Source organism: Nocardia pseudobrasiliensis NBRC 108224 (genome assembly GCF_001613105.1).
GTDB classification, from domain to species: Bacteria; Actinomycetota; Actinomycetes; order Mycobacteriales; family Mycobacteriaceae; genus Nocardia; species Nocardia pseudobrasiliensis.
Genome location: NZ_BDBS01000010.1, coordinates 227,931 through 326,906, shown reverse-complemented (window position 1 = coordinate 326,906; position 98,976 = coordinate 227,931). Strand labels below are relative to the sequence as shown.

At 67.9% G+C, this 98,976-nt stretch carries 96 protein-coding genes and 2 pseudogenes (1 of these 98 cut by a window edge); 41 read left to right on the top strand and 57 right to left on the bottom strand.

The genetic code is table 11. The features are described from left to right. The 5 genes and pseudogenes from NP4_RS12560 to NP4_RS12540 form a co-directional block, all read right to left on the bottom strand. Positions 1-631: pseudogene (locus NP4_RS12560) on the bottom strand (hypothetical protein); the annotation flags it as partial. A gap of 285 nt (positions 632-916) precedes the next feature. Next, complete coding sequence (locus NP4_RS12555) at positions 917-1,936, bottom strand: potassium channel family protein (RefSeq protein WP_245997973.1); 1,020 nt, start codon at positions 1,934-1,936, stop codon at positions 917-919. An 80-nt stretch (positions 1,937-2,016) separates the two neighbouring features. Continuing rightward, positions 2,017-2,502 carry a hypothetical protein gene (locus NP4_RS12550; protein WP_147287979.1) on the bottom strand — a complete coding sequence of 162 codons (486 nt, stop codon included), beginning with the start codon at positions 2,500-2,502 and terminating at the stop codon, positions 2,017-2,019. Positions 2,503-2,691: 189 nt separating this feature from the next. After that, positions 2,692-3,486, bottom strand: a complete 795-nt coding sequence (locus NP4_RS12545; RefSeq protein WP_067996894.1) for an ABC transporter permease subunit — start codon at positions 3,484-3,486, stop codon at positions 2,692-2,694. A 90-nt stretch (positions 3,487-3,576) separates the two neighbouring features. Beyond that, entirely contained in the window at positions 3,577-4,494 is a 918-nt protein-coding gene (locus NP4_RS12540) for an ABC transporter ATP-binding protein (protein WP_067996742.1), read from the bottom strand. Positions 4,495-4,567: 73 nt separating this feature from the next. Here NP4_RS12540 and NP4_RS12535 point away from each other — a divergent pair, with 73 nt between their 5' ends. Then, positions 4,568-5,044 (top strand): GbsR/MarR family transcriptional regulator, encoded by a 477-nt coding sequence (locus tag NP4_RS12535; RefSeq protein ID WP_067996739.1) that lies wholly within the window; start codon positions 4,568-4,570, stop codon positions 5,042-5,044. Between the two features lie 74 nt (positions 5,045-5,118). Further along, positions 5,119-5,469, top strand: coding sequence for an alpha/beta fold hydrolase (locus NP4_RS12530; protein WP_067996737.1), 351 nt, complete (start codon positions 5,119-5,121; stop codon positions 5,467-5,469). Positions 5,470-5,973: 504 nt separating this feature from the next. On the opposite strand, the gene NP4_RS12525 is transcribed toward NP4_RS12530, so the two are convergent. Next, positions 5,974-6,462 (bottom strand): MarR family winged helix-turn-helix transcriptional regulator, encoded by a 489-nt coding sequence (locus NP4_RS12525; protein ID WP_067996893.1) that lies wholly within the window; start codon positions 6,460-6,462, stop codon positions 5,974-5,976. A gap of 193 nt (positions 6,463-6,655) precedes the next feature. Between NP4_RS12525 and NP4_RS12520 the strand changes: the two genes are divergently transcribed. From NP4_RS12520 to NP4_RS12505, 5 genes are all read left to right on the top strand, one after another. Then, positions 6,656-8,869, top strand: coding sequence for a putative glycosyltransferase family protein (locus NP4_RS12520; protein ID WP_114755719.1), 2,214 nt, complete (start codon positions 6,656-6,658; stop codon positions 8,867-8,869). A gap of 77 nt (positions 8,870-8,946) precedes the next feature. Then, positions 8,947-9,339: a hypothetical protein gene (locus tag NP4_RS42570; RefSeq protein WP_245997975.1), complete on the top strand. Its 393-nt coding sequence runs from the start codon at positions 8,947-8,949 to the stop codon at positions 9,337-9,339. Positions 9,340-9,356: 17 nt separating this feature from the next. Beyond that, on the top strand, positions 9,357-10,334 hold the full coding sequence (locus tag NP4_RS12515; protein ID WP_245997977.1) for a chloride channel protein: 978 nt from the start codon (positions 9,357-9,359) through the stop codon (positions 10,332-10,334). Positions 10,335-10,344: 10 nt separating this feature from the next. Continuing rightward, positions 10,345-10,935, top strand: coding sequence for an Rv1733c family protein (locus NP4_RS12510; RefSeq protein WP_147287980.1), 591 nt, complete (start codon positions 10,345-10,347; stop codon positions 10,933-10,935). Positions 10,936-11,008: 73 nt separating this feature from the next. Then, entirely contained in the window at positions 11,009-12,001 is a 993-nt protein-coding gene (locus tag NP4_RS12505; protein ID WP_067996728.1) for a calcium/sodium antiporter, read from the top strand. Positions 12,002-12,034: 33 nt separating this feature from the next. On the opposite strand, the gene NP4_RS12500 is transcribed toward NP4_RS12505, so the two are convergent. The 7 genes from NP4_RS12500 to NP4_RS12470 form a co-directional block, all read right to left on the bottom strand. Beyond that, positions 12,035-12,499 (bottom strand): nitroreductase family deazaflavin-dependent oxidoreductase, encoded by a 465-nt coding sequence (locus tag NP4_RS12500; protein ID WP_067996726.1) that lies wholly within the window; start codon positions 12,497-12,499, stop codon positions 12,035-12,037. 38 nt (positions 12,500-12,537) lie between these two features. Next, positions 12,538-14,889 carry an ABC transporter permease gene (locus tag NP4_RS12495; RefSeq protein ID WP_067996723.1) on the bottom strand — a complete coding sequence of 784 codons (2,352 nt, stop codon included), beginning with the start codon at positions 14,887-14,889 and terminating at the stop codon, positions 12,538-12,540. A gap of 5 nt (positions 14,890-14,894) precedes the next feature. Further along, entirely contained in the window at positions 14,895-15,632 is a 738-nt protein-coding gene (locus tag NP4_RS12490; RefSeq protein ID WP_067996721.1) for an ABC transporter ATP-binding protein, read from the bottom strand. Then, complete coding sequence (locus NP4_RS12485; protein WP_067996717.1) at positions 15,629-16,222, bottom strand: TetR/AcrR family transcriptional regulator; 594 nt, start codon at positions 16,220-16,222, stop codon at positions 15,629-15,631. The genes NP4_RS12490 and NP4_RS12485 overlap by 4 nt, the downstream gene beginning before the upstream one ends. Before the next feature lie 229 nt (positions 16,223-16,451). Beyond that, positions 16,452-16,988 carry a DUF6968 family protein gene (locus NP4_RS12480; protein WP_147287981.1) on the bottom strand — a complete coding sequence of 179 codons (537 nt, stop codon included), beginning with the start codon at positions 16,986-16,988 and terminating at the stop codon, positions 16,452-16,454. Between the two features lie 336 nt (positions 16,989-17,324). Continuing rightward, entirely contained in the window at positions 17,325-18,617 is a 1,293-nt protein-coding gene (locus NP4_RS12475; RefSeq protein WP_067996709.1) for an ArsB/NhaD family transporter, read from the bottom strand. A 49-nt stretch (positions 18,618-18,666) separates the two neighbouring features. After that, positions 18,667-19,113: a CBS domain-containing protein gene (locus NP4_RS12470; protein WP_067996706.1), complete on the bottom strand. Its 447-nt coding sequence runs from the start codon at positions 19,111-19,113 to the stop codon at positions 18,667-18,669. A 26-nt stretch (positions 19,114-19,139) separates the two neighbouring features. Between NP4_RS12470 and NP4_RS42565 the strand changes: the two genes are divergently transcribed. Next, the gene (locus NP4_RS42565; protein ID WP_255285500.1) at positions 19,140-19,268 is read left to right on the top strand and encodes a hypothetical protein; all 129 of its coding nucleotides are present in this window, start codon (positions 19,140-19,142) and stop codon (positions 19,266-19,268) included. A 316-nt stretch (positions 19,269-19,584) separates the two neighbouring features. On the opposite strand, the gene NP4_RS12465 is transcribed toward NP4_RS42565, so the two are convergent. From NP4_RS12465 to NP4_RS12455, 3 genes are all read right to left on the bottom strand, one after another. Further along, complete coding sequence (locus tag NP4_RS12465) at positions 19,585-19,851, bottom strand: hypothetical protein (RefSeq protein ID WP_067996704.1); 267 nt, start codon at positions 19,849-19,851, stop codon at positions 19,585-19,587. A gap of 263 nt (positions 19,852-20,114) precedes the next feature. Continuing rightward, complete coding sequence (locus tag NP4_RS12460) at positions 20,115-20,627, bottom strand: GNAT family N-acetyltransferase (RefSeq protein WP_067996701.1); 513 nt, start codon at positions 20,625-20,627, stop codon at positions 20,115-20,117. Between the two features lie 170 nt (positions 20,628-20,797). Further along, positions 20,798-21,508: a response regulator gene (locus NP4_RS12455; RefSeq protein WP_067996699.1), complete on the bottom strand. Its 711-nt coding sequence runs from the start codon at positions 21,506-21,508 to the stop codon at positions 20,798-20,800. 318 nt (positions 21,509-21,826) lie between these two features. On the opposite strand from NP4_RS12455, the gene NP4_RS12450 reads away from it, so the two are divergent. From NP4_RS12450 to NP4_RS12440, 3 genes are all read left to right on the top strand, one after another. Continuing rightward, the gene (locus tag NP4_RS12450; RefSeq protein ID WP_245997979.1) at positions 21,827-23,080 is read left to right on the top strand and encodes a sensor histidine kinase; all 1,254 of its coding nucleotides are present in this window, start codon (positions 21,827-21,829) and stop codon (positions 23,078-23,080) included. 326 nt (positions 23,081-23,406) lie between these two features. Then, positions 23,407-23,823: a cation:proton antiporter domain-containing protein gene (locus NP4_RS43345; protein WP_245997982.1), complete on the top strand. Its 417-nt coding sequence runs from the start codon at positions 23,407-23,409 to the stop codon at positions 23,821-23,823. Next, entirely contained in the window at positions 23,805-24,911 is a 1,107-nt protein-coding gene (locus NP4_RS12440) for a mechanosensitive ion channel family protein (protein WP_245997983.1), read from the top strand. The genes NP4_RS43345 and NP4_RS12440 overlap by 19 nt, the downstream gene beginning before the upstream one ends. Positions 24,912-25,104: 193 nt before the next feature. Here NP4_RS12440 and hemQ read toward each other — a convergent pair whose 3' ends face one another. The 3 genes from hemQ to hemE form a co-directional block, all read right to left on the bottom strand. Then, a complete protein-coding gene (gene hemQ / locus NP4_RS12435) occupies positions 25,105-25,800 on the bottom strand; it encodes a hydrogen peroxide-dependent heme synthase (RefSeq protein WP_067996693.1) in 696 nt (231 codons plus the stop codon). A gap of 60 nt (positions 25,801-25,860) precedes the next feature. Then, entirely contained in the window at positions 25,861-27,207 is a 1,347-nt protein-coding gene (locus NP4_RS12430; RefSeq protein ID WP_067996692.1) for a protoporphyrinogen oxidase, read from the bottom strand. Between the two features lie 77 nt (positions 27,208-27,284). Further along, a complete protein-coding gene (hemE, locus tag NP4_RS12425; RefSeq protein WP_067996689.1) occupies positions 27,285-28,361 on the bottom strand; it encodes a uroporphyrinogen decarboxylase in 1,077 nt (358 codons plus the stop codon). 434 nt (positions 28,362-28,795) lie between these two features. On the opposite strand from hemE, the gene NP4_RS12420 reads away from it, so the two are divergent. Together NP4_RS12420 and NP4_RS12415 are read left to right on the top strand one after the other, a co-directional pair. Beyond that, the gene (locus tag NP4_RS12420) at positions 28,796-29,434 is read left to right on the top strand and encodes a DUF3000 domain-containing protein (RefSeq protein WP_082875793.1); all 639 of its coding nucleotides are present in this window, start codon (positions 28,796-28,798) and stop codon (positions 29,432-29,434) included. Between the two features lie 22 nt (positions 29,435-29,456). Next, positions 29,457-30,731, top strand: coding sequence for an HRDC domain-containing protein (locus NP4_RS12415; RefSeq protein ID WP_067996686.1), 1,275 nt, complete (start codon positions 29,457-29,459; stop codon positions 30,729-30,731). A 240-nt stretch (positions 30,732-30,971) separates the two neighbouring features. Here NP4_RS12415 and NP4_RS12410 read toward each other — a convergent pair whose 3' ends face one another. From NP4_RS12410 to dxs, 4 genes are all read right to left on the bottom strand, one after another. Then, entirely contained in the window at positions 30,972-32,258 is a 1,287-nt protein-coding gene (locus tag NP4_RS12410) for a HAMP domain-containing sensor histidine kinase (protein ID WP_067996683.1), read from the bottom strand. Then, positions 32,255-32,956 carry a response regulator transcription factor gene (locus NP4_RS12405; RefSeq protein ID WP_082875792.1) on the bottom strand — a complete coding sequence of 234 codons (702 nt, stop codon included), beginning with the start codon at positions 32,954-32,956 and terminating at the stop codon, positions 32,255-32,257. Before NP4_RS12405 ends, NP4_RS12410 begins: the two co-directional genes overlap by 4 nt. Before the next feature lie 10 nt (positions 32,957-32,966). Next, on the bottom strand, positions 32,967-33,398 hold the full coding sequence (locus NP4_RS12400; protein WP_067996677.1) for a hypothetical protein: 432 nt from the start codon (positions 33,396-33,398) through the stop codon (positions 32,967-32,969). A gap of 116 nt (positions 33,399-33,514) precedes the next feature. Further along, positions 33,515-35,407: a 1-deoxy-D-xylulose-5-phosphate synthase gene (gene dxs / locus NP4_RS12395; protein ID WP_067996674.1), complete on the bottom strand. Its 1,893-nt coding sequence runs from the start codon at positions 35,405-35,407 to the stop codon at positions 33,515-33,517. Positions 35,408-35,591: 184 nt separating this feature from the next. Between dxs and NP4_RS12390 the strand changes: the two genes are divergently transcribed. Then, the gene (locus NP4_RS12390; RefSeq protein ID WP_245997984.1) at positions 35,592-36,254 is read left to right on the top strand and encodes an SIMPL domain-containing protein; all 663 of its coding nucleotides are present in this window, start codon (positions 35,592-35,594) and stop codon (positions 36,252-36,254) included. Positions 36,255-36,272: 18 nt separating this feature from the next. Here NP4_RS12390 and NP4_RS12385 read toward each other — a convergent pair whose 3' ends face one another. Together NP4_RS12385 and NP4_RS12380 are read right to left on the bottom strand one after the other, a co-directional pair. Further along, positions 36,273-37,550, bottom strand: coding sequence for a class I SAM-dependent RNA methyltransferase (locus tag NP4_RS12385; protein ID WP_067996671.1), 1,278 nt, complete (start codon positions 37,548-37,550; stop codon positions 36,273-36,275). Further along, positions 37,550-39,541 (bottom strand): APC family permease, encoded by a 1,992-nt coding sequence (locus NP4_RS12380; protein ID WP_067996668.1) that lies wholly within the window; start codon positions 39,539-39,541, stop codon positions 37,550-37,552. The genes NP4_RS12385 and NP4_RS12380 overlap by 1 nt, the downstream gene beginning before the upstream one ends. Positions 39,542-39,704: 163 nt before the next feature. Here NP4_RS12380 and NP4_RS12375 point away from each other — a divergent pair, with 163 nt between their 5' ends. After that, complete coding sequence (locus NP4_RS12375; RefSeq protein ID WP_067996664.1) at positions 39,705-40,382, top strand: potassium channel family protein; 678 nt, start codon at positions 39,705-39,707, stop codon at positions 40,380-40,382. Next, positions 40,379-41,047: a potassium channel family protein gene (locus tag NP4_RS12370; RefSeq protein ID WP_067996661.1), complete on the top strand. Its 669-nt coding sequence runs from the start codon at positions 40,379-40,381 to the stop codon at positions 41,045-41,047. Before NP4_RS12375 ends, NP4_RS12370 begins: the two co-directional genes overlap by 4 nt. Before the next feature lie 3 nt (positions 41,048-41,050). Here NP4_RS12370 and NP4_RS12365 read toward each other — a convergent pair whose 3' ends face one another. The 3 genes from NP4_RS12365 to NP4_RS12355 all read right to left on the bottom strand — a co-directional run bounded on the left by NP4_RS12365 (position 41,051) and on the right by NP4_RS12355 (position 42,988). Continuing rightward, entirely contained in the window at positions 41,051-41,653 is a 603-nt protein-coding gene (locus NP4_RS12365) for a sigma-70 family RNA polymerase sigma factor (protein ID WP_082875810.1), read from the bottom strand. Positions 41,654-41,837: 184 nt separating this feature from the next. Further along, on the bottom strand, positions 41,838-42,557 hold the full coding sequence (locus tag NP4_RS12360) for a DUF3159 domain-containing protein (RefSeq protein ID WP_082875791.1): 720 nt from the start codon (positions 42,555-42,557) through the stop codon (positions 41,838-41,840). 5 nt (positions 42,558-42,562) lie between these two features. Further along, the gene (locus NP4_RS12355; protein ID WP_245997985.1) at positions 42,563-42,988 is read right to left on the bottom strand and encodes an OB-fold nucleic acid binding domain-containing protein; all 426 of its coding nucleotides are present in this window, start codon (positions 42,986-42,988) and stop codon (positions 42,563-42,565) included. A gap of 209 nt (positions 42,989-43,197) precedes the next feature. Here NP4_RS12355 and NP4_RS12350 point away from each other — a divergent pair, with 209 nt between their 5' ends. Next, entirely contained in the window at positions 43,198-43,914 is a 717-nt protein-coding gene (locus tag NP4_RS12350) for an alpha/beta fold hydrolase (RefSeq protein ID WP_067996658.1), read from the top strand. Between the two features lie 58 nt (positions 43,915-43,972). Continuing rightward, positions 43,973-44,425 (top strand): nuclear transport factor 2 family protein, encoded by a 453-nt coding sequence (locus NP4_RS12345; RefSeq protein WP_067996655.1) that lies wholly within the window; start codon positions 43,973-43,975, stop codon positions 44,423-44,425. On the opposite strand, the gene NP4_RS12340 is transcribed toward NP4_RS12345, so the two are convergent. Continuing rightward, positions 44,411-45,280 (bottom strand): DUF3710 domain-containing protein, encoded by an 870-nt coding sequence (locus NP4_RS12340; protein ID WP_067996652.1) that lies wholly within the window; start codon positions 45,278-45,280, stop codon positions 44,411-44,413. The genes NP4_RS12345 and NP4_RS12340 overlap by 15 nt on opposite strands. Positions 45,281-45,282: 2 nt before the next feature. Further along, entirely contained in the window at positions 45,283-45,777 is a 495-nt protein-coding gene (gene dut / locus NP4_RS12335; RefSeq protein ID WP_082875790.1) for a dUTP diphosphatase, read from the bottom strand. Between the two features lie 79 nt (positions 45,778-45,856). Between dut and NP4_RS12330 the strand changes: the two genes are divergently transcribed. Next, the gene (locus NP4_RS12330; protein WP_067996645.1) at positions 45,857-46,330 is read left to right on the top strand and encodes a DUF3093 domain-containing protein; all 474 of its coding nucleotides are present in this window, start codon (positions 45,857-45,859) and stop codon (positions 46,328-46,330) included. A 138-nt stretch (positions 46,331-46,468) separates the two neighbouring features. On the opposite strand, the gene NP4_RS12325 is transcribed toward NP4_RS12330, so the two are convergent. Continuing rightward, entirely contained in the window at positions 46,469-46,771 is a 303-nt protein-coding gene (locus tag NP4_RS12325; RefSeq protein ID WP_062504973.1) for a DUF4193 domain-containing protein, read from the bottom strand. Positions 46,772-47,216: 445 nt separating this feature from the next. Here NP4_RS12325 and cei point away from each other — a divergent pair, with 445 nt between their 5' ends. Next, positions 47,217-47,897, top strand: a complete 681-nt coding sequence (gene cei / locus NP4_RS12320) for an envelope integrity protein Cei (RefSeq protein ID WP_067996877.1) — start codon at positions 47,217-47,219, stop codon at positions 47,895-47,897. Here cei and NP4_RS12315 read toward each other — a convergent pair. After that, complete coding sequence (locus tag NP4_RS12315; protein WP_067996642.1) at positions 47,894-48,814, bottom strand: inositol monophosphatase family protein; 921 nt, start codon at positions 48,812-48,814, stop codon at positions 47,894-47,896. The two genes, cei and NP4_RS12315, sit on opposite strands and share 4 nt — an antisense overlap. Positions 48,815-48,956: 142 nt before the next feature. On the opposite strand from NP4_RS12315, the gene ppgK reads away from it, so the two are divergent. Next, complete coding sequence (ppgK, locus tag NP4_RS12310) at positions 48,957-49,715, top strand: polyphosphate--glucose phosphotransferase (RefSeq protein ID WP_067996640.1); 759 nt, start codon at positions 48,957-48,959, stop codon at positions 49,713-49,715. A gap of 213 nt (positions 49,716-49,928) precedes the next feature. Next, complete coding sequence (locus NP4_RS12305) at positions 49,929-51,311, top strand: RNA polymerase sigma factor (RefSeq protein WP_067996637.1); 1,383 nt, start codon at positions 49,929-49,931, stop codon at positions 51,309-51,311. A 75-nt stretch (positions 51,312-51,386) separates the two neighbouring features. Here NP4_RS12305 and NP4_RS12300 read toward each other — a convergent pair whose 3' ends face one another. Next, the gene (locus tag NP4_RS12300) at positions 51,387-51,656 is read right to left on the bottom strand and encodes a Txe/YoeB family addiction module toxin (protein ID WP_067996634.1); all 270 of its coding nucleotides are present in this window, start codon (positions 51,654-51,656) and stop codon (positions 51,387-51,389) included. Between the two features lie 4 nt (positions 51,657-51,660). Further along, on the bottom strand, positions 51,661-52,143 hold the full coding sequence (locus NP4_RS12295) for a type II toxin-antitoxin system Phd/YefM family antitoxin (protein WP_067996631.1): 483 nt from the start codon (positions 52,141-52,143) through the stop codon (positions 51,661-51,663). A gap of 155 nt (positions 52,144-52,298) precedes the next feature. Between NP4_RS12295 and NP4_RS12290 the strand changes: the two genes are divergently transcribed. Then, positions 52,299-53,897 (top strand): Na+/H+ antiporter, encoded by a 1,599-nt coding sequence (locus NP4_RS12290; protein ID WP_067996630.1) that lies wholly within the window; start codon positions 52,299-52,301, stop codon positions 53,895-53,897. A 98-nt stretch (positions 53,898-53,995) separates the two neighbouring features. Next, positions 53,996-55,570, top strand: coding sequence for a cation:proton antiporter (locus tag NP4_RS12285; protein ID WP_067996626.1), 1,575 nt, complete (start codon positions 53,996-53,998; stop codon positions 55,568-55,570). Here NP4_RS12285 and eutC read toward each other — a convergent pair. Together eutC and NP4_RS12275 are read right to left on the bottom strand one after the other, a co-directional pair. Further along, positions 55,567-56,340, bottom strand: coding sequence for an ethanolamine ammonia-lyase subunit EutC (gene eutC, locus NP4_RS12280; RefSeq protein ID WP_067996622.1), 774 nt, complete (start codon positions 56,338-56,340; stop codon positions 55,567-55,569). The genes NP4_RS12285 and eutC overlap by 4 nt on opposite strands. Continuing rightward, positions 56,337-57,749, bottom strand: coding sequence for an ethanolamine ammonia-lyase subunit EutB (locus NP4_RS12275; protein ID WP_067996619.1), 1,413 nt, complete (start codon positions 57,747-57,749; stop codon positions 56,337-56,339). Before NP4_RS12275 ends, eutC begins: the two co-directional genes overlap by 4 nt. A gap of 250 nt (positions 57,750-57,999) precedes the next feature. Between NP4_RS12275 and NP4_RS12270 the strand changes: the two genes are divergently transcribed. Continuing rightward, the gene (locus NP4_RS12270; protein ID WP_067996616.1) at positions 58,000-58,743 is read left to right on the top strand and encodes a rhomboid-like protein; all 744 of its coding nucleotides are present in this window, start codon (positions 58,000-58,002) and stop codon (positions 58,741-58,743) included. Between the two features lie 11 nt (positions 58,744-58,754). On the opposite strand, the gene NP4_RS12265 is transcribed toward NP4_RS12270, so the two are convergent. The 3 genes from NP4_RS12265 to NP4_RS12255 are packed head-to-tail and all read right to left on the bottom strand — an operon-like array spanning position 58,755 to position 60,842. Further along, complete coding sequence (locus NP4_RS12265) at positions 58,755-59,960, bottom strand: cation:proton antiporter (RefSeq protein WP_067996613.1); 1,206 nt, start codon at positions 59,958-59,960, stop codon at positions 58,755-58,757. 4 nt (positions 59,961-59,964) lie between these two features. Further along, complete coding sequence (locus NP4_RS12260; protein ID WP_067996611.1) at positions 59,965-60,447, bottom strand: cation:proton antiporter regulatory subunit; 483 nt, start codon at positions 60,445-60,447, stop codon at positions 59,965-59,967. Positions 60,448-60,461: 14 nt separating this feature from the next. Continuing rightward, a complete protein-coding gene (locus tag NP4_RS12255; RefSeq protein WP_062504949.1) occupies positions 60,462-60,842 on the bottom strand; it encodes a DUF952 domain-containing protein in 381 nt (126 codons plus the stop codon). 352 nt (positions 60,843-61,194) lie between these two features. On the opposite strand from NP4_RS12255, the gene NP4_RS12250 reads away from it, so the two are divergent. From NP4_RS12250 to NP4_RS12240, 3 genes are all read left to right on the top strand, one after another. Beyond that, positions 61,195-61,389, top strand: a complete 195-nt coding sequence (locus NP4_RS12250) for a DUF7455 domain-containing protein (protein ID WP_067996608.1) — start codon at positions 61,195-61,197, stop codon at positions 61,387-61,389. Positions 61,390-61,594: 205 nt separating this feature from the next. Beyond that, positions 61,595-63,322, top strand: coding sequence for a DEAD/DEAH box helicase (locus tag NP4_RS12245; protein WP_067996607.1), 1,728 nt, complete (start codon positions 61,595-61,597; stop codon positions 63,320-63,322). 1 nt (position 63,323) lies between these two features. Next, the gene (locus tag NP4_RS12240) at positions 63,324-63,887 is read left to right on the top strand and encodes a hypothetical protein (protein WP_067996604.1); all 564 of its coding nucleotides are present in this window, start codon (positions 63,324-63,326) and stop codon (positions 63,885-63,887) included. Here the strand turns inward: NP4_RS12240 and NP4_RS12235 are convergent. After that, complete coding sequence (locus tag NP4_RS12235) at positions 63,868-64,434, bottom strand: class I SAM-dependent methyltransferase (protein WP_114755743.1); 567 nt, start codon at positions 64,432-64,434, stop codon at positions 63,868-63,870. The genes NP4_RS12240 and NP4_RS12235 overlap by 20 nt on opposite strands. 55 nt (positions 64,435-64,489) lie before the next feature. Here NP4_RS12235 and NP4_RS42555 point away from each other — a divergent pair, with 55 nt between their 5' ends. Then, complete coding sequence (locus NP4_RS42555; protein WP_245997987.1) at positions 64,490-65,512, top strand: AraC family transcriptional regulator; 1,023 nt, start codon at positions 64,490-64,492, stop codon at positions 65,510-65,512. Positions 65,513-65,515: 3 nt separating this feature from the next. Here the strand turns inward: NP4_RS42555 and NP4_RS12225 are convergent, their stop codons facing one another. Beyond that, positions 65,516-66,256 (bottom strand): SDR family NAD(P)-dependent oxidoreductase, encoded by a 741-nt coding sequence (locus tag NP4_RS12225; RefSeq protein WP_067996602.1) that lies wholly within the window; start codon positions 66,254-66,256, stop codon positions 65,516-65,518. 107 nt (positions 66,257-66,363) lie between these two features. On the opposite strand from NP4_RS12225, the pseudogene NP4_RS43340 reads away from it, so the two are divergent. Further along, positions 66,364-66,864: pseudogene (locus NP4_RS43340) on the top strand (TetR/AcrR family transcriptional regulator); the annotation flags it as partial. Here NP4_RS43340 and NP4_RS12215 read toward each other — a convergent pair. From NP4_RS12215 to NP4_RS12205, 3 genes are all read right to left on the bottom strand, one after another. Then, entirely contained in the window at positions 66,817-68,334 is a 1,518-nt protein-coding gene (locus tag NP4_RS12215) for an APC family permease (RefSeq protein WP_245997992.1), read from the bottom strand. The pseudogene NP4_RS43340 and the gene NP4_RS12215 sit on opposite strands and share 48 nt — an antisense overlap. Then, positions 68,327-70,258 carry a primary-amine oxidase gene (locus tag NP4_RS12210; RefSeq protein WP_067996597.1) on the bottom strand — a complete coding sequence of 644 codons (1,932 nt, stop codon included), beginning with the start codon at positions 70,256-70,258 and terminating at the stop codon, positions 68,327-68,329. The genes NP4_RS12215 and NP4_RS12210 overlap by 8 nt, the downstream gene beginning before the upstream one ends. A gap of 191 nt (positions 70,259-70,449) precedes the next feature. After that, the gene (locus NP4_RS12205) at positions 70,450-72,165 is read right to left on the bottom strand and encodes a DEAD/DEAH box helicase (protein WP_245997993.1); all 1,716 of its coding nucleotides are present in this window, start codon (positions 72,163-72,165) and stop codon (positions 70,450-70,452) included. Between the two features lie 177 nt (positions 72,166-72,342). On the opposite strand from NP4_RS12205, the gene NP4_RS12200 reads away from it, so the two are divergent. Further along, positions 72,343-73,425, top strand: coding sequence for a YihY/virulence factor BrkB family protein (locus NP4_RS12200; protein ID WP_373863830.1), 1,083 nt, complete (start codon positions 72,343-72,345; stop codon positions 73,423-73,425). Positions 73,426-73,453: 28 nt separating this feature from the next. Here NP4_RS12200 and NP4_RS12195 read toward each other — a convergent pair whose 3' ends face one another. After that, complete coding sequence (locus NP4_RS12195; protein ID WP_067996595.1) at positions 73,454-73,687, bottom strand: DUF3039 domain-containing protein; 234 nt, start codon at positions 73,685-73,687, stop codon at positions 73,454-73,456. Between the two features lie 78 nt (positions 73,688-73,765). On the opposite strand from NP4_RS12195, the gene NP4_RS12190 reads away from it, so the two are divergent. Further along, positions 73,766-74,206, top strand: coding sequence for a DUF3099 domain-containing protein (locus NP4_RS12190; protein ID WP_082875787.1), 441 nt, complete (start codon positions 73,766-73,768; stop codon positions 74,204-74,206). A gap of 83 nt (positions 74,207-74,289) precedes the next feature. On the opposite strand, the gene NP4_RS12185 is transcribed toward NP4_RS12190, so the two are convergent. Then, positions 74,290-75,552, bottom strand: a complete 1,263-nt coding sequence (locus NP4_RS12185; protein ID WP_067996592.1) for an MFS transporter — start codon at positions 75,550-75,552, stop codon at positions 74,290-74,292. A 148-nt stretch (positions 75,553-75,700) separates the two neighbouring features. Between NP4_RS12185 and NP4_RS12180 the strand changes: the two genes are divergently transcribed. Together NP4_RS12180 and NP4_RS12175 are read left to right on the top strand one after the other, a co-directional pair. Continuing rightward, the gene (locus NP4_RS12180) at positions 75,701-76,432 is read left to right on the top strand and encodes a VOC family protein (protein WP_067996589.1); all 732 of its coding nucleotides are present in this window, start codon (positions 75,701-75,703) and stop codon (positions 76,430-76,432) included. Continuing rightward, positions 76,429-77,478, top strand: a complete 1,050-nt coding sequence (locus tag NP4_RS12175; protein ID WP_082875785.1) for a GlxA family transcriptional regulator — start codon at positions 76,429-76,431, stop codon at positions 77,476-77,478. The genes NP4_RS12180 and NP4_RS12175 overlap by 4 nt, the downstream gene beginning before the upstream one ends. Before the next feature lie 28 nt (positions 77,479-77,506). Here NP4_RS12175 and NP4_RS12170 read toward each other — a convergent pair whose 3' ends face one another. Then, complete coding sequence (locus NP4_RS12170; RefSeq protein WP_067996587.1) at positions 77,507-79,120, bottom strand: monocarboxylic acid transporter; 1,614 nt, start codon at positions 79,118-79,120, stop codon at positions 77,507-77,509. Beyond that, entirely contained in the window at positions 79,117-79,455 is a 339-nt protein-coding gene (locus NP4_RS12165) for a DUF485 domain-containing protein (protein ID WP_067996584.1), read from the bottom strand. Before NP4_RS12165 ends, NP4_RS12170 begins: the two co-directional genes overlap by 4 nt. Positions 79,456-79,581: 126 nt before the next feature. On the opposite strand from NP4_RS12165, the gene NP4_RS12160 reads away from it, so the two are divergent. The 3 genes from NP4_RS12160 to NP4_RS12150 all read left to right on the top strand — a co-directional run bounded on the left by NP4_RS12160 (position 79,582) and on the right by NP4_RS12150 (position 83,446). Beyond that, positions 79,582-81,108 carry a DUF7782 domain-containing protein gene (locus tag NP4_RS12160; RefSeq protein WP_067996582.1) on the top strand — a complete coding sequence of 509 codons (1,527 nt, stop codon included), beginning with the start codon at positions 79,582-79,584 and terminating at the stop codon, positions 81,106-81,108. Between the two features lie 263 nt (positions 81,109-81,371). Next, positions 81,372-82,340: a sigma-70 family RNA polymerase sigma factor gene (locus tag NP4_RS12155; RefSeq protein WP_062504916.1), complete on the top strand. Its 969-nt coding sequence runs from the start codon at positions 81,372-81,374 to the stop codon at positions 82,338-82,340. Positions 82,341-82,621: 281 nt separating this feature from the next. After that, the gene (locus NP4_RS12150; RefSeq protein ID WP_156524911.1) at positions 82,622-83,446 is read left to right on the top strand and encodes a hypothetical protein; all 825 of its coding nucleotides are present in this window, start codon (positions 82,622-82,624) and stop codon (positions 83,444-83,446) included. Positions 83,447-83,831: 385 nt separating this feature from the next. Here the strand turns inward: NP4_RS12150 and NP4_RS12145 are convergent, their stop codons facing one another. The 3 genes from NP4_RS12145 to NP4_RS12135 all read right to left on the bottom strand — a co-directional run bounded on the left by NP4_RS12145 (position 83,832) and on the right by NP4_RS12135 (position 85,484). Then, positions 83,832-84,275, bottom strand: a complete 444-nt coding sequence (locus tag NP4_RS12145) for an SRPBCC family protein (protein WP_067996576.1) — start codon at positions 84,273-84,275, stop codon at positions 83,832-83,834. Next, positions 84,272-84,637: an ArsR/SmtB family transcription factor gene (locus tag NP4_RS12140; RefSeq protein WP_067996573.1), complete on the bottom strand. Its 366-nt coding sequence runs from the start codon at positions 84,635-84,637 to the stop codon at positions 84,272-84,274. Before NP4_RS12140 ends, NP4_RS12145 begins: the two co-directional genes overlap by 4 nt. A 475-nt stretch (positions 84,638-85,112) precedes the next feature. Next, positions 85,113-85,484 carry a VOC family protein gene (locus NP4_RS12135; protein WP_067996570.1) on the bottom strand — a complete coding sequence of 124 codons (372 nt, stop codon included), beginning with the start codon at positions 85,482-85,484 and terminating at the stop codon, positions 85,113-85,115. 87 nt (positions 85,485-85,571) lie between these two features. On the opposite strand from NP4_RS12135, the gene NP4_RS12130 reads away from it, so the two are divergent. Next, a complete protein-coding gene (locus NP4_RS12130) occupies positions 85,572-86,366 on the top strand; it encodes a putative hydro-lyase (protein WP_067996567.1) in 795 nt (264 codons plus the stop codon). 3 nt (positions 86,367-86,369) lie between these two features. Here the strand turns inward: NP4_RS12130 and NP4_RS12125 are convergent, their stop codons facing one another. Together NP4_RS12125 and ppc are read right to left on the bottom strand one after the other, a co-directional pair. Continuing rightward, positions 86,370-87,320 carry an alkaline phosphatase family protein gene (locus NP4_RS12125; protein WP_082875783.1) on the bottom strand — a complete coding sequence of 317 codons (951 nt, stop codon included), beginning with the start codon at positions 87,318-87,320 and terminating at the stop codon, positions 86,370-86,372. Positions 87,321-87,436: 116 nt separating this feature from the next. Next, entirely contained in the window at positions 87,437-90,199 is a 2,763-nt protein-coding gene (ppc, locus tag NP4_RS12120; RefSeq protein ID WP_082875782.1) for a phosphoenolpyruvate carboxylase, read from the bottom strand. 114 nt (positions 90,200-90,313) lie between these two features. On the opposite strand from ppc, the gene NP4_RS12115 reads away from it, so the two are divergent. After that, positions 90,314-90,871 (top strand): RBBP9/YdeN family alpha/beta hydrolase, encoded by a 558-nt coding sequence (locus NP4_RS12115; RefSeq protein ID WP_211335890.1) that lies wholly within the window; start codon positions 90,314-90,316, stop codon positions 90,869-90,871. 5 nt (positions 90,872-90,876) lie between these two features. Here the strand turns inward: NP4_RS12115 and NP4_RS12110 are convergent, their stop codons facing one another. Beyond that, positions 90,877-93,564 (bottom strand): bifunctional acetate--CoA ligase family protein/GNAT family N-acetyltransferase, encoded by a 2,688-nt coding sequence (locus NP4_RS12110; protein WP_067996560.1) that lies wholly within the window; start codon positions 93,562-93,564, stop codon positions 90,877-90,879. Then, positions 93,557-94,756 carry an acetoin utilization protein AcuC gene (locus NP4_RS12105; RefSeq protein WP_067996557.1) on the bottom strand — a complete coding sequence of 400 codons (1,200 nt, stop codon included), beginning with the start codon at positions 94,754-94,756 and terminating at the stop codon, positions 93,557-93,559. Before NP4_RS12105 ends, NP4_RS12110 begins: the two co-directional genes overlap by 8 nt. 237 nt (positions 94,757-94,993) lie before the next feature. On the opposite strand from NP4_RS12105, the gene NP4_RS12100 reads away from it, so the two are divergent. Further along, complete coding sequence (locus NP4_RS12100; RefSeq protein WP_062504895.1) at positions 94,994-95,680, top strand: iron-dependent transcriptional repressor DtxR; 687 nt, start codon at positions 94,994-94,996, stop codon at positions 95,678-95,680. A 3-nt stretch (positions 95,681-95,683) separates the two neighbouring features. After that, entirely contained in the window at positions 95,684-96,664 is a 981-nt protein-coding gene (galE, locus tag NP4_RS12095) for a UDP-glucose 4-epimerase GalE (protein WP_067996553.1), read from the top strand. Positions 96,665-96,678: 14 nt separating this feature from the next. Here the strand turns inward: galE and NP4_RS12090 are convergent, their stop codons facing one another. Both NP4_RS12090 and NP4_RS12085 read right to left on the bottom strand, forming a co-directional pair. Further along, a complete protein-coding gene (locus NP4_RS12090) occupies positions 96,679-97,938 on the bottom strand; it encodes a DUF4192 domain-containing protein (protein WP_082875781.1) in 1,260 nt (419 codons plus the stop codon). A gap of 388 nt (positions 97,939-98,326) precedes the next feature. Next, positions 98,327-98,976, bottom strand: the 3' portion of a protein-coding gene (locus NP4_RS12085) for an aldo/keto reductase (RefSeq protein WP_067996550.1). It continues 283 nt past the right edge of the window; only the last 650 of its 933 coding nucleotides appear in the window; its start codon lies beyond the right edge, outside the window; the stop codon is at positions 98,327-98,329.

Below are 98,976 nucleotides of genomic sequence, written 5' to 3'. Positions count from 1 at the left end.
GTGCTGCTGCCCCGCCAGCGCAGCCGAGCTGTTGGATCGGGGTGCGCCGGATGTTCGGTCGGCATCCGAGTTCCTGGGCGATGTAGGCGTCGGGTCCCGGCAACATATAGCCCGTGCAGGACACCACCACCAGATAGTCGACCTCGTGGGCGTCGATTCGGGCGTCGGTGAGTGCCTGCCTGGCCGCGAGGGTGCCCAGCCGCACGGCCTCCCTGCTGTAGCGGCCATTGCGGACGCCGAAGGGTTCGGTCGCCAGCAGTCGCTCGAGCGGTACTACGAAACGGCGGGTCGTCACACCGGCATGGCGCATCAATTCCAGTCCGCGTTCGAGATCCGGAGCATCGGTGAAATGATCACGCAGTGCGGCAATGATGTCTTCCTGGGGAATAATGTGCTCAGGCAGTTGGATCGACGGCCGGTGGACCGTGACCGGGATTGTGGGGCTCGTCAAGGCCATGATCGCCTCCTCGCGAATTTGCTTCAAGTCGGAAACAACACGGTTCAACGTATCGTTGCCCAGCCGACCTGCGGAAGACTCGAAGGCGTTACCAATCGGTGACGAAACCTGTTCTACGGCACTGGTTTCGGTGCAGACATCACAGAGCTGGCTCACCCTCGCATCGAGATACATCGCAAATCCATTACAGTGCAACGCCTCTCAGCAGGCGCGGCTATACATCGCCAATGTGACCAGATGCATTGCGATGCAGCATATTTCGGAGCCGCTAGCATCTCGTCGCGGACATCGAATGCGGCCGAGGGAGGTGATGGCCACGACGAACGTGTCGACGTCGGGTACATCGAAACCGCAGCGGGTCTTCCCGTACCCGCCTTCGTCTCACCCGCCCCGAAACCGCGCTGCTGTTTCTCGGCTACGGCGCGACCCTGCCGCTGGCGCTGACCTCGCAATCGTTCGTTAGGACTCGGCCGAGCGAAATTCGTGGCTGGGCTGGCCCTCGGTCAGGGTTCGCGCGGCGTCGAGTTGGGTGGGTGTGCCGAGCACGATGAGGATGGTGCCGGGGTGGACGGGGGTGTCGTCGGTGGGGTTGGCGATGAAACGGCCGTCGGGTGTGCGCAGGGCGAGTACCAACGCACCGGTGGTGCCGCGCAACGCGGTGTCGGTCAGCGAGTGGCCGATCAACGGGGACGACCGGGCGACAACGATCTCCTCGATCCGGTATTCGAGGGCGTCCTCGTGCATGACGACGTCGAGGAACTCGGCCACGTTGGGTTGCAACGCGAAAGCCGCCATCCGGCGCCCGCCGATCAGCTGCGGGTTGACCGCACGATTCGCGCCCGCGCGCAGGAGTATGGACTTGGAGCTCTCGGTCCGCGCTCTGGCGATTATCACCAGATCCGCCCGCCGCGCTCTGCTCGACAACGTCACGTAGACGTTGTCGGCGTCGCTGTCCAGCGCCGCGATCAACGCGTCGGCGTGCCTGATTCCGGCAGCATCGAGAACGCTGTCTTCGGTGACATCGCCGAGGACGTTCGCGAATCCGATGCCGCTCAGCCGCTCCGGATCGCGATCGACGACCACGATCGGCTTGCCGAGGCTGTTGAGATACTGCGCGGTGGAGCGGCCGACTCTGCCCCAGCCACACACGATGACGTGCCCGCGCATCCGGTTGATCTGCTGGTTCATTCGTCGTCGCTCCAGACGATGCCGTAGATGTCCATCGATGAGAGTCTCCAGCAGCACCCCGAACATGTAGAAGACGGTGCCCGCACCAACCAGGATCAGCATCATGGTGAAGACCTGGCCCAGCGGGGTCAGCGGATGGACTTCCCGGAAGCCGACCGTCGTTATCGTGGTGACCGTCTGGTACAGCGCATCGAGAAACCCGAATCCGAGCAGCAGATAACCGAGTGTGCCCGCCATCGTCACCAAAACGAAGGCCAGCATCACACGGCGCAGCCGCAGCAACGGGTTCACGCGACGATTGTGGCACCGACTCGCGCAACTCCGATGACCATGGGGCCGGACCGCACGAGTCCGCCGATCGGGTCGAACGGCTAGGACTGACCGCGTCCGAAGCCGCTCTGTTCGGATCTTGCGATGACCAGCTCGGGGGTTCGCCTGTGTAGTTCGGCGGCGATGTCATCCAGCGATATCGGGCGTAACCAGCGCTCGGACACGGTAAGCGGGTAGCCGACGATGATCTTGGCTGCGGGACCGTAGACCCATCTGGGCCAACGCTTTTCGGTGATTCTCGGACGGGCTTCGACCAGTTCTACGGCCAGGTACCTCGTGCCGTGGACGGTGATCAGATGGACACGCGATATCGCAACCCAGGGGATTCGGCCGTATGGGTCGAGCACCACCCCCTGGTCGTCGACCACGACATCGGGTGCGGGACGGATGAACCGGTGCAGCCCGAGGAAAAGGACGACGGTCCCGGCGACGATGGGACCCACCACGGGGGACGTCAGCGGTGAGTCGGTGGTGGTGGTCGTGACGAGTAGCAGCCAGCCGCTCGCGATCCCTATCAGACCCAGCACCACCATCTCGACCCGGCGGACCCACGAAGACCGAAAGATCGTTGGGGGCGTGGGTACTTCGCGACACCGGTCCACGAACACCGACTGTAGCGGTCGCCGTTCGGACAGCCCGAGGTCGACATGACATCCCGTCGGATAACCGCGCCGCCACCGCCGGGCTCGGACGGTAGCGGCGCGGCAAGGATGGCTTCAGGCGAGATCGCGGCGGCCGAACCGGTAGGTTCCGGCGGCGACCAGCACGATCGAGGCGAGCGCGAAGACCGCGATCGCGATGGGCTGGAAGCCGTTTCGCAGTGGTTCGCCATCGAGGTAGTAGTGGAACGGTGACAGGTAGGCAAGCCAGTGGGCACCGAGTTGACCGGCGAAGGTGTGGGCGCCGTAGGCGGCGACGCCGACTGCGGCGGTGCCGGCCAGGACCGTGCCCCGGTGGCCGGTGGCCGCGCCGATGCCGGTTGCCAACGCACCAAATGTGATGGTCAGCAGGACGAGGTTGAGACATTGGGCGGCGAACTGCCCCGGGCTGACGGCGGTCAGTTCGGCCCCCGACCGGATGGCGAGCATGGCCAGCCATACCACCACGCCGATCCCGGTGGCCGCAAGCACCAGAGCGGCGAACCGCTGCAGCACCAGCGACGTTCGGGTGATGGGATGGGCCATAAGCAGGTCCAGCCTGCCCGATTCCTCGTCGGCCGCAGTGACACGAGCACCGAACGCCGCGCCGAAGAACATCGCCAGCAACGGCACGATCAGCCCGAAGACGGTCGATCCGAGATAGCCTGGCGCGGAGGCGATATCGTTCATGTTCAACGCTTCACGCAGACTCTTTGGGATGTTCTCGGACTGGGCAGCACCGCTTTTCGACATCTGCGGATAGAAACTCGAATACGCGACGGCGACCGAGGTGATTCCAGCGGCCCAGCCGAGCAGGCCACGGCGGCTGCTGTAGAGGGTCTTGGTGAGCACGGCCGTGCGGGCGGTGGCCATGGCCGGTTCGATCAGCGGAGTAAACGTGGTGACGGTGGTCATGGTGTTTCCTGGTTCGTAAAAGCTGCTGCGGGACAGAGACTGTGGTGGTCAGGCCGCCGGGCGCGGCAAGCTGTCGGTACCGGCGTACTGGCTGTGAAAGATCTCGTCGAGGTGCGGTTCGGTGGTGCGCAGGGCAGTCACGGTGTGCCGCGCCGCGGCCTTGACGAGTGCGTCCGGCGCCCCGGTCAGACTGGCGCGCAACGTCTTGCCGGTCTCGTCCACCTCCGCATCGGCGACACCGGGCAGACCGACGAACTCGGCCACGGTCACCGCTGCGGCGAAGCCGATCTCGATCCGGCGCAGTGCACCCGCACGCAGGTCGGCGATCGTATCCAGGGCGACCAGCCTGCCGTCGCGCAGAATGCCGACCCGGTCGGCGACGGCCTCGACCTCGTCCATGATGTGGCTGGACATGAACACCGTCTGCCCGCCTGCCGCGGCCTCGCTCACCAACTCCAGAAACGTCTGTTGCAGTAGCGGATCCAACCCGGAGGTGGGTTCGTCGAGGATCAGCAATTCGGGTGTGTGCATGAACGCCTGTACCAGGCCGACCTTCTGCCGGTTGCCCTTGGACAAGCTCTTGATCCGCGCCGACTGATCGAGCTCCAGCCGCTCGGCCAGCTCGTCGATCCGCTGCCGTGGCACGCCGCCGCGCAGGGCCGCCAGAAAGCGCAGGCACTCCCCCACCCGCTGCTGCCCGTCGACGACGAAATCGCCTGCCAGATAACCGATCCGGTGACGCAACGTGACACCGTCGCGGCGCGGGTCGAGCCCGAACACGGTGGCGCTGCCACTCGTCGGGCGGATGAGGTCGAGCAGCAGCCGGATGGTGGTCGACTTGCCCGCACCATTGGGACCGAGATAGCCGAACACCTCCCCCTCGCGCACGTCCAGCGTCAGTCCGGCCAGGCCGCGACGCGCACCGTAGGTCTTGGTGAGATCCCGGATCTCGATGGCGTTGTTCATGTCTCATACAGTAGTCAATTTTCAGAGATTTTTGAAGATTCAGAACATGAATAGATGTCGGTAAGGTGGGGCCATGGATTCGACACAGCGACTGCGAGACGCGGCCGAGCGGCTGGCACTGACCCTGACCCAGGGCGGAATGCAGAAGACCACCGCGCGGGTCATGACGGCGCTGCTGTACACCGAGCAGGAGGCGATGACCGCCGCCGATCTGTGTGAGCAGCTGTCGATCAGCACGGGCGCGGTATCGACCGCGATCAAGCAGCTCACCCAGTCGGGCATGGTGGAGCGAGTACCGGCTCCGGGTAGCCGACGCGAGCACTACCGCTTCCCGAAAGGCGTCTGGGCGCACCTGTTCTCACAACAGAACGCCTACCTGAAGGTGATGCGCGATGCCGCCCGGGAGGGCTTGGATGCGGTGGGCGACGATACGGCGACCGCCGCACGCCTGCACGAGATGCGGCACTTCTACGGCTACATGGAACAGGAGATGCCACCCCTGATCGAGCGGTGGCGCCACGGCTACGACTCCGACCAACATACGGCGTGAGCACCCCGTCGGTGTGCGTGCGCGGCGGCCACACGGTGGTGTAGCGGACGCCGAGACGTCCACGAACTGCGAACTTGCCCTCCCGTACGGATTTCGGGGCATCATGCCGGAAGCTGTTCGAAGCATACGAGTGGAGGTCCTCCGCCGTATTCCCCCGCAGAGTCCTTGCCAGCCGTGCCTTCTTCACCGAGGTCGAGACCGGCCTTGCCGACCTCGCCCACCCGCCGACTCTGATCATTTGGGGTGACGCCGACATCGCGTTCCGACGCCAGGAGCGCGAGCGCCTGGAAGCCACCTTCCCCCGGCATCGAACCGTGATCGTCGAGGGCACGGGCACCTACGTCGAGTCCGACGCACCCGAAGAATTCGTCGCCGCGATCCGCGACTGGACCGCCGCGCACCGCGCAGACACGCATCGCGGGTGAGACAGACCTGAGCCAACCCGGCATACGCATGTCGTGACCGCGACGCGTATCGAACTCTACCCGGCCCGGACAAGCCGAGGTCCTCCGGCCCGATGAGCCTGGTCGCCATCGATCCTGGCGGCTTCGACGACTCCCACACGGCAATCACCGGAATCGGCACACAGCGCGTTGAAGCCTGAGGTTACTTGTCGCACCGAGCCGCCCCGGCGACGTTCCGAAGCCCTACACCGGGCCGACCACGCTGAGAGACACCGAACCGTCGCGTCACACCCGGGTTCGACAGCCCGTCGGAACAGCCGAACTTCGGGGCTTCCGATGGCGTGCGCACACTTGGACCACGCGGATGCCGACTTGGCCCCGCGGGACCACGCTGGGCCATCTGAGACGTTGCGCGCCAACGAAGTCTGGATCCGTGGCGAATGGAAAACGGAGCTTCCCCTACGGGCGGCGTCCCCGCACCGCTCGACGGATTCCAGCCGTGGGCCGGGCAGCCTCCTTGACCGATCAGACCTGATATCCCTCGACATCCAAGCTGAGTAGCGACTCCCCGCCCGCGTCGGTGAACGCGGTGAGGGCACGGACCAATCCGGTGCGATCGGCCGGGCGCATCCGCTCGACCACGGCCGCCAGCTCCTGGCGACGCCGCGCGGTCACCGCGTCTACGACCTCCTGCCCGCGTGCGGTGAGTTCGATGATCAGCTCACGGCGCGACTCCGGATTCGGTTTGCGATCGGTCAACCCCGCCACGACCAGCCGCTCCACCATCCGAGTCGCCGTGGACGGCTGCACATTCAGACTCCCCGCCAGACTCGCGATCTTCGAAGGACCGCGCGTGGACAGCAACACCAGTGTGCGGAACTGCGGGATGGTGATCGAATCGTCGACATGCGCGATCGACCGCGCCGACAACCCCACCAGCAACCGCGAAGCCGTCAACAGGGCATCGGTGATCTCGTCCACCGACTCCTCGTCCACAGCGTCCCTTCGCGCCATCATTACCTCCGTCACGTCAACCACCATCCCTGTCCATCCTGCCGTGTCCGCCCGATCCAGTGGCAGCACCCGCCCACAGCGCCCCAACAAGTTTCGGATACAGCCATGCACAGCGAAACTGTTGCACTCTGCGCCGATAGGGTAGTGTCTCCCGCTCGTGAGCCTTCGCGCAGTAGGTGTGCCTCGGGTCGGCGTGCGTGCGTGGGGCTTGGTCACGGTACTCGGCGTGGTCGCGGGGTACGCGGCGGTACTGCTGGCCAACCCGCGGCACTTCTACACCGACGACACCGAATCCCAGTACGGCCCGATGTGGGTGATGCTCGGCCGGCAGCTGCGTGAGGGGCGACTGCCGGTGTTGGTGCCGTGGGAATGGATGTCGGGCAACTACTCGCTGGAAGAGGCGGGGATCTACAACCCGCCTCAGCTGCTGGTGGATCTGCTCGCGCCTTCGTTCGACAATCTCGCGCTGTATGTCACCGCGGTGAAGCTGGTCTTCTCGATCATCGCGGCATTGGGGGTGTTCCGGGTCTGCCTGGCCTACGGCGCCCGGGCGCCCTGGTCGGCGGTGGCCGCGGTGGCGTTCCCGCTGTCGGGCTGGTTCTTGTTCTTCGATGAATCCAGTTGGGCCACTTCGCTGACCGGCACCGCGTGGATGCTGCACGCCTGGGCGGCGAGCGTACGCTACGCGCGCGGTCGCGGCGGACCGATCCCGGTCTTCGTCTTCTTGTATCTGGCGATCTCGGTCCAATACGTATTCCCCGCGGTCGAATCCGCGATCATGGTCGTCGCGGTCGCGGTCGGCGAGATCGTGTATCAGCGCGTCTGGCGCTCCTCGCTGCGCCTGCTGGCGGTGGCCGGTTGCGCCGGGGCGGCGGGGTTGGCGACGTATCTTCCGGGCGTGCTGTCCTCGCCGGTGACCTGGCGCGGCAACGAACGCATCCTCAACGACCCGTTTCTGAATGTGCCGTGGTCGGAATCGCTCAACGCCAGCCTGCCCAGCGCCGTTCCGGCCTTCGAAGGCTGGTGGGGTTATGTGCAACCGCTGCCGATGGTCTACGTCGCCTGGTTCGTGATTCCGTTGCTGGCCTTTGTGAACTGGACGGCGGTCAAGCGTGACCTGCGCGAGCACACCGGCCTGGCGCTGTTCGCGATCGCGTTCCTGATGTGGACCGCCGGACCCGGTCGCATCGGACCGCTGCGCTGGCCGGGCCGGGTCCTGCCGATGCTCGCGGTGGCATTACTGGTGCTGGTGTGTGTATTCCTCAGCCGCTACGCCGATTTCGCGGCGTGGCGCCGCCGCGGGATCGCGGCCGCCGTCCTGATCGGACTGCTGTTCGTCCGAACCTTCAGCGCCGCACCGCATCTGATCAATCGGCACCTGGTCTGGACCGCGGTCGTCGCGGCGCTGGTCGCGGCGCTGGTATGGCTGGCCCGCACCCGCGGGGTAGCCGTGGCGTGCGTGCTCGCGATCGTGGCGATGTTCCCGATCGCCTACGACCAGGTCCGCGCCCAGGGCGCGACGCCCATGTCCTATCACTTCCCCGAACGCCGCTCCGAGGCACAGTCCGCCTTCCCTCACTTCTCCGGTGTCACACTGCAATTGGCCGACCGCGCCCTGGTGCCGCCGCCTGAGCAGAGCCTCGACAAAGCCTGGAGTTCCCTGGCTTTCGGTAACTACGCCAAGAACATCGGCTTGGACTACGTCAACGCCTACACCCCCATCGGCTACGCGACGTTCAGCGCACTGCTGTGCATGGGCTGGGACGGCAGCACCTGCCCCGACGCCTACCGCCGCGCCTTCTCCCCCGAACCCACCACGGGCCGGACGCTGGTCGATCTGATGAAGGTCGACCGCGTCGTCCTGCAACGCGCCCAATATCCCGACGCGGGCAATCGGCCCGCCCCACCGGGATGGAAGTGGGTAGATTACCCCGGCCACGAGAAATACATCTGGGTCCTGGATCGTAGCGACGGCCTCGTCTCGGCGCGCAACGGCCTGATCGCGGACACCCGAAATGTCACCGCCGCCTCGGTCAACCGCACCGGCATCACCAGCCACGTCCGCGTCAGCTCCGAGCCCGGTGGGCGAATCGTCTTCGCCCGCCTGGCGTGGCCCGGTTACCGGGTCACCCTCGGCGGTCGCGAGATCCCACTCAGCACGGTCTCGAAAACCTTTGCCGCGGTCGACATCCCGCCCGGCACCCACAATGCCGACCTCATCCTCACCTGGCGTCCGCCGGGCTGGAAGATCGGTATCGCCAGCGCCCTGGCCGGACTACTCGGCCTCGGACTACTCCAGTGGTGGTACCGACGCGACCGCCGTGACGAGTCGCAGATCCCGCTCGACGAACTCGACGCGGACGACATCGAATCGCCGACCAAGGATTCGCTGCCCGTGCCGGTCTGACCTTCCGCCGAGTGAGGGCGGCCACAGCCATAAGCCCTCAATTTCTATGCAGTAGGCAACTGTTGCATACTGCTTTCATGGCTGTGTTCGACGGAACCGCGCAGAATCGGCTCCGGATCTCCCTCCCGCCGCGCCGATCGCTGCTCGGATGGCTGCGGGAAAGCTCCTCGGGTTTGGTATTGCTCGCCGTCGTCGTCGGCGCGGCGACCGGTGCGGCGGCGATCGGATTTCGCTATCTGATTACCGCCGCGACGTGTCTGTTCACCGGATACGACGACTACTCCGGCCTCGGCCGGATCGCGTCGGCACATTGGCCCGCGCTCGGATTCTGGTTCCTGCTGCTGGCTCCGGTGCTCGCGGGTGCGATTTACGGGCCGATCGTCCACCGCTTCGCTCCCGAGGCTCGCGGCCACGGCGTTCCTGAGGTGATGTACGCCGTTTCCGAGCGTGGCGGCTGCTGCTCGGAGTAGTGCTGGGCGTTGTGGGCGTGTGTTTTTCGAAGGTCCTCTATCTGATCGAGGATCTGTGTGACTGGATCTGGCGCGGTCCGGAATGGGCCAGACCCGCCGTCGGCGGACTGGCGCTGGGCGCCCTGCTGATCGCGCTGCCCGAAATGTACGGGGTCGGCTATCCGGTGCTGGAGAACGCGGTGCACGGCAAGTACCTGATCGGCATGCTGCTCCTGCTCCTGATCGGCAAGATGGTCGCCACCAGTCTCACCATCGGAATCGGCGGCTCCGGCGGCGTTTTCGCACCCACCCTGTTCATCGGAACGATGGGCGGCACCGCCTTCGGGCAGATCGCCCACCACATCCTGCCCGCCACCACCGAATCCGCGGGCGCCTACGGCCTGGTCGGCATGGGCGCGGCACTCGCGGCCGCGACCCGAGCCCCGATCACCGCAGTGATCATCCTGTTCGAACTCACCGGGGAGTACACGATCATCCTCCCCCTCATGACCGCTGTGGCCGTCGCCACGGGAATATCCCGCCTGCTGTCCGCCGACACCATCTACACCCGCAAACTCCTGCGCCGCGGCATCGACATCGAACGACCGCCGAGCCCGTTCCCCACCGTCACCGCCGCCGCCGTCGCCCGGCCCGTACCCGCTCCGCTGACCGACACCACCGACCTCACCACTGCCGCTGCGCGAGTGCGCGATTCAGCGATGGGCATCGTGCCCGTCGTCACCGACGACGGCCGCTACCACGGTTGCGTCTCGGCCGGCGACATCGCCGAAGCTCTCGACGAACCCGATCCCCCGGTCTCGATCACGCGACTCGTCCACACGCTGCCCACTGTGGCCGCGGACGCCGGTTTCCACGACATCCGCACTGCTCTCACCGGACACGGCGGCACCGGATTACCGGTGGTCGACACGGGCCACACCGAGTTGATCGGCTGGGTGACCTACGAGGATCTGCTGACCGCACCGGGAATTCGAGCGTCACGCGCACCTCGCTAGGGTGACCGCGATGCCGAACCGACCCGAAGATCCGGCCGGGGTCTACACCGCGGCGATCCGATTCTGGCGGATGGCACCGCGGAATCCGAATCCGCTGATGCGGCCGTCGGACCGCGTGAGTTCGGCCCTCGTCATCCTCGCCGCGGCGGTGTGCGTAGCCGCCGTTCCATTCGCCGCCGCGGTCGGTACCGTGAGCTACACCAGTACCGCCCAGCAGATCCGATCCGGCAATGCCGTGAAGACTGCTGTGACGGCCACTCTCGTCACCGACCCGGTCTACATGCGCGCCGCGCGCAGCATCCAGGCGCACGCTCGCTGGCGTCGCGAAGGGCATGCCGCGGCCCGCACCATCAGTGTGCCGATCACCGCGAACCAGGGCGACCGCATTCGGATCTGGCTCGACGAGGAGGGCGCGCTGGTGGACCCACCGTCGTCCACCCGTTCGGCCCTGTGGACAGGTGTCGGAGTCGCTGCCATCCTCCTGTTCGGAATCTACTGCGCCACCGCGGCTCTGGTCGAGCTCGTGAGGCGATGGATCGCTCGGGTGCGCAGCTGTGCGTGGGATCGGCAGTGGCGCAGTTTCAACGGCTACTCCGAGTAGCGGCGGCCCCGGCGACGCACGATCTTCCCCCCGTCAAGAAACCGTTAATCTGGGACGGATCGCCGCCGGTCGTATGCGGCATTTCGGACGAGGGGTTGGAGGGCGTCTGTTCGTTCACATTCTGGGTGTGCTCTGCGGACTGGTCCTGCTTCCGGTGGCCGCCGATCATTTGGTGCTGGGCGCGGCACGCGTCGCGGGGCGACTGCGGCTGCCACCCATGGTGGTCGGCGTCGTGATCATCGGATTGGGCACCTCCGCACCGGAATTCATGGTGTCCGCGACCGCGGCGGCCACCGGCAATGCCGGTATCGCCGTCGGCAATCTCATCGGGTCCAACATTCTCAATGTCACTCTCGTCCTCGGCGTCGCGGCGCTGGCGGGCGCGGTGACCGTGACCTCGATCGTGATCGGCCGCGAGGTGACACTGTCGCTGGTCGCCGTCGGCGTGTTCGCGATCGCGATCGGCGTCGGTCTGAATTCGTGGAGCGGACTGCTGCTGTGTGTGGCAGCGGCTATCGCGATCACGCTGCTGGTCCGCTGGGCTCGTGGCGACCGCGCCAATACCGTTGTCGCCGAACAGACCGTGGAATTCACCGCGCCCGCCGCGGAGTCGCCGATCCGGCTGGTGACCGAATCCGTGCGAACCGTGACGGGTCTGGCGGGCGTCCTGCTCGCGGCTCAACTCCTGGTGGCCAACGCGGGGGCGATCGCCGCCGAATTCGGCGTACCCCAATTGATCATCGGCGCCACCGTGGTCGCCCTCGGCACCTCGTTGCCCGAACTGGTGACCGCGGTTCAGGCGCAGCGACGCGGGGAGAGCGAATTGCTGATCGGAAATGTCTTCGGCAGCAACCTGTTCAACAGCCTCGTCGGCGGCGGCATCGTCGGGGTGTTCATCGGAACGACTCCATCTGCCACCGCCGACCTGCCGACCGTCATGGCGATGGTCGCGGCGACGGCGCTGGCCTGGCTGTTGCTCCGGCGGAACCTGCGGTTGACCCGTCCGGAATCGGTGCTGTTGCTGATCGGGTACACAGCCACCCTGCCGCTGCTGTTCCTGGCGTGAACAGATCAGTGCCGCGACGTCCCGGCTGCCGTGTCATGCGGCCCGCAAGTGAACCATAGGCAGCGTATCGACCGGTTTGCCGGTGGCGCGTTCGATGGTGGCGCGCAGGTTCTGCCACGCACGCGGGTGCTGCCGCGCATAGCGCTCCAGTGCCCGCGCGCTGTCCTGCTCGCTCATCGGCGTCGCGGTGGCGGGGACAGCGCGGCGGAATCCGGTCCATACCCGCACCTTCGGCCACGCGGTGACATTGCGGTACCACTGCGCGCGCTCACCGAACCCGGACACGATCACGTATTCGTCCGGCGCAGGTCGATCGACCACCTCCAGCACTACGTAGCGCCGCACCCCGGTACGACGGCCGATGTGCTCGAGCATGAGCAGTCGAGAGCCGAACACGAAACCCAGTCCGGCTCGGTAGATTCCGATCGGCGCGCGCACCAGCCACCGGATACGCAGGGCGCGCGCGCCGAGGGCGGTCGCGCTGTCCGACAATGCCATTGATCATCCTTTCCTCGGCCGGGTCGTCATTGCGTACGTCACAGCGCTCGTTCCCGGACGACCCGAGCGATGTCGATGCGCCGCAGGAACCGCAGCGCCGGAAGCTGCGACAGGGCCGCGGCCGCGAGGACGGCCAGCACGGCGAGCACGACGCCGCCGCTGTCGAGGGCCAGATGCAGGCTGAACATGTCGCTGTCGAACGACCGCAGGAACAACCACGCCACAGCGATACCTCCGGCGAGGCCGATCGGCACGGCACAGGCTGTGGCGGTGAGGTTTTCGGTGGCCAGCACGGCGGTGAGGCGGCGGTTCGGCGCGCCCGCAGCGCGTAGGGTGGCCAGCTCGATGGTGCGTTCGGTGAGGTTCACCGTCATGGTGACGTAGATGACCGTGAACGCCAGCGCAGCGCCGAGTACGACCATGACGCCGATGAAGACCCAGAACAAGTTGAGGAACTGGTCGAACTGTGCCTGCAGCGCGTGGGTATCGGAATAGGCCACCACGCCCGATAAACCCGTCACCGCGACGCGGACGGCCTCGCGATCGGCGCCCTCGCCGAAGCGAATCAGATAGCCGGACAGGGCGTTCGGCGCCATCTGTCGAGCGGTGGGGAGCGCGGCATAGAGCGTGGTGCCCAGTGGTTCGTCGACCAATGCCACCAAGCGCACCTGTCGCGGCGTACCGAATGCCGCAGTGGCGGTGATCATATCGCCGACCCGGACGCCGAGTCGGGTAGCGAGCTGCTCTCCGGCGACGACACCGTCACCCGGGAGACCCGGGGGCCCGGCCACCGTACGGAAACCGTGCATGGTCGTATCCGTCCGCAGACCTGTGAGTGTGGTGGTATAGCTTGTGCCGTTGCCGCGCACCGTAATCGTTGTGGTCAGCTGGGGCTCCACATCGGTTACGGAGGGCACCTGCCGTAACCGATCGGCGAGATCACCGGTGCCGGGCGTGGTCACGATATCGGCGTCCTCGCGGGTCACCTGACCGAATTGCACGTCGGCGGCGCGACGCATGCTGGTGGCCATCCCCACCGACGCCAGGACCAGCACCAACGCCAGAATGGTTCCGACCATCGTGGCCAGCGTGCGCCGCGGGTCACGACCCAGCGACCGCAGCGCCATCCGCGGCACCGTCGGCAACGCGGTCCAGCGAGCCGACCACCGCGCCAGCATGCCCGGTCGCACCGGCCGGTCACCGTCGCCGCGCATCGCCTTGGCGGGTGCGACCCGTGCGGCCGACAGCGCCGGGACCAGTGCCGCCAGCGCACCGGCCAGGACGCCGAGGATCAAACCGATTGCGGCGGTGGAGATCCGATGCGAGACCACGGTGTCGGGGATGCCGATCGCCTTCGTGTAGGCCGCGGTGATCACCGCGGTCAGCACCGCGCCGAGTACGACCCCGAGCACCGCGCCCAGCCCGGCGACCACGACACCGTAGCCCAGGTAGTGGCGCACCAGAGCCGTGCGTCGCGCACCCATCGCCAGCAGGGTGCCGATGACCGGTCGTTCGGCGCGCACCAGCCGGGTGAGCAGCACGTATTCGGCGATCCCGGCGGCCAGTAGGAACAGCAGCGGGAAGCCGACGGCGATTTCCGAGAACCCGGCGAGGTCCTCGTGCAGCGCGGCGTTCGAGGGCTGTTCGGCACGGGTGGTGACGTCGACCGCGCCCGCGCCGCGCAGCCGGTCGACTACGCGATCGAGATCCGATGAGCTTGCCGTGGAACGCATCTCGACCACGGTCTGATTCGGACCGGCTTGTCCGGACAGCCGTGTGGCTTGGGTTTGCGGGGCGAACACGATCGCGAACGAATGCGGGTCGACCAGCACCTCCTGGCGGCTACGCGCGGGCCACAGATATTCCGGTGAGCGGACGATGCCGACCACCGTCACCTCCGTCCAGGCGTTGCCGTCGAAAATTCGCAGCCGGGCTCCAGGGCTGATCCCGAAGGTGGCGGCCGTATGGTGCTCGACCACAACGTCGTTCGGCTGCGCCGGATCGGGCATCCGCCCCGAATCGAGCGCCACGGTGTCCACCCCGGAGCCCGGATCGGCGGGCAATCCGGTGATCCGGCCGATGAGCTTGGCGCCGGCCACGGTCATCGGCACGTCGGCCTGGGTTCGCACGCTCACCCGCTCGACTCCGGGCGCGGTCCGCACGGCCGCGGCCAGAGCCGACGGGTCACCCCCGTCGGCCGTCGCATCGGCGAAGTGCAGCCTCGTATAAGTTTGCGCATAGGACGCCGACAGGTTGCGGAACGAGTCGTAGCTGGCGACGAACAGCAGCACACCCAGCATCACCGTCACCGCGATCGCCGCCGCCTGTGCGGGGCGTCGTCGCAGATCGCGCCGAATCTTTCGGCCCAGCAACCGATTTCGCGTAACCATACGTATCACCACCGCACCGTCGCGGCCTCGGCGGGCGTCGCGTTGACCTCGTCGGCGACCACCGCGCCGTCGCGCATGCGCACTACCCGATCGGCGATCTCGGCCACTACCTCGTTGTGGGTCACCATCACCACCCCGCGGCCCTCTCGGGCCGTGCGCTGCAGCAACTCGAGAACCCCCTGCCCGGTCGCCACATCCAGGGCTCCGGTCGGCTCGTCGGCCAGCAGTAGATCCGGATCGGTGGCCAGCGCACGGGCGATGGAGACCCGCTGCTGCTGCCCGCCGGACAGCTGCGCGGGGAAGTGATCCGCCCGGTCCGACAATCCCACCGCCGCCAGCAGATCCGATACTTTCGAGCGATCGCCGCGACCGGTGAGCTCGATGATCACCTCGACGTTCTCACGAGCGGTCAGGCTCGGGATCAGATTGAAGAACTGGAACACGAAACCGATATGCTCGCGCCGGAAGTCACCGAGCGCGCGCGGATGACTGTCGGAGATGTCCTCTCCCGCAACGACAAGCGAACCACTGTCGGGCTGCTCGATACCGCCGATCACATTGAGCAGAGTGGTCTTGCCGGAACCGCTGGCGCCCAGGATCGCGACGAGCTCCCCCGGCTCGACCACGAGGTCTATCCCGCGCAGCGCCCGCACCGCGACATCTCCGCTGCCGTAGGTCTTGGCGACACCGGCCAGCCGGATACCACCTCGGCGTCGCCGCTCGGATTCTGGTGTGCCGATCATTCGAATTCCTCTCCCTCGCCGTCGTTCTGGGACAGCCCGGCCAGTCGACACAAAGGTCCTCGGATATCGAGCCCGCCCAGTTGTGGATCGATCAGCCGGTGCAGGATCAGCCCGTCCAGCGTCGCGACCAGCACCGCTGCGGTCGCCTCCGGGTCTGTACCCGCGTTCCCGGCTCGCAGCCAGGCCGCGACACCCGCCCGAAACTCGGTCAGCACCTCGCCCAGCCCTTGTCGCAGGCGCTCGTATCGCGTTGCGGCAAGCATCATTTCGCTCATCACGCGAGTGTCGGCATCACCGCCGGTGAACCCCGCGATCATCGCGATCAGCCGCTCCAGGCCCACGTCGCCCGATTGAGAAAGCGCGCCGTCGAGCGCGGCCGAACCGATCCCGCGGGCCAGCCGCAGCGACGCGGCGATCAGCAGATCGTTCACCGAGTCGAAGTGATAGTGCACCAGCCCCGGTCGCAAACCGGCGCGCTCGGCCACCATGCGCGTGCTCACCGCACCCCAGCCGTGCTCGGCGATCAATGCGACCGCCGCGTCCATCAGCCGGGCGCGTGTCTCGCGACCCTGTTCCGCGGAGGTGACCATGCCAGTCCTAACCGAGCCTCGACGAGGCGCCCTGGTTCAGTTTGGGCGTATGCCCAAGGCTAGCAGACTAATGCTCTGCGCAACAGTTGCTCATTGCATATTTTTCCGCCGATCAGAAAGGACCAGTGCGCAGCCCATCTCGCGAGCGCGAACCGACGGGCAAACACCATGTCCGACGACCGGTTTCAAGATTCGCACGGCCCCGGCGAGCCGAATTCGCGCGAGTCGCTCAGGGTGCGGTGCTCAACGGCCAGTTCTGGGGCAGCTGTAACCATGCGCCGATCATTCGCACCGCGGTCAACAACGCATGCACGCCGTCCCAGCCGCCGGCCATCGTGAGCGGTCGATCGTCCACCCGGAACGGGCACAGGGCCAGCTCCTGACCGGAGGGCCGGTACGGCGTGCCGATGATGATCATGTGGTGTCGGCCCTTGTGACTGACCATGCGCGCCGCGACGACATCATTCATATCCGGTGCGCAAAGGGTCCGATCGGCGGCCCGGTTCGGAAAGCCCAGCTCGGCCGCGCCGACGAAACGAACCCGCTCGAAGTCCTGATTCGCCTGAGCCAACAGTGTGCCGATCTGGATGAGCGCGCGATACAGCGCAGCCAACTCGTCCGAACCGTATGCGGATGACGCGGCACCGCCATCGATCCCGAAGGCGCATACCGCACCGCCGCCCGGCACGAGAGACGGCTTGTCGACCCGGATCGTGACCGATCTGCCGTCATCGGATACCAACCGCGACATGATGACCCCGCTCATCGCGGACTCCACGGGGCAATCCGCACTGCGGTGTATCGATGCACGCATCCTCCCGGTCGACCGTCGCGAATGAGACTCGCCGACCAGACTTCCCGGCACACCTGCAGCAAAGTTTAACCGCTCCGCCTTATGACCACAGTCGTTTCACCATGCCCCAGGGGCACACCCGATCCGCGTCACCTCCGGCGTCGCCACCATCGCAGCAGGTCCGAACCCCGCAGCACTACCACGAGCGCGAGCGCGGCAACGGAAAGCACCAGACCGAACACTGTCAACACCCCGATCCAATCGACCGGAACGCCGCTTGTTTGACGCACGCGCGCATCTCCTTTCGTCTCAGCCGAAGGCGAAATAGCGCAGCCATAGATACGGTGCGGCGACCGTGATCGTCACCGCGGTGACGATCACGCCCTTTCGGGTGAACTCCCAGAACGAGATCGGCGCCCCGGCCCGCTTGGCGATACCGAGCATGACCACGTTCGCGCTCGCGCCGACAGCGGTCAGATTTCCACCGAAATCCGCGCCGGCCGCCAACGCCCACCACAGTGCGTGCGAATTCGTCTGATGGTCCATGCTGCCGATGAGATCGGCCACCAGCGGACTCATCGTGGCGACATAGGGAATGTTGTCGATCACCCCCGACAACCCCGCCGACAAGACCAGGATCAATATCGTGGCCAGCAATGCGTTACCCCCGGTGGCATCCACCGCCCACCGCGAGAGCCGTTCGATCACACCGGTTTTCACCAACGCGCCGATCATCACGAACAACCCGCCGAAAAACAGCAGCGTCTCCCACTCCACCGCCGACAGGTAGTCCCGCTGCCGCAGACCCGAAATCAGCACCAGCACTCCGGCGCCGAGCAGCGCCACCACCGACGGGTCCAGGTGGAACACCGCGTGCCCGAGGAATCCGGCGAACACCGCCACCAGCACCAGCGCGCATTTGATCAGCAGGCCACCGTCACGGATCGCCTCCCGCTCGTCGAGTGCCATCACCTCCGCGGCCCGCTCCGGATCGACGGCAAAACTGCCCCGGAACAACAACGGCAATATCAGAGTGAAGACCACCAGCTCGATGACCACCAATGGCGACACATGCACCAAAAAGTCGTTGAACGACAAACCCGCCCGACTGCCGATGATGATATTGGGCGGATCGCCGATCAGTGTCGCCGCGCCGCCGATATTCGACGCCAGCACCTCGGCGATCAGATACGGCGTCGGCGCGATATCGAGACGTTCGCACACCAGGAGGGTGACCGGTGCGATGAGCAGCACCGTGGTGACGTTGTCCAGAAACGCCGAGGCGACCGCGGTGATCAGTGTCAACAGGATCATCACCCGCAGCGGAGATCCCTTGGCGCGCTTGGCAGCCCAGATCGCGGTGTATTCGAACACACCGGTCTGGCGCAGCACACCCACGATGATCATCATGCCCAGCAACAACAGCACGACATTCCAGTCGATGCCGGTGTCGGCGGAGAAGAAGCTGTCGGCCGAATCGACGACCCCGAACGCCAGCACGATCCCCGCGCCCGCGAGCGCGGCCTTGGTCTTGTGGACCCGTTCCGTCGCGATCAGGACATAGGCGACGACGAACACGCCGACCGCGATGACGACACCCATCAGCTCCGTCCGCCCGGCATCGCCGCGGCGGAACGAAACGTGCTGAGTCTCAGACGCTCTGCAGCACGGCCTCCAACAGCCGAGACGCGGTGATCACACCGAGCAATTCCGAATCCTTCACCACCGCGATCAACGGGCTGCGGTACCGGGCCATGGCCGCGGCGACCTCGATCACGGTGTCGTCGGCCTTCGCCGCGGGCACCTTCGCGAGCCGCTCCGGCAGCACGTCGCGAACCTTCTTCCCGCGCAACTTGTCCGCGACGCGGTCGCACATCTTCTCGCTGAGCACTCCCGCCAGGGATGGATCGTCCTGCACATATTGCGGCACGATGAACCGCACCACCTGCGACGCCGGTAACACCGCCTCCGGACTCCCGTCGGAATTGATCACCAGAATGCCGGGCAACCGATGATCGGCCAGCAGCCGAGCCGCGTCCACCGCGTCGGTGTCCATCCGGACCACCGGATAATCCTCGACTATTTGAGAGGCGTGCACTTCCGCAGAATACGACGCCGGAGCCCATGATCGCCGCCGCGAAATGCGTCAAGATCAACTCCGGACGCGTCATCGAGAACCTCCAGGTCGCCGCCTCGTCGCCCGAGGTCACGGGCCACGTCGCCGACCAGACTTCCCGGCACACCTATCTGTAAAGATGCCGTAAACGTCGAGGCGGGGCAAATCGGACACGCGTGTCGGGGCAGCATGATCGGATACCGACAACCTGTCCGCTCCCCTGAACCGCGCCTCGATCGGCCGCCTCACTCACCCACGAGACGTGTCGCTACGCACCGGCCGGTACCGGATTGTCGCTGGTACGCATCACCCAACCGGTGGCGGTCGAACTCCCGGTGACGGCGCCCTTCTCGGCAAAGAATTCCGCCGCCACGACAGTGGTGGATCCGTTGGCGCACAGCGGTTTCCGCAATGCCTGCCGAAGACTATGGTCCGGAACGCTCCGACCCCATGTCAATGAATTCCCGTGCACCTCGGCCGCGAAGTCGGTGGCCTCCCAGCCGCCGTGTTCGTCGCGACTGTCACCTTGTCCCCCGGCACCTGCACATCGACCAGTTGCGGGCGACCATGGTCGCCGTTGAGCACGCCGGCGTAGGTCGCGTTGCGCCAATCCGACAACGTGGCACCGCAGCCGGTTCCGGCATCGGCGACCGCTGACGGAGCCGACACCGCCGTGGCCGCGAACAGCACTGCGCCGCCCAGGATTTCAATTGCTCGCATCAGTCCTCCTTCGACTCTGATTTCCTCCGAACCGTTGTCTCATTCATTTCCCATCCGATCCCAGGGAGATCCCCCACCGAGAGGATCGTTCGCATCCCGACCGCGCATGTTGTAGCGGCGTATCAGCATCAGCGATACGACGAATACGCTTATCACGACGATGGTTTCGAGCACGACACTGTCCCGCCTGTCGCCCGGAGACCGAACACCACGACCCTACCTCCGGATCAAACGCCGACCCGGCACGTCGAGCACCGAGCCCGTCAGGTGTCACCGCACGCGATCGTGTGGTTATGGCGCTGGTCCACGCACTCCAACGACAGAGCTACCGACTGGATGCACCGAATTCGGTGATCGGCGTCGGTTCCCATCACCGTCGGTGTATGTACGCGCAGACACCCTCGGTGACGACGAGCCGCCGCGCGCAACGCCTCCACCACCCTCTGCTCGTCCGGGCCGATCACTGTCTCGATGGCGCGAGCCCCGCGCCGGGCGGCGCTCTCCAGTAGGAACTCGACAAGGTCCGCGCCGATGTCGCGTCCCTGCGTGGCGACGGCGAGCTGCCACAGCACAAGGGTGCGCGACGGGGCGGGCCGCAGGTAACCGATGGCGAAACCCACGGTGACACCGGCGATCTCGGCCACGGCCGAGGTGTCGGAGAATTCGGTGGACCACCAGCGATACGCACCGATGGAGTGGATGACCGGCCCTCCGGCGTCCTCGGCGCAGAGCCGCATGCGCAGGCCGTCGGTGGGTTCCGGGTTCCGGATGACCACCGCCGCTTCGGCGTCTCCTATCAGCGGCGTAAGCCCGGCGGCAGGGGAGAACACGAAGACCGGGCGTGCTGCGGGGGATAACCAGAACCGATTCTGCATGGTCGACCCAGAGTGTTCGTCGACCTTTGCGCTGAACCGTCGAGAATTTTACGGTCGTGTTGCGAATCGACTCAGTGTCGCGGGTCGAGGCGATAGCCCAGACCGCGCACGGTCACCACGATCCTGGGATCGGAGGGATCCCGCTCGATTTTCGTTCGTAACCGCCGCACGTGGACGTCGACAATCCGTTCGTCCCCGAAAAATCCCTGATCCCAGATCTTTTGCAACAACACCGACCGACTCAGGACCCAGCCCGGAGTGTCGGCCAGTTCGCACAGCAACCGGAACTCGGTCAGTGTCAGATGCAACTCCTCGGCACCGCGATACACCCGACCGCCGCCCGGAGACAGCACCAGCCCCTGCTCGGCATCGAGCACGACGACGTCGGCCTGGTCGACAGTCTCGCGGGCAGTGGGACGAGCCCGTCGCCGCAATGCGCGCATGCGGGCCGTGATCTCCTTGACCTGAAACGGTTTACGGACGTAGTCGTCGGCCCCGGCTTCCAATGCCGCTACGACGTCATGGGTGTCGTCGCGAGCACTGACCACAATGATCGGGACATCATGGTCGCGGCGGACCTCACGAATACAGCTGAACCCGTCCATTCCGCCGAGCATCAGATCGACGATCATGACATCCGGAGCGCCATGGTCGCGCAGATGCCGAAGCGCGGCCTCGGCCTTCTCGGCCTCCGCGACGGAGTATCCTTCGCCCTCCATCGCCAGCCGCAGCGCCCACCGCACCCGCTCGCCGTCCTCCACGATCATCAGGCTGGCACTCATGTCTCGTCACTCCCCAGAACACCCGGTTGGTACGCAAAGCTCCTCGCAGCCTGCGTCTTTCACTCAGCACGGGAGTACCAGGAAGTGGAAGGGTAGCCATTTCCGGCCGGCCCAAACCTTCGGGCCGAGTCGCCGTCGAGCCGAAACGGCTATGGCATCGTGAGCTTTTCGACGAGCGAAGCGTGGAGATGGCAACAATGACAGCGCGTCTGCGACCACAGAGTCTGCGAGCCAGAGTGGTACTCGCGTTCGCGCTCAGCGCGAGTGTGGTGGCGTTGCTGCTGGTCGTGTCGGTCTATACCGTGGGCCGCGACTATCTTGTGGATCAAACGCCTGAATTCGGCCGAACGCCTCGTCCGGGCCCACAGCGAGTTGCTGTCCACCCGACTCGAACAGCCGGGAGCATCTCCTCAGGCACAGCTGTTGGACGCGCACGCCGCACCGGGCACAGTGCTACTGCTGCGCTGGAATTCGAACTGGTTCACCACCGGACCGGACCACGTACGCGACGCCGTGCAGACCCCGGACCTGGCCGGACCATCGGTCGCGCACACCACCCGAGTCTGGATCGAGAGCCAGCCGTACATGCGAGTGGGCACACGGATGAACGATCGAGGCGACGTACTCTACGAATTCACTCCGATCACAGAGTTGGAGGCGACCCTGCGGGTACTGCGAAATTTACTGATCGCGTGCGCTGCGGCGGCGGCATCGGTCGGAGTCGCATTGGGCGCGTGGGCCGGACGCCGGGTACTGAATCCACTGCGCCAGGTAGCCGCCGCAGCGGCCCGCATCTCCTCGGGCGACCTCGACCTGCGATTACCCGCGACTCGAGACCGAGATCTAGTGACCACCGTGAACTCGTTCAACACCATGGTCGACTCCCTACAACAGCGTATCGACCGCGAACGCCGCTTGGTCGGCGATGTCAGCCATGAGTTGCGTACGCCGTTGACGACGCTGATCACCAGCGTGGGCGTGATGCAGCACCACGAGCAAGACCTCCCGCAGCGCGCACGCCAAGCATTGAACTTGATTGCCGCGGAAGTGGAACATCTTCATCACATGCTCGAAGACATGTTGGAACTGGCCCGGGTCGAGGCGGGAGTGCAGCGCGGGGACACCGACACCCTGGCGCTGCACGAATTGCTCCGCCACACCCTCGGCGGCCGCAACTACCCCCAGGAACTGCTGCGAGTGATTCGCGATGCGAGAGTCCGCGGCCGGAAACTCGAACTGGAACGCGCTGTAGCGAACCTGTTGGACAACGCCAGTCGTCACGGTGGCGGTCCGGTCGCCGTGGTGGTCGACGCGGTCGGCTCATGGGCGACAATCGCCGTCGAGGATGCCGGTCCCGGTGTGCCGCAAGCGGATCGGGACCGCATCTTCGAACGGTTCGCCACCATCCGTGCCGAACGCCGATCGGCCACCGGCACCGGCATCGGGCTCGCGTTGGTCCGGGAGACGGTCAGAGCCCACGGAGGACGGGTCGAATACGCGGACCGACCTGGGGGCGGTGCACGTTTGGTGCTCTGGCTGCCCCTGGCCTCCTCGGCCGAGGACGACGGCTGATTCGGCAGCGACGCGCACGGGACCCGCCCGTCTCGGGTGACCGGCTCACCGGGGCGGCAGAGGCCAACCCCGTTCGGGTGGCAAGGGTGTCGCCCGGCCGACCGGGCATGGAGAGACGACGAAGTCCTCGCCGTGATGATTGCTGTCGATCCACTCCCGACATGCCTGCGCGTCGAGCCCGCCGGCGCCGTGCCGGGGGTCGGGCCACAGGCGTCTTTCACCGTCCACTTTCCGAACAGGTCGTATCGTGGCGCACGGCGCGCTTCGGTTGTCACAGGCGGACGAGGGCCGGGTGTGCCGGGGGGTGTGTGAACCGATACCTGGGCATGCCACTGACGATGGCGCTGCTCGCCGTCCCCGCGCATTGGCTCGCCGGATTGGATTGGCCCGCAGCGTTTCTGCTGGGCGCGATCCTCTCGCCCACCGACCCGGTATTCGCCTCGGCCATCGTCGGACGCACCGACGTACCGCTGCGGCTGCGGCGGCTGTTGAACGTCGAATCCGGCCTCAACGACGGCCTCGCGCTGCCATTCGTACTGATCTTTCTCGCCACCGATGTCCCCATTGCGAAATTCTTCGTGTGGAACCGATGGACGGCCTGCCCAGCGGTAAACCGGATTCGCGCGCCGCAGTCGACGCGAGCGGGTGATCCGTTCCAGGACAGCGGTTTCCGAGCACGAAATCGTCCGGAAATACCGGCACGTGTCCGACAGACGTTATCGATATGTACCGTGTCGAGGTAGCTACCGAGACACCCGAAGGCAAGGAGTTGGACGCCTTGGAGGAGGTTCTGCGGCCGCTCATCGTATTCGGCGGCACACTCGCGATCACCGTCTGCGCAGGTCTGTTGGTCGACCGCCTGCTGCGCTACACCGCGAACAAACACCCGCCGCACAGGCTGGCCGGTTTGCTGCGCCGAACGCAGCTACCGCTGCAGGCCCTGCTGGCCACCGCCGCGCTCCATTTCACCTATCCCCTGGCCGAACTGCACTGGCGTTCGGATGACGTGATTCGCAACATCCTGGCCGCCACGGCGATCATGGCCGCCGCGTGGCTCACCATGCGCGGCGTCGACGCGGTCGCGGAGAACACGCTGGAGGAATACGCGACCCGCACCACCGATATCGCGCGCGTGCGTCGGCTGCGCACCCAGCTCACGTTGCTGCGCCGGATCGTGACCACCGTACTCACGATCACCACCGCCGCGGTAGCGATTCTGTTGCTGTTTCCCGATCTTCGGACTCTGGGCACCTCGCTGCTGGCCTCGGCGGGGGTCATCGGCATCATCGCCGGCGTGGCGGCCCAGTCGACGCTCGGCAACCTCATGGCCGGTCTGCAGATCGCGTTCGGCGATTCGGTGAAGATCGGTGACACCGTGGTGGTCGAAGGCGAATGGGGCACCATCGAGGAGATCACGCTGACCTTTCTGACCGTCCGGATCTGGGACGATCGCCGACTCACCATGCCGGTCTCGTACTTCAACAGCAAACCGTACGAGAATTGGTCCAAAGGCGGACCTCAGATCACCGGCACCGTCTTCCTGTACCTGGATCACAGCACCCCTGTTCCACAACTGCGCGAACATCTCTACGAATATCTGCGCGGCCGGGAGGACTGGGACGGCAGGAACTGGAATCTGCTGGTCACCGACAGCACGCCCACCAGCATCGTCGTCCGCGCGTCGATGTCGGCGCGCAATGCCGACGACGTGTGGACGCTACGCTGCGCGGTACGCGAGGAATTGCTGAGCTGGGTACGTCACAACCACCCGTACGCGTTGCCGAAGATTCCCACCGCGATGGTGACACCGTCGCCCGCGATGGCCGACTGAATTACCCCTGATGCCGGAGACACTCACCCGATCTTCGCCGTAGTTGATCTGCTCTAACCGCCGGTGATGTCACGCACCAGCCGATCTGACGTCAACCCTATCCTCACCAGCCAAAAGCCTCATCGATGCGACCAAACAGCCTGTGACGAGTCCTCGCCCCGCACGACCCGAATACCGGGGGTTGGTCTGTTTCTCAGGGCAGGGCGTTGATCAACGTCTCGACATCGACGCGTGGGCCGGTGAAGAACGGGACCTCCTCGCGCACGTGCAAGCGCGCCTCGGTGGCCCGCAGATCGCGCATGAGGTCGACGATGCGGTGCAGTTCCGGGGCCTCGAAGGCGAGGATCCACTCGTAGTCGCCCAGGGCGAAGGAGGAGACGGTGTTGGCGCGCACGTCCGGGTAGCCGCGGGCGGCCTTGCCGTGGTCGGCGAGCATCTTGCGCCGCTCCTCGTCGGGCAGCAGATACCACTCGTAGGACCGCACGAACGGGTAGACGCAGATGTAGTTGCCCGGATCCTCACCGGCCAGGAACGCCGGGATATGGCTCTTGTTGAATTCGGCCGGGCGATGCAGCGCGGCATTGCTCCAGACCGGGACGCTGGCCCGGCCCAGGTCGGTGGTGCGGCGGAAATCGGCGTACGCGGACTGCAGATCCTCGATGCGCTCGGCGTGCGACCAGATCATGAAGTCGGCATCGGCGCGCATCCCGGCGACGTCGTAGATGCCGCGCACCACGACACCGCGATCCTCGAGGGCTTCGAAGAAGGCGCGCGCCTGTTTGATCGCCGCCTCCCGATCCTCGCCCAGCACACCCGGTTCCACCTGGAACACCGAGAACATCAGGTAGCGGATGGTCGAGTTGAGTGCCTGGTAGTCGAGTCGTGCCATGTCACCATCGTGCCACTCACGCCGCGCGGGGCGCACAGCCGCTCCCCGTATCGCGGGTCCTCAGCTCGCTTCGCTCAGAATCCGTTGTGCGGCGGTCGTTCCGGAGGCGGCGCAGGCGGGTACGCCGACCCCGTGCAGGTACGCGCCCGCGACGGCGAGCCGCGGTAGTTCGGCCACCGAAGCCTCGATCGCGGCGATGCGATCGAGGTGGCCGGGCGCGTATTGGGGAAGGCCACCGGGCCAGCGCTGGACCAGAGCGGTCAGCGGTCGGGGGCTCAAACCGGTGACGGTGGCCAAATCCCCGGTGGCGGCCGCGATCAGGTCGGTGTCGGTCCACGACAGCGGGGCGTCGTCGCCGAAGCGGCCGAACGAGGCACGCACCAGGGCGACATCACGCTGGGCGAGATGGGTCCATTTGCGGCTGGACAGCGTGAAGGCCTTGGCGCGCAACGGTTCTCCGGTGGCGACCAGGATGCCGGAGTTGTCCGGCAGAGGGGTGTCGGCGGGCAGGGCCAGGGCCACCAGGGCGGAGGAGGACAGTTCGATCCCGGCGGCGGCCCGGGCGGCATCGGGTGCGGCCACTCGCAGCAGTCGCGCGGTCACCGGCGCGGGCGTGGCGAGGATCACCGCGTCGACCTCGCCGATCGGCTCCAGGCGCCAGCCTCGCGCGGTGCGTTCCAGCGTCGTTGCGGCCGTGGCGGTTTCGAGTTTCGGTGCGGCGACGTCTAGCAGTGCGTTCAGCAGCGCGCGGTATCCGTCGCGGATTCCGCCGAATACCGGGGTCGTCGACGGCGGGGGCAGTGCGTCCGCGACGGCCTTCGACAGATTCGGCGCGCCCGCGTCGAGCGCGGCCGCCAGGGTGGGCAGCGCGGCGCGGACACCGATCGTGTCCGCGAGGCCCGCGTACACCCCGCCCAGCAGCGGGTCGACGCTGCGGCGCACGACCTGCTCGCCGAATCGCTCGGCCACCAGCGTGCCGACCGATACATCGTCGCCTCGCTCCCAGCGCAGCGGGCGGCTCGGTTCGTCGGCGATCCGCGCCAGCGTGGCCTCGTCGACCAGTCCGGCGACGGCGTCCGGTCCGGCCGGAATACCCATCAGTGTGCGTTCGGGCAGTGGATGCGCGGTCCCCCGCGACCAGATCAGCGGGCGCAGTCCCGCGGGGAAGACCAACTGTTCCTCGAGGCCCAATTCGCGCAGCAGCGCCGGGATTTCGGGTCGCCTGCCGACGAAGGCCTCGGCGCCCAGATCCACCGGCTCCCCGTCGATCTCGCCGGTGTACAGGATTCCGCCGACTCGCTCGGACCGTTCTACGAGCGTCAGCTCGAGCGCCTCGCCCAGCGCCGTCCGCAACCGATACGCCGCCACCAGCCCGCTGATCCCCCCACCGACCACCGCGACCCGCATCAACCACTCCTCGTTCCGAGCATCCTGGGAAGCAACCTACTCCCGGACCTGATCCGGCCGGTCGTCGGCGGAAACGACTACAGCGGCATCGGCAGGCTGTGGATCAGCTCGACCGTGGCGGTGATCACGCCGGGATCGGTATCGGGCAGTACGCCGTGGCCGAGGTTGAAGATATGGCCGCGCGCGCCCAGGGCCAGGGCCTCGTCGGCCTCGTGGGCGATGCGGCGCACCTCGCGTTCGACGACCTCGGATCCCGCGAAGAAGGTGGCCGGATCGAGGTTGCCCTGCAACACCTTTCCGGGTCCGACACGGCGCACGGCCTCGGTCAGCGGCACCCGCCAGTCGACGCCGACCACATCGGCGCCCGCCTCGCCCATCGCACCCAGCAGTTCGCCGGTGCCGACGCCGAAGTGGATGCGCGGCACGCCCGCGTCGGCCAGTTCAGCGAACACCCGCTCCGAATGCGGCAGTACGTATTCACGGTACTGGGCCAGCGACAGCGCACCGGCCCAGGAGTCGAACAGCTGGATGGCGTCCACGCCCGCGGCCAACTGGGCCCGCAGGAATTCGATCGCGATATCGGTGAGCGCGCCGAGCAGGGCGTGCCAGGTCTCGGGATCGCCGAGCATCATCGCCTTGGTGCGCTCGTGATGGCGGCTCGGGCCGCCCTCGACCAGATATGAGGCGAGAGTGAATGGGGCCCCGGCGAATCCGATGAGCGGCGTGTCCCCCAACTCCTTGACGAGCAGCCGAACCCCGTCCGCGACCGCGCCGACTTCCTCGGCCCGCAGCCGCGGCAGGGCCCGCACATCGGCGACCGTCCGCACCGGCTGCGCCACCACCGGCCCGACCCCCGCCACGATGTCGAGGTCGATCCCCGCGGCCTTGAGCGGAACCACGATGTCGGAGAACAGAATCGCCGCATCCACGCCATGCCGCCGAATCGGCTGCAATGTGATCTCACACACCAGTTCGGGATCGAAACAGGACTCCAACATCCCGACCCCGGCCCGCAACTCCCGATATTCCGGCAGCGACCGCCCGGCCTGCCGCATGAACCACACAGGACGCCGACTCGGCACACCACCGGTGGCGGCAGCGAGGAACGGCGCATCGGACAACCGGCGGCGCGAAGACGTACTCATCCCGGCCATCGTATGTCGCCCCGGAGAAACCAAGACCACCGCCCAGCGCCCCCACCCACAAGACCATGTGACCCACACCACAACCGAGACCCGCACCCACACCATCAACCGAAAGCGCATCAGACCTCCGACAACGCCCATTGATCGCCCATCCCCAACACCAGATACGCAAACATCCACCCCCAACCCGACCACAACGGAGGGAGCCCGACGACCGACCGTTCGCGGCCGTCCCGTCGTTCAGCGCTCGAAGCGCATGTGCGAAGCACGAGTCTCGAGCGCTGAACGACGGGACTCAGGGCCGCGAACACGCGCCGGAGCGAAGCGGAGGCGCCAAAGACACAGCGACTCAGGGCCGCGAACACGCGCCGGAGCGAAGCGAAGGCAATTAAACACAGCGCGCCTCCGACTGTCGGACGCCGTTCGGGTTTAGGTTCACAAGCGTGACACCGCTCGACTTCCGCGACGGCGCCGCACCGACCCCGGGCCCCGACAGCGAACCCGCCCAGTTTCGCGCTGCGGTCGATGCGATGGGCACCGCATCCGTGCACCCCCGGATCGAGCTCGCACCGATCCGGCCTCCGCAACGCCTGGCTCCGTATTCCTATGCCATCGGCGCCGAGGTGAAACACCCGGATACGAATGTGATTCCGGTGGATTCGGATGGGGACGCGTTCGGGCGGCTGATCCTGTTGCATGATCCCAATGGGCACGAGGCGTGGCACGGCGTGTTCCGGCTCGTCGCCTATATCCAGGCCGATATCGATGCCGCGCTCGCCGGTGATCCGCTACTACCGGAGGTCGCGTGGAGCTGGCTGGTGGACGCGCTGGAATCGCGGGGGGAACCCTTCACCGCGCTGGGCGGGACCGTGACCTCGACCAGTTCGGTCCGCTACGGCGATATCGCCGGACCGCCGCGCGCCTATCAGCTCGAGCTGCGGGCCTCGTGGACAGTGGGCTCGACGAGTCTCGGACCGCATGTGGAAGCATTCTGCGAAGTTCTGGCCTATGCGGCGGGTTTGCCGCCCGCCGGCATTACTCATTTGCGGCCGCGTCCGCAGATTGCCGACGACCGGTTCTGACCGCAACGTAAAGTTCTGGGCTATGCCAGACGAGTCCGAGAATTACCCGGGTGGGGTTGCGGGGAATGCCACCGCCGTCCCCCTGCTGGCACCCGCCGATGGCGTGCCGCCGGTGCTGGACACCGAGGCGGATATCGCCGACGCCGCCGCACGGCTGGCCGCGGGCAGCGGTCCTCTCGCTGTCGACGCAGAGCGCGCCTCGGGTTTCCGCTATTCCAATCGCGCCTATCTGATCCAGTTGCGGCGCAAGGGTTCGGGCACCTTCCTCATCGACCCCATCCCGGTGGACGGCGGGCTGACGCCGCTGGCGCGGGTCATCAACGATCTGGAGTGGGTGCTGCATTCGGCCGACCAGGACCTGCCCGGCCTGGCCGAGCTCGGTTTGCGACCGGCGGCGCTGTTCGACACCGAATTGGGCGGGCGGCTGGCCGGTTTCGAGCGTGTGGGCCTGGCGGCGATGGTCGAGCGGCTACTGGGTCGCGAGCTGCGCAAAGGTCACGGGGCGGCCGACTGGTCCACCCGGCCGCTACCCGCGGATTGGCTCAATTACGCGGCGCTGGACGTGGAGTTACTGCTGGAGCTGCGCGACGCGGTCGCCGAGGCGCTGGCAGAACAGGGTAAAACCGACTGGGCGGCACAGGAATTCGAGCATGTGCGCACCACCGAACCGGGACCGCCGAAGGCCGAGCGCTGGCGGCGCACCTCCGGCATCCACACCCTGCGCCGCACCCGCCAGCTGGCGATCGTGCGCGAATTGTGGTCGACCCGCGATCAATTGGCCCGCAGCCGCGATGTGGCCCCGGCCCGCATCCTGCCGGATTCGGCGATCATCGCGGCCGCCGAGGCGGATCCGAAATCGGTGGCGCAGTTGCGGGCCCTGCCGGTGTTCGGCGGTCCTCGTCAGCGCCGGTACTCGCGGGAGTGGCTCGGCGCGGTGGAACGCGCTCGCGCCCTGTCGGATCCCCAGCTGCCCACCCTCACCCAGCCCTACGACGGCCCGCCCCCGGTCAACCGCTGGGAGCGCCGCGATCCGGAGGCCGCCGCCCGCCTGTCCGCCGCGCGCGGCGCGATGGCCGACCTGTCGGCCGAGCACACCATCCCGGTCGAAAATCTGCTCACCCCCGATCTCGTCCGCCGCCTGTGCTGGGACGGTCTGCCCGAATTCCGTTCCGGCGCCAGACCGGAAGACCCGAATCAGGCCATCGATGACTTCCTGAAATCGGGCGGCGCGCGACCCTGGCAGCGCGAGCTGGCGGTGCCGCGTTTGGCGGAGGCCCTGTTCCCGGCACCGGCCTGACCGGGCGGCGCTCAGTCCTCGAAAACCGGTGGCCGCCGGTCGCGTCGGGTCCGGATGGCCTCGTCGAAGTTCTCGGTGGTGAGGCGGACATACAGCCGAGAGGGCCGATCGGCTCCCGACGTAGGACCTGTGACCAAGCCTCGCGGCACCTACCTGTATGGCCGAGAACGCGGGTGGGCCATGGCGTTCATGCGCTCGGGGCGGTTGAGCGTGATCAGCGCGACCTGCGGACGTAGTTTCTCAACGAGTGCGGTCCCGGGGCCGGAGCGTGACGCGCAATCGCGCCCCGCCGCGAGGACTGTCCTCGAAGCAGACTGTGCCGCCGTGTAATCGGGCCTGTTGGGCGACCAGCGCCAAACCCAGGCCGCTGCCCGCCGCGGTGGTCTCGCCGCGGGTGAACCGTTCGAAGACGCGCTCGCGGTCCCGCGGCGGTATACCGCAGCCGTCGTCGTCCACGATCAGTTCGACCGTATCGCCGCTCGCGTGGGCGTCGACCCGGACGCGGGTGGCCGCGCCGTGGCGCACCGAATTGGTGACCGCGTTCTCGACGATGCTGCGCAGACCCGCGGCCAGGCCCCGAATGCGCAGCGGTTCGGCGATATTCGTCTCGATCTCGATCTGGGGATGGTTGCGGCGGGCGTCCTCCACGACCTGATCGATGAGTTCGTCCAGATCGACCTCGGCGAAATCCTCGTCGGTCGTCAACTCCCCCAACGCCAGTCGCTCCAGCGCGGCGAGGGTCTCCTCGACCGCCTGCTGAGTGTTCAGTACGTCGCCGAGGATTTCCCGACGCTCGGATTCGGGCACCTCCATCGTGGCCAGCACCTGCAGATCGGTACGCATGGCGGTGAGTGGCGTCCGCAATTCGTGCGCCGAGGTGGCCGCGAAATCCCGGGCCGCCGCCAATGCGTCGGCGGTATGGCGACGTTCGTCGGCAATGCGTTCGAGCATCTGATTCATGGCCGCGGTCAACTCGGCCGTCTCGGTGGTCCCCTCCGGCGGAACATCCAGGGACAACCGCGTTCCCACTTCTTTGGTGGCGGTCGTCAACCGACGCAGCGGTAATACCGCCCGATGCGCGAACAGCCAGCCCAGCGCCGCGGCCACCGCGATCGCCCCGGCGCCGACCACCACGATCCGAGTCCGCTGCGCCGCAACGGTATCGGCCAGCGCCTGCCTGGGCACCGCGGCCGCCACCAGCACGGTGTCCCCGTGTCCGACCTGCGCGGGCACCGGCCAGCTCAGATCCGTATCCGCGGGAACGGCATCCACCCCGGACGGCCCGGATGTCATGAACACCTGCGACGGCGCGGGAATCGACTGGACCGGAGTCGGGGGATGGCCCGGGGCGTCGGGGGCCGAGGGGGCGGGGGCGGTGATGCGCAGGGATCGGAACGTGGTGGCCAGCTGCTGGTCGGACGTCGAGGGGGCCAGTGCGAAGAAGACCGCGCTCATGGCGGTAACGACCAGGGCGGCGGTGGCGGCGCTGGCGAAGGCCACCCGGGTGCGCAGGGACAGGCGGCTCACGGTTCGACTCGCAGGACGAAGCCGACGCCGCGGACGGTGTGGATGAGGCGAGGGCAGCCGGTGGCTTCGATCTTTCGGCGTAGATAGGCCACGAATACGTCCACCACCTTCGTCTGGGTGTGGAAGTCGTAGCCCCACACCCGGTCCAGTAATTGCGTGCGACTGAAGACCTGATCCGGCGATGCCGCCAGGGCGGCCAGCAGGTCGAATTCGCGTTTGGTGAGATCCAGCGGCCGGTCGTCGATATAGGCGCGGCGGGCGCCGGGCAGGACGGTCAGCGGTCCGACCACGGTCCGGCCCGGATCGGTCACCGGTGCGGGCACGCGGCGCAGCAGGGCGCGCAGCCGGGCGGCCAACTCGCCCAGATCGAAGGGTTTGGTCAGATAGTCGTCGGCGCCCGCCTCCAGCGCGCCGATCCGGTCGACCACCTCCGAGCGGGCGCTGAGCACACAGATCGGGATCTCGTTGCCCAGGGCCCGCAGCGCGGTGACCACCTGCACGCCGTCCAGCCGCGGCATATTCAGATCCAGCACCATCGCCGCGGGAGCGTCCGCGGCGATGGCCGCCAGGGCGGTGGCTCCGTCGGCGGCGGTGTCCACCTCGAAGCCGGACAGCCGCAGCCCGCGCGCGACCGAGGTCAGCACGCGGGCATCGTCGTCGACCACCAGAACTCGACTGCTCGTCACGGTTTCGACGATAGCGACGCGACTACGGGCGGGCGCAGATCACAAGCGTCTGATCGGGACGGACGTCATCGGCGCGCTCGAGATAGAACCGCGCCTCCTGACCGGTGACGGTCCGGCATTCGCCGGGCTCGCCCACCACCGCGCCCGGCGGAAGCGGCTGGGCGGGTACGCCGATCACGCGCTGCCCGTCGGGGGTGACGATCACGACGGTGCCCGGCTCGCCGGGCGCGGTGGGTGCGGGCACGGTGAACTCCGGGCCCGATCCGGGGGCCGAGGGCGCGGGGCCCGGCCCGGGGGCGACCGGCGCCACGATGGTCGGCCCGGCGATCGACGGGCCCGACGAAGCGGAACCCGACGGCAGCGGCGCCTGCGCATTCGCCACGGCGGGCAGCGCCAGCGCCGCCCCCGCGGCGAGACCGGCTACGGCGAGACGACGAACGGTGAACAGCGGCATGGGAATATCTCCTGCGCTCGGGGACGATTACTCGTCCATCGGTCGAACGCCGTCGAAGGTATGGACCCGGTGCTGGAAGACCGTTCGAGAACGGTTAAGGAATCGATAGAAAGTCTCTAAACGCTCCCGGCCAGCCAACCGGTGATGCGGCGGGCGATGTCCCCGGCGGTCAGCCCCAGCTCCTGATGGATCTGCCCGCGCGAGGCGTGGTCCAGGAACTGTTGCGGCACACCGAGATCGCGGGTCGGCACGTCCAGTCCGGCCGCGCGCAGCTTCGCCGAGACCGTCGATCCGATGCCGCCGTGCAGCCCGCCGTCCTCGACCGTGACCACCAGCCGGTAGTTCTCGGCCAGTTTGACGATCGTGTCCGATACCGGGAGTACCCAGCGCGGATCCACCACAGTCACCGAAACACCCTCGGCGGCAAGCAGTCCCGCGGCCCGCACCGCCGTCGACGCCATCGGTCCGACCGCGAGCAGCAGCACGTCGCCGCGCACCGACTGCGCCGAACCGCCCTCGGGCATGCGCAGCACATCCACCCCGTCGAGCCGCTCGACGGCCGTAATGTCCTCGGCCACCGCGCCTTTCGGGAAGCGCAGCGCGGTCGGGCCGTCGGATACGGCCAGCGCCTCGGCCAATTCCTCACGCAGCGTGGCGGCGTCACGCGGCGCGGCGACCCGGATGCCGGGCACGATGCCCAGCACCGACAGATCCCACATGCCGTTGTGGCTCGCGCCGTCGTCACCGGTGATACCGGCCCGGTCCAGCACCAGGGTGACCGGCAGATTCAGCAGCGACACATCCATCAGCAGCTGATCGAAGGCGCGGTTGAGGAACGTCGAATAGATCGCGACCACCGGATGCAGTCCGCCCAGGGCCAATCCGGCGGCGGAGGTCATGGCGTGCTGTTCGGCGATGCCGACATCGAACATCCGCTCCGGGAACCGCTCGCCGAACGGGGTGAGTCCGGTCGGGCCCGGCATGGCGGCGGTGATGGCGACGATATCGTCGCGCCGCTCGGCCTGGCGGATCAGCTCGTCGGAGAACACCGAGGTCCAGCCGACCGAGCTGCCGCCCATCGGCTCGCCGGTCTCGGGATCGATGACCCCGATCGAATGCATCTGATCGGCCTCGTGATTCTCGGCGTGTTCGTAACCGCGGCCCTTCTGGGTGACCGTGTGCACGATGACCGGCCCGCCGAAATCCTTGGCCCGCCGCAGCGCCGCCTCGAGGGCCACGAGATCGTGTCCGTCGACCGGGCCGACGTATTTCATGCCGAGGTCGCTGAACAGCTCCTGCGGCGCGACCGCGTCCTTTATCCCCGTCTTGAGCGCATGCAGCATCGAATATGTCGAGCCCCCCACACGCGGAATGCTCTGCACGAAGCGCTTGGTGGCGTCGAGGGCCTGCTCGTAGGCGGGCTGCATGCGCAGCGCGGTCAGCCGGTCGGCCAGGCCGCCGATGGTCGGCGAGTAGGAGCGGCCGTTGTCGTTGACCACCACGATCAGCGAGCGATCCTGCCCGGCGGCGATATTGTTCAGCGCCTCCCAGCACATGCCGCCGGTGAGCGCGCCGTCTCCGACCACGGCCACCACGTGGCGGCGCTGTTTGGTGAGGGCGAAGGCCTTGGCCAGACCGTCGGCATAGGACAGCGAGGCCGAGGCGTGCGAGGACTCGACCCAGTCGTGCGGGCTCTCGGCGCGGCTCGGATAGCCGGACAGGCCGCCCTGTTTGCGCAGGCGGTCGAACTCGTCCCTGCGGCCGGTCAGGATCTTGTGCACGTAGGCCTGGTGGCCGGTGTCGAAGATGATCGGGTCGGCCGGGGAGTCGAAGATGCGGTGCAGCGCGATCGTCAGCTCCACCACGCCCAGGTTCGGTCCCAGGTGACCGCCCGTCACCGCCACTTTGCGGACCAGGAACTCGCGGATCTCCTCCGCCAGCTCGTGCAATTCCGGTACCGCCAGCCGGCGCAGGTCCTCGGGCGTATCGACCCGGGAAAGAACTCCCACCGCTATCGCTCCCTCTGGATGGCTCGTCGTTTGGAACAGTCTACGGAGCCCGTCGCGGACCCGATGACGGGAATCCGAACCCACCTGCGACAGCCGCCCGGTTTGTGAGGCTCGACATAGCCTCGGGTCGCTACTGTGGGCGCTGCACTCCCACAGCCACTCTCGCCACGCAGAAGGGACCACCGTGACCGCCGAGCAGCCCCACGCCACCGCCACGGTGACCACATTCGGGCACGGCACCGCCGCCGCCACACCCGATCGCATGCAGGTCACCATATCGATCGAAACCCGTGCCAGCACAGTCGCTCTGGCATATCACCGCGCCGGCGAGCGCACCGCGGCGGTGACGACCGCGCTGCGCGCCGACAGCGTCCGCTCGGCCGATATCGCCACCAGTGGCCTGTCGGTGCACACCGAGACCACCTGGATCGAAGGGGGCGGCTCGCGCATCACCGGTTATGTGTCGAGCACCTCGCTGACGGTGACGCTGCGCACCGACCGGCCCGACTCGGATCCGGCCGTGATCATCGGCCACGCGGTCGACGCGGGCGGCGACGATGTCCGCCTGGGCGGGCTGAGCCTGACCTTCGCCGACCAGGAGGCGCTGCTGATCCGCGCCCGCGACGCCGCCTGGGACAACGCCCGCGCCAAGGCCGAGCAGTACGCCCTGCGCGCCGACCGCAAACTGGGCCCGGTCCTCGAGATCACCGAGAGCACCTCGTCCCCGTCCCCGGTCCCCCACAACGTCCAGTTCATGGCCGCCAAGGCCGCCGCCGACTCCGTCCCGATCGAATACGGCGAGAGCGAGGTCTCGGCGACCATCCGGGCCACCTGGCAGCTCGCCTGAGCGAGCGGGCGGCGTGGGTCAGGCGATCGGCTCGAGGAGGGCCAGGCATTCGACGTGATGGGTGGCGGGGAAGGCGTCGAAGGCGCGTAGCCGGGTCGGCCGGTAACCCGCGGTGCGGTAGAGGCCGATGTCGCGGGCGAAGGCGGCCGGGTCGCAGCCGATGTGGACGATGCGGGCGGGAACGCAGGCGGTCATGGCGGCGACGACCTGTTTGCCCGCGCCCGCTCGAGGCGGGTCGAGGACGATGACCTGCGGGGTGGCCTCGCCCAGTTGGTCGTCGAGCCAGCGTTCGACGCGGTGGGCCCGCAGATCGACCTGCGGGAGGTCACGCAGGGCGGAGACGCCGTCCGCCACGGCGGGTTTCGACGATTCGATGCCCAATACCTGCCCGTCCTCGCCGACCTGTTCGGCCAGCCGGGCGGCGAAAACGCCCGCGCCGCTGTAGAGATCCCAGGCCAGCGCCCCGGGGCCCGCATCGGCCCATTCGGCGACGATATCCGAATAGCACTGCGCCGCACCGCGATGCGGCTGCCAGAAGCCGGTCGCGGCGACCTCCCAGCGGCGACCGGCCACGTACTGCGCCGCCCGCCCGCTGCCCTGGAGTACCCGCTCGCGCCGCGGTCCGTGCGCGGCCGCCCGGCGCGCGGCGGTATCGCGTCGATCTCCCCCGGTGCGCCGACCGGATTGTGTCGGCTCCAATTCCACGATGTGGCGCAGACCATCCCCGTCGACGGCGATCACCAACTCGGCACCGGGCGTCCAGCGGCTCTCCGCGATACCGTCCAACGCGCCCGGAACCGCCTGCGGGCAGCGCAGATCCGTAACCACCTCGGTGCTGCGGTAGCGGTGCACCCCGGCGCGCCCGTCGGCGTCGACGACCAATCGGATCCGGGTCCGCCAGCGATCGGTCCCGGCCTCGGGCGGAATGGGTTCCACGATCACGTCGGTATCCCAGTCGGCCAGCCGTCGCAGCTGTTCGGCCACCACGGTCGCCTTGAGTTCGCGCTGCGCGTCGGCCGTGGCGAAGGCGAAATCACAGCATCCGGCTCCGCCGGGCCCGGACACCGGACAGGTCGCCTCGATGCGATCGGGTGAGGGCTCGAGAATCTCCACGGCCTCGGCGCGGCAGAACGAGCCGCCCCGATCCTCGGTCACCCGCGCCCGCACCAGTTCGCCGGGCAGCCCGTGACGCACGAACACCACGCGCCCGTCGTGGCGGGCCACGCAGAAGCCGCCGTGTCCGGGCGCGCCCAGCCGGAGTTCGAGAAGCGTTCCCTCCCAACCGGTATCGGCCATCAGCCCTGCCCCTCGTACCCGCGTCGCACCGCACCCGGCGCGTTCACATCACCCTGTCGGCGCGCCCGATCCGACGAATTGAGCTGCCACGGCACGCTGGTCACCATGACGCCGGGCTCGAACAGCAGGCGACCCTTGAGCCGCAGCGCACTCTGGTTGTGCAGCAACTGTTCCCACCAGTGCCCGACCACGTATTCGGGGATGAATACGGTCACCACATCGCGCGGCGAGGTCCGCCGCACCCGCTTCACATAGTCCACGACCGGCTTGGTGATCTCGCGATAGGGCGATTCGATCACCTTGAGCGGCACCGGGATTCCACTCTTCTCCCATTCGCGCACCAGCTGGCGGGTATCGGGCTCGTCGACATTGACCGTCACCGCCTCGAGCACGTCCGGCCGCGTCGCCCGGGCGAAGGCCACCGCGCGGCGGGTGGGCAGATGCAGTTTGGACACCAGCACGATCGAATGCGTGCGGCTGGGCAGGACGAGGTTCTCGTCGGCCTGCTCGTCGAGTTCGCGCGCCACCGTGTCGTAATGCTTACGAATCAGGCGCATCAACCCGAAGATCGCGGCCATCGTGACGATCGCGATCCAGGCGCCCGCCAGGAATTTGGTGATCAGCACGATCACCAGCACGATTCCGGTCATGGTGAGGCCGATGGCGTTGATGACCCGTGAGCGCAGCATCCGCCGCCGGGCCGCCGGATCGGTTTCGGTGCGCAGCAGCCGGGTCCAATGCCGCAGCATGCCGGTCTGACTCAGCACGAACGAGACGAATACGCCCACGATGTAGAGCTGGATCAGCCGCGTCACCTCGGCGCCGAACAGCACCACGAACGCCATCGCCGCACCGGACAGGAACAGGATGCCGTTGGAGAAGGCCAGCCGGTCGCCGCGGGTGTGCAGCTGACGCGGCAGATACCGGTTCTGCGCCAGGATCGAGCCCAGCACCGGGAAGCCGTTGAACGCGGTATTGGCGGCGAGCACCAGGATCAGCGCGGTGACGACGGTGATGAAGTAGAACCCGGCCGGGAAGCCGTCGAATACCGCCTTGGCCAACTGGGCGATCAGCGTCTTCTGCTCGTATCCGGGCGGAGCGCCGACCAGATCGCTCGCATTCGAGGCGTAGACCACCCCGACGCGGCGGGCCAGGGTGATGATGCCGATCAGCAGGGTGATGGCGACCAGCCCCAGCATGAGCAGTGTGGTCGCGGCGTTGCGGGACTTGGGTTTCCGGAATGCGGGCACGCCGTTGCTGATCGCCTCGACACCGGTCAGCGCGGCACAGCCGGAGGAGAACGCCCGCGCGATGAGGAAGACGAAGGCCAGCCCGACCAGATGCGATTCATTGCCGTCGAGCTGGAAGCCGTAGGACTCCGCGCGCACCTGATCGCCCAGGATCTCGACCCGGAACAGTCCCCAGCCCAGCATGACGATCACGCCGACCATGAACGCGTAGGTCGGAATGGCGAACGCGGTGCCGGACTCGCGCACACCGCGCAGATTCATCGCGGTCAGCAGCGCGATCGCCACCACCGCGAACAGCACCTTGTGCGTGGCCACGAACGGCACCGCGGAACCGATGTTGGAGGCCGCCGAGGAGATGGATACCGCGACGGTCAGGACGTAGTCGACCAGCAGGGCGCTGCCGACCGTCAACCCGGCTGTCGGTCCGAGATTGACCGTGGCCACCTCGAAATCGCCGCCGCCGGAGGGATAGGCGTGGACATTCTGTCGATAGGAGGCCACCACCACGGCCATGACCGCGGCGACCGCGAGCCCGACCCAGGGGGCGTAGACATACGCCGACAGGCCGGCGGCCGAGAGCACGAGGAAGATCTCCTCGGGCGCGTAGGCCACCGACGACAGCGCGTCGGACGCGAAAACGGGCAGTGCGATCCGCTTGGGCAGCAAGGTATGTCCCAGCGAATCACTGCGGAAGGGGCGGCCGACCACCATGCGCTTGACGGCCGTCGTCAACTTGGACACTCGGCCCAGCATAAGCTCAGTGGCCGTCGCCACACAGCGGCGGGGCCAGGGTGTTTCGAGCGGTCGCCGAGGGGGAACGTGGCTGCAAGGATCATCAGCGGGTACGGTTGCGCGGATAACGAACCAGACCGCACACCACGGTTTTCGAATTGGGGATGACACGGTGTACGTAGTGATCATGGGGTGCGGCCGGGTCGGCTCATCGCTCGCGCGCGCCCTGGGCCGGATCGGGCACGAGGTTGCCGTGATCGATCGCGATCCCAGCGCATTTCTGCGGCTGGGCAAGGATTTCACGGGCGAGCGCGTCACCGGCGTCGGCTTCGATCGCGATGTGCTCCAGCGTGCGGGCATCGAGCGGGCCGGCGCGTTCGCGGCCGTGTCCTCCGGCGACAACTCCAACATCATCTCCGCCCGGGTCGCCCGCGAGACCTTCGGCGTCGAGCGGGTGGTGGCCCGCATCTACGACGCCAAACGGGCCGCGGTGTACGAGCGACTGGGCATTCCCACCATTGCCACCGTTCCGTGGACGACCGACCGGTTCCTTCGCACCATCATCGGTGACGACGCCGCCGCGGGGTCCAGCTGGCGCGATCCGACGGGCACGGTCGCGGTCACCCAGCTCACCCTGCACGAGGATTGGTACGGCCGTACCGTGCGGGATCTCGAGGACACCACCGGCGCACGGGTGTCCTTTCTCATCCGGTTCGGCCAGGGCGTACTGCCCAACAGCAAGACTGTGCTGCAGGCCGACGACGTCGTCTACGTCGCCGCCACGTCCGGCTCCGTCGGCGAGACCGTCGCGCTCGCCGCCACCGCACCTTCGAACGAGGATCAGTCGTGAAAGTAGCGATCGCGGGAGCCGGGGCCGTCGGCCGCTCCATCGCCCAGGAACTGTTACGCGGCGGCCACGAGGTGACGCTGTTGGAACGCCGCCTCGATCACATCGATCAGGTCGCGGCCCCGGCCGCGACGTGGGTGCACGGGGACGCCTGCGAGCTGGAACTGCTCGAGGAGGCGGGACTGCAGGATTTCGAGGTGGTCATCTCCGCGACGGGCGACGACAAGGTGAATCTGGTGTTCAGCCTGCTCGCCAAGACCGAATTCGGCGTGCGGCGGGTGGTGGCCCGGGTCAACGATCCGCGCAACGAGTGGCTGTTCGACGGGTCGTGGGGCGTGGATGTCGCGGTGTCGACACCGCGGCTGCTGGCCTCGCTGGCCGAGGAGGCCGTCTCGGTGGGTGATCTGGTGCGTCTGATGACGCTGCGCCAGGGTCAGGCGAATCTGGTGGAGATCACGCTGCCCACCGATACCGCACTGGCCGGACGGGCCGTGCGGACCCTGGCGTTGCCGCGCGACGCGGCGCTGGTGACGATCCTGCGCGGCGGGCGGGTGATCGTCCCGCAGCCCGACGATCCGCTCGAGGGCGACGACGAGCTGCTGTTCGTGACCTCGATCGAGGCCGAGGACGAGCTGCGAAAGACATTGGGCGTCAACGGGGGCAACTGACGCTCAGGACGCGGCGGCCAGCTGGGCGCGCAGCTTGTTCAGCGCCCGGTGCTGCATGACCCGCACCACGCCCGGGCTGGTGCCGATGGCCTCGGCGGTCTGAGCGGCCGTCCAGCCCAGCACGATTCGCATGACCAGCACCTCGCGATGCGCGGGGGCGAGGATCTGCATCAGATCGCGGGCCGCGCGGCGCTGCTCGGACACCAGAGCCATTTCCTCCGGACCCGCGGCCGGGGAGGCCTCCTCGGGGAATTCCGCGACCGGATAGGCGGGATGCTGCTGGGCGCGGCGGAACGCGTCGGCCACCTTGTTGGCCGAGATTCCGTACACGAAGGCCAGAAACGACTTGCCCTGATCGCGGTAGCGCGGGATGGCCTGCACGGTCGCGATGCAGATCTCCTGGGCGATGTCGTCGGCGGTGACCGACATGTTGTTTCCCGCGCCGACGCGGGCCGCGCAGTAGCGGCGCACCAGCGGGTGCACGATCTTGATGATCTCGGTGACCGCCTGCCGGTCACCGGCGGCGGCCGGTCCGATCAAGCGATCCAGCTCCGCGGCGGCCCGGCGGCTCTCCGAATTCGCGGCGCCCGGCCGTTCCGGTCGCACCCCGCGGCCCTTCGGTCGCTCCTGCGACGCCGCCACCGTGTTGTTGTCGGTACCCACTTTGCCGGATCCTTTCGCCTGATCTCGTTCTCACGAAAATCGTGCGATTTTCCGGCCTCGCGAAATAGCCACCCCAGGGGTGGGTTCACCCCCACCTCCGGCTGTACGAAGGTGGTTCCGAATGGGTTCAATCGCGTGTCGAGCCAGCGGGCAGATGGCCCGCCTTGCGCACCGCCCACACCGTGACCAGCAGCGCGACCGCCGTCAGCGGCCAGCCCATGGCGATGCGGGCGACCGCGAGCAGGCCGGTGCTGTCGGTGTCGTAGAAATGGTGTTGGACCAGGTACCGGGCGCCGAACACCACCACCCAGACCGCGGTGGCCAGATCGTAGAGCCGCAGCGCGCGGCGATCGGCGCGCCAGTCGTTGCCGTGCCCGTTGAGTACGCCCCAGATCACACCGGCCAGTGGCCAGCGCACCAGGATCGAGATCAGGAACACACCGCCGTAGACCAGGCTGGCCCAGATGCCGAAGAGGAAGAACCCCTTGGCCGCGCCCATCCGGTAGGCGATGAACGCGCAGACGCCCACGCCCAGGAAGCCGGAGATGGCCGGCTGGATCGGATTGCGACGGACCAAGCGCCACACCAGGATCGCGGCCGCGACACCCAGCGCCGACCAGATGGCGGCGGTGAGTCCGAACAGCGCGTTGGCGGGAACGAACACCACCACCGGCAGGGTCGAGTAGATCAGACCGCTGATGCCGCCCAGCTGCTCCAGCAGGGTCTCCTCCAGCGCCTCCTCGGCCTCGGGGTCGAGCTCCTCGGGCTGCACGACCGGCAGCACGGCGGTGGGCTGGTCGTCCGAGGCGCGGTAGTCGGCGTCCTCGTCCTTGCTGGGTATCGGCATATGTGTCAGGAGTTCCCGCGTAGTTCGTAGTAGGGGTTGTACATCACCTTGGCGCCATCGCGATCGCCGATGCGGCCGCGGACCAGGATACGGCGTCCGGGTTCGATTCCCGGAATGCGCCGCCGTCCGATCCACACCAGCGCCACGGCGTCGGTCCCGTCGAAGAATTCGGCCTCGAGTCCACCCGTCGACGCGGTCGAACAGGTCTCCACGCTGCGCAGCCGTCCGAGCATGGTGACCTCCTCACCACGCCGGCAGTCCGACGCCTGACAGGCGCCCGACGCCTCGGAGGTCTCGGCCAGTTCCTCGGCGTCGAGTCGGTCCAGGTCCGCGGTGAGCCTGCGGCCCAGCCGGCGGAAATAGCCGCTGTCGGGGCCCGCCTTGGTTTCAGCGGTACCGGATCCCGCCTTGTTCCTGCCCGTGAAAGGCATTTTCGCAACACTTCCTGCACTGCTGACGGCGTGGGTCGCACGTCGTCGGTCCCACTGGACCGGCCGATTGGCCGCTCACCGCCAACTGTAGATGGGGTCCCGGAGAGCTGCCACGCGGCCCGGAACCGTGCGTCCGGCGGACGGCACCACCTGTGATTACCCACGCCCGCCTCCGCCGAACCAAGCGGTGTGCCGCGTAGGCTCGGCGCGTGCCCGACCTACCCCGCCCCGCGCTCGTCGTCGCCCTGCCCGGCACCGGGTCCGACGCCGATTTCGCGCGCCGCGCCTTCGGACCCGCCTGTGCCGCACTGGATCTGCCGTTCCTGGCGGTCGAACCGGATCCGCGCGCGGTGGTCGACAGCTGCCGCGCGGCGCTGGATACCGCGGCACGTTCAGGGGCGGTGCTGGCGGCCGGAATCTCATTGGGCGCGGCCATCGCATTGGAGTGGGCCGTCACACATCCGGACTCCGCCTTCGGGGTGATCGCCGCCCTGCCCGCCTGGACCGGCGTCGACACCGCCGACTGCCCCGCCGCCCTCAGCGCCGCGAGCACCGCGGCCCAACTACGCGCCGACGGTCTCCAATCCGTCCTCGCCCGCATGCGCGCGAGCAGCCCGCCCTGGCTCGCCGAGGCCCTCACCCAATCCTGGACCACCCAGTGGCCCCATCTCCCCCAGGCCCTCGAGGAGGCCGCCGCCTACCCCTGGCCCACCCCCGAAACCCTTGCCGCCCTGACGGTCCCGGCCGCCGTGGTCTCCGCCATCGACGACCCCGTCCACCCCCTCCCCGTCGCCGAACAGTGGGCCGCCCACATCCCCACCGCCGAGTTGATCCGAATCACCCTCGACGACCTGGGCACCGACCCGGCCGTCCTCGGCTCCCGCGGCCTGACCCATCTCATCCCCCGCCACGCCGTCCACCGCTGACCCGCGCTTACCTCACGGGTAATCGACGCGTGCGATCCTGTTCGGCACAGTCGTCGGCATGAGCGAAACCGCATCGACCACCCGCACGATCGTCGAGGAACTGCTGCGTCGGATCGGCGGGGGCGATCCCGAGGAAATCGCCGAAATGTATGCGCCGCAGAGTGATTGGCAGCTCGATTGGCCTGAGACGGAGCATGGGCGGGCGGCCACGCCGTGGATTCGGCATCGGGTCACGCGGGCCGATGCGGCCGAGCACTTTCGGGAGATCGGGCGGCATCATGTGGCCGAGGAGGCGGGGACCGTGGTGGAACGGATTCTCGTCGACGGCCCGGATGCGGTGGTGCTGGGCGAGATTCGGCAGACCGCGCGGCCTACCGGACGCGCCTATCGGTCTCGCTTCGCACTGCATCTGACCGTGGTGGACGGGCTGATCACCCGTCACCACGTCTACGAGGACAGCCTCGCCGTGGCCCAAGCCTTCGACGAGGCGTCTCGTTCAGTTCCGGCGTAGCTGCTGCATCGCCGAGCCCTCGGTGCCGCGGCGCGGACCCTGCTGGTCGGGGCCGACCGCGGGGAACTGACCGGTGGCGTGGGCCTGGGCGGCCGCGGCCTGAGCCGCGAGCGCGTCCTGCTGGGCCTGGATCTGCTGCTGGTGCGCCGCGATGAGCTGGTCGGCCAGTTCCTGCGGGAGCACCACCGGCAGCGGCTCACGGACCGGCAGGGGCTCGTCACCGCGCCGGACGATGGTCTCGCTGAGGATCGTGCGCGCGGCGTTCACCAGCGGCTGGCCCTCGTCGGCGGCCCCGCTCGGGCCCGCGGCGACCAAGCGCACCATCCAGCGGTAGCCGTCGACTCCGATGAAGCGCAGATCCGCGCCCTCGGTGACCGCGTGCAGCTCCCGGCCCCACGGACCGTTCTGGATCGAGACCTGCGCCCCGTCCGCGCGCAGCGAATCGGCGAGATCGGCCGCGACCGAACGCCATTGGCCCGGCGACTTCGGCGCGGCGTACGCGGCCACGGTGAGCCGCCCGTGCTGGGTGGCCAGGTGCACCGCCTGCGGCGTCCCGTCGGGGGTCATCTCCACCTGCAGCTGACCGCCCGGCGGCACCGGCAGGATCACCGAGCCGAGATCCAGTCGCTGATCGGCGACCGTGCCGACCAGATCGGAGACGTCCTCGTAGTCGTAGGGCCCGCCCTGCGGGCCGTCCCCTGCGGGCGCGGCGTCGTATCCGCGCCGCCCCTGGTCGCGGTCGTAGCGCGGCCCCCGGTACTCCGGTTCCGCGTAGCCGGACTCCTCGTATTCGTCGTCGTACGCGTACTCGTCGTAGCGTCCGTCGTCTCCGGAACTCTTCTTCCGTCCGAACATCGTCATGCCTCCTTGCCGACCGGACCCGCATCGGACGGCGCGGTCAGGCTGGCGTGCCCGCCGCTGGATCCGTAACCACCCGCGCCACGCGAGGTTTCGTCGAGCCGGTCGACCTCTATGAAATCGACCAGCTCCACCCGCTGCACCAGCAATTGCGCAATCCGGTCGCCGCGCCGCAACTCGATAGGGGTGCGCGGATCATGGTTGATCAGGCAAACCTTGATCTCGCCCCGATAGCCGGCGTCGACCGTGCCGGGGGTGTTGACGATCGACAGGCCGGTCTTGGCCGCGAGGCCGGAGCGTGGATGGATCAGGCCCACCGTGCCGATCGGGAGCGCCACGGCGATACCGGTGCCCACGAGCACCCGCTCGCCCGGCTCCAGGATGACGTCCTCGGTGGTGCACAGGTCCACGCCCGCGTCGCCCGGATGTGCACGGGTGGGCACGGGGATGCCGGGATCGAGCCGCAGCAGTTGTATGGGTGGAATACCGGTCACGTACAGCGAGCCTACGCGTTCACCATCCGGAGTACTGACCTAGTCTGATGTCGTGTCCGACCCGTCCCCACAGGTGACCATGCAGCCCACCGAAACCGCCGCACCCGTCTACTCCGAGCGCCTTTGGGTGCCGCTGTGGTGGTGGCCCATCGGCCTCGCCATCACCGGTCTGCTGGCGGCCGAGATCCATATGGGCGCACCGGGGATCAGGGCCTGGCTGCCGTATGTGTTGTTGCTGCCGATTCCGGTGTGGGCACTACTGTGGATGAGCCGTCATCGCGTGGAAGTTACGCGCGATACCGCGGGAACCCTCGAATTGCGCGCGGACCGGGCACATCTGCCGGTAACGTATGTGGCCCGGGCGACCGCGGTACCCGCCAGCGCGAAAAGCGCGGCACTGGGCCGCCAGCTCGACCCCGCCGCCTATGTGCAGCATCGGGCCTGGATCGGCCCCATGGTGTTGCTCGTTCTCGACGACCCGGACGACCCGACGCCGTACTGGCTGGTGAGTACGCGTCGGCCCGAGCGGGTCCTGAAGGCGCTCGGCCTCTGATCGGCCGAGCCGGACCGGTGGGTCCGGTTGATGCTCGGTCCGCGACGGGCTGTGCCGAGACCGAACGGGTCTTGTCCGCGCTCGGCGTACCGAGCGCGGGCTGACGAAATAACCCGTTGTGAGAAGTTGCCCCGGCCCTCAGGCCGCGCAGTCCATGCAGATCATCTGGCCGCCCGCCTCGGTGGCGAGTCGGCTGCGGTGATGAACAAGGAAACAGCTGGAGCAGGTGAACTCGTCGGCCTGTTTCGGGATCACCCGGACCGACAGCACTTCCTCGGACAGGTCCGCGCCGGGAAGCTCGAACGACTCCGCGGTATCGGATTCGTCGATATCCACGACGGCGGACGCGGCCTCGTTGCGACGAGCCTTCAGCTCCTCCAGCGAGTCTTCCGACACGTCGTCGGATTCACTGCGCCTCGGTGCGTCATAGTCGGTTGCCATGTCGTCTTCCCCTCGTCCTTACTCCGTATATCCCGGGCCGGGCCCCTCCTCCCCGATTCCCGCCGGGAATCGGGGCGGCGAGCACCGCCCCGCCGTGGTGTACGTCACGTGTACACCGTTCGCCGACCGGGCCGGATCTCGAGAACCCGTACCGGATCGCGCTCGGACAACGCAGGGCATGCCCTGGTTGTTCCCGAAATCGAGCCCCTGATTCACATCAGTCGATTCGAATCGGCCGCCAGACAATAGCGGACGGCGGGGCAAAAGTCGCAATCAAAACACAAGCGAGCCGAAACCGACAGGCAATCGTCACCCCGACGGTCGCACGCTCGCCATTCCGTGCTCGATCCTGACGCGAATCGTTACCAGGGCGATATCCAGCTCACACCCGGCACGTCGGTGTCCGCGTGCACGTTCCGGGCCCGCCAACACCTAAGGTATGCATGTGGTTTCACTGATCACCGCAGGCAGCGCGGTCGACGACAAGGGGCGGCCCTTCCTGCGCCGCCGCTACCAACCCTGGGTCGCCCTGGTCGCGATCCTGGCCCTGATCTGCGCGATCGTGTGGATCAAGGCCCTGACCACCGAGGGTAAGAGCCATGCCGCGATGACATGCAACTCACCCTCGCCGGCTCAGGACCCCAACGCGCCGCAGCAGCCCGCGCCGCTGGGTCAGCGGGTGTCCTCCTCGCGCCTGCACGATGTCGAGCCCGCGCCGCTGGCGCAGTCCAAGGTGCGCATCTACAACGCGTCGGGCCAGCGCGGCCTGGCCGAGCACATCGCCTCGCGTCTGAGCGACTACGGCTTCGCCAGCCCGCCCGCGCCGGTGTTCGCCAACGATCCGGTCTACGTCAACGGCGATCTGGAATGCACCGGCCAGATCCGCTTCGGGGTCAACGGCCGCCCGGCCGCGGCCTCGGTCCAGCTGATCGCCCCCTGCGCGGAGCTGATCGAGGATCAGCGCACCGACGATTCGGTCGACCTGGCCCTGGGCTCGCTGTTCGGCAACGACGTACATCCCGGCACCGATGCCGAGGAGGTGCTGAAGTCGCTGAAGAATCCGGCCCCGGGCGGACCGGCCATCGACTCCAGCCTGCTCGACGCCGCCCGCAAGGGACACTGCTAGTTCTCCGGAATCGCCTCCGACACACCGAGGCGCTCGAAGAGGGCGAGCAGTTCGTCCGCGATGCCGGGCGCCACGGCCACGGTCAGCTCGCCGGTCTTGCTCACCGAGCCCGGCGGCGGCAGCACCAGCCGTGCGCCCGCCTCGGCGGCGATCAGGGCCCCCGCGGCCCAGTCCCAGGTGTTGAGGCCGTGTTCGTAGTGCGCGTCGGCCTGTCCCGAGGCGACCATGCACAGATCCAGCGCGGCCGAGCCGACGCGGCGAATGTCGCGCACGTGCGGCAACACCTCGGCGACCAATCGACCCTGCCGGGCGCGCCGGGAAGACCCATAGCCGAATCCGGTGGCCAGCAGCGTCATCTCGAGCGAATCGAGGGCGTTGCAGCGCAGGGCGATCGACGTACCGTCCGGATCGTCGCGGTGCGCGCCCGCCCCCAGTCCGGCGCTGTAGGTGACCGACCGCGCGACGTCCACCACGGCCCCGGCCAGTGAGCGTCCCGCCCGCATGGCGGCGACCGAGACCGAGTACGCCGGGATGCCGTACATGAAGTTCACGGTCCCGTCGATCGGGTCGACCACCCAGACGATCTCCGCGCCGGTGTCGTCCAGGCTGCCGCCGCCCTCCTCGCCCAGCACGTGCTCGCCGGGCCGCAATTCGGCGAGCAGGCCGCGGATGAGCTGCTCGGTCTCGGTGTCGACGACCGTGACCGGATCGGTCGGGGTGCTCTTGGAGCGCACCGCGTCCTCGGCGCGGCCGCTACCGAACACCTCGGGTCGGCGGGTGCGCACGTGCGCGGCGGCGGTCTGCGCCAGATGGATTGCGACACGACGCAATTCGGCGACTTCGGCGGGATCGGACGGTTGCCGGTCGAGGGCATCTGCGGCGGGGGCCGGGCGGTTGGATTCGGGCACGACATCCATCGCAGCACAGATCCTCCCGGCCGCGCATTAGGCTTGTCGCGCACGACACAGATCGGTTCGTCGGGCAGCCCATCACACAACGCCGTGTAACGTGCCGCGCGCATTTGTTTTCGCCCGGCACCAGAGGGAACGAGGAGTCTCAATGTCCGCTCGGGGACAAGCATTCGGCATCGACATCGGTGGCAGCGGCGTCAAGGGCGCGCTGGTGGATCTGGAAACCGGCGATCTCGTGCGCGACCGGATCAAGTTCGCGACACCGCATCCGTCCACCCCGAGCGCTGTCGCCGAAACCGTGGCCAAGCTGGTGGCCCAAGCCGAGTGGGACGGACCGGTCGGTATCACAATGCCCAGCGTCGTGGTCAACGGCATCGTCCGCACCGCCGCCAATATCGATAAGACCTGGGTCGACACCGATGCGGCCAAACTGTTCTCCCTGGCCCTGGGCGGCCGCGATGTCGTGGTGCTCAACGACGCCGACGCGGCGGGTATGGCCGAGGACCGGTTCGGCGCGGCGCGCGACATCTCGGGTCTGGTCATGCTGCTGACCTTCGGCACCGGCATCGGCTCGGCGCTGCTGTATCACGGCACGCTGGTTCCCAATACCGAATTCGGCCATATCGAGGTCAAGGGCAAGGAGGCCGAACATCGCGCCGCCTCCTCGGTGAAGGAACGGAAAAACCTGTCCTACAAGCAGTGGGCGGCCGAGGTGACCAAGGTGCTGGTGACGCTGGAGAACCTGGTCTGGCCCGATATCTTCGTCGCCGGCGGCGGTATCAGCCGCGACGCCGAACACTGGATTCCGTTGCTGGGCAACCGAACTCCGGTGGTAGCGGCCCATCTGCGCAATACCGCGGGCATCGTCGGGGCGGCCATGGCGGTCACCGCCGGTGTCGCGCCCTGACCCCTCATCCGGTGTCTACCATCCGGGAATGCTCGTGTCACCAGCGAGGTGTAGACACGAGCATTCCGTTTCGGTCGTTACAATGGAACGCATGACCGGCGGTAGGCCGGAACCGACACCGGCACGAGAGCCGGATGACCCCCGACAGAACCGCTCCGCCGGAAGTTTCCACTCTGGCGTGACGCCGCACGAGACCGTCACGAAAGGGCGTACGTGGTAGCCACGAATACCCGAGAGACCGCCGAATCGGCAGAAGCCGCCGACTCCGCCGAAGGCCCCACCGCAGCACGGCCGGTCAAGAAGGCTGCCGCGAAGAAGGCTCCGGCCAAGAAGGCCGCCGCGAAGAAGGCGCCCGCCAAGAAGGCCGGCGCCAAGGCCGCCGCCAAGAAGGCCCCGGCAAAGAAGGCCGGCGCCAAGGCCGCGCCCGGCGCCGAGGGCGAATCCGAAGAGATCATCGACGAGGAGTCGGTCGATCTCGACGACCTCGACATCGATGTCTCCGAGGACGACTTGGCAGAGGATGCCGAGCTGGTCGAGGAAGAGGTCGCCGTCGAGGAGACCGAGGACGAAGAGGCCGAGGAGCCGTCCGAGAAGGACAAGGCCTCCGGCGATTTCGTCTGGGACGAGGAGGAGTCCGAGGCGCTGCGCCAGGCGCGCAAGGACGCCGAGCTCACCGCCTCCGCCGACTCGGTCCGCGCCTATCTCAAGCAGATCGGTAAGGTCGCGCTGCTCAACGCCGAGGAGGAGGTGGAGCTCGCCAAGCGCATCGAGGCCGGGCTCTACGCCACCGAGAAGTTGCGCGAATTCGCCGAGAAGGGCGAGAAGCTGGCGGTCGGCCCGCGCCGCGATCTGCAGTGGATCATGCGCGACGGCAACCGCGCCAAGAACCATCTGCTCGAGGCGAACCTGCGTCTGGTCGTCTCGCTGGCCAAGCGCTACACCGGCCGCGGCATGGCGTTCCTGGACCTCATCCAGGAAGGCAACCTCGGTCTGATCCGCGCGGTCGAGAAGTTCGACTACACCAAGGGTTACAAGTTCTCGACCTACGCCACGTGGTGGATCCGCCAGGCCATCACTCGCGCGATGGCCGACCAGGCCCGAACCATCCGCATCCCGGTGCATATGGTCGAGGTCATCAACAAGCTGGGCCGTATCCAGCGCGAACTCCTGCAGGATCTGGGCCGCGAGCCCACCCCCGAGGAGCTCGCCAAGGAAATGGACATCACGCCGGAGAAGGTGCTGGAGATCCAGCAGTACGCGCGTGAACCCATCTCCCTGGATCAGACCATCGGCGACGAAGGCGATTCGCAGCTCGGCGATTTCATCGAGGACTCCGAGGCCGTCGTCGCGGTCGACGCCGTCAGCTTCACCCTCCTGCAGGATCAGCTGCAGTCCGTCCTCGAGACGCTCTCCGAGCGCGAGGCGGGCGTGGTCCGCCTGCGCTTCGGTCTCACCGACGGCCAGCCGCGCACCCTGGACGAAATCGGCCAGGTCTACGGCGTCACCCGCGAACGCATCCGCCAGATCGAATCCAAGACCATGAGCAAGCTCCGCCACCCGAGCCGCTCGCAGGTCCTGCGGGACTATCTGGACTGAGTTCGATTCACGAATCGGGCCGCCGAGCATCCGCTCGGCGGCCCGTTCCTCGTTCAAGGGGTTCCACATCGGACCCTAGCCGTCGTAGTGGCCACCCACCTGCACGATCACGATCTCGGCATCAGTGACGTAGTAGATCAAGCGGTGTTCCTGGGTGATACGACGAGACCAATGGCCAGCCAGTTGGTGCCGTAGCGGCTCCGGCTTGCCGACGCCGGCGAAGGGGTCCGCAAGTGCAGCATCGATCAACTTGTTGGTCGCCTTCAAGATCGCGCGATCCCGGGCCAGCCACCCTTCGTAGCTTCGCCATCCCTGAGCGGTAAAAGTGAGTTTTCGATCCGCCACGCGGTCATGCCTTCCGCAGTGGGGGTGTCGCTTTCGAGGAGGACGGACGTCGACCGCGGTCCTCGCGAACGATTGCGACGTCAAACCCCTTCTCCCGCAATTCCTTTCCTACCTGCTTCTTCGCCTCCGCCACAGCCGTGCCCTCGACGCCTGCGGCGTAGAACTTCTCGGCTATCGCCCAGAGAAGCTCGCCGGCCTCCGCCGGGGCCACCGCGGGTGGCTTCGATTCCTCCGTGTCCGGATCGATCAGAGCGTGGGTTTGAGTACGTCCTTCACGAGCGTCCTGGGCAGAGCGCAGTAATTGTTCACCCCCGTGGGTCTGCAGCACGTACAACGTCTCCATGAGCGAGTTCCAATCGGATTCGGCCACGAGGACCGCGTTCTCGCCGGTCTTGGTGACGACCGTCAAAGGATCGTGATCATCGTTGACCTGCTGAACCAGGCCGAACAGCTTTTGACGGACGGTCGAGATCGGTAGCGAAGGCATTCTGCTCCCCTTGTTCAGAGTCGTACGAGATATTGTACGCCTCATACGTACGATATGTCGTACGACTTCGCCATGGCCCAGGAACCGTGACCCGGCGGTGACTCGCCCGGATCGGTCGGTGACACTGCGGCACACCACCTGCAGACTGGTTCCTCGTGGACCAGTTGGTACTGATTGTCGTGCTCGCCTTCGCCACGATTCTGGCGCAGCCGTTGAGTCGGCGGCTGGGGCTCGCGCCCGCGGTGATCATGACCGTGTTCGGGTTGGTGCTGGCGGTGATTCCGGCGGTGCCCTCGGTGGATATCGAGCCGGAATTCATTCTGCCGCTGGTGTTGCCGCCGCTGCTGTATGCCTCGGCGCGGCGGACCTCGTGGCAGCAGTTCGCGTCGAATGCGGGGCCGATTCTGCTGCGCGCGGTCGGGCTGGTGATCACTACGGCCACCGCCGTGGCCGCGGTGTTCCACGTCTGGTATCCGGAGGTGCCGTGGGGCGCGGCATTCGCGTTGGGTGCGGTGGTCGCGCCGCCGGATCCGGTCGCGGTGAGCGCGCTGGCCGGGCGGCTCGGGTTGCCGCGGCGATTGGTGTCGGCCCTCGAGGGCGAGGGGTTGTTCAATGACGTGACGGCGGTGGTGCTCTACAACATCGGGGTGCAGGCCGTGGTCACCGGGCATTTCTCGGCGTGGCGCGCGGTGGGGGAATTCATCGTCTCGGCGGTGGTGGCGATCGTCGTCGGAGTGGTGCTGGGCTGGGCGGGCAGCAGGCTCATGCGGCGGCTCGAACAGGCCACCTGGCAGGTGGCGCTGGGACTGCTGCTGCCGTTCGCTGCGTATGGGATCGCCGAGTTCTGGCACGGTTCGGCGGTGCTGTCGGTGCTCATCTGTGCGCTGTATCTGGTTGATGCCGCAACGGATTTCAGCGACAGCGCCTATCGCGTAGTCGGCGATTCGGTATGGGAGGTCATCGATCTGCTGGTGACCGGTGTGGCGTTCGGATTGATCGGATTGGAGCTGACGACCGTACTCGACGCGGCCGGACCCGGCTGGCCGCGGCTGCTGGGCGGGACCGCGGCCGTGATCGCGGTGGTCGTGGGGCTGCGCCTGCTGTGGCTGCTCCCGACGACCGCGCTCGCCTCGCGTTTGAGACGACGCGAGGACACCGACGAGCCGCGCACCTGGCGCGAATCGATCGTCACGTGGTGGGCCGGGATGCGCGGTGTGGTCACCGTCGCGCTGGCGCTGGCCGTGCCGTTCACCACCGACTCCGGCGCATCCTTCCCGGGTCGCGATCGGGTGCTGTTCATCGCCTTCGCCGTCGTACTGTTCACGCTGCTGCTGCAGGGGCCCACCCTGCCGCTGGTGGTGCGGGCCACGCGCGTACAGGCCGACACCGAGGTCGAGCGAACCCTGGAGCGCCGCCTGTGGACTCGCATCCTGCAGGCCGAACTCGCGCGGCTCGAGCAGATCGCCGAGCGCGAGGATATGCCCGAGGAGGTGTACGCCCGGATGCGTGACGGATTCGAACGCCGCCTCGCGCGCGCCGATCCCGAGGCCGCCCAGCAGACCGACGCCGATGCCGACAAGGCGTTCGAACGCACCGTGCGCTTCACCAAGAACATGCGCACGGTGAGCGAGGAGGTCCTCGAGGCCGGTCGCGCCGAAGCCCTGGCCGCGCGCCGCGAACCCGGCGTGCCGCCGGATCTGGTCGACCGGGTGATGCGCCGCCTGGACCTGCGACCGTCCACACCGCTGTTCTGAACGGCTGAGAGCGAACTCACCGCGTCCGCGCGGTTTACACCCGACGGGCCTCAGCCCACCCTTGGCTACCTCTCAGCCACCGTCAGCAGGCTCGGGGTGTGGAGAAGTTGGTGCTGGTGTTCGTGCTGCTGTTCGCGACGATCCTCGCCCAACCGCTCGCCCGCCGCACCGGCTTGGCCCCCGCGGTGCTGATGACTCTGTTCGGCTGCGCGCTGGCCGTGACGCCGTTCGCCCCGCACACCCACATCGATCCGAATCTCATCCTCCCCCTGGTACTTCCGCCGCTGCTCTACGCCTCGGCCCGGCGCACCTCGTGGCGACGGTTCGCCGCGGACTGGGGCGCGCTCACCCTGACGGCGGTCGGGCTGGTGCTGGCCACCGCGTTCGCGGTGGCGGCGGTGGTGTGGGCCTGGCATCCGGCGCTGCCGCTCGCGTCGGCGCTGGTGCTGGGCGCGCTGGTCGCGCCGCCGGATCCGGTCGCCGTCGCGACGCTGGCCGGACGGCTGGGGCTGCCGCGGCGGCTGGTGTCCGCCCTCGAGGGTGAGGGGCTGTTCAACGATGTGACCGCGGCCGTGCTCTACACCGTCGCCGTGCAGGTGGTGGTGACCGGACGGTTCTCCGGCTGGGGCGCGCTGTGGGATCTCGTGGTCTCGGCGGCGGTGGCGATCGGGGTCGGGCTGGCACTGGGCTGGTGCGGCAGTCTGCTCACCCGCGGGCTCGCCGAGGCCAGCTGGCAGGTCGCGCTCGGCCTGCTGCTGCCCTTCGCCGCCTACGGTCTGGCCGCGGCGTGGGGTGGTTCGGCGGTGCTGGCGACGCTGATGTGCTCGCTGTACCTGAGCGAGACCGCGCTCGGATCCGGCGGCAGCGCATACCGATTGATGGGTGATTCGTTCTGGCAGATCACCGAGATGCTGGTGACCGGATTCGCGTTCGGTCTGATCGGACTCGAATTGCGCAGTGCGCTACGGGCGGTCGGGCACGAGTGGCCGACACTGCTCGGGGTGGCGGCGGCGACCATCGCGGTGGTGGTCGCGCTGCGGCTGGGCTGGCTCGGCCTGACGTGGGCGGCGTTGCATCGCTGGTGGCGTCGCACCGACGCGGACGAGCCGTACACCTGGCGCGAGACCGTGGTCACCTGGTGGGCCGGTCAGCGCGGCGTCACGACCGTGGCTCTGGCACTGGCGATTCCGTTCGCGACCGATGCGGGCGCGGCGTTTCCGGCGCGCAACGAAATCCTGTTCGTCGCCTTCGCGGTGGTGCTGTTCACCCTGCTCGTCCAGGGGCCGACACTGCCCGCGGTGGTGCGGGCGACCGGTGTGCGGGGTGATCCGGACGACGATCAGGAATTCGAACATCGCCTCTGGCACCGCATCCGCGACGCACAGCTCCTGCGACTCGACCAGGTGGCGGCCCGGGAGCGGCTGCCCGAGCAGGTGCTGCGCGATCTGCGCGACGGGTTCTCCGCTCGCCCGACCTTCGGCCTGGGCACGCAGCCACATGTCGCGGTCGGCGCCGGCCGCACCCTGCGCCTCACGGACCGAATCCAGCGCATCACCACCGAGATTCACGCCGCCGGACGCCGCGAGGCCCTGGCGGCCCGACGCGAACCCGACGCGCCCATCGAGATCGTCGATCGAGTGATCCACCACCTCGACCTGCATCGCCGCGGCTAACCCGCGTCGAGAACCGGCGCGTCGGCCTCGGACAGCACCGATCGGTCGGAGGTGTCCTTGAGGTCGACTCCCGAACGACCCAGTCGCCGTGCGCCGATCACCAGGCCCGCAGCCACTTTCGCGGCGGCCGCATAGCCGAGGCCCTCGGGCGGGTGGATATTGGACACACAGTTGCGCTCGGAATCGGCACGGCCGGGTCGGGGGCGGTGGGTGAGGTAGATGCCCAGGCTGTCGGCAACCGACAGGCCCGGACGCTCGCCGATGAGCACCAGAATCGTTGTGACGCCCAGGGCGTGGCCGATGTGATCGCCGAGGGCGACGCGGGCCTGGGTGGCGATCACCGGCGGCGCGAGTCGGAACTCCTGTCCCAGTTCATCTTTCAGCGCGGCGAGTACGGCGGGCCCGTGATCGTGCAGCGCGCGGGGCGACAGGCCGTCGGCCAGGACGAAGCCGATATCCGCACCCGTCGCCACCAGCTCCGAGAAGCCCTGTCCCGCACCGATTTCCGGCACCCGACCCAAATCGGGCCGCCGCAGATACTCCGATCGGTCCGCCGCCCGGCTGCGCACCCGCGGCGGCTCCCCCAGACCGACCCGCGCGACCCGCGCCGCGAATTCGTCCACCGCCAGCGGAGTATGCACCGCGTCGCGCGCCGCCGCGTGCGCGGCCCGGAACTCGAGCACCCGGCCCGTGGGCAGCGCATCGCCGGTGCGGCCCAAACCGATTCGCGCCTGGGTGGTACGCCGCAACTCGTCCCAGAATCCGCTCATCGCGCACCCGCCAGCGCCCGCAGCGGCGAGGACAGCGGCTCGACCTCGCGGATCCGCCCGTGCGCGTCGAGCATGCCGAGCCGATCGAGCCAGGCCGCGAATTCCGGAGCGGGCCCGAGCCCCAGCACCTTTCGCGCGTACAGCGCGTCGTGGAAGCTCAGGCTCTGATAGCCGAGCATCACATCGTCGGCGCCGGGCACCGCGATCACGAACGCCACCCCCGCCGCGCCGAGCAGGGTCAGCAGGGTGTCCATATCGTCGGAGTCGGCCTCGGCGTGATTGGTGTAGCAGACGTCCACGCCCATCGGCAGCCCGAGCAGTTTGCCGCAGAAGTGATCCTCGAGACCCGCGCGGATGATCTGCTTACCGTCGTAGAGATATTCGGGACCGATGAAGCCGACCACCGTATTGACCAGCAGCGGTTGGAATTCGCGCGCCACGGCGTAGGCACGGGTCTCCAGCGTCTGCTGATCGACCGGCCGTCCGCCGACGCCCAGATGCGCGCCCGCGCTCAGCGCCGAACCCTGCCCGGTCTCGAAGTACATGACATTGTCGCCGACCGTGCCCCGGCGCAGTGAGCGGCCCGCCTCATTCGCCTCGCGCAGCAGCGAGATGTTCACGCCGAAGCCGGAATTGGCGCCCTCGGTGCCCGCGATCGACTGGAATACCAGATCCACCGGGGCCCCGGCCTCGATCAGTTCGACGGTGGTGGTGACATGGGTCAGCACACAGGATTGGGTGGGAATGTCGAAGCGGGTGCGCACCTCGTCCAGCAGTCGCAGCAGATCGGCTGTGGCCCTGGGGGAATCGGTGGCCGGATTGATGCCGATCACCGCGTCGCCGCAGCCGAGCAGCAGGCCGTCCAGCACCGCCGCGGCGATACCGCGCGGATCGTCGGTGGGGTGGTTGGGTTGCAGGCGGGTCGTCAGCGTGCCGGGTGCGCCGACCGTGGTGCGGAATCCGGCGCGCACCCGGACGGCGCGGGCGACGGCGATCAGGTCCTGGTTACGCATGAGTTTGCTGACCGCGGCGACCATTTCGGGCGTGAGGCCCGGGGATACCGCGGCCAGTGTGTCGGCGGCGTCGTCGCGGGAACTGGTCGCGAGCAGCCAGTCCCGCAGGCCGCCGACGGTCAGATGGGCGACGGGGGCGAAAGCCGTGCGGTCGTGGGTATCGATGATCAGCCGGGTGACCTCGTCGGTCTCATAGGGGACCACCGGTTCGTCGAGGAATTTTCGCAGCGGCACCTCCGCCAGCGCCCACTGCGCGGCGGCCCGCTCGGCGTCGGATTCGGCCGCGCACCCGGCCAATTCGTCGCCGCTGCGCCGCGGGGTCGCCTTGGCCAGCAGTTCCACCAACCCGTCGAAGGTGAAGCCGATGCCGCCGAGTCGCTGCCGATACACCGTCATCCCGAACCTCCTCCACCCACACGAGCACCGGCTGCCGATTGTGATCGGCCAATGTTGCCGTCCGGTTGGCGAATGTTGCGCGCAGATGTCGCGCGGTGACCGCACTCCCAGGATGCGCCCGGGCCAGGGCATTCGAATATCCCCGGGGACTGCGATGCTCGCCACATTCGCCCTCGACGTGCCGGGTGGGACACGGTCGCCAGGGCGCGTCGGCGGGCGTGGGCGGCATCGACGGGCGAGACTTGGCGGCGTGGGCGCTTCCGTGCTGAATTACTACCGGTCCCCTTGGACCCGCACCATCGAACTCGAGGACGGGCTGCGCACGGTACGGACGTGGTGGGCGGGCCCCGCGCGCTGGTACCGCGCGGCGCGGGCGGCGCACGATCATCTCGCGGGCGCACCCGCCAGCTGCGCCTACGCGTTCACGCTGTTCGTGACGTGGTGGACGCTGCGCGGCATCAGCGATTTCGCCGGGCACCGGCTGATCCTGTCGGCCTCGACGAATCTGCACAATATGCGCCGCGATCCGGTGCAGGTACTGGTCGCCTCGGCGTTCTGGACCGAGGGCGGCTTCCCGTGGACGACCATTCTCGGCTTCCTCATCCTGATGGCCTTCGCCGAGCGATGGCTGGGCACGGTGCGCTGGATCCTCGTCTTCGCCGTCGGACACGTCTCCTCGACGCTGATCGTGGTGACCGGGATCTCGCACGCCGTCGACCGCGGCCTGATCCCGCTCAAGGTGGTCGTGGCCGCCGATGTCGGGGCCTCCTACGGCTTTTCGGCCGTCCTGGCCGCCCTCGCCTACCATCTGCGCGGCCCCGCCCGCCTGGTCTGGATCGGCGCGCTGCTGGGCTGGTTCGCCCTCGGCGCCTGGCGCGGGCGAACCTTCACCGACTACGGCCACCTCACCGCGGTCTTCATCGGCCTGCTCACCGGCCTCATCGCGGTGAGCGGAGCCCACTGGCTGGAACGCCTGCGCGATCGAAGCGAGTGAACCGTGCCGGATCAGGACTCGTGGGTCGCCGCGCGCTCCAAGGGCAGCGGCAGCGTCGCGCGGCGCTGGAACAAACGCACGGCCGGTTCGACCAGGCGCGCGGTGATGGGACCCAGCACGGCCATCAGCAGGACGTAGGCGGAGGCCAGGGCGGCCAGATCGCCCGGGACCGCGCCCACCGAGACGGCAAGGCCCGCAATGACGATCGAGAATTCGCCACGGGCGACCAGGGCCGCACCCGCGCGAGCACAGCCGAGCGGGCGGATGCCCTGCCGATGGGCCGCCCACCAACCGGTGGCGATCTTGGTCAGCGTGGTGACGACCGCCAACAGGATCGCCCAGCCCAGTACGGGCGGGATCGAGCGCGGATCGGTATTCAGACCGAAGGCCACGAAGAAGATGGCGGCGAACAGATCTCGCAGCGGCTCCAACAGTTTCGCCGCGTTCTGCGCGGTCGATCCGGAGATGGCGATGCCGAGCAGGAACGCGCCCACCGCCGCGGAGATGTTCAGCCCGGAGGCCACCCCGGCCACCAGCAACGCCGCGCCGAGCAGCTTGAGCAGGAACACCTCTCGATCGGCGCTGTCCACGATCGCCGACACATAGCGTCCGTAGCGCAGCGCGATCACCAGCACGCAGGTGATGGCCAGCATGGCGATCGCCAGCGAGCGCAACCCGGCCAGATAGCCGAGTCCGGCCAGGATGGTGGTCAGGATCGGCAGATACACCGCCATCGCCAGATCCTCGATGACCAGGATCGACAAGACCACCGGCGTCTCCCGGTTACCCAGGCGCCCAAGGTCGTTGAGCACCTTCGCCACGATCCCGGACGAGGAGATGTAGGTGACCCCGCCCATGGTGACGGCCCCGGTCGGACCCCAGCCGAGGATCAGCGCCACCGCGACGCCCGGGGTGGCGTTGGCGACCAGGTCCACGATTCCGGCCAGCCACGAGCGACGCAGCCCGGTCACCAGTTCGGGTGCGGTGTACTCGAGCCCGAGCAGGAGCAGCAGCAGCACCACGCCGATCTCACCGGCGATATGGCCGAATTCGACCGCGGATTCGAGTTCGACCACGCCCCCGCGTCCGAAGGCCAACCCGCCCAACAGGTACAGGGGAATCGGCGACATCCCGAACCGGCCCGCGACCCGCCCCAGCACTCCCAAACCGAACAGGATGCAACCGAGTTGGACGAGTGCGAGCGCGGTCGAGGTCACGCCGTCACCCGTCGGTCAGGATCTCGAGTGCGGCGTCCAGTCCATTCGGGGTACCGACCATCACCAGCAGATCACCCGAGGCGAGCACGAAGTCCGGCCCCGGCGAGGGATACACCTGCCCGGCCCGCATGACCGCCACGATGGAGGCCTTGGTCCGCGTCCGCATGCGTGTCTCGCCCAGTGCGCGACCCTGATACGGCGAGGAGTCGCCGATCGGGAGCTGCCGGGTCACGATGCCCGGCATATCGCGGTGTTCGGCGTTGAGCTTCTCCACCAGCTGCGGCGCGCCGAGCAGATTCGCCAGCACCGCCGCCTCGTCGGTGTTCAGCGGGATCTGCGCGGCGCAGGCGTCCGGGTCGTCGGGTTTGGAGATGATGAGGTCGATACCGCCGTCGCGGTGGGCGACGACCCCGATCCGGCGACCGGACCGGGCCTCGAAGTCCTTGCGTACCCCGATGCCGGGCAGCGCTGTCACGTCGACGTTCACATCTCCACCCTAGGTCAGATGCCCGAAATCTCCGGAAACACGCCGTCGGGGCCTGGTCGATACTCGGTGACCTCGACGACGGCGGCCACCGGAATCGGGCCGTACAGATGCGGGAACAACATGGCCGCCGGATCGGTCGGCACGCCGGGCTCCCATTTCACTTCGGCGGGCAATCGATCGGGGTCCAACCACAGCAGAACAAGATCTTCGCTACCAGCGAACAACCGGTTCGCCGGCAGGTGCACCTGCCCCGGTCCGGACAGGTGGATGAAACCCTCGGTTCCCAGTGATGGGGACCGGCGTTCACCCGTTCGACGTGCGGCTTCCCATTCGTCGCGGGTGCACATGTGAACCAGCATGCGCGCCTTGGCAATTGGGGCATCTGCGGCGGCCATGGCTCGACCATAACGTACGTCACAGCCCTGTGGCCTCGAAGTTTGCCGAAACCGGAGTGTGAGTGTCGGTGGGCCGGGGTAATCTGCCGACAAGACAACTGGATCGGCCTGTACCCGGAGGTGGGCGCCTTGTAACACCCCTACCGGCCATGCTGTTCGCTTTCGGCGAAATGCCTGGTCATGTTAGGGAAAACACAAAGAAACATCTCCGGGAACAAAGCCCCCGTCCCGAACGTCTGACAAAGTAGTCATTGCCACTGCTGGGAAGTAGCGGTAGCGAGCCCACGGGGGGACCGTGGGCCCCACACCCAGGCGAACGGCTTTCTGCGCCGGGAGCCAGGACGGAGGAGTCATGCCAGGAACACTGACTAGCACCCCACTGACCGCGGTCGACCGTTGCGACCGCTGCGGGGCGGGCGCGCGGGTGCGCGCGACCCTTTCCGGCGGTGGCGAGTTGCTCTTCTGCCAGCATCACGCCAATGAGCACATGGCGCGCCTGCGCGAACTCGAGGCCGTGATCGATACGGAGTCGGCACCGGCGCTGTAATCAGCTCCTTACGTCCGCTCGACAAGTGAATCCGTCAAACTGAACAAACCTCAGCGGGCGGCCCTTCAAGGGCCGCCCGCTTCGCGTTTCCCGACTCCCGGAATATCTCTACAATGTACAGAGTTACATTGCTCGACACGCTGTACGAGATGAAGAGGGGCCGACCCTGCGCACCACGCAAGCCACCTATCTACCCGACCGCCACCTGTTCGCCCTGTGGACCTGGACCGGCCGAGGCCCCGCGGCCCGCGACGATGCGGAACCGATCGAGCTGGTCGTTCCCAGCGCCGAGAGCGGGTTCACGACGACGCAGGTGCCCTGCATGCTGGTCGAGCCGCGGCGATTGGCCGAACCAACGGACGAGCAACCCGGGGCGTCGCTCGCGGCGTGGCGGGACGCCCTGAGCGGCGCGCTGGATCCCGACACGCTGCCCATGGCCGGACACGCGGTCCCGAATGCACATGGGACGGCCGTTGTTTCGGCCGAACGGGCCGTGCGGGCGTATACCGAGACCCAGGCCGTCGCGGCCGAGATGCGGGCGGGATTGACGGTCGAACTGCGGCCGTATCAGACGCGCGGAATCGCCTGGTTGCGGGAGACGACCGCGGCGCACGGCGGGGCGGTGCTGTCGGATGAGATGGGCCTGGGAAAGACCGTGCAGGCCATCGGCTTTCTGCTCGGGCGCGCGGGGCTCGGACCGCAGCTGGTGATCTGCCCGACCTCGCTGGTCGGGAACTGGGTGCACGAGATCGAGCGCTTCGCCCCCGAACTGCGGCCGATCGCCTGGCGCGGCGGCGCGCTCGCGGCCGAGGCGGGCACGATCGTGGTCACCGGCTATCCGACGCTGCGCGGCCACGGCGCGACGCTGGGCGAGAACGAGTGGGCGACGGCGGTTTTCGACGAGGCGCAGGTGCTGAAGAATCCGCGGACCCAGGTGGCCCGGGCGGCGCGGGCGATTCGGGCCGCCGCCCGGGTGGCCCTGACCGGCACGCCGGTGGAGAACCATCTCGACGAGCTGTGGGCGCTACTGAATCTGGTCGTCCCCCAGGTGTTCACGCACAAGGCCCAGTTCCGCCGCCGTTTCGTACGGCCGATCCACGAGGGCTCCTTCGAGGCGGTGCTGTGCCTGCGTGACACCCTGGAGCCGATCGTGCTGGGCCGCAGGAAATCCCAGGTGGCCGCCGCGCTGCCGCCAAAGATCCACTGCGATCTGATCTGCGATCTCACCGACGAACAGCAGCGCCGCTACGACGAGCTGCTGGCCCGCGCCGAGGCCGAGGGTTTCGGCGCCGGCGCGCAGCGACACAGCCGGGTGCTGGCGGCACTGACCGGACTCAAACAGGTCTGCAACCATCCGGGCCTGGTCGACGACGATCTGACCGAACTGCCCGGCCGCTCCGGCAAATTCGACATCTGCTTCGACATCCTGGCCAACAATCTCGAACAGGACTCCCCCACCCTGATCTTCACCCAGTACCGCCGCACCGGCGAACTGCTGGTTCGCCACTGCGCCGAACGGTTCGGCGTGCGCGCGCCGTTCTTCCACGGCGGCTTGGACGCCGCCGAACGCCGCGAGATCGTCACCGAGTTCCAGTCGACCGACGGCCCTCCGATTTTGGTGCTGAGCCTGCGCGCCGCGGGCACCGGTCTGACCCTGACCCGAGCGGCCGATGTCATCCACTTCGACCGCTGGTGGAATCCGGCCGTGGAGGCGCAGGCCTCCGATCGCGCGCACCGCATCGGCCAGACCCGTCCGGTCACCATCACCACACTCACCACCGGCACCACCGTCGAGGAGCACATCGCCGCGATGCACGAGCGCAAATCCGCGCTCGCCGATCTCGGTGCGGCCCAGGCGAATATCGTCGCCGCCCTGGCCCGCCTGGACGACGACCAGCTGCTGGAGATCCTGCGCCGGAAGCGAGGCAACTGAATTGGCCGACAACGAATTCGGATACACCAGCTGGGGTCTGGACTGGGTGCGCCTGGCCGAACCGCTCACCCTCACCCGCCCCGAACCGCTACTGCCCCGCGCCCGCAGCATCGCCCGCCACGGCGGCGTCGTCCTGCGCTGCGACGCGACCGGGGTGCGCGCGAGCATTCACCGCGGCGGCCAGGCCTCGGTGACCCATCTCGAGATCGCGCCCATGCCGGGAAGGACCATCGCCGCTGTCGCCGAACACATTCCGGCCGACACGGTCGAGCTGTCCGACGCCCTGCACGACACCCTCGCGGCCGCGGGCCTGACCGTCGCGCCCCGACTGACCTCCAGCGACTGCTCCTGCTCGGCCCGCACCCCGCGCTGCCTGCACTATCTGGCAACCTGTTACGCCCTCGCCCGACAGGTGGACGAGAATCCCCGGCTGGCGCTGGAACTACAGGGCTTTCGGCGAGACCGCATCGACGAGCCCGATCCCGAGGCCCCGCCGCCGCGCTGGACGCCCCTCGAGTCCATCGATCCCGCAACCTATTTCGCCGTCAGGGCCGTCGCGCGCTGAAGCGGAAGCTGCCGACCCCGCTCTCCACCTTCACATCGGTGAACCCCGCGCGGGTCAGGCGCTCGGGCAGGGTGGCGGGCGGGACCGGGACGCAGGTGTCGCCCAGGTGCACCAGCCGGAAGGCGAAACGGTCCAGCCCGTCGCTGCCCGCGAACACCCCACCCGAGCGCAGGACGCGGAACGCCTCGGCGAAGACCGCGTCCTGCAGGGTGGGGGTCGGCACGTGATGCAGCATGGTGAAACTGACCACCGCGCTGAATTCCCTGTCCGGCAGCGGCATTGCCGCGCCGTCGCCGTCGATCACCCGGATCCGGCCCGCGTGCCGATCGCGCAGCCGGGCCGCCAGCGCCGGATCGATCTCCACGCCGGTCAATTCGGGCGTCCGCTCCCGCAGGGCACGGATATTCGCGCCGTAGCCGGGGCCGATCTCGAGGGTGGCATCGCCGAGTTCGACCTCGTCCAAGACCCACGGAATGATCTGGGTGGCACTGGTCTTCTCCCAGCGCGCGGAGCTGCAGAGCCAGCGGTGCAAAAGGTTCATAGCCATGGCCATGACGTTAGGCAACCCTAAGCATGACCGCGAGACGCTACGCTGACAGATCATGTCGCTCAACGGTCAAGCTCCCCTGGTCGCCGCCGCCACCGGCCCGACCGCCATGGTGCTCGGCTCCGGCACCCTGCCCGCGGGCCACTGGTTCGACCAGCACCGCCATCCCCAGCACCAAATCGCCTGGGCCTCACGGGGAGTCCTCGCGGTACAGATCGACGGGGGCATCTGGGTGCTGCCACCGACCCGCGCGCTGTGGATCCCCGGCGGCATCGCACACCGCACGGGAACCTCGGCCGGAGCGGATATGCGCGGCATCTTCATCGAGCCCGACCGCTGCCCGATCGACTTCCCGACCCCGACCCTGCTGCGCGTGGGCCGACTGCTGCACGAGCTGTTCGACTACCTCACCGCCGACAGCGTGCTCCCCGGCCCGACCCACACCCCCGCCGAGTCGCGGGAGATATCAGTTCCCACAACCACATCGAGCACCACACCTACTCGATCGCCCGACCCCGACGCCACGCACGAACCCGTACGGCCACCCGATACGCCCGACCCCGACCCCGACTCCGCACGTGTACCCGCCCGGCCACCCGGCAGCACGAGCGGGGCCACCCCCGCGCACCCGCGAGTCCGAACGCACGGCCGCGACGGCGACCGCACTCCCATGGCGAACGCGGAGGATCGGCGGCGGCGGGGCGAGGCGGTGGTGTTCGACCTGATCGAACCGGTCGAGGTGATTCCGGTCGGCGCCCCGCTGCCGTCCGATCCGCGTGCGCGGGTGGTCGCCGAGGCGCTGCTGCGCCATCCGGCCGACGATCGGACGCTGGAACAGTTCGCCCCGCTGGCCGCCGCGAGCCCGCGCACCCTGGCTCGCGCGTTCCTGGCCGAGACCGGAATCACCTTCGGGCAGTGGCGGACTCAGATCCGCCTGGCCGCCTCATTGCCGCTGCTGGCGGCCGAACTGCCGGTGGCCCGGATCGCCGAGCGGGTCGGATACAGCACCCCGAGCGCCTATGTGGCGGCCTTCCGGCGGGCCGTGGGCATATCACCCGGGCGGTACTTCGCGCGCTGAGGTTCAGGAGTTGGTGCCGCTGTCGACCGTCAGCGTGGTGCCGGTGATGCTGCGCCCGGCGGGCGAGGCCAGGAAGGCCACCGCGGCGGCGATATCGTCGGGGCTGCCGTAGCGGCCGAGGGCATTGAACTGAAGCTGTTGCGACGCATGGTCACCGCCCGCCGGATTCATATCGGTATCGGTCGACCCGGGCTGCACCAGATTCACGGTGATACCGCGCGGGCCCAGCTCCCGGGCCAGCGCGCGGGTGAAACCGTTGAGCGCCGATTTGCTCAGGTTGTACAGCGAGACGCCGCCGAAGATCGCGCGCTCGGACAGATTCGAACCGATGCTGACGATGCGACCGCCGTTGGGCATATGCGCCACCGCCGCCTGCGCGGCCACGAATGCCGCGCGCGCATGGATATTCAGCGCGGCATCGATCTCCTCGACGGTGAACTCCTCGAACGGCTTGGCCGGGAAGATGCCCGCGTTGTTGACCAGGATGTCGAGCCGTCCCAACTCCTCGGCGGCGCGATGCACGGCCGCGGTGGTCTGCGCGGCGTCGGCGCTGTCGGCCCGAATGGCCAACCCGCGACGACCGTGCGCCTCGATCTCGGCGACCACCTTGCGGGCGCCCTCCTCGTCGCTGCGATAGGTCACGGCCACATCGGCGCCACCGGCGGCGAGCTGACGGGCGATGGCCGCACCGATACCCCTGCTGCCACCCGTCACGAGGGCCGCGGTGCCGGTCAGATCGATCATCGGAAACTCCCTTAATTTTGTGTCGATCAGTACATAAATACCCAAACAGATGCCGCGTCGACGTGTCAAGAGGTATATTTAACGATCGATACAGAAAGGATCCGGCCATGGCCGAACGCGGACGCCCCCGGGCCTTCGATCGCGCGCAGGCGCTGCGCAGCGCGATGGAGGTCTTCTGGGAGCACGGCTTCGAGGGTGCGTCTATGAGCGATCTCACCGGGGCGATGGGGATCAACTCCCCCAGCCTGTACGCCGCCTTCGGCAGTAAGGAGCAGCTGTTCCGCGAGGCAGTGGACCTCTACGGCCGCACCGACGGCAGCTACACCGCCCGCGCCCTGCGCGAGCAGCCGACCGCCCGCCACAGCATCGAGGCCATGCTGCGCGACAATGCCAAGGCCTATTCCGAGGAGACCACCCCGCGTGGCTGCATGGTCGTACTGGCCGGGTCCACCTACACCACCCGCAATACGGCCATTCGCGACTTCCTCATCGAAAAGCGCAGGCACACAACCGATGACATCCGCGCGCGCCTGGATCGCGGCATCCTCGACGGCGATCTGTCAGCCGACGTCGATACCGCCGAGCTGGCCGACTTCTACGCCACGGTCCTGTTCGGCCTGTCCATCAAGGCCCGCGACGGCGCGGACCTGACTCACCTCCAGCGTTCGATCGACCGCGCGATGGCCGCCTGGCCCACCGAGATTCCGGCCTGAACGCCACCCCACGACCGCACCGGCCAGGAACACCACGCCCACCACCGCGAGCAGAATATCGGCGACGGTCCGGGAGCCGCCGACGAGAATCGCGAAGTTACGCAACACCATAGCCGTCACCAGCAGCAGGCAGGCCGTGCCGAGCACCGGCGCCACCCGGCTGTGCCACCATCGCCGATCCAGGCCGGTGCGCCGGAAGAAGACCACGACCGCGACGCTGGTCAACGCCATCAGGATCAGGATCGCCACGGTCGCCAACCCGGCCAACCAGGTGAACAGCTGCCGCACCGGATCCGCGCCCGCCACCGCGAACGCGCCGACCACCAGCACCGCCGACACCGTCTGCGCGAGCGAGGCCCGATGCGGCGAGCCGTGCCGAATATGAATGCGCCCCAGTGCGATATGACCGAACCCATCGCGCGCGAGCGCGTACAGATACCGGGCGATCGCGTTGTGGAACGCCAGCAGCGCCGCGAACAGACTCGTCACCAACATGAGCTGCAGGACATCCGCGGCCGGACCGCCGAGAAATCGCGCGGCCGCGGTGAAGGTCAGCCCCGAGGGATCACCATCGGCCGCGGCCGTCACCTCGTCGTCGCCGAACGCGAGCACGATGGCCCAGGCCGCCAGGGCGTACACCAGTCCGATCACGAGCACCGCCGCATAGGTGGCCACCGGAACCGCGCGCCGCGGATTGCGCGCCTCCTCGCCGTAGATGGCCGTCGCCTCGAAGCCGATGAACGAGGCGATCGCGAACATCAATGCGACACCGGGCGATCCGCTCAGGAACGCCGACGGCGTGAACGACACGGTATCGACCCCATGCGCGCCCCCGCGCATCAGCACCGCCGCCGCCAGCACGAGAATGATCCCGATCTCGAGCACCAGCAGCACCCCGAGCACCTTCGCCCCGAGTTCGATATTGCGATATCCGAGCACACCCACCAGCACGATCAATATCGCGGCGCAGCCGGGCCACGACACCTGCGGTCCGCCGTAGCGCAGCACCACATCCCGCACGGTCGCCGCGGCCAATCCGTAGATCGCGGCCTGAATCGCGGTGTAGGTCAACAGCGCCAGCCCGGCCGCTCCCAAGCCCCAGGCCGCGCCGAGCCCGCGCCGGATATAGGCGTAGAACGCCCCCGCGTCGACCATATGCCTGCTCATCGCGGTATATCCGACGCTGAAGATCAGCAGCACCACGGCCACGACCAGATAGGCGGTCGGCGAACCCGCACCGTCGCCGAGCGCGATCATCACCGGTAACGCTCCGCCGACCGAGGTGAGCGGCGCGGCGGCGGCGATCACCAGGAATACGATGCCGACAATCCCCATCGACCCGCGCAGGCCCGTGGTCTCACTCATCGTGTTCTCCTGAGCAGCAATGACTTTGCCGTGTCGCGGGCACGTCGAGCGTGGGATTGCGATCGAAGAAGCCGACCGGCTTCAAGGTGAATCCGGTGTAGTCGACCGGCATGATCGGCCAGTCCTCCGGCCGCGGAAAATGCGTGAGCCCGAAGGTGTGCCAGACCACCAGATCCTCATCGGCGATCGGGCGATCGGCCGCCGCATAGCTGGGCAGCCCGGCCCCACCGGGGTGTTGATTGACGAAATCGCCTGCGGCATACCGCTCGCCGGGATCGTAGGCGGTGACCCAGAGGCTCCTGGTGGCGAAGGCCGCCCGCCGGGCGATCGACGATCCCTCGGCCGCGAGCAGCGTCTCCCGCCCCTCCGGATACAGCGCGTAGCCGACCGGACGGCCGTACCGATTGGCGACCGCGGCATTGACGATATGCCAAGCCCGGCCGACGCGATTGTCGGCGAGCCGCTGTGCCTGCGATTCCCGCACCAGCACCGTGCGCTGCTGGGTGAACGCGTTGCCGTGCGGATTGTCGCGGCAAATCGGAATTCGTTGTGTCTGAACTTCTTCCACGCGATTGCGATGTCCGTCGATCATCATGTCCAGCCGCGCGCTGAACAGATGCTGATGACACGGCGCGCCGAGCCCCGGCGCGATCTCGGTGGCGTACAGATAGCCGGGCCCGGGATAGGCGGAGGTGAATACGATTCCGGTCGCCTTGACCTCGAATTCGATCGTGCCGTCGAGGTAGAGGTACCAGAAGAAGCCGTAGTCGTAATTGCCGACGGTGGTGAAGAACGAGATCACCAGCCGCCGCTGGCGGCGCACCTCGCGCGAGCCGGTCCACAGATCGGTGTGCTTCCACAGCACCCCGAAATCCTCCTCGTGCATGCAGATCGCATTGCGCAGCACGCGTGGGCGGCCGGATTCGTCGGCGAGCACCGCGGAGAAATACGTGATGTCGCCCAGGCAGTCGCAGCCGAGTTCGAGCGCGTTGGCATAGCGGCCGACCAGGTACTCACCGGTGTCGAAGTAGTTCTGCCACGATCGCACGGGTGACGGATCACCGTAGGGCACAACCATTTCCGAGATCGATGCCCGGTGGATGATCGGCCGCAGCCGATCACCGTCGCGAAATCCGATCTGATGCAGCACCAGTCCCTCGCGCGCGTCGAAACCCACCCGCAGCGACCACTTCTCCCATTCGACGAGATTGCCGTCGACGGTGAAGCTCGGGCCCTGCGGCTGGGTGATCTCGATGGGCCGCTGGGTAGCGCGTGGGAGGCCGGTCACCTCGGGATCGTCGAAGTCGCCGGATTCGGCGGGCACCGGCAGGGGTCCGGTGTCGATGACCCGCAACACCTTCCGATCCATCACGTCCACGAAGGCGACCAACCCGTCGATCGGATGCGCCCAGGGGTGGTCGCGGTCGCGCGGCTGATGAAACGCCAGCCCGCGAAGGATCCGGCGGCCCTCCTCGCCGGAGTAGTCGAACACACCGGCCGATAACGGCGCGACACGCACCCGCGCGACATCGAGATCGCGCACCGCCAACGCCGCCAGCCATTCCGGATCGGTCGCCAGAATTTCCTCCACGAGGCCGAATTCCTCGTCCAGCACCGGCAATTGGCCGTCGGTAACCGCATTCAGCAAACGCCGGGAAATCACTTCCCGCGTCGTCAGCGAAACCACCAGATCCATCGAGTTCGGACGATCCACATCGTGCAGCAGCACCCGGAACCGCCGCTCGATCGCCTCGGGCCGCTCGTACAGCAGATATTTGTCCGGCTCGTCGAGTCCGACATAGACGAATCGCGTGGTCTCCCCGACCAATCCGGCCTCGACCACGATCGAGCGGACGTCATCGATCTCGGCCTCGATCGGCAGCGCCAGCGGATGATCGACCCGCAGCGGGGTGAGCGTGGGCATGCACTACTCCTTCCGGCTCCCACGTCCACCGGAACCCGAGCGCTCGGTGTAGCCGGAAGTGTGTGGCTCTACGAATGTTGGACAACAACGTAGACGTGAATTAATACCGTCCGGAAGAAATTATCGGTTACATCTCAGTTAATGTTTGCGCACATCGAAAACGCGTCAATTCGGACACCGGCCCGACATGCTCACATGCGCCGCAGTGCCGCAATCCGCTCGGTCAGCTGATCGGCCGTCGCCAGGGCCGTCGGCGGACCACCGCATTCGCGGCGTAGCTCGCCGTGGATCACCCCGTGCGGCTTTCCGGTGCGATGGTGATGCATGGCGACCAGGCTGTTGAGCTCGCGGCGCAGCTCGCCCAGGCGATCGGCGGTGGCGATGCGTTCGGCCGCGGCCGAGGCGTTGGGCCCGGAGACCGGGACCGCGGCCACCGCGGCGCTGCGCTCCTTGATCTGGCGGGTCTGCCGATCGCGCAGCAGCGCGCGCATCTGCTCGGCGTCGAGCAGGCCCGGGATGCCGAGGTAGTCGGCCTCCTCGTCGCTGCCGGAGAAGGTGGCCGTACCGAACGAGTCGCCGTCGTAGATCACCTGATCCAGTTCGGCGTCGGCGGCCAGGGCGACGAATTTGCGCTCCTCCTCGCCGGGCTCGTCCTTCTGCTTGTTGGCATCGGCGAGCAGCTCGTCCTCGAGCATCTCCTTCTGCCGATGCGGTTTACCGATGACGTGATCGCGCTGCACCTCGAGCTGCGCGGCCAGATCCAGCAACACCGGCACCGACGGCAGGAATACGCTCGCGGTCTCCCCCGACCGGCGCGCACGCACGAAGCGGCCGATCGCCTGCGCGAAATACAGCGGGGTCGAGGCGCTGGTCGCGTACACGCCGACGGCCAGTCGCGGCACGTCCACACCCTCGGACACCATGCGCACCGCGACCATCCACGGATCGGTATTGGCCGCGAACTCGCCGATCCGCTTCGAGGAGGTCGGATCGTCGGACAGCACCACCGTGGGCTTACTGCCCGAAATATGTTCCAGCAGTTCGGCGTAATCGCGCGCCTTGTCCTGATCGGTCGCGATGACCAGACCGCCCGCATCGGGCATTCCGGTGGCGCGCAACTGCTTGAGACGGGTGTCGGCGGCGAACAGCACCTTCGACATCCAGTCCCCGGCCGGGTCCAGCGCGGTCCGCCAGGCCCGGGCGGTGTGTTCGGCGCTCAGCGGCTCGCCCAGGCGGGCGGAATACTCGTCGCCCGCGCTGTCGCGCCAATGCGCCTCACCGGAGTAGGCAAGAAACACCACGGGCCGCACGACGCCGTCGGCCAGGGCCTCGGAGTAGCCGTAGGTGTAATCCGCGCGCGAGCGCGGGAAGCCGGATTCGTCGGATTCGTAGCTGACGAACGGGATCTGCGAATCGTCGCTGCGGAACGGGGTACCGGTCAGCGCGAGTCTTCGGGTCGCGTCCCCGAAGGCCTCGTCGACCGCCGCGCCCCAGCTCTTGGCGTCGCCCGCGTGGTGGATCTCGTCGAGAATGACCAGCGTGCGGCGGTTTTCGGTGCGTACGCGATGTTTGAACGGATGCGAGGCCACCTGGGCATAGGTCACCACGACACCGTGATAGTCGCCGGAGGTGCCGCCGGTGGAGTTGGAGAAGTTGGAGTCCAGCGCGATACCCAAGCGCGCGGCCGAACCCGACCACTGGTGTTTGAGGTGTTCGGTCGGTGCGACGACCGTGATCTGGTCGACGGTGCGATCGGCCAGCAGTTCCGAGGCCAGTCGCAGCGCGAAGGTCGTCTTACCGGCGCCGGGCGTCGCGACCGCGAGGAAGTCGCGTGGCTTCGTCGTCAGATATTTGGTGAGAGCCCTGCGCTGCCATGCACGTAACGAACCGCCACCACCCGAAGTCACTCCAGAGAGGTTAGCGATTGCCCCCGACACGTTTCCAGTCCGACGCGGTGTCGCGCTGGATAACCGCTCCCGACGTGTCGCATTCCACGCGACCGCGCGTGTCGCGTACCCCCCGGAGCATTGTGTTCGAGAACACCGGCGAAACGTTTTGCCACTGGTGCGGTATTCGGAGTCTCGGTGAGCAATGCTGGAGACATCATGCAGACACCCGGCCGCCATCCACTCCACGTCGCCGCGCTCGAGGCGGTCGCGGTCGCCGGGCATCGCACCGGACAGGCCGCGCGGCGCGGCGGACAGCTCACTTTGCGGGTGATCGTGAAGGCCTGGGACGATTCGATCTTCACCAAATCCGCGGCCGCGGCGTTCTGGCAGACCCTGTCGCTCGCGCCGCTGCTGCTCGGGCTGCTCGGCAGTCTCGGCTATGTGGGCGGCTGGTTCGGACCGGACACCGTGCACATCGTCGAGGCGAAGATCATCAGTTTCAGTCGGAACCTGTTCAGCGGCAATGTGGTCGACGATCTGATCGCGCCGACGGTGCGCGATGTGCTGCAGCGCGGGCGCGGCGCGGTGGTGTCGGTGGGCTTCGTCCTGTCGCTGTGGGCGGGTTCGTCGGCGATGTCGACCTTCGTCGATTCGATCGTGGCCGCACACGGGCAGGCCGAGGCCCGGCATCCGGTGTGGCAGCGGCTGTTCGCGCTGTGGCTGTACGTACTGTTCCTGGTGATCGCGGTATTCGTGCTGCCGCTGGTGGCAATCGGGCCGACACTCGTCGGGCGGGTGCTGCCCGGCAGTTGGCGCGAACCCGGACTGCGCTTGATCGACGCGTTCTACTACCCGGGCACCGGACTGCTGCTCATCGTCGGACTGACCACGCTCTACAAACTCGCCCTGCACCGCTCGCTGCCGTGGCACCGACTGTTCGGCGGCGCGGTGGTGGCGGGCGTGTTCTTCATGGCCGCCAGCGAGGGACTGCGTCAGTACCTGTCCTGGGTCACGCGCACCGGCATCAGCTACGGGGCGCTGGCCACCCCGATCGCCTTCCTGCTGTTCACATTCTTCCTGGGCTTCGCGGTCATCCTCGGCGCGGAATTCAATGCGACCGTCCAGGAATTCTGGCCCGCCCGAGCCAGCCGTCTCACTCGCATCGGCTACTGGCTGACCCGCAAACTCCGTTCGGCCGTCCCCCGCGCGATCTCCGGCGAACCGGAGCCGAAGCACCCGTCGAAGGACAAGCCGGAGCCCCTGCGCAGCGTCTCCTAGGACCGCGCAGCGGCTCACAAGAGTCGACTCACTCCTTGCGCAGCGATTCGTAGATGCGCTTGCACTCCGGGCAGACCGGCGAGCCGGGCTTGGCGGAACGGGTGACCGGGAACACCTCGCCGCACAGGGCCACGACATGGGTGCCCATGACGGCGCTCTCCGCGATCTTGTCCTTCTTCACATAGTGGAAGTACTTGGGGATATCGCTGTCGGTCGACTCGTCGGTGGTCGTATCCGGGCGAACCAGGGTATCGGTGCTCACCCGTCCATGATGCCAAATCCGTGCTCCGCCGCCGCCACCCCGTGTGCATTCGATCTTGTGGAGTGGAAGACTCGAGGCATGCAGCGTGACGGCGATGTCCCCGATGCCGAGAGCCGCGACGACGAGGTTCACCCCGAATTCGAGATCCACCCCCCGGGTTCCATTCCCCGACCCCCCAAGCGCAGCGAAGGGTACTTCCCGGGCGAGAACAGCCATCCCGTTCTGATCACCGAGGCCGCGCCGTCGCTGGAACAGCAGCATCGCGCTCGGGTCCGCCGCTATCTGCTGATCATGGGATTCCGCATTCCATGCCTGCTGCTGGCCGCCTTCGCCTACGGCCTCTGGCACAACTGGCTGATCTCGCTGATCATCATCGGCATCTCCCTGCCCCTGCCGTGGATCGCGGTGCTGATCGCCAACGACCGGCCGCCGCGCCGCAAGGACGAGCCCAGCAGATGGGACGAGCGCCGCGCGGCCAAGGCTTTGGAATCGGGTCAGCACCGCGCGATCGACGGCTGACGCCGAAGGGCCCCGACCGTACGGCCGGGGCCCTTCGTCTCGCAGGCCGGGCATCGAAGGGGCGATGCACTCGCCACGGCCCCCTACGCCGCGGCGGGTTCCGGTTCGGCCGGGCGGATACCGCGCCGGATGGCCAGCGACATCACGGCCGCGATCGCGCACAGTCCACCCGCGAGGTACCAGGCCAGGTCATAGGTGCCCTGAAGATCGCGGATGATGCCGGTGCCGGTGGCCGCGATGGCCGCGCCGAGCTGATGCGAGGTGAACACCCAGCAGAACACGACCGGCGCGTCGTCGCCGAAGTGCTCGCGGCACAGCGCGACCGTCGGCGGCACCGTCGCGATCCAGTCCAGTCCGTAGAAGATGATGAACACCCACATGCTCGGCTGGGCGTGCGGCCCGAGCAGCGACGGAAGCACCAGCAGCGAGAGCCCACGCAGGGTGTAGTACGCGCCGAGCAGATACCGGGAATCGATCCGATCGGTCAGCCAGCCCGACAGCACCGTGCCCACCACATCGAAGATGCCGACCAGAACCATCAGATTCGCGGCGGTGGTGATCGGCATGCCGTGATCGTGTGCGGCGGTGACGAAATGGGTCTGGATCAATCCGACGGTGGTCGCGCCGCAGATCATGAATCCGCCGACCAGCAACCAGAACACGGGATTGCGCGAAACGTTCACCAGCACCTTGATCGCCCGGGCGGCCCCGCCCCGGATCTCTGTGCGCAATCCCTCCGTGCTGCCCGGCTCGGCGCCGTAGGCGCGCACGCCGACATCGCTGGGGAAGTCGCGGACGAACAGCAACACCAGCGGCACGGCGAGCAGCGCGATCGCGGACACCGCCAGCGACGGGGTTCGCCAGCCGTGATCCTCCGCGAGGGTGGACACCAACGGCAGGAATACCAACTGACCCGTAGCCGAGGCGGCGGTGAGCAACCCGGTCATCAGGCCGCGATGACGGACGAACCAGCGCCCGGTGATCGTGGCGATGAACGGCATCGACATCGATCCCACACCGATCCCGACCAGTACGCCCCAGGTCAGCCACAGCTGCCACGGCTGGGTCATGAATACGGTCAGGCCCGCGCCCAGTGAGATCAGCAGCAGCGAGCCCGCCACCACCTTTCCGACGCCGATCCGATCCATCAGCGCCGCCGCGAACGGCGAAATCAGCCCGTACAGCGTGACATTCACCGAGACCGCCGCGCCGATCGTGCCGTGCGACCAGCCGAATTCCTCATGCAGCGGATCCATGAGCACGCTGGGCACCGATCGGAACGCGGCCGCGCCGATCAGCGCGAAGAATCCGATCGCGGCGACGAACCAGGCGGGGTGAATGCCCATTCGACTCCATACACCGGTTTTGACTTCCGTTGTCCCCGTGGGATCGCGCACTTCGGTCACGCCGAAGATCGTCTCCCGGAACGGGTTGTCGAACGAGTGGCCTGAATGACACAATCCGTCAATATCTGGCCAATAGTGGGGAGTGCGCATGATCCGTTGGAACTGGGCCTTCATCGACCGTCCCGCCGCCGTGTTCGACGAGGCCTTCGCCTTCTGGACCGCGGTATCGGGGACCACGCTGTCGCCACGGCGCGGGGAATTCGCCACGCTCGAGCCCGCCGACGGCGACGCCTGCCTGCGGGCACAGGCGGTGGGCGGACCCGGCGGCGCCCATCTCGACCTGGATGTCGACGATCTCGAGGCCGCACGGCAATCGGCGCGCAAGCTCGGCGCGGAATTACTGGCCGATCACGACGGCTGGTCGCTGGTGCGATCCCCGGGCGGCGTGTTGTTCTGTCTGACAACCGAAGACGGCGCTCGAATCCCGTCGCCGGTGGCCGGTCCGGACGGCGCGCTGAGCCGCGTGGATCAGGTCACCCTCGATCTCCCCGCCACCGGATACGACGACGAGGTCGGGTTCTGGTCGGAGCTGACCGGCTGGGAGCCGGGTCCGACCTCGCGACCGGAATTCCTGCGCCTGGGCGTGCCGGATCGGCTGCCGATCCGCATCCTGCTGCAGCGCCGCGACGACGATCGACCGGCCTCGGCGCATATCGATATCGCCTGCGCCGATGTCGCCGCGATCGCCACCTGGCACGAATCCCTCGGCGCGCGGCGGGTACACCGCGGCGCGCACTGGATCGTGATGAACGACCCCACCGGCGGCGTCTATTGCCTCACCTCCCGTCATCCCTCGACCGGAAAGGTATCGCAGCGATGACCACGATTTCCTATGTCCCGCAGAATCTTTCCGACGAGGTCGCGGCCGACGCGCCCGCCGAAACCGTGGTGCCGCAGCAGGTCGCGGTGCTCGCCCTCGAACCGGTCATCGGATTCGACACCACCATTCCCCCGACGGTGCTGGGCAGCGCCGAAACCCCCGAGGGCGCACCCCTCTACGAGGTGCGGGTATGCGGGCTGACCACCGCGCCGGTGATGTCCACGATGGGTTACGCCCTGGTGCCCCAGGCCGGGCCGGAGGCGCTGGCCACCGCGGATATGGTCATCGTGCCGGGCACCCAGATGCCAGAACCGCGCCGACTCGGCACCGTTCCACCGGATCTGGCCGAGGCACTGGGCAGCATTCGCGACGACGCGCGCATCGTGTCCATCTGCACGGGCGCGTTCGTCCTGGCCGCCGCGGGCCTGCTGGACGGCCGTCGCGCCACCACGCACTGGTCGTTCGCCGACGATTTCCGCCGCCTGTTCCCCAAGGTGCGGATGGATGAGAATCTGCTGTTCGTCGAGGACGGGAATATCTGCACCGCGGCGGGTCTGGCCGCGGGTATCGATCTGTGCCTGCATCTGCTGCGCACCGATCACGGCAGCGAGGTCGCCAACAAGGCCGCCCGCTACTGCGTGGTTCCGCCGTGGCGCGAGGGTGGGCAGTCCCAGTTCATCGATCGCAATATCCCCGAGGACGGTTCCGACGGCACCGCGCCCACCCGCGCCTGGGCGCTGCGCCATCTGGATCAGGACCTCGATCTGGCGAGTCTGGCCGCACACGCCCGAATGAGCGTGCGCACCTTCACCCGTCGCTTCAAGGCCGAGACCGGACTGGCCCCGGGCGCGTGGCTGTTGCAGCAGCGGCTGCGCCACGCCCAGCGGCTGCTGGAATCGACCGATCTGCCGATCGACGAGGTGGCCCGGGCCGCGGGCATGGGTACCGCCTCCTCATTGCGGCACCATATGCGCGCGGGCCTGGGCATCCCGCCGCTGACCTACCGCAAGACCTTCCGCGCCGCCCCGAAGGCCCTGGCGCACTGAGGGTCTCGCGGCGGGTCTCGCGGCGCGATCAGTGCTGTACGGCCTTCTCCGCTCCCGCACCCGTGAGCGACCGGACCTGCATCTCCACGTACTTGGCCTGGTCGTGCTCCTTGGACAGCACCGTGCCGAGCCAGCCGAGCAGGAACGAGACCGGAATCGACACCAGGCCCGGGTTGGCCAGTGGGAACCAGTGGAAGTCCACGGATTTGAACATCGCGGTGGGTGCGCCCGATACCGCCGGGGAGAAGACGATCAACACGATCGTCACCGCCAGGCCGCCGTAAATGCTCCACAGCGCGCCGCTGGTATTGAAGCGCCGCCAGAACAGCGAATACAGGATGGTCGGCAGATTGGCCGAGGCCGCGACCGCGAAGGCCAGCGCGACCAGGAACGCCACATTCTGATTCTTGGCCAGAATGCCGCCCACGATCGCCACCGCGCCGATGACCACCGCGGTGATCCGGGCGACCCGCACCTCACCGGATTTACTGTCGTCGCGCCCGCGCTTGATGACATTGGCGTACACATCGTGCGCGAACGAGGCCGAGGCGGTGATCGTCAGACCGGCCACCACCGCCAGAATCGTCGCGAAGGCCACGGCCGCAACGAATCCCAACAGCAGCGGTCCACCCAGTTCCAGCGCCAGCAGCGGTGCCGCCGCGTTCTCCTTACCGGGCGCCTTGGCGATCTTCTCCGGACCCACCAGCGCCGCGGCGCCGTAGCCGAGGACGAGGGTGAACAGATAGAACAGCCCGATCAGACCGATCGCCCACACCACCGAACGCCGCGCCTCCTTGGCGGTCGGCACGGTGTAGAAGCGCATGAGCACATGCGGCAGTCCGGCCGTACCCAGCACGAGAGCCAGTGCCAGGGACAGGAAGTCGAGCTTGGAGGTGTCGTTCTTGCCGTACTTGAAACCGGGCTCGAGCAGTTTCGCGCCGGTCTTGCCACCGTGATCGACCGCATCCTGCAGCAGCGTCGACAGATTCAGGCCGTATTTGGCCAGCACCCACACCGTCATCGCGGCGGCCGCGCCGATCAGCAGCACCGCCTTCACGATCTGCACCCAGGTGGTGCCCTTCATACCGCCGACGAGCACGTACACGATCATCACCGCACCGACGACCGCGATCACCAGATTCTGTCCCAGATCACCGGATACGCCGAGCAGCAGCGAGACCAGAATGCCCGCGCCCGCCATCTGCGCGAGCAGATAGAACAGACTCACCGCCAGCGTCGAGGTGGCCGCCGCCGCCCGCACCGGCCGCTGCCGCATACGGAAGGCCAGCACATCGCCGAGGGTGAATTTGCCGGTATTGCGCAGCAATTCGGCCACCAGCAGCAGCGCGACCAGCCACGCCACCAGGAAGCCGATGGAATAGAGGAATCCGTCGTAGCCATAGAGCGCGATCGCGCCCGCGATGCCGAGAAAGCTGGCCGCCGACAGATAGTCGCCGGAGATCGCGATCCCGTTCTGCGGACCGGAGAAGGCCCGCCCGGCGGCGTAATAGTCCGCGGCGGTTCGGGTGTCGCGGCTGGCACGGAACACGATCACCAGGGTGATCAGAACGAACACCACGAAGATGGTGATGTTCAGGCCCGGGCGGCTGCCCTCGACCGTCGCGGCGAGCACGGCGTTCATCGGTCGGTCCCTTCCACCCGCGCGCGCAGCTCATCGGCGATGGGATCCAGTTCCCGATCGGCGTAGCGCACATACAGCCAGGTGATGACGAATGTCGAAACGAATTGCAGCAGACCGAAAACCAGTCCGACGGTGATATTGCCCGCCACCTTCGCGGACATGAACTCGTGCGCGTAGTCGGCCAGCAGCACGTATAAGGCGTACCAGGCCAGGAACAGCACGGTCATCGGAAACACGAAGCGCCGGAAACGCTTTCGCAGGCTTTGGAACTCGGGACTGTCATAGGTCCGAGCCCACTCCTCCGCCGGCTCTCCGACATGCTGTTCTGTTGTCAACCTGCTACCTCCTCGTGAGCCCGGTCACAATATCAAGGAAAGCGACATTTCACCCGGCGAATGCCGTTGTCCCAGGGCGGGACCCGCGCGGGATGCCCGGCGGTTGCGGTGGCAGAGTTCGCAGCTATGCCGACGAACCGAACGACGACCGTCTCCGAGCTCGCCGCACTCGCCCCCGACCTGCGCGCCGCGCTGACCCGGGTGCGCTACGACGCCGATTCGCTACTCGAGGCGCTCGGTGACGACGTCCACGCCGCGCTCGGCCGGTCCGAACCGGTTCCGGTGCGCCGAGTCGCCCAGGGCGCGGGGGAATTGGGCACGCTGATCCGGCTGCTGCTCCTCGGCGACGCGCTGCCGGAAAACGAGGTGGCCGCGGCGCTCGCACCGGTGGGTATCGATCGCGCGGTCGCGGCCGGACTGCTCGCGCGCGACGGCGCGCAGGTGCGGGCCGCGTTGGATCTGCGGCCGATGGATCTGGGCGCCGGCACGCGCTGGATGCTGTCGGATCTCGACGATTCGATGCGTCGCCGCACCCTCGGCGCCGATCATGTGCTGGGAGTCGGCCACGCGTCGCTGTCGCTGCTGCGCGCCACGCCGACCCGACCGGTTGGTTCCGTTCTCGATCTCGGCACCGGCTGCGGCGTACAGGCCGTACATGCCGCGTCCTATGCGACGACGGTCACCGGAACCGATATCAGCCACCGCGCGCTGTGGCTGGCCGAGGCCAATGCCGCGCTCAACGGATTGGATATCGAACTGCGCGAGGGCTCCTGGTTCGAGCCGGTGGCCGAGCGGCGATTCGATCAGGTGGTCGCCAATCCCCCGTTCGTGGTCGGCCCGGCCCGCATCGAACACACCTACCGCGATTCCGGCCTGGCCCTGGACGGCGCGAGCGAACTGGTCATCGGGCAGGCGCCCGAACTGCTCGCCCCCGGCGGCACCGCGGCCATGCTGGCGGCCTGGGTTCATGTCGAGGGCGAGGACTGGCGGGGCCGGGTGTCGTCGTGGCTGCCCGATCACGGCATCGATGCGTGGATCGTGCAGCGCGATATCGCCGATCCGGCCCTGTACGTCGGAACCTGGCTGCGCGACGCCGGACTCGATCCGCGCGATCCCGAGGCGCAGCGGCGCGCCGAACAGTGGCTCGACGCGCTCGCCGCGGCCGAGGTCGAGGGCATCGGCTTCGGCTTCGTCTATCTGCGCGCGATCGATGGGCCCACCGAACTGCTCGCGGAGGATCTGACCCACGCCTTCGACGATCCGCTGGGCGACGAGGCGACCCGTTACTTCGAGCGCTCGGCCTGGTTGCGCGCGGTCACCGCCGCGGAGAATCTCGCTTGGACTTCACGTTTCGAAGTCGACGCGGCCACCGCGCTCGAGCGGGTGTCACTGCCCTGCGAGGACGGCTGGGAGCAGCGGGTGGTCCGGGTGCATCGCGGTGACGGACCGCGCTGGCAGCACGAGATCGATGACAGCACCGCGGCCCTGCTCGCGGGAATGCGCGCCGACGGCCTGCCGTTGGAAGAACTGGTCGATCTGCTCGCGATCGGCCACACCGGCACGACGGCCACCCCGGAGTTCCGGTCGGCCGCGCTCTCGGTGGTTACCGGGTTGGTACGACACGGGCTGATCCATCCGGTCGGCACTGTGTGATCTCGATCCGAGGGGCTTACCTTCTCGCCCTCCGGGTAGGCCTCATCGGAACAACGGTGCACACAGTCACGGATTGATCCCCGCCGGGTCGCCGCTCGGCAACGCCGGGTGCACTCGTTCCCCACGAGGTTCCTTCTTAGGAACTTCTCAGATGTGGGTAATGAAAACCGCAGTTCAGCGCGGTTTACCGGGACCGGGGCGGGGAACTTTCCCAGTGTCGGGTCCGTTGTTCGGAGTGAGACACCACCGACAGGAGGCAAGTCATGACAAGCCCCGCCACCACTGGAGTGCGCGCCAGCGATTCGGACCTCGACGCCCAGAGCCCCGCCGCCGACCTGGTACGCGTGTACCTGAACGGGATCGGTAAGACGGCGCTGCTCACGGCCGCCGACGAGGTCGAGTTGGCCAAGCGCATCGAGGCGGGCCTCTACGCTCAACACCTGTTGGAGACCGGTAAGCGATTGTCCGCCAGTCGCAAACGGGATCTGGCGATTCTCGTCCGCGACGGTCAGGCCGCGCGTCAGCATCTGCTCGAGGCCAACCTGCGCCTGGTGGTTTCGCTCGCCAAGCGCTACACCGGCCGCGGCATGCCGTTGCTCGACCTCATCCAGGAGGGCAATCTCGGCCTGATCCGCGCGATGGAGAAGTTCGACTACACCAAGGGCTTCAAGTTCTCGACCTACGCCACCTGGTGGATTCGTCAGGCCATCACCCGCGGCATGGCCGATCAGAGCCGCACGATCCGGCTCCCCGTCCATCTGGTGGAGCAGGTCAACAAGCTCGCCCGGATCAAGCGCGAACTGCATCAGCAGCTCGGTCGCGAGGCCACCGACGAGGAACTGGCCCGCGAGTCCGGCATCGCCGTCGACAAGATCGCCGATCTGCTCGACCACAGCCGCGACCCGGTAAGCCTGGATATGCCGGTCGGCAACGACGAAGAGGCCCCGCTCGGCGACTTCATCGAGGACTCCGAGGCCACCTCCGCCGAGAGCGCGGTCATCGCTGGACTCATGCACCGTGACGTCCGCAGCGTGCTGGCCACCCTCGACGAGCGCGAGCAGCAGGTCATCCGGCTGCGCTTCGGCCTCGACGATGGTCAGCCGCGCACGCTGGATCAGATCGGCAAGCTGTTCGGTCTGTCCCGCGAGCGGGTGCGCCAGATCGAGCGTGAGGTCATGTCCAAGCTGCGCAAGGGTGAGCGGGCCGACCGCCTGCGGGCCTACGCCAGCTGACCCCCAGACGCTGGGCCGTCCGGAATCCGGCCCAGCACCTCGTGGTGGTCATGTCGGGTGATCACCCCGAACGCCGGCCGGCGGCCGCGCGCCCGTCCCCTCGCGGGCCAGAGCGCGAACCGGCCGGCGTTGTTGTATCCAAAATGTTTGCTATGTCCCCTTCGTGCGTTTGCTGCTGACAAACAGCTATCTACCAGCTATTATCGACACGCCCGGATGTCAGACACGCTGATTTTCCCAAACGTCCACTTCAAACCGTCAGGTCGTTATTTAATGTGGTAATGACCACATACCGAACGTCGCGAATCCTGAAGTGGACGGTCGCAGCAGTATCGGCCGGTCTTTTGTCTGTGGTGGCCGCATCTCCTGCGGTCGCGGATCCTCCTTCCAGCAACGGAACTGCTAATTCGGGCACAACCGGTACCGGAACCGGTGGCGGCGCCCCGAGCAACGGTCAGGGCGGAATGGGCGGTGGCGCCAGCCAGCAGGGCGGCCAGCAAGGCGGCTGGGGCGGCGGGGGCGGGCAGCAGGGCGGCCAGCAAGGCGGCATGCTCGGCCAGCAGGGCCAGCAAGGCGGCCAACAGGGCCTCGGCGGCATGCTCGGTCAGCAAGGCCAACAGGGCGGCCAGCAAGGCGGCTTAGGCCAGCAGGGCCAGACCCAAGGCTTCAATCCCCTCCAGGGCCAGCAGGGTCAGCAAGGCCAGCAGGGCCTCGGCGGCATGCTCGGTGGCCAGAACGGCCTCGGCGCCAATGACCCGACCGGCACACTCGGCAAACTCGGGCAGGGCCCCGGAGCCACCCTGGAGGGCCTGGTTCCCGGCCTCGGCGGCATGCTGATGGGCCAGCGCGGCCCCGACAGCGAGGAAGGCGCCGCCGGCGACGGAGCCGATAAGGATGGCAAGAAGCCCGACCCCAATGCCAAGGGCGAGAAGGGTAAGGCCGACCCGCAGTCCGAGGGGAAGCCGGGCGGCGAAAAGGGCAAGGAAGGCACGGAGAAGCCCAAGAAGGAAGGGGAGGAGAAGGGCAAGGAAGGAGAAAAGGCACCCGCTGCGGATCCCAACCCGCTAGGCGGACTACTGCCCCCTAACACCATCCCCCATCAGTGAGAACCTGATAACCCACTGAGCACCCCCGACCTCCCCAGGTCGCCGATGGCCCCGAAGAAACACTTCGGGGCCATCGCATATCCATCCCACAATGCCCTCACGATCCGCCCCGCCAAAGCCCCCGCACACCCACCCCACCACGGCCCCACGTAACCGCCCACCGAGGCCCTCACACGTCCGCCCTACCCGGCCCCGCATATCCACCCACCACGGCCCCCACATAACCGCGCGCCACGGCCCCCGCATAACCGGTCGAGGTAACGGTCGCCCCCGTGTGCGGAAGGCATGTCCTGGACTTCCGATGCCCAGGCCAGGCCGTCGGGTGGGGCACCTGCAGGTCGTGGTTGTGTGCGGCCGGAGTTCGGGCAGCGGGCGTATCGGACGGCTACTGGTCCTCGAGGGCGGCCTCCAGGCGGGCGAGCATGCTCGGCCAGCCGCCGCTCATGATCTGGCGGGACAGTTGGGCGGTGGGGTCGTCGGGGTCGAAGCCGGTGTGGGTGAACAGGATTCGGGTTCCCGTGCCCTCGGGATGCAGTTCCCAGGTGACCACCCAGCCCGTATCGGTTTCGGCGTGGGCGTCGTTCCAGCTGAGGCTGAGGCGTTTCGGGGCGATGGCTTCCAGGACCTCGCAGCGGATTTCGCCGGAGAAGCCGGTCTGTGGGATCGCGCGCCCGCGCATGTGGAAGATATTGCCCGCCACCGGCTCGAAGCCCGTGGGGCGCATCATCCAGCGGACCATCAGTTCCGGTGTGGTCAGCGCCCGCCAGACCTTGCGGGGCGGGTGCGGATAGAACTGGTCCAACTCGATGGTGGTCGAATCGTCGGTCACCGCACGGATTCCGTTCTGTCGTCGGGATCGTCGGGCAGGGTGTCGAGCACCTCGCCCAGGTCACGCAGTCTGGCCCGCCAGAATCGCTCGAACGGATCGAGCCAGGTCTGCAACTCGTGCAACGGTTGTGGCTCCACTCGATAGAACCGGTAGCGCCCGCGCTTGTCCTCCTCGACCAAACCGCAGTCGCGCAACACCTTCAGATGTTCCGACACGCTCGGGCGGGCCATATCGAACCGCTCGGCGATCGCCTGCACGGTCTGCTCCCCGTCGAGCAGCAGATCGAGAATTTCGCGCCGGGTGGGATTGGCGAGCGCGCCGAACACCAGATCGGCACTGCTGGATTTCACGCGATGTGGCATTACCGTCGTTCCTCCGGTCCCTCGTTTCGTCCGCCCAGCGCCGCCGGAACAGCAGCACGGCGACCGCGACGACGAGCACGAGAATATCGAAACACCAGGCCAGCGCCGCCGCGACGTAACACCCGCCGGAATGTCCGAAGCCACCGAGCCCTCGGCGGCCGTGACTCCGACGGCACCGCGATCATCTCCGGATTCTCGGTCCCGGTGAACAAAATTCCCACCAGGGCGTGCTGTCCGGCCGACCCGATCGAACGGCACCGCGGCGGCCTGTCGCACGACTCGTGGCCGGGCACGCGCAACGCGCCCGCACCCGGCCGGGTCAGAGTGGCCAGCATATGTACGAGAGTGGTCTTGTCCCGCGCCCTCGCGCCCCGAGTCGTCAGCAATCTTCCCCGCTCGGCCGACAATTCCAACCTGTCCGACGCCATGGTGTCCCCGAATAGCTCGGCGATACCGTGCGCCTCGAAAAGCATTGTCACCGCGCCGAATCCGTGGCGGCCAGCACGAAGGAGTTGCCGTCGGGATCCGCGAAGGTGGCCTGGCGTCCCCAGGGCAGTTCGGTCGGCCCGTCGACCTCGGCTCCCGCTTCGCGCAGCCGGGTCACGACCGCATCGATATCCGGACTGTCGAGCATGACGCCCGCCAGCGTTCCAGCACTCGCCCCCGGGAACGGGATGTGCAGGATGATCGAGGCGCCCGCCTCCCCCGGCGCCACCTCGAGCCACCGGTTGTCTCCGAACACGGCGTCGGTGCGGACCGCGAATCCGAGCACCTCGGTATAAAACTTCCTGGCCCGGTCCTGGTCGGATACGAATGCCGTGATCTTGCCGATCTGAGAAATCGTCATGACCGCGACTATAGGTAGGAATACTCCTACATGTCAACCGTAGGAATATTCCTACCTAATGAAGGTTGGGGTCGATACCATCGGTTCATGGAACGCGGTGATCTGTCCTGCCCCGACGCGATCCGACTGCGGTGCCGATCCGGCGCGCTGGCCGAGCCCACCACGGGTATGGGCCTCGGATTCGTCCAGGCGAATCTTGTTGTGCTGCCCGCCGAGTCGGCCGGGGAGTTCGAGCAGCTGTGCCGGAACAATCCGCGGCCCTTACCGCTCATCGAGAAGACCGCGCCCGGCGATCCCCAACCGCGCCGCGCCGCACCCGGCGCGGACCTGCGGACCGATATCCCCCGCTATCGCGTCTACCGGCACGGCCGCCTGGCCGACGAACCGACCGATGTGCGCGCGATATGGCCCGACGACGCCGTCGCCTTCCTGCTCGGCTGCAGCTTCACCGCCGAGGCGCGACTGCTCGACGCCGGAATTCGATTGCGGCATCAGGAGTTGGGCCGCAATGTCCCGATGTTCGTTACATCGCTGCGCTGCGCACCGGCCGGGCGATTCCACGGACCGGTGGTGGTATCGATGCGCCCGATCCGCGACGATCAGATCGACGCGGCCCGCCGCATCACCGCCGAACTGCCGCTGGCCCACGGCGCGCCGCTGCACGCGGGTGATCCCTCGGAGCTCGGTATCGCCGATCTGACGCGGCCCGACTTCGGCGACGCCATCGAACCGGAAGCCGATGAGACGCCGGTGTTCTGGGCCTGCGGGGTCACCCCACAGGCCGTGATCGCCGCATCCGCCCCACCCCTGGCGATCACCCACGCACCGGGCCACATGTTCGTCACCGACCTGCCCGACGATATCGGCAGCGCACCGACCTGATACTCAGGACTTGTTGTCCACCAGTGACTTTCCGTCGAAGACCGGATCGGCGGGCACACCGAGCAGATCGAGGATCGTGGGCGTGACATCGACGAGCGAACCGGTGCGATCGGTCGCCCCGTGCCGGAAGGCGGGACCACGCGCGATCACGAAATTCGCTGTCTCGTCGGCGGATTGGCCGCCGTGGCCGCCACCCGGCTTGTGACCGTGATCGCAGGTGACGATGATGTTCCAGCGCTCCCGCGGATGCGCCTTCGCCCGAGCGTCGACGGCGTCGACGATCCGGCCGACCAGACCGTCGACGCGGCTCACCGCGTCGAGATAGTCCTCGGAGGCCGCGCCGTGACCGTGCCCCGCGGTGTCGACCTGATCGAGATGAGTGAACAGCAGATCCGGACCCGAGTTGGTGATCGCGTCGACATCGAGATCCGTTGTGGCGGCGTCGATCTTCTGCTCGGTCGGATCGAGCGGAGGCTTGCGAGTCGCGATATTCACATCGGCGTGCGGCGAGCCGCTACCGCTCATGACCGGAATCCGATCCCAGGTGGCGATCGATCGGGTGTCCAGGGCGGGCTTGGCCTTCTCCAGCCGGGTGAAGACGGTCGGATACTTGGCGAACGGCGCGGCGGTGAAATTGTTGTCCCGGATACCGTGTTTGGTGTCCCAGACTCCGGTCAGCACACTGGCCCACGACGGCCCGGAGATGGTGATGTGCGGGGCGATCGACCGCTGCGCGAGCGTGCCCTCACCCGCCAACCGCAACAGCCGGGTCGCCTTGGCCTCCTGAATCTTGCGAAACATGGTGCCGTCCAACCCGATTACCACTACCTTCTCGGTCCCGGCCGCCACCTCCTCCAACGGCTGCGCGGCCGCCGCCCCCGCCGCGCCGAAGGCGCTCACCGCGGCGAAACCGATGGCGGCCAACTGCTTCAGAAAACCCGGTGATCTACTCATGCCCTCACCACACCACGCCCGGCGCCGCCCCCGGCGACCATGCCGACGACGTTCACCGAGCGTTCAGTCCGATGCCGATTACATTGTCCGGGTTGACAATTGGAGTTCCTCGGCCACTATCCCGAGTTGCGCAGCGCCGTCGCCAGTCCGTTCATGGTGAGCAGGATGCCGCGTTCGACCAGTTCGGTGGTGTCGCCGGAGCGGCGGCGGCGCAGCAGGTCGACCTGCATCTGGTTGATCGGTTCCAGGTAGGGGAAACGGTTTCGGATGGATTCGGCCAGGGCGGGGTTGTCGGCGAGCAGCTGATCGCTGCCGGTGACGGCCGCGTGCATGCGCACGGTGCGATCGAATTCCTCGCGGATCATGCCGAAGATGTTCGTGCGCAAGGATTCGTCGTCGACCAGTTCGGCGTAGCGGGCGGCGATATCCATATCGGCCTTGGCCATGACCTGCGCCAGATTCGACATGACCGTCCGGAAGAACGGCCAGCGCGCGTACAGCCGCGACAGGGTTTCCAGCCGGGCGGGATCCTCGCCCACCCACTGTTCGATCGCGGTGCCCGTGCCGTACCAGCCCGGCAGCATGACCCGCGACTGACTCCAGGCCATCACCCACGGAATCGCGCGCAGATCGCTCACCGAACTGGTGGGTTTGCGCGAGGCCGGTCGGCTGCCGAGATTGAGATCGGCGACCTCGGCGATCGGCGTCGAGGCCCGGAAGTAGTCGACGAAACCCGGTGTTTCGTGCACCAGCGCCGCATAGGCGCGGCGGGCCAGCTCGGCCAATTCGTCGAACAGCTCATAGGCCGGTTCGGCCTCGGCGCCCAGCCCCTCCACATCCAGCAACGTCGACTCGAGCGTTCCGGCGACCAGCGATTCCAGATTGCGGTAGGCGGTGCCGCGATCGGCGTACTTGGTCGAGATCACCTCGCCCTGTTCGGTCAGGCGCAGCGATCCGCGCACCGCCCCCGCCGGCTGGGCGAGGATGGCGTCGTAGCTGCGGCCACCGCCGCGACCCACGGTGCCACCGCGACCGTGGAACAGCCGCAATCGAATTCCGGTCTTGCGGGCGGCGTCCACCAGATCCAGTTCGGCCCGGTACAGCGCCCAGTTGGCCGCCAGATATCCGCCGTCCTTATTGGAGTCGGAGTAGCCGAGCATGACCTCCTGCTGCATACCGCGCGCGACGACCAGGCGGTGATAGGCCGGGACTTCCAAGGCGGCGACCAAAGTTTCGGCGCCGTGGCGCAGATCGTCGATGGTCTCGAACAGCGGCACCACCCCGACCGGACTGCTGGGTGGGGTCTGCGCGTCGCCCGGATCCAGGATCCCGGCCTCCTTGAGCAGCAAGGCCGCCTCGAGCAGATCGCTGACCGACGTGCACATGCTGATGATGTAGTTCGGCACCGTATCCGGGCCCAGATCGTCCAGCGCGGCCTTGGCGGCACGGACCACGCCGAGCTCCTTGACCGCGAGCTCGCTCAGATTCGCCGTCGGACCCAATAGCGGGCGGCGCGTGCTCAGCTCGGCGGCGAGCAGCCGCACGCGCTCGGATTCGGACAGGCTCGCGTAATCGGAATGCACTCCGGCCCAGGCGAACAGCTCGGCCACGACCTGCTCGTGCGTCTCGGAGTTCTGGCGCATGTCCAGACCCTGCAGATGGAAGCCGAAGGTTTCGACCGCACCGCGCAACGCGGCCAGTCGATCGTCGGCCAGCAGCCCGTCGCCGGAGGCCCGCATCGACGCGTCCACCACGTTCAGATCATCGAGCAGTTCGGCGGGTGTCGCGTACGGGCGCGCGCCGACATCCACACCCTCGCCGGGAATTTCGCCTACCGCCCGCAGCGCCGTCGCGGTGAGCCGAGCCCGGATACCGCGGATCGCGCGGCGATACGGCTCGTCCGCGCGCTGCGGCGATTCGTCGTATCCGGCATCGGCCAGCCGGGCCAGTTCGGGTGAGACAAGTACGAGTCGCGCCGACTGCGACAGCGATTTCTCCAGGCCCACAAGCTCTTTCAGATAATGACCAAATGCGACCGTGCCCGCGCGATGGGTGGCCCGATGCACGACCTCGCCGGTGACATTCGGATTCCCGTCGCGATCCCCGCCGATCCACGACCCCGGGCGCAGGATCGGCCGCGCCAGCAAATCCCGGTCGGGCCAACGCGAGCGCAGCGCGTCGCGTACATCGGCATTGATCCGCGGGATCACCTCGAGCAGGGACATGTCGTAGTAGCGCAGCCCGACCTCGATCTCGTCCTGAATTCGCAGGCGCGCCAGGCGGATCAGCGCGGTGCGCCACAGGGTGAGTACCTGGCGGCGGATCCGGTTCTCGAGATCGGCGTACTCCGGTTCGGTCGTCACATAGCGCTGACGCATCCGCATCAGTTCGGTGATGCGCGACTGCACGTCGAAGACCGTGCGGCGGCGGGTCTCGGTGGGGTGCGCGGTGATCACCGGCGATACCAGCGCGTCGGTGAGCAGGTCGGCGACATTCGCACCGCCGGGCGGGTAGGAATCCAGTTTGCGATAGGTCGCGGCCAGGCTCGAATCCTGCGGCGGCTCCCCTGCCGCCTGATGGACCGCGCGGCGGCGATCGCGTTGCAGATCCTCGGCCAGGTTGGCCAGCAGCAGGAAGTGGCTGAACGCCCGGATCAGTGGAATGGCCACCTCGATCTCGGTATCGCGCAGCATATCGGCGACCGCGCTGCGCTCCACCTCCGATCTGCGCACCCGGAACGCCTCGACACGGACTCGCTCGATGAGGTCGAAGACATTCGCGCCCTCGTGGTCGCGGATCGTCTCGCCCAGGATCGCTCCGAGGAAACGGATGTCGTCGCGCAGCGGCGCGGTGGCAGCCTCGATCTGATCTTCGCGCATACCGCCAGTATCGACCATCGCCGTGGTCGTGAACCGTCGCGGGCGGCGCGAATGTGGGCGCGGCCACGTTCGCGACGCGGAATATTCCCGGTCCAACGGCAGGTTCGCCGATGCGTGCGTATCTTCATCGTTCATGGTTACGGCGCCTCCGTCGATGCTCATTGGTTCCCCTGGCTGGCCGAACAGCTCGAGTCCGAGGGCCACGAGGTGTCGATCGTGGAACTGCCCACCCCGGAGGCCCCCGTCCGGCGGGAGTGGGACGCCCGGCTGGCCGACGAGATCGGCGACGTCGATGCCGATACCGTGCTCGTGACGCACAGCCTCGGCACCATCACCGCCCTGCGTCATCTCGCCGCCCTCGAATCCGACTGGCGACTGGCCGGTTTCGTCGCCGTCTCCGGATTCCTCGGCACCCTGCCGACCCTGCCCGAGCTGGACGATTACCTCACCGACCGGCCCAAGCTCGCCGCGCTGATCCCCCGCATCGGCGCGCGCGTGATGATCCATTCCGACGACGACTCGATCGTGTCGCCGACGGCCTCCCACGCCCTCGGCGTCGAGTTGGCCGCCGAGACGATCGTGATCCCGGGCGGTGGCCACCTCCTCGCCGACGAGGGCTTCACCAAGCTGCCGGAGGCGCTGAGCGCCGTCCAGCGGCTCGGCCGCGGCTGACCGGCTCAGGCCAATCGGCGGGGGCCGACGTCGAAGCGGCTGGGTTCGGGTCCGATACGAACCCGGGCATAGAGGATGGCGGCCCCCTGTGGCGCGGCCAGCACCGGTTCGATCGCCAGTTCGCGGACCTCGGGCAGATCGTCGCACAGTGCCGAAACGCGCTGTGCCAGTTCGGCGAGCGCCCGTTTGTCCACCGGCTCCCCGACCGTGCGACCGGGCACACCGGACTGCCCGTCCAGCAGTGGCGCCGCCCGCGGCGCGTCGATCAGCCGGATCGCGTCGGCCTCGGTCAGCGGCAGCGCCCGGTACACCCGATCGCCGAGCAGATCGATGATCGTTCCCGACAGCCCGAAACTGATCACCGAGCCGAACGACGGATCGTCCTGCACCCGCAGTACACAGCCCAGCCCCTTGGTGGCCATCTTCTGGATGTGCACGACCTCGTTGCCGGACAGTTCGGCCAGATCGTCGTAGGCGCGACGCACCGCGGAGGGCCGCCACAGATCCAGCCGCACCCCGGTCAGATCCGGCCGCAGCCGCCACAGCTCACCGGTCGCCTTGGCCGCCACCGGATAGCCGAGCTCCTCGGCCGCGGCCACCGCCGCCTCGACATCGCGAACCTCCCGGAATTCCACCACCCGCACCCCATAGCAGGCCAGCAGCCGCGCCGCGTCCAGATCGGCCAGCCAATCCCCCTCGGGCGCGCGAGACATCCACTCCCCCACCAATTCTCGCGCCCGCTCGGTATCGATATCGGCGGGCCGCACCACCGTCGACACCGGCCGGGTCCGCCAGTCGGCGTAGCGCCGCACCCGGGCGAGCGCCCGCGCGGCGCGCTCCGGCTCGGGATAGGACGGGATCGAGCCGCGCTCGACCATGCCGCCGCTGCCCCGGGCGGCGAGCAGATTCGGCATCCCGTGTTCGGCGACGAACGTGGTCAGCACCGGTTTCGAGATATCGGCCGCGCCGGAGCGGATGGCCTCGGCGAAGGCCGCGATCGAGGTCGGCACGGGCGGGGAGAAGATCACGATCAGCGCGTCGACCTCTGGATCGCGCGCGGCCGCGGCGACGGCGGTGAGGTAGTCGGCCGGATCGGCCTGCGGGCCCAGATCGGTCGGCTCGCCCACCGTGAGCCCCTCCGCGCGCGCCGCGTCCACCGCCATCCACTCCAGCGCCGCACTGTTTCCGATCACCGCCAGCCGCGGCCCGGCGGGCAGCGGTTGGTAGGCCAGCAGCATGGCGCAGTCGAACATCTCGGAGATGGTGTCCACCTGCACGATTCCGGCCTGGGCGAACAGATCTCGCCCGAGTGACAGTTCCAGCGGGCTGAGCGCCCCGGTATGCGCGGTGTGGCGGCCGTTGCTCACCACCACGACGGGTTTGGTGCGCGCCACCCGCCGGGCGATCCGGGAGAACTTGCGCGGATTGCCGAAGGTCTCCAGATACAGCAGCACCACATCGGTGGCCGGATCGCTATCCCAGTACTGCAGCAGATCGTTACCCGACACATCGGCACGATTACCGGCGGAGACGAAGGTCGACAGGCCGAGCATGCGCGCGGCCGCCTCACCGAGAATGGCCGCGCCCAACGGCCCGGATTGGCAGAAGAATCCGATGCGGCCGCGACCGGGCAGCACCGGCGCGAGGGTGGCGTTGAGCGAGATCGCCGGATCGGTATTGGCGATGCCCAGCGCGCTCGGCCCCACCACCCGCATACCGTGCCCGCGCGCGGCGTCCACCAGATCGCGCTCGGCGGCGTATCCGGACGGCCCGGTTTCGGAGAATCCGGCCGTCAGCACCACCAAACCCTTGACACCCTTGGCCATACAGTCGTCGAGCACCGATTTGATCTCGGTGGCGGGCACCGCGACCACCGCCAGATCCACCTCGTCCGGAATATCGCGGACCGTGGCGTAGGAGCGCACACCGCGCACCGAACTGCGGTTCGGATTCACCGGATATACCGGTCCCTGGAACACGCCCGAGAGCAGATTCGCCAAGACCGCGCCACCGACCCGGCCCGAGGACGGGGTCGCCCCGATCACCGCGACCGAACGCGGACTCAGCAGATTGCCGACACTGCGCGCCTCGGAGGCCCGCTCGCGCGAATCGCGCACCGACAGTAGGGCTTCGGTGGGATCGATGGCGAATTCCAGATGCAGGACCGAACCGTCGCGGTTGCGGCGCACCTGATACCCGGCGTCGCGGAATACCGTCACCATGGCGTTGTTCTCCGCGAGCACCTCGGCGACGAAGGTGTCGATACCGTTCTCGGCGGCCGCACCCGCCAGATGTTCGAGCAGGATCGAGCCCAGACCCCGGCCCTGATGTTCGTCGGCGACCACGAACGCCACCTCGGCCGCCCGGGCGCCCGGATGTTCGGGCAGCAGTTCGTAGCGGCCCACCGCGACGATCGAATCGCCCAGCACCGCCACCAGTCCCACCCGGTCGCGGTAGTCGACGTGGGTGGTACGGAACAGATCCTTCGGCGTCATCTTCGGATACGGGCCGAAGTAACGCAGATAGCGTGTGCGATCCGACAGCCCGGCGTGGAAGCGCTGCAGATCCTCGGCGTCGTCGGGTGTGATCGGGCGCATCCGCACGACACCGCCGTCGGAGGCGAGCACATCGGCGTACCAATGCTGCGGTGGCGGTGGCGGATCCGCGGGTGTGGAGTCGGACGGTTCAGTCACGGGGGTCCTCCGGATCCAGGCCGAGCAACCCGAAAGTGGCTCGGCGCGTGGCCAATACGGATGTGTCGAGGGCGCGTTGCATACGATCGAGGCGTTCGTCGCCGGTTTCGGCGGTGCCGCCCGGCCCGTCCCAGTGCGCGAAAGCGGTATCGGCGCCGTCGCCCATGGCGCGCGGCGGTTCGACGGTGGGTTGATAGGCGCGAGCCTGCTCGATCCACTCGGCCGGAACCGCTGTCGCCGGATCAATCTCACGATCCAGGGCTGCGGCCAGCAGATGGGTCCAGGCGCGGGGCACGACCCGGATCAGGCCGTACCCGCCGCCGCCCACGGCGAGCCAGCGGCCCTCGGCATAGCGGTCGGCCAGCTCGCGCATGGCCAGGAACGCGGCGCGCTGGCCGTCCACGCTCAGTTCCAGATCGGCCAGCGGATCCTCGCGATGGGTGTCGACACCGCACTGACTGATCAGGATCTGTGGCCGGAACGCCGCCAGCGCGCCCGGCGTCACCGCGTGGAAACCGCGCAGCCACTGCGGATCCCGGGTGCCGGGCAGCATCGCCAGATTGATCGCGGTGCCCTCCGCCGCGCCCGCGCCGATCTCCTCCGGCCAACCGGTATTGGGCCACAGTGTGGCCGGATGCTGATGGATCGACAGGGTCAGCACCCGTGGATCGCCATAGAACGCGCGCTGGACGCCGTCGCCGTGATGGACGTCGACGTCGACATAGGCGATGCGGTCGAAACCGTGGTCCAGCAGCCACGAAATCGCCACCGCCACATCGTTGTAGATACAGAAGCCCGACGCCGAATCGGCCATCGCGTGATGCATGCCGCCGCCGATGCTGACCGCTCGGCGCGTACGGCCCTCGACGATCTCCCGCGCGGCGGCCAGCGTGCCGCCCACGATCACCGACGCGGCCTCGTGCATGCGCGGGAATACCGGATTGTCCTCGGACCCCAGCCCGTGCGACGGCGAGGCGCGCCGGACCGCCTCGATGTAGGCGGGGGTGTGAATCCTCAGCAATTCGGACTCTTCGGCAGGATCCGGACGCAGCGTCTCGACGCCCTCGAGCAGTCCCAGGCCGCGGGCGAGCGCCATGGTGAATCGCAAACGCGCCGGTTTCATCGGATGTTCCGGCGTCCAGCTGTACTCGAGGAACCGGTCGGTCCACACCACCGTGGCGTCGCTTGCCATGGCCCCCACGCTAATGCACCGCGGTCGGCGCAAGCGAGAAGCGAACACGGGGAAGGACGGAGCACATTTTGTCGTTGTCATGCAGTACAAATGCAGCAGACGCGGTGCGCCGGCGTTGGGCGCACCCTGTGAGCGCGCGCCTCGCGCCCTCGGGGTTTCCGCAGGACCAGCGACATATGCTGACGCCGGTTGTACAACCGCGCGTGGGTAGAATTCGTGCCGACGAAGGGGTAACAGGTGAAGGATCTGGTCGACACCACGGAGATGTATCTCCGTACCATCTACGACCTCGAGGAAGAAGGTGTCACGCCGCTGCGCGCGCGGATCGCCGAACGCCTCGAGCAGAGCGGCCCGACCGTCAGCCAGACGGTGGCGCGAATGGAGCGCGACGGCCTTTTGACCGTCGCGGGTGACCGGCACCTCGAGTTGACCGAGAAGGGCCGGGCCATGGCGGTCTCGGTGATGCGCAAGCACCGGCTGGCCGAGCGGCTGCTGGTCGATGTGATCGGACTCGAATGGGAGAACGTCCACGCCGAGGCGTGCCGCTGGGAGCACGTGATGAGCGAGGATGTCGAGCGTCGCCTCGTCGAGGTGCTCAACCACCCCACCACCTCCCCCTACGGCAATCCCATTCCGGGGTTGGACGAATTGGGTGTGATCGGGACCTCCTCCGACGAGGAGAAACTCGTGCGGCTGTCGGATCTGACGCCCGGACAGGTGTCGGCGGTGGTGGTGCGCCGGTTGTCCGAGCACATCCAGACCGATCCCGAGATCATCGGCCAGCTGCGTGAGGCCGGTGTGGTGCCCGACGCCCGAGTGACCGTGGAGACCAAGCCCGGCGCGGTGGTCATCTCGGTGCCCGGCCACGAGGGTTTCGAACTGTCCGACGAGATGGCCCATGCCGTCCAGGTGAAATTGGTCTGATACATGAAACTTCTGGTGACCGGCGGTGCCGGATACGTCGGCGGGGTCTGCGCGCAGGTGCTGCTCGAGGACGGCCACGAGGTGGTCGTCATCGACGATCTGTCCACCGGAAACGCTGACGGCGCGCCCTCGGGCGCGAAGTTCGTCGAGGGCGATATCGCGACGGTCGGCGTCGAGCTGATCGAATCCGAATCCTTCGACGGCGTCCTGCATTTCGCGGCGCAGTCGCTGGTCGGCGAGTCGGTACAGCAGCCGGAGAAGTACTGGTACGGCAACGTGGTCAAGACACTCGCGTTGCTGGAGGCGATCCGCCGTACCGGAACTCCGCGGCTGGTGTTCTCCTCGACCGCTGCGGTCTACGGCGAGCCGGAGCAGGTGCCGATCACCGAGGAGTCGCCGACCCGGCCGACCAACCCGTACGGGTCGTCCAAGCTGGCCATCGATCACGCCATCACCTCCTATTCGATCGCGCACGGACTGGCCGCGACCAGCCTGCGTTACTTCAACGTGGCGGGCGCCTACAGCGGCCTGGGCGAAAACCGGATGGTGGAAACCCATCTCATTCCGCTGGTCCTGCAAACCGCACTGGGACACCGGGATTCGATCTCGGTGTTCGGCACCGACTACCCGACCTCGGACGGGACCGCGGTGCGCGACTACATCCACATTCGCGATCTGGCCCAGGCGCATCTGCTGGCGCTGGCCCAGTCGAAGCCGGGCGAGCATCGCGTATTCAATCTCGGCAGCGGTACCGGATTCTCGGTGCGCCAGGTGATCTCGGCCTGTGAGCGGGTGACCGGGCTGCCCATCGCGACCGTGGACGCGCCGCGCCGCGCCGGTGATCCGGCGGTGCTGATCGCCTCCAGCGCGCGGGCAGTCAGCGAGCTGGGCTGGAATCCGGAGCACAACGATCTCGACGAGATCGTCTCCGACGCCTGGGCTTTCCTGCGATCTCTGGGCGATCGCGCGCACAGCGCCCGCTGATCGCACGGGCGCGCTCACCGGTCGCTCCGATCGGTGCCCTCGCCCAGGTCCACACCCACCGCCGCGGCCTTGTCGCGCCCGCTGCGGGCCAGTTTGCGCACCTCCCGCGGTGGCATGCCGGTACGCAGCGCGGTTTCGAGTAGGGCGGCAATGCCGTGGTCGGGTTCGATGTCCAGTGCGGCCGTCAGGGCGACGCCGGCGAGTGGGCCGTCGCCGCGCAGATAGGCGCTGTAGCCCAGCAGGGTCGCCGCGTCGGCACGATCGGCGCCGACGGTGGCCCGGCACAGCAGCGTCCACACGGTCTCCGCCGCGGCGGCGCAGTCGGTGTCCCCGAGCGCGAACAGCGCGTCGCGCACCGTCGTATCCCGCAGCGCCACGGCCAGATCCGCGAGCTCGCACGGCTCGAGCGGATCGCCGGAATCGACGGTGGCGACCGACCACAGCACCATCTCCAACGCGGCGCGGCTGTAGGCGGCGGGCTCGCGCTGGGACACCGCGCGGTAGTACCGCTGTCGAGCCCGGCTCTCGGCCTGTTCCAGTACCGATTCGAGTTCGGCCGCGGCGTGCGGATCCGGTGCGACGACGGCGATCAGCTCGTCGCGGGAGGTTCGGATCGGGCGGCCGTCGAGGACGTGCGCGAGGGTGATCGGCGAGTCGGCCGGATGCGCCTGCAGGCCGTGGGCGTCCGGATCGAGCAGGCTCCACCAGGGCTGGTCACCGGCGATCTCGCGGACCGCGCAGACATCGCCGACGATCACGTCCTCGGCTTCCAGTGCCGCGCACAGCATTCGGGTCAGTTCGCGATGGCGGGCACAGCGTGGTCCCGGACGGTCCGCGCGCGGCGCTCCGGCTCGGTCGTCGACGATGAGGATCAGCACCGCGACGACCTTCTCCTGCACGCACAGCGCCCCCAGTTGCCCGGCCAGTCGGGCCCATGCGCCACAACCGATCACGTCCAGGTCGTGGCGGGCCACCGTGCCCACCCGCAGCGAATCGGGCCGCTGCGAGACCTCCCGCAGCATGCACACCACCATCGACCGCTCCGGCACGAACCCCAGCAGTGCCGGGACCGCCGCGATGAACTCGCGGGAATCGTCCACCCGCAGTGCGGGATCGGGCCACAGCGGCTCGTCCGATTCACCGCGCGGCTCGGGACGCGGTCGCGGCTGTCCCGCACGGTATTTCGGCGACCGGCAGAGCGGCGGCCGGGTGGCGTCGCGGGCGGCCTCGGCGGAGCCGTTGTCACCGGGTACTGGTTCGGCAGGCGTGGTCATGCCGAACAGCTTGCGCCACAGCCGGACTCACCGATCCTCCGCGACCTGGGGTTTCATCCGCCCTGTGGATAGCGATTCGGCTGTGGATGAATCCGCTCCGCCAGGGTTGAGCGCACCGAGGAACCCACCGCCACCTGCTACCTTCGATCCACCTACGCGCGCGACGCCGACCACCGCGCAGCAAACGAGACTCACCGCGTACACCGGAAATCGCCGCAGCTCCCCCGACGCGGCCCTCAGCCGATTCAACCCGTCGCCACCCGAAATCGCCGAAGCTTCCCCGACGCGACCCTCAGCCGATTCAACCCGTCGCCCAGCCGGAATCGCCGAAACTACTCCGACGCGGCCCTCAGCCGATTCAACGCGTCGCCACCCGAAGTCGCCGAAACTACTCCGACGCTGCCGTCAATCGATTCAGTTCGTCATCGCTCAGGCGCAACTCGCCCACCGGCAGCAGTCCGGCCAGTTGGGTGGTGTTGCGGGCGCTGGCGATGGGGGCGGCGATGGTCGGCTGGGCGGCGAGCCAGGCCAGGGAGATCGCGGCTACCGGGACGTCGTGGGTTGCGGCGACGGCGTCGAGGACCTCGAGGACGCGCAGGCCGCGGGCGTTCAGGTGGGTGGCCGCGCCCTCGGCGCGGGGGCTGTCGACCTCCTTGCCGGGACGGTACTTGCCGGTGAGAAAACCCTTGGCCAGGGCGTAGTACGGAATCGTCGCCAGGTTCTCCGATTGGGCCAGCGGGAGCAGGTCGCGCTCGAAGTCGGTGCGTTCGACCAGGTTGTACTGCGGCTGGATGGCGACGTAGCGGGCCAGGCCCTCGCGGTCGGCGAAGGCGAGGGAGGCGCGGATGCGGTCGGGCGAGACGTTGGAGGCGGCGACATAGCGGAGTTTGCCCGCGCGGATCAGTTCGTCGTAGGCCGCGACGGTCTCCTCGAGCGGAGTGGCCGGGTCGTCGTAGTGGGCGTAGTAGAGGTCGATGTGGTCGGTGCGCAGGCGACGCAGCGACGCCTCGACCGCGCCGCGAATCGCCTTGGCGGACA

Coding starts and splice junctions, on each gene's coding strand:
- NP4_RS12545 (WP_067996894.1), bottom strand. CDS start 3,486: ATGGCCACCGCCCGCACGGCCGTGCTCACCAAGACCCTCTACAGCAGC.
- NP4_RS12540 (WP_067996742.1), bottom strand. CDS start 4,494: ATGAACAACGCCATCGAGATCCGGGATCTCACCAAGACCTACGGTGCG.
- NP4_RS12535 (WP_067996739.1), top strand. CDS start 4,568: ATGGATTCGACACAGCGACTGCGAGACGCGGCCGAGCGGCTGGCACTG.
- NP4_RS12525 (WP_067996893.1), bottom strand. CDS start 6,462: ATGGCGCGAAGGGACGCTGTGGACGAGGAGTCGGTGGACGAGATCACC.
- NP4_RS42570 (WP_245997975.1), top strand. CDS start 8,947: ATGGCTGTGTTCGACGGAACCGCGCAGAATCGGCTCCGGATCTCCCTC.
- NP4_RS12510 (WP_147287980.1), top strand. CDS start 10,345: ATGCCGAACCGACCCGAAGATCCGGCCGGGGTCTACACCGCGGCGATC.
- NP4_RS12505 (WP_067996728.1), top strand. CDS start 11,009: ATGCGGCATTTCGGACGAGGGGTTGGAGGGCGTCTGTTCGTTCACATT.
- NP4_RS12500 (WP_067996726.1), bottom strand. CDS start 12,499: ATGGCATTGTCGGACAGCGCGACCGCCCTCGGCGCGCGCGCCCTGCGT.
- NP4_RS12495 (WP_067996723.1), bottom strand. CDS start 14,889: ATGGTTACGCGAAATCGGTTGCTGGGCCGAAAGATTCGGCGCGATCTG.
- NP4_RS12490 (WP_067996721.1), bottom strand. CDS start 15,632: ATGATCGGCACACCAGAATCCGAGCGGCGACGCCGAGGTGGTATCCGG.
- NP4_RS12485 (WP_067996717.1), bottom strand. CDS start 16,222: ATGGTCACCTCCGCGGAACAGGGTCGCGAGACACGCGCCCGGCTGATG.
- NP4_RS12480 (WP_147287981.1), bottom strand. CDS start 16,988: ATGAGCGGGGTCATCATGTCGCGGTTGGTATCCGATGACGGCAGATCG.
- NP4_RS12475 (WP_067996709.1), bottom strand. CDS start 18,617: ATGGGTGTCGTCATCGCGGTCGGCGTGTTCGTCGTCGCCTATGTCCTG.
- NP4_RS42565 (WP_255285500.1), top strand. CDS start 19,140: ATGATCGCCGCCGCGAAATGCGTCAAGATCAACTCCGGACGCGTCATC.
- NP4_RS12465 (WP_067996704.1), bottom strand. CDS start 19,851: ATGCGAGCAATTGAAATCCTGGGCGGCGCAGTGCTGTTCGCGGCCACG.
- NP4_RS12455 (WP_067996699.1), bottom strand. CDS start 21,508: ATGAGTGCCAGCCTGATGATCGTGGAGGACGGCGAGCGGGTGCGGTGG.
- NP4_RS43345 (WP_245997982.1), top strand. CDS start 23,407: ATGCCACTGACGATGGCGCTGCTCGCCGTCCCCGCGCATTGGCTCGCC.
- NP4_RS12440 (WP_245997983.1), top strand. CDS start 23,805: ATGTACCGTGTCGAGGTAGCTACCGAGACACCCGAAGGCAAGGAGTTG.
- hemQ (WP_067996693.1), bottom strand. CDS start 25,800: ATGGCACGACTCGACTACCAGGCACTCAACTCGACCATCCGCTACCTG.
- NP4_RS12430 (WP_067996692.1), bottom strand. CDS start 27,207: ATGCGGGTCGCGGTGGTCGGTGGGGGGATCAGCGGGCTGGTGGCGGCG.
- hemE (WP_067996689.1), bottom strand. CDS start 28,361: ATGGCCGGGATGAGTACGTCTTCGCGCCGCCGGTTGTCCGATGCGCCG.
- NP4_RS12415 (WP_067996686.1), top strand. CDS start 29,457: ATGCCAGACGAGTCCGAGAATTACCCGGGTGGGGTTGCGGGGAATGCC.
- NP4_RS12400 (WP_067996677.1), bottom strand. CDS start 33,398: ATGCCGCTGTTCACCGTTCGTCGTCTCGCCGTAGCCGGTCTCGCCGCG.
- NP4_RS12385 (WP_067996671.1), bottom strand. CDS start 37,550: ATGGCCGATACCGGTTGGGAGGGAACGCTTCTCGAACTCCGGCTGGGC.
- NP4_RS12360 (WP_082875791.1), bottom strand. CDS start 42,557: ATGCCGATACCCAGCAAGGACGAGGACGCCGACTACCGCGCCTCGGAC.
- NP4_RS12355 (WP_245997985.1), bottom strand. CDS start 42,988: ATGCCTTTCACGGGCAGGAACAAGGCGGGATCCGGTACCGCTGAAACC.
- NP4_RS12345 (WP_067996655.1), top strand. CDS start 43,973: ATGAGCGAAACCGCATCGACCACCCGCACGATCGTCGAGGAACTGCTG.
- NP4_RS12340 (WP_067996652.1), bottom strand. CDS start 45,280: ATGTTCGGACGGAAGAAGAGTTCCGGAGACGACGGACGCTACGACGAG.
- NP4_RS12330 (WP_067996645.1), top strand. CDS start 45,857: ATGCAGCCCACCGAAACCGCCGCACCCGTCTACTCCGAGCGCCTTTGG.
- NP4_RS12325 (WP_062504973.1), bottom strand. CDS start 46,771: ATGGCAACCGACTATGACGCACCGAGGCGCAGTGAATCCGACGACGTG.
- NP4_RS12315 (WP_067996642.1), bottom strand. CDS start 48,814: ATGGATGTCGTGCCCGAATCCAACCGCCCGGCCCCCGCCGCAGATGCC.
- ppgK (WP_067996640.1), top strand. CDS start 48,957: ATGTCCGCTCGGGGACAAGCATTCGGCATCGACATCGGTGGCAGCGGC.
- NP4_RS12295 (WP_067996631.1), bottom strand. CDS start 52,143: ATGCCTTCGCTACCGATCTCGACCGTCCGTCAAAAGCTGTTCGGCCTG.
- eutC (WP_067996622.1), bottom strand. CDS start 56,340: ATGAGCGGATTCTGGGACGAGTTGCGGCGTACCACCCAGGCGCGAATC.
- NP4_RS12275 (WP_067996619.1), bottom strand. CDS start 57,749: ATGACGGTGTATCGGCAGCGACTCGGCGGCATCGGCTTCACCTTCGAC.
- NP4_RS12255 (WP_062504949.1), bottom strand. CDS start 60,842: ATGGCCGCCGCAGATGCCCCAATTGCCAAGGCGCGCATGCTGGTTCAC.
- NP4_RS12250 (WP_067996608.1), top strand. CDS start 61,195: ATGCCAGGAACACTGACTAGCACCCCACTGACCGCGGTCGACCGTTGC.
- NP4_RS12235 (WP_114755743.1), bottom strand. CDS start 64,434: ATGGCTATGAACCTTTTGCACCGCTGGCTCTGCAGCTCCGCGCGCTGG.
- NP4_RS42555 (WP_245997987.1), top strand. CDS start 64,490: ATGTCGCTCAACGGTCAAGCTCCCCTGGTCGCCGCCGCCACCGGCCCG.
- NP4_RS12225 (WP_067996602.1), bottom strand. CDS start 66,256: ATGATCGATCTGACCGGCACCGCGGCCCTCGTGACGGGTGGCAGCAGG.
- NP4_RS12215 (WP_245997992.1), bottom strand. CDS start 68,334: ATGAGTGAGACCACGGGCCTGCGCGGGTCGATGGGGATTGTCGGCATC.
- NP4_RS12210 (WP_067996597.1), bottom strand. CDS start 70,258: ATGCCCACGCTCACCCCGCTGCGGGTCGATCATCCGCTGGCGCTGCCG.
- NP4_RS12190 (WP_082875787.1), top strand. CDS start 73,766: ATGCAGCGTGACGGCGATGTCCCCGATGCCGAGAGCCGCGACGACGAG.
- NP4_RS12185 (WP_067996592.1), bottom strand. CDS start 75,552: ATGGGCATTCACCCCGCCTGGTTCGTCGCCGCGATCGGATTCTTCGCG.
- NP4_RS12180 (WP_067996589.1), top strand. CDS start 75,701: ATGATCCGTTGGAACTGGGCCTTCATCGACCGTCCCGCCGCCGTGTTC.
- NP4_RS12175 (WP_082875785.1), top strand. CDS start 76,429: ATGACCACGATTTCCTATGTCCCGCAGAATCTTTCCGACGAGGTCGCG.
- NP4_RS12170 (WP_067996587.1), bottom strand. CDS start 79,120: ATGAACGCCGTGCTCGCCGCGACGGTCGAGGGCAGCCGCCCGGGCCTG.
- NP4_RS12160 (WP_067996582.1), top strand. CDS start 79,582: ATGCCGACGAACCGAACGACGACCGTCTCCGAGCTCGCCGCACTCGCC.
- NP4_RS12155 (WP_062504916.1), top strand. CDS start 81,372: ATGACAAGCCCCGCCACCACTGGAGTGCGCGCCAGCGATTCGGACCTC.
- NP4_RS12150 (WP_156524911.1), top strand. CDS start 82,622: ATGACCACATACCGAACGTCGCGAATCCTGAAGTGGACGGTCGCAGCA.
- NP4_RS12140 (WP_067996573.1), bottom strand. CDS start 84,637: ATGCCACATCGCGTGAAATCCAGCAGTGCCGATCTGGTGTTCGGCGCG.
- NP4_RS12135 (WP_067996570.1), bottom strand. CDS start 85,484: ATGACGATTTCTCAGATCGGCAAGATCACGGCATTCGTATCCGACCAG.
- NP4_RS12130 (WP_067996567.1), top strand. CDS start 85,572: ATGGAACGCGGTGATCTGTCCTGCCCCGACGCGATCCGACTGCGGTGC.
- NP4_RS12125 (WP_082875783.1), bottom strand. CDS start 87,320: ATGAGTAGATCACCGGGTTTTCTGAAGCAGTTGGCCGCCATCGGTTTC.
- ppc (WP_082875782.1), bottom strand. CDS start 90,199: ATGCGCGAAGATCAGATCGAGGCTGCCACCGCGCCGCTGCGCGACGAC.
- NP4_RS12105 (WP_067996557.1), bottom strand. CDS start 94,756: ATGGCAAGCGACGCCACGGTGGTGTGGACCGACCGGTTCCTCGAGTAC.
- galE (WP_067996553.1), top strand. CDS start 95,684: ATGAAACTTCTGGTGACCGGCGGTGCCGGATACGTCGGCGGGGTCTGC.
- NP4_RS12090 (WP_082875781.1), bottom strand. CDS start 97,938: ATGACCACGCCTGCCGAACCAGTACCCGGTGACAACGGCTCCGCCGAG.